The sequence below is a fragment of the Rickettsia endosymbiont of Ixodes scapularis genome (genome assembly GCF_000160735.1).
Taxonomy (GTDB): Bacteria; Pseudomonadota; Alphaproteobacteria; order Rickettsiales; family Rickettsiaceae; genus Rickettsia; species Rickettsia tamurae.
In genome coordinates this window covers 1475679-1591021 of record NZ_CM000770.1, presented here as the reverse complement: position 1 = coordinate 1591021, position 115343 = coordinate 1475679, and the positions used below count along the sequence as shown (strand labels likewise).

The window sequence follows — 115343 nt, the reverse complement described above, 5'->3', positions numbered from 1 at the left end:
TTATTGCTCAAAAAATAGCAGAAATTAATGGTGAAAAAGTTAATAAAGTTTGTTTAGAAGATATTATTGCTCAGTTAGTAAATGCTAGGCCAAAAGGTTCAATCAAAAGCCTAGTTTTTAGTAATGCAAAAACAATACATGAAAATTTTGAAGTTATTCAAAATAATGTACAAAAATATAATCTAAACATACATAAGGTTATAAAATTAAATATAGCACTACTTGCCGATTACCTTAATGCTGAAGATTATTATAATGCAGAAAAACAAATTAGCTGGTTCACAGAAGAAGATAAGAGAAACCAATTTAAATTATGGTTGATGAACAATGAAGAAAAAGCTACGTATGCTATGTATTTATCAAATATTGGTATTTTTAATAAATGTGGTTTATGTAATTACCATAAAGCTATTGAATATTTTACAAGAGCACAGGAAATTCTGCATAATATTAAAGGATATGATAATAAAAAATTAAGTGTACTATGTTGTATAACCGTTACTCAAATAACTTTAGGTCAACTTCAGAAAGCAAAAGAGACTATTGAAATTATAAAAAAGATGTTTGATGATGGGTTAGTAGATAAAAATGATATAGGACGATTAAATGCTCTAATAGCAAGATTATTATATAACGATGGTAGGTATAATGAAGCATTAATAGCAGAAAATACAGCCATAGAAACCTATATTAAATCTGGTCTTAATTCTAATGATCTTGTGTTTACAGACCCTTATTTATTAAAAGCTGAAATATTAAATTCTCTTAATCAATATCAAGATGCTTATGTTCAAACTGAACAAATATATAACATGCACAAACGTGTTAAGAAAGAAGATCATTCAGTGTTTGGTCGTATATTTACTCAAATGTCAAGAGCGCAGCTAGGGCTCGGTAATGCTAAAGAAGCCTTAGATTATGCTCGCAAAGCTAGAACTATCTTTATTAACGATCCAAGTAGACCAAATAATAGTCGAGATATTGCAGTATCGCCTGATATCTACTTAGCTAAAGCCTGCGTTGCTGAGGCAGATGCCTTAGCAGCTCTTGGTCAAAATGAAAAAGCTGCTAAATCTTACCTCGATGCAGAAAATTTTTATTGGAATAACTACCGAGAAAATATGGGTAATGTTGATGAAGTCAGCAGCATGTACCTAAGTGCAGCCAAAGCTAGCTGTCATTTGCATGAGAAAGCTTGGTATATTAAATTTCATGATCAACATATAAAACAATTCGGAGTAGATCACCCTAGAAGTATCGAGATATTAAATATGGATGATACTTGCTATCCTGAAGCTCAACATTGAGAATATTTCTGTTTCAATAGCCATTTAATAAATTTGTCATCAGCTACAGGTAATTTAGATTCAACAGAATAGTTAAATACCTCATTAATTATTGAGGTAACATCAATACAGGGAAGTTTTAACTGCTGGGTTTTAATTTCAACTATTACTTGCTGTGCTACTGTTGTTAACAAATCTAAATCTTCTGATGTTAGAGATGGATAGCTACTGGTTGGTGTAGTAAACAGGTCTTTTACTGTTAAACCAAATACATCAGCTACAGCTTGTAATAATTCTGCTGAAGGTTTTTTTGATATTCCCTTAATAATATTATAAATATTATTTTTTCTAAGCCCTGCCTTTCTTTCTAAATCAGCTATTTGATAATTGTGATCTTTAATTAACTTTTCAAGATTTTTTTGTAATGCAGTATAAGACATGTAATTACAACCAATTCAGTTTATATATGTAACTATTTATACATATAATTTAACATTTTTCAGTTTAAATATCAAAAAAATATATTGATTATAATTTTTTATTATAATATAGTTATATGTATATAATAAAATAGCAGTAATTAAATAAGAAAAACGATCAAAAATTAATTATATATAATAAAAATAAATAAGCTATCAATATTGTAATTACTAAGAGTAGTACCGATATTTAAGACAATGAGAAACCAGTAAGTACTATAGTAAAGTTTGGCTACTAGATAGTACTTACTTGGTTAGAATGAATCAGCTAAATATTAAAAAAGTATTTAGCGATAACACTGAACCCATAAGGTTATAGCTATGACTATATACAAATTATATCCACAGAGCAAATATATTTTGCTTTATCTTCTTAATCTCCTCCTAACACAACGGTCAACTGATTTTAAGTCAAGAATATTACTTTCTGATATCTTAACAATTTTTAAGGTTCATCAACCAAGAGTAGGTTATTATGGAAATTGAGAAAGTATTTAACTTAATCATTGTTGCGATAACCGTAATCTATATAGCAGTGATTTTTAATTTTTTGATGAAGATAGAAAAACAGGATGTAACAAAACAGCTGAACATTCAATTAAATAGTGAAGATCTACAGAACAAAAAGGAAGCAAACCTACACAATTCCAGAGTTAAGGTGTAATGCGTACTAAAATGCTTGAGTGTTATGATATTGCGATAATAGGATTATCTTTTGAATTTCCTGGTACTAACAACTTAAACACTTTATGGAATGGTTTATTAGATGGTCGTTGTTTTTATCATAATGCAGGAAAAACTGGCAAACAAGTTGCAGCTTGGGGAAGTGTACAAGATATTCATGGATTTGATTATAGTTTCTTTGATTATTCATATAAAGAAGCTTGCTACATTGATCCACAACAACGGTTATTACTACAACATAGCTGGAGTGCTTTAGAGAACGCGGGATATATGAATATAAACAATATGCCCATAGTAGGTGTATATGCTTCAGCAAGTATAAATCGTTATCGCATGAATAATTTGTCTGGAAAATTTAATCCAGATTTTGAGGATGAAGTACTACTTGGAAACACAGCTGATTTTCTTGCAACACGTATTGCTTATAAATTAGGACTACAAGGGCCAGCTTTAAATATTCAAAGTGGTTGCAGTTCTAGTTTATCTAGTTTACATACTGCTAGAATAGCACTTTTAACAAATCAATGTGATATTGCTTTGGTAGGAGCTGTTTCTTTATCTGCATCACATGATCAAGGTTATGAGTATCTCCCTGGAGGTATAAGATCTGCTAATGGCCAGGTCAGAGCATTTGATATTGATGCTAGCGGAACTGTTTTTACCAATGGTGTGGCAGTTGTCATACTCAAGAAACTGATAAATGCAAAGCAAGATGGTGATCAAATTTTTGGTATTATTTCAAGTAGTGCTGTTAATAATGATGGTAATAATAAAGCAAGTTTTACGGCTCCAACCTCTCTTGCACAAACTCAGGTTATTACAAAAGCTATGAAGATCGCTAAAGTCAAACCAGAAGATTTTGTATTAATTGAGACGCATGGAACTGGGACATTATTAGGAGATATAATAGAGTTTTCTGCACTACAAAAAGTATTTTTTACAGAAAATAATGACTCTAAATATTGTGCTATGCAAACAATTAAAGCAAATATTGGACATTTAGATACAGCCAGTGGTTTAGCTGGATTGATTAAGGCGGCATTAGTATTAAAATATAAAAAATTACCACCACAAATTAATTTTGCTAAAGCGAATTCAAAATTAGATATTGCAAATAGTCCATTCTTTATTAACACAACAATACAAGATATGTCAATTAATGATAGTAGTGTGAAGTATGCTGGTGTAACAGCACTTGGAATTGGCGGTACCAATGCACATGTTATTTTGCGTACACCTACTATAGAGGAAATTAATAATAATATTCCATTAATTAAGGAGTCCAATAGTACAGGACATATTGTGTTATTATCTGCAAAATCACAATACTCTTTTGACAATTTATGTAAACAATATCAAGAATATGTTCAAAATACTGATACAAACATAGCTTCTGTATCCTATACTACCATTGTAGGACGTACTCCTATGAAGCTCCGTAAAGCAATTTGTGCTAACTCTATATTAGATTTAGCACAAAAAGTTAAAGAGGTTAAACCTAATTGTATAAACAATAAAATTCTTCCTATAGCATTTTTATTCCCAGGACAAGGAGCACAATATCATGGTATGGGTAAAGATTTATATAATTCTTCAGAAATATTTCGTTCTTTTTTGGATAAAAACTTGCATATTTTGAGTACATTATCAAATAAAGATTTAACAAAAATATTGTTTATTTCTGAACTAGAAAATAAAGATTTATATCAGACACAAAATACCCAACCTATTTTATTTGCTTTTGAAGTAGCTTTAAGCGAATACCTACAGCATTTAAATATTAGACCATCTGTTCTTTTAGGACATAGTTTAGGAGAATATACATCATTAGTTATAAGTAAAGCCTTAGAATTTACAGATGCTGCAAAGTTAGTGCTAAAACGTGCAGAATTAATGGCTCAAACAAAGCCAGGTAGTATGATTTCTGTTATGTGTAACAAGGAAGTACTAGGTAAAATTTTACCAAATAGTTTAGATATTGCTGCTTGGAATGGACCAAATCTGGCCACTATATCTGGGAATAATGAATTAATTGCAGATTTTCGTATAAAATGTGAGCATGAAGGAATTATAACACAATTATTACCAACAAAACATGCATTTCATTCAAGATCTTTAATACCAATTGTTGATAAGTTTAAAGCAGAGTTAGAAAAAATTGTCTTTAACAAACCTATTATTCCAATTATTTCTAACTTAGATGGCAAGATTTTGTCATATGAACAATTATCCTCTCCTGAGTATTGGATAGCACAAATGCTTAATCCTGTGGAGTTTGTACATTGTATTGAATTTTTACAGCAGGAATATAACCCTATATTTTTAGAAGTTGGTCCTGGGATAACACTGAAAACTTTAACTCAAAATATATTATCAGATAGAAATGCGATAATTTTGAATACACTACCACACCCTAAAGATAGTGTTGATTCTACAAAAACTTTTCAAAAAAGTTTATCAGTGCTTTGGGAATATGGATATGATGTTGCTTGGTTAAAAATATTTGATAATTCAATAACTAAAACAAGACTAGCACTCCCAACATATTCTTTTGATTTAGAAAAATGCTGGGTATCTGGTACGCAATATGAGAAACATAATAATCCTTCAAAAATCGGAATATATCGTCAATTTTGGCGGCAGTCTTCATATAGCCAAACAGATAAAATAAATCTTGATGAATATAGGATATTAGTATTAGAAAGAACGCATGAGCTACAAATATTTATTCAACAATTACAAGCAGAATCTAAACAAGTAATAATTGTGTATGTTATCGATGATAATTATCAACATTCCCTTTTCCTACTAGATTTTGTAAAAGCTTGTGAAAACTTTGATCAGAAAAGAAGAATAGCACAATTATATATTATCACACATAATTCTATAGCATTGCAAAACGATGTTATTCCTCAGCAAGCTACCTTACAAAGCCAGGTTAAAGTTATTAATCAAGAAAAAGCATTATTCCAGTGTAAATTAATAGATGTTGAATCCAACATTAACTGGTGGGAAGCAGTATTAAGAGAAATTTCTTATAACAATCCTGTCCCTGTGATTGCATTACGTAATGGTGAAAGATTTATCGAGAATTTTGAACTTATGGAGTGGCTTGATGAATACAAACATACCAAGAGTTTTAATGATATAACTTGTGATGATGGTAGCATTATTATTTTAGGAGGTACAGGACATATTGCTTTTCAATATGCTAAGTTTATCTTAAATCATACCAAATATAAAGTATTTTTAGTACAAAGATCTCCGGTATCGATTATTGATAATCCTAAAAGATCAGACATGATTAATTATTTAAAAAAGATCGCAGTAGATAGGGTCTTTGTTAGATCAGCAGATATTGGGCATTACACTCAATTATATAAAGTTTGTGAAGAAGCAATAGAAATTGGGGGCAAAATACATACACTTATTCATGCTGCTGGGGTTGATGCATCAATGCATTACAGGTTAATGAAAGACATTGATCAAAAATTTTATGACGAGTGTTTTTACACTAAACATAAGGGATTACAAAATATTAAACAACTCGCGGAATATTTTAATATTTCTCATTGTCATATTGTATCATCCATATCTAGCATATTGGGAGGTATAGGAATGTTTGTGTATGGATCATTACATACTTACATTGATAATTTTGTTCTTCAACAACAAAAACAAAATAAAATTAAGTGGACTGCAATTAATTGGGAAGCTTGGGATCTTGATACAAATACAGAAGAACCAGAAAATTTTCAACAAGGCTCATTTGGTGACCATTTAAATTCATTAGCTATCAAGCCAGAGGTAGGTTATGAAATTATTTCTCAATTATGGCATAATCTTGATGCAATAATCATTGTATCAAGTACTAATTTAACGAATCGCTATAATAATTGGGTTCTGGAGCAGTTTGGAAAAGAACATAATATTGAAAATATTGTAAAGCAAGAGCGACCAGAGATGCAAAGAGAATATATTGCTCCTAGAAATAATGTAGAACGAGAACTTTGTAATATATGGTCAAATATTCTAGCTATAAAAAATATAGGGGTACATGATAATTTCTTTGAGTTAGGAGGACATTCTCTGATGGCTTTGCAAATGGTTAATGTTATTAACAAAAATTTTCATAAAAATATTTCTATAGTTGATCTATTTCAATACGTAACAATTGAACAATTAGCGCAGCAAATTGATTCACAAGAGTTAACTAAAACAACGATACTAAATGATAATAGGAAAAATACCTTAGCAAAAAATAGGGCAGCTCGTCGTATTGCATTTTCCTATGACAAAACTCACGACTCTGGATTATCACAATGAATAAAATAGCAATTATAGGATTTTCTGGTAGTTTCCCCGGAGCTAACGATACAAATGCTTTATGGGAGCTTACTTCACAACAAGAAGTTGGTATTAAACCATCAAACCTTGAAGATATAAATAAGAATTTACCGAAAGATTTAGTAAACCAAACAGGATTTCGAGGAGTTGGAGGCGGACCAAGCGATTTTAAAAGTTTTGATGCATCATTTTTTGGTTATAGCCCTAAAGAAGCGCAATATTTAGATCCACAAATTCGTAAATCTTTAGAATATGCCTGGAAGAGTATTGAGCATGCAGGATATTGTCCTGACTCTTTTAAAATTCCTGTAGGAGTTTACGTTGCTTCTAGTCTTAACAGCTATTTTCTAGAGAATCTACAATATATCTTTCTACTAAGCGCTACTCCAAGCCCTCCTATTTTTTGACCAAATATATAATTAAATCCTTCTCCTACATAATTTTTTACTTCTTCTACTAATTGCATAGGCATTGAGGCTAGCACTATTGGCAAATGGTCATAGGTGCAAGGGGTAAAGTACCAGNCGCTGCGCCTTAACATGGAGCAGACTTGAGAAGCTGACTGTTTGGCTTTTTCTTTTTCATCCCACATGATAACATTGAGATGAATATTTACTACCCGATCACCGCTTTGCAGAGAAGCAACTACCCCATTCATATCGTGAGCTTCAGCAATTAAATCAGAAAAAAACTTACCCATACCAGCTGCAATATTTCTCTCTAAGGCTTCCCGCTTGGTAATTGCTGAAGTCTTAGCGATAGTTTGATTGAGCATGATTTGCAAACCAAAATGAATCAGAAAGTTCGATTTAATATATTCACCGCGCCGCATTTCATTGCCTAAAAATAAATCCATCGCTGATAATTGCCACTCCAGCGGCCTTTTGCTGGCTTCTAAGCTGATAAAAGCTTGATTATCATTAAGCCTTACGTGATCTTGCTCCTCAAATAGCGAAAAGTTTCCAGGCAAAATCTGCTCAGAAAGCAATTCATAAGGATTAATTTCCGCGTGTTCCTCCTCCTGCCAACCAAAAATAATGCGAATAAATTTTAGCAATTGCTTGGCATCCACATTTTCCGTCACTAAACCAATAGATTTAAAAGTATCGCTCAAGCATTCTTTTCTTCTAACTATATCATCAATATTTGTTTGAATGCCGGGAATAGTCATTGAAATTAACAATATCATATCTTTTATGGTGCCTTCTGTTTTCGCTTTTAGTTTCAAAAATTCTACTCTTCTTTCGGCTAATTTACAGAAAATCTCACCTTGTCTGTGATTTTGCCAATTAACCAAAAAATGATCAATATGCTGACTGCCAATCATCAATACCTGCAAGCTACTGCCAGCTGGTAAATTCTCTTCATTCCGCAAAAACTCAGCGATCTCTCCTTGGGCTTGCAAGCTCGTTCCTACTAACGGCCAGCCAAGCAACACAAATCCTACTGATCCTCTGTTGAAGAATAGCTGAGATCTTTCATCATATGACTCATAGACAAAATGTTTTGCTAATCTTTCTCGAGCAAAATCTTGGTGAACCTGAGCTTTCATCGATGTAACCTATTAAACTTATTGCAACATTTGTTTGGCTCCAGCACATCACCATAATTATTATTAGGATCAAATATACCTTGGTCAGTCATTTTATTAATCTCATATAAAGATTTACACTTTTGCCCTTCTGGAATAGGACAATCGAAATCACTTTTGTATGGCATTAATTTACATCCTGAAATATTTACGCTCAAAAATACCAGCAATAAAAAATTAATTAGTAAACTATTATTCATCAAAAATTACCTTGGAGTGAGGAGGGTTGCTTCAACTGTTGCTGCCAATTAACATTATTTAAGTTGTTTTGGATTTGATCTTCCTCCTCTTCATTTCCCTTGATAAAACGTTCTTTTAATTTAGCATTGGCCTGAGAAGACTGCCTACCTTCTTGCCTGCTATTTGAAAATGAACTCACATGAGACGTGTCCTCATCACTATTTTGGTAACTGTGATAATTTGTTCTATTTTGCGAATAATCAGTAGTAGTTGGCGGCAGCAACCTAATAGATTCATCGTCAAGCTTATCCTGATTTAAATCAAAACCTTTTCTAAACACTACATCAATTACTCGACCAGAAGCCACAACAATTACTGGACTCATGCTTTCCGCACGTTTGATAGCAAAATCTGCTAGCTTTTCTAAAGCATTACCACTGCCCGCATATACTCCAGCTTTTAGTGAATCTTTTCCTTTTAAAGCATGCTGCTGACCAGTCAATGGTGATATTGGGAATATGCCATTAGTTGCCTGGTTCTGCAAGAATTGAGCAATACCGCCCAGCACGCCATTAAGTACAGCCATTCTTGCCACCTCAGAGGATCTATCAACTACCAGGCCTTTAACACCAGGCCTGCCGTCTTCCCCTATTAACCAACCTTCAACAGGCTTCTCGATAATCTCCCCATTGCGATTCAACAACGATACAGTCTCCAGCCTGCACTTAGCCCTTTCTGAAGAAATATCTCCGCTACAAGAGCCAATCAGAATAGCCTCCTTGATTTGTTCTGTCTTATATTCTTTCGAGAAAATAGCTGTATCTACTAACCGCAGCATTATAGGCTCTGGGCTAGCGGCATTATTAGTGCCAGTTCCAACCACTACACCAGTAAGCAGCACGGCTCTAGCAAAACTACCAGTTGTAATATAGTCTTTAACATCTTTGTTAATATTACCCCCAGCTCTTTTAACATGACCAAATTGTCTTTTTGCTGGTAAAGTTGGTATTACTTGTTCTTGGTTCTCATTTGGCAAATCTTGCAAACGAAAATGATCAGGATTTATTTCATTTGACAAAATTTGGGGCTGAGGCTGATTCTCCTCCAGCAATTCAAGCTTCTGCTTAAAATCATTAATTTAATTCTTGGTCTCTACAGCTTTACTTTCTATTAAACTTTCTAATTTACTTTGCATAGTTTTAACTTCCTTTAGTACTTCTTCCGTCCATTTAGCCCTTGGATCTACGGCCCTTTCTACCCCTGATATTTGACTGCGAGATGTACGCTTTTCTTTCTGTTCTTCAAACCTCTCTACCTTGGCTTCAGAAAAATAATAAAAGATTAAGAATAGCACTACACTGATACTAACAATAAGAATTACTGGTCTATTCTTTAAAGCATTCAAAAGTTCTAATAACTTATTACTAAAACCTGATGGTAACTGACCAACAGCTACCTTATTGTTATTCTCTGATTGTTGATCTTCCCATATTGGATCTTCTTGGTGCATTAGTTATTTCTCCTAAATCATTATACCTTCATGCCGCTTGCAATCCACTCTAAATAAAAGCCAAGAATAATTCCAATAGCTACTATTGCTCCTGCCAGTCTAATATTACCTCGCACTACCGCCCAGATTGACGATAAAATAGTTGCTCCTGATATACCAATAGTCTTGAGTTTACCGGTAGAAAGCCCACCAATCCGATCCAATTGTCCCTCTAAGGTCGTGGCCCATGCTATATCAGGTAATAATATATAACAACAAAACACCATCAATATTGCTAAGGTAATAGATTGATAACTACTCTGCTCGTTAAGTCGTTTACTATCACTTATTTCTAGATATTTGCTTATTTTCATTTTTCTTCTCTTGCTTTATGTTAGTGGTTTGTGCCAAATCTTGTACCAAATCAAATTTAAGTAACCTTATAGGACTAGGATTTTTACCAATAAAACGTAAAGATAAATCTTGCACTATGCCACTTTCACTAATTATTGTTAAATATACCTTATTATTACCAACCTGCGGCAGGATAAACAAACAACCAGAATTATGCACCACCACTTCTGCTGCGTCTTTAGGATGAATAAATACATCATTAATTTTTTCTCCCTCAATACTAATCCTAGTTGGAGCATCTTTAGCAATCTGCAACTTTAGGATGCTATCGTCATGTAACATATAACCTATAGCATAAGCAGTGTCAAACTTTAAATTGCATAATACTAAAAATATTATAACTAATGAATAATTTCTTAAATTAATAGTTGTTTTATTCAACATTCTTATCCTCCACTTGTTCTTTAATTCCCGTTAGTAATAAGAGATGATTAGCACCACGCTTATAAGTCAACAAATAACTTTTTTCAACTGCTACGTGTTTATTCTCCCCAAACCAATAACGAAACGTTCCCTGAATTAACACTCCTGCATCTACTATTTCCGTTTTCTTAGGAAAAAATACTGCAGACACATTAGAACCTTTAACAAACTGTAAGTGCTCTTTAAAAAATCTCTCCAATTCTGGCGTTGCGCTAGATACCACCTGCATATCAGCTATCTGCCTCTCTACCTCTTCAGGTGAAGTAGTAAATAATTCTTTCATCACAAAAATTGCCCATTCTTTTAGATAAGTCTCATGATAATTTTTTGATGATACTATCATCCGCCGATCAGGTGCTATTGCTGGGATTAGTAACCATTTTTCCTCTTTATTAACTGCTTTTATTGTTGCCAGTAAACTAGTGATCGCTAGTAGCACAGTTATCATCAAAAGGCATTTATTGTATCTAACTAATTCCTGTACTGATGCTTGCTTGAATAGATGATTCATTTTCCTACTTTTTTGCCTAACAACCCAGGATAACTTATTGGCGCAGGGAGTATTTTTTTTGCTACCAAAAAACTTTTTAATAAAAAATATTGTGAAACTTTTTTAAATTTCTTGAAACTATAACAAAAGCCAATTCCACAAAACATGCAAAATAATCCTAATTTAGCATGACCGCTATTGAGCAGCACTATCCCTGGCACCACACCTACTAAAGTCACCCCCCATTCATCCAAAGTTAATCCCATATATTTCAAAGGCTTAGATAGCGACCAATATAATTGTTGATTTTGATGGGAATGCGACATAAGATTCTCACACTATTATTAGAGTTGCGTAGCTACCTGTGATATAACTTAAAGATACTAACAAGTTTTAATCTTCTATACCTTGATTATTACAGTTTTAACTTCAATATTATTGCTAGTATCTAAAAGTTATGCCCTTAATTAAGAGAAGGAAAATGCCAGTAAACTCCTTCTCACAGCTGATACCTTAACTCTCGCAAAATTATTTTGCCAGCGGATTATTTAGATTAATAATAGATACTTTAAAACTTTTGGATATTTGTGCTAATCTGGAGACAAAAGAGTAGAATTTACCTCTGTGTGCAGCTTATTGTTGCAGAATTTAATTAGATTTGCTAATATTCTATCAATTAGTTTATTAGTAGAGATTATGTTAAATAATGATTTAAATTTGAGAATGAAATGTTTGGAATTAGCTATTCAGTCTAGCTGTAGTTGTGAAGTAACAAATATTGCAATGGAATATTATAATTTCCTGACAGCTAAAAATGATCCCATGATGTTTATCTCAACTTTTAGCCCCAATACTAAATTTAATTAGATTAGTGTATATTAATCATTAGTTATAATTCTTGTTCTTTGAAGTGGTTAAATCACTAGTAGATTTTTCCATAAATTCTCTTACTGGATCTAAGCTTAACCGAGCATAAATTGCTGTTGAAGTAGGACTTTTATGATTAAGTGCTTTACCAATAACATATTGACTTGCCCCGTTAATGGCCATCCAGCTACCACATGTTCTTCTAAGATCATGTAATCTTAAATCTTTTAGCCCAGCTCTGGTACAAATTCTCTTCCAAGCTTTTTTGGGTTCTTGTAAATGACCACTACTACTTGCCTCACTTGGGAATACCCATTCACTTTCTGATTCCTTCTTCCTTGCTTCTAGTATTTTAATAGCTTCCTCTATTAATACCACGGTTTGAGGATCACCATTCTTAGTATCTGCTATATACCACGTTTTATTTCCAAAACTTACATTTTCCCATCGCATAGAAAGGACATTACTTTTACGCGCCCCAGTATATAAAGATATTAAAATAAAATCTTTCATTAATTGATTCTGTTCTTCTTTCAGTGCTTGAAAAAATTGTGGTGCTTCTTCTTTAGTAATATACCTATCCCTTGATTGCTCCTTATGCTTTTTAAGACCAGTGACAGGATTTTTTCCTAATAATTCCCACTCAATGGCTTTGTTAAATATAGCACTTAACATCTCAAGAAATTTATTGGCACTATATTTACCAAATTTGGTAAGGTTATGAAATGTCTGTTGAATATCAGCTTTTTGAATAGCAGAAATCTTCATAGGATAGAAATGCTTGGCCTGTCTATTCATTGTAGCAATGCAATCCCGCCATCTTTTAATATTATGTTTAGCGTAATTGTTAATATATTTATCAAAAAGTTCTTTAAAGGTTAGTTCTTCAGATATTGGTAAGTCATTTAGTTCGTTAGATACTTTACTACTCTCTTCTATGGGGTTAATACCTCTAGCAATTTGACTTTTTAATTCAGCTGCTTTTGCTCTAGCATCAACAATAGACAAATCCGGAAAACGTCCTATCTTTATTCTACAATATTCTTTTTGAATCATTTTACCTAAATAAAAGATTTTACTCCCACCATATGATACTATCAAAATTAAACCTGCTTCTTTACTGTCTTTATAAACATCTCTTTTCTCTTTTGGTGGTTCAATTTTATGCAAAGAATCTTTAGTAAAATTTAATAATTTTTCTGTCATATTTTATACATCCAATTAAAGTTAAATTCTTAATGATTTTGTAATGGTGTTATAATGAATCTTTCTAAGATTGTTAGTCTCTTGTTAATATAATGCGTCATTATGGCAGTAATTTTTTATCTATGTTCTCAAATCAACACAATCACTTGAAGTAACAGCATGAGAAGGTTAATATCCTGTCAGGAATAGGATGTAATACTTTCTATTTAAAAAAATACTACTATCCATCTTATTAATTCATTACTGTTAATTTTTACTAACTTTTTTAATCTCAGTATTATTGATTACCCCTTGCAAATTATCTTGTTATTCAAGTTTGCTTAAAATCATTTTCACATACATTTCAATTTCCTCTAGATAAAAGACTGTGTGTAGTATGTGATTTTCTTTCTTACTAGTGATCTCTATTAAATTTTTTAGTTCCTTAAATACAGGAAGAATATCTTCTTGGGCTTTATCAACTGCTGTGATAAAATCTTTACTAGTAAAAATTATCTTTTGTAGGTATTTTAAAGATATAACGATCAATAACCCTTCAATGATAATTAATGACATTACTAATATTTGATAAACCATCGTGTTATTTCCTTAAGAAAATTAAACATCACTACTACATAGCTTACGGTTATCACAATAGTGAATAGGTTAAATGCTTTCTCAATTTGCATAATAACCCACTCTTGGTTGATGAACCTTCAAAATTGCTAAGATATAAGAAAGTAGTATTCTTGACTTCAAATCAGTTGACCGTTGTGTTAGGAGGAGATTAAGAAGATAAAGCAAAATATATTTGCTCTGTGGATATAATTTGTATATAGTCATAGCTATAACCTTATGGGTTCAGTGTTATCGCTAAATACTTTTTTAATATTTAGCTGATTCATTCTAACCAAGTAAGTACTATCTAGTAGCCAAACTTTACTATAGTACTTACTGGTTTCTCATTGTCTTAAATATCTGTACTACTCTTAGTAATTACAATATTGATAGCTTATTTATTTTTATTATATATAATTAATTTTTGATCGTTTTTCTTATTTAATTACTGCTATTTTGTTATATACATATAACTATATTATAATAAAAAATTATAATCAATATATTTTTTTGATATTTTTACTGAAAAATGTTAAATTATATGTATAAATAGTTACATATATAAACTGAATTGGTTGTAATTACATGTCTTATACTGCATTACAAAAAAATCTTGAAAAGTTAATTAAGGATCACAATTATCAAATAGCTGATTTAGAAAGAAAGGCAGGCCTTAGAAAAAATAATATTTATAATATTATTAAGGGAATATCAAAAAAACCTTCAGCAGAATTATTACAAGCTGTAGCTGATGTATTTGATTTAACAGTCAAAGATCTGTTTACAACGCCAACCAGTAGCTATCCATCTCTAACATCAGAAGATTTAGATTTGTTAACAACAGTATCGCAACAAGTAATAGCTGAAATTAAAACCCAGCAGTTAAAACTTTCCTGTATTGATGTTACCTCAATAATTAGTGAGGTATTTAACTATTCTGTTGAATCTAAATTACCTGTAGCTGATGACAAATTTATTAAATGGCTATTGAAACAGAAATATTCTCAACGTTGAGCTTCAGGGTAGCAAGTATCATCCATATTTAGTATTTCAATACTTCTAGGGTGATCTGCACCAAACTGTTTTATATGCTGATCATGAAATTTAACATACCAAGCTTTCTCGTGCAAATGACAGCTAGCTTTGGCTGCTGATAGGTACATGCTGCTGACTTCATCAACATTACCCATATTTTCTCGGTAGTTATTCCAATAAAAATTTTCTGCATCGAGGTAAGACTTAGCAGCCTTTTCATTTTGACCAAGAGCTGCTAAGGCATCTGCTTCAGCAACACAGGCTTTAGCTAAGTAGATATCAGGTGATACGGCAATATCTCGACTATTATTAGGCCTACTTGGATCGTTAATAAAGATAGTTCTAGCTTTGCGAGCATAATCTAAGGCTTCTTTAGCATTACCGAGCCCTAGCTGCGCTCTTGACATTTGAGTAAATATACGACCAAACACTTCATGATCTTCTTTCTTGACTGGCTTGTGCATATCATATAATTGCATAACTTGATTATATGCTTCTTCATATTTTTTAAGATAATTTAATATTTCTGCTTTAAGTATATAATAGTTAGTAAGAAATAAGTCTGTAAGACTTAATCCATTTTTAATACATATTTCTATAGTGTTATGAATTTGTTCCAATGATTTAGAATAGTTACCATATATAAAAAATAATTTAGCTTTACTAAAATATACTTTAGCCATATCTGCTTTATCTACTAAATCATTAGTAAACATCTGCTCCATAATATAAATATTTTTTTCTGCTTCTTGAATTTTCCCTAATTCAATATTAGACATTGCTAAACCAAAAAATACACCACACCTTAAAGTCTCATATCCCTTGATATCATCATATATTTTTTTTGCTCTAGTATAATATTTAATTGCAGTTTCATAATTTAAACACCTTCTATAATATCCACCTATTAATCCTAAATAATCTGCATATACACGCTTTTCATCATTATTCATTAGCCACAATTTAAATTTACTTTGTTGATCATTTGTACTAAACCAATTGACTAATTTTTCAGCATTATAAAGATCTAAGGAATTAACATATTGTACTATCAGTTGTAAATTTAACTCCATAAACTTATAAATATTGATATTATACCTCAGAGCATTTTTTTTAATTATTTCAAGATTTTCACGGACAGTTTTAGCAGCTCTAAAAACATGAGCTTTTATTACACCCTTTGGTACAAAATTTACTAATTTTACAACAATATCTTCTAAATAAGTTTTATTATTTTGATCTCCATTAATTTCTACTATTTTTTGAGCAATAATATCATGCATTTCAAAGATAGGATTAATTTCATTTGGATCAATATTAGCTATTAAAGCAAATTTAGATAATTGATAAATATCATTATCTAGAAGATTTTGATCATTAGTGATAATCCGTAGTAAATCTTTAGAAAAAGCCTGGTTATTGATCAAAGCTACCTTATTTAATAACTCTCTAGCGCTTGGTTTTAATTCCTTAATAGCTAAGGTAATATTTAATTTAATTTTATCAGTAGATTGTTCTATCTTTTTTTTATATTCTGCTTTATCTAAACCTGGTACTTGTTTTAATAGTTGAGCTCCTTGAACTATTAAAATAGGGTAGCCAGTAAATTCTTGAACTAGAAATTCTGCTAGCTTATTGTCACTATTCTCTAAAATATTATTTACAAGAGTTATGGCATCACTTTTTTCAAAAGCAGTCATCTTAACTATATTAGATAATAATTCACCATCCTGAGAGCCAAAGATAATATGGCCATTATTCTCCCAATTAATGATTTCTTGTACTTTGTGATTTTCTTTAACTTTTAAATTATCAAATACTAATAACCATTTATCTTTGGTTGATAAGTAAGATAATACTTCTTTTTGTGCAGATGATACATCTTCTGAAATTAAGTTAGTCTTAGCTTTTTCGTTAATTAATTTAGCTAATTTTAGAAATTCTTCATTAATATCTAAATTACAATCAATAAACCAAATAAGATCATAATTATTTTTATTCTCATAAGCATACATCCTAGCAAGTTGAGTCTTGCCCATGCCACTAATGCCAACTATACTTGCTTTTCTGTACTTAGTTAAATTATTGGTAACCGAAGATAATTGCTTAATATGATTAATAAAATAGCTCACTGGTGTCACAAGATTGGATAGTTGCCCTTGAGCAACTGCAGTATACGACATAATTAATACCATTATTATCAGGAGATACTTTTTCATTTTTCTTTTCACTTACTCAGGCTATACTACAATTATATTACCTTAAGGATAACACTTTGCATCCATATTTAATATCTCGATACTTCTAGGGTGATCTGCTCCAAACTGTTTTATATGCTGATCATATAAATTAAGACTTGTGATTAGTAATACTTTAATTTTATATAATGATATATAGGCTATATAAAGCATTGTTATTATACTGCTATAACTTATATTTAACCTTTCAAATTTTAACTTTAAGTATTAAACATTTTGCAAAAGGATTATTAATATAACTTCATCATAACATTTATTAGTTATACTGCAAAACACAAAACTGTTATTAAGAAAAGAATGTTCTATTAATATATTATATTTCTTGATAATTTTATGCTGCATATATGCTGCTTTTTTTGCAAGGTATAAGCATAATATGAATAAAGATTGACAGGTAATGCAATTTTACCTACAATTTCAAATGTTCATTTCGATAACAGAAAAATACTATGAGTGTTAGGGTTATAGCAGTTAAAAACCAAGGTAATGATGCTATATCTGCTTTTTATATAAAGTCAGGTGATTTTTTTAAAAATGCAACCTCCTGCTTTACACCGAGAGGGTCGGGAGTTCAAGTCTCTCATCGCCCACCATATTCCCCATCAGCCTTTCAGGGTTTCCCTAGCTATCCTCAAAATTCCATATGCTGCGTATATGCTGCTTTTAAATGCAATTATGACTATTTAAATTGCTCTAAAACCCTTTCTGGACCTGATGTTCAGCTGGAGGGATTATGCAGCAAATAGTCAACTTTCCTTCCACTCCCCATATTTCTACTGATAGTAGCAATGATATTATTTTCTATAATTTCGTTGGTAATTTTGTCCCTCCTGAATGGTGTAATCTTACTTCTAATAACAATAAACCACTAAGTAAAACTGCTTGTCAACTCCTTTCGTTAATAACGCGAGTTTCGTATTAATAGAGGAACTGAATAGCTGATAGTAACTGGGTTACGAGGATATTAGTAATATTGTTTTTGTTATAAAATGTACTTAAAACTGCATAAATTTTTAGTAAATTGTCTTTTTTGACTATAACTATTAAATTGTAAAACTTGTCACACCTCTTACAAACCTTGAAAGGATAAGGATTATAGCATATTCATTAACCATAATTTAGGCATCTTAATACGAAACTCGCGTTGATATAATGTTTCTATCATTTCAGCAGAGCTAATTTTTCTATCACCTTTAATTCTCGTTAAATCCTCAACTTGTCTTGCAACCAGGTCGCCAAAAACTTGAGCGACCATTTCTTTAGTCAATTCTGTATCTTCAATTGTATCATGTAAAATAGAGGATACTAAAATATCAGTGCGAAAAAGATAATCAGCTACCATATAAGCTACTTCTAACGGATGAGAATAATATGGCTCACCTGACTGACGTTTTTGATTAGCATGATATTCCTTAGCATAGCAAATTGACTGTTTAATTTCATTAATATCTACTTTAACTTGAGCTGTTTCGTTAAGTAATAAGATTTTATCTAATAACTTGTTGGAATAATCACAAGATTTAAATTTTAACTTCTTACAATAATCCATATTTTCCCATATATATACGAATTGTTTTACTTGAATACATTATTAACAATATCTTAAAAAGGTAGCTTTCATAGCAATAATTCTACAAGTTTTTAGTTAGTCAAAGAAATATTATCAATTTGATATTCTAATGCCACTTCCTTGCTGCAGAAAGCCATAGAAATTTTGATGATTTTCTTAACGTGGACCTGTTCTTTGATTTTAGTATCATATCTCTTATCATTGATCTGTTCTAAGCCTGTTTTTGCTGTAGACTCTAGCTCTTCTATTGTTTTAGAGACCTTATACTCAATGATAATAGCATTTTCCGCTCTCCCTGCTTGCGGAAGTAAAATTATATCAGCTCTACCATCCCCTGTTTCTTTTTCACTGTCTATTATATAATCAGGAGCTAACATATTAATTAAACCAAGCATAAAGCCACTATAAAATAGCTCAGCTCGTACAACCCCGGTCTGATGAAAACTAGTGGAATTTAACAACAATTTTTGTAGTTTCTCCTTAAATTTCTCTAGCTTGCCTGCAGGTAATAAACTAATAAAAGCATAATACCGAGAACTATCAATCTTTAGCTGATCAGTAACCCATAGTAATACCCTTGTTTCATAGATATATTTTACTTCCTGATTAGGTATGGATAACTCATAAATATTTTTTTCCGGACTTCTAGCAGTAGGGTTTAAATAACCACTAAATAGTAATAAACTTAATAATCCCACTGGTTTATTAATGTCAGAAAAACTTATTTGTTTAACGATAGTCGAAATAATATTTTTACCGGTAATTAAGTTCTGTAAATCTTCTTGCATCTCATCAGATAGCAGTGCTTTATCAACAAGTGAGGTCCCTCCACTATCTAGCCAGTAGTGATCAAGCTTTCCCTTATGCGCTAAACATTGCATAATGGACCATGGATTGTAGATTATTTCTCCACCAAATGTGTAGCCATTATACCAATCTTTAATTTCTTTAGGATGAGTGGTTGTTGGGACGATAGTTAATAACTCATCAACTTCTATTTGAGTAAAACCATAAAACTGTGAAAAATCTGCATCTAGTAAAGTATATTTAGTAACATTATTTAAATCTGAAAATAAATTAGCCTTAGCTACCCGCAGAATGCCGGTTATTACTCCTTTTTCTAAGTAAGGGTTGCTCTTTAGGCTGCTACCGAATATCCCACGGAATAGTTCAAGCACGGTTTCAAATTCTTCTAGTTTGTGGCCAAATTTAAGGTATGAACTATTAATTGGCGTATCGTACTCATCAATTAAAATGTATACTTTTTGGTTAAAATGTTTGTATAGTAATTCGCTTACAAAAGCTAAACTATCTTTGAGGTCTTCCTTATCAAGTTTTCCTGTAAAATATCGATATAACTTTTCTTTTTGTACATCATCCAGTAAATTTGTCTCTTCTGTTATGTGAGTTTTTAAATAACGATGATTTACAAATAACTTAATAATTTGATTTCTTATTCCGCTTTCAATCTCTTGATAGTTACTACCCTTAACATCTTTAAAATTTATAGAGATAACAGGAAATTGGCCTTGACGTGCTATGACACTAGGATAATTGGCTATTTTTAATGGTTTCAGCTCTTTGGTTTCGTTAAAACCTAAATCTACTGTACCACCAACAAATAATTTATGATTCACTTTATTTTCTTGCAATAAAGGTACACCTTTATCATCCACTTCTATTTCAAAGAATTTCTTGAGCATATCCATATTCAAACTCTTACCCCAGCGTCTTGGGCGGGTAATGAGAATTACATCTCCACTATCTTCCAGAAATTCTTTGATCATTAGACTTTTATCAACAAATATTTCACTATTTAGCAATAATGTTTTAAAATCATCAGTACCTACCCTCATTTTTGGCAGTCTAATTTCCTCTAAACTTGTACCAGAAATTCTAACAGTCATTACTATTTTATTATTTAAGAATAAATTATTTGCTTAAATGAATTATAGCATAAATAAAGCTAATAGCACTAGTAACTAAAGAACCCTCAGCTATAAGCTGAGGGGTTATAAAGTGGAATCGATTAGAAATCGATCATCATTCACAGGTTCACCTTCCTGTTCATCAATATAGCGCTGTATCATTTCATCAGTTATATTACCTGAACTGACCGCCATATAGCCCCTAGCCCACAAATGATTGCCCCAAAATTGTTTTCTTAAATGAGCAAATTCTTGCAATAAAATTCTTGAGCTACTACCTTTTAAATACTGTACTAACTTGCTAAGAGATATTTGTGATTTATATGAGATAAACATATGCACGTGATCACATGATATTTTCCCTGAAATTATATATACTTCATGTTCCATACAAATCTGCCTTAGTAAATCTCTAGCCCTTTCCGCTACTTTGCCTATCAATACTCTCTTCCTATATTTTGGTATCCATATAAGATGTACTTTTAAATCATACTGACTATGACTATTCTTTCTATAACTTCTCATATTTCTTGATATAAATTCATTGCTAAAGCAATTTCATTATATCTTCCCTTCACCTGAAGGCGAGGGATTTCTTATCCCCGAAGGGGGACATTAAAATAAATAAAACAGTCTTATCACTTTCTTCATTAACATATAGTCAATTAAGATGAATTAGAGACTAGGAGCGAGACGCGAAGCCTAGAACTACTAGGTGAGCAACGAGCGACCACGTCCATAGTTTATATTAATTGACTATACTTTAGATATCAGCAATAATACCATGAATTAACGGCAATTTAACTGGCACTTTACATTCAACAGTAGTAGTTTTTCCTTCTTCACTTGATAATGTAATCTTGCCATGCATTTCGTGGATCAACTGCCTTACAAACATTAACCCTAGACCCACTCCTTTACATTGTAGAGTAGAGTTAAGTTTAACAAATTCCTCACAAATATATTGTTGTTTTTCTCGAGGGATACCAATACCAGTATCGTGAACCATAAGTTGTAATATCCTCTTTCTATCATCTTGTATTTGGGTATTATTGGTAAAATCATTAGCATCTTCAAAACTGCGAGCAGGGAATAAATTAACTGTAATCACAATAGTGCCTTGCTCAGTAAATTGAATACTATTACTAATTAATTGATCTAATATTGCTTGCAAGCGATAACTATCACCTACTACAATATCTGGCATTTCATAATGAATATTAGAGACCAACCTTAATCCTTTATGCTGTGCTGCTGGTGTTGCTTTTTCTATAGATTGCTCTACTAATTTCTTGGGGTTAAATGGTTTTAAAACTGTAGAAGACAGTCCAGCAGCTTGCAGAAAATCTACTACATAATTAGAGTAATCTAGTAACGCTTTAGCACAATCCCTAATAGTAGCTAAGTATTTCTTCATTTCAGGATTTTGCTCTATTTCATTAGAGTACCACTATTCGTGTAAAAATCCCAGTACAAGGAATATTGATACTATGACCAATATTCTTGAGCAAATCTATCTTCACTAGCTCCTATTCTTTTAGTTTATTCTTTACTTGTTGTAATTCCAATTCTATTTTTCTGAATTTAATAATATCAACATAATTTTCTGTATAATCAATTATGTTAGCATCTTGCTCATATGCTGGTATTAATGTGGCAAATATGGGTGGTAATTTAACTATCCAGCCTTTTTCTATGATTTTATTTTGATCTTGTTGTTGATTTTTAACATTAGTTGTCATACCATGCCTCTACTGTTTTGTTGAAAAATGGTGGCACGGAGGTTAAAACGTAACTTCTTGGTTAATTTAACCTCCGTGCTTGATACTACATTAACACAGCATCATCAGCACAGATATCACCATTATATTGCAGAGTACAGAGGATTTCCGAGCATTTCGCTCAGATTTTTTCAGGCACATCTAAAGAGCTACAGAAAAGAGACATGCTATAAATTACCAGCTAACTAATTCTCAAAAACCTAAACAAATAAGCAATATTTATACCTTTAAAAGCAGTAAAAACCTGTAATCTCAGCACTTTTACTGGCATCTATAGGATATTTATAATTTTCCTAAGATATTTTTAAGTAATTGTTATGAATTTACCTACCTCTGATAAACCACAACCATTTTTACAATGGGTTGGCGGCAAAAGAAAAATCGTTAATAAATTAATTGAACATATTCCATCAGGACTAAATAATTATTATGAACCATTTCTTGGTGGTGGGGCATTATTTTTTCAAGTCAAACATATGTTCAACCAATGTTTTCTATCTGATATTAATCTTGATTTAGTGACTAGTTATAATTCTGTTAAAAAAGATCCAGCTACTGTAAGCAGTTTACTGAAAGACCATAAAGAAAATTATTCAAAAGAATATTACTATCAAGTGAGGGATCATAATAATACCAATGATCCTAGCAAAATCACTGCCAGGTTTATTTACCTGACCAGATACGCTTTTAAAGGTATTTATCGCATCAAGATGGATGGTAAGCCGGTAGTATCTTTTTCTAGCAAAAAACATAAGAGCTTTAATATTGATCAAAGATTACAGCAATGTAGTAGTTTTTTAGCAAATACTTCTATTTACGCTATAGATTTTTCTTTTATTGAGCCTAAGGCAAATTATTTTGTTTATTTTGATCCTCCTTATCATCAATCAGGTGAGAGATTTTATACTAAATCAACGCGAGTTTCGTATTCAAAAAGTCGCTGAATAGCTGATAGTAACTGGGTTACGGGGATCTTGATAATACTGTTTTTGTTATAAAGTGAGTATAAAATACAAATTGCTAATTAAAATATGGTATTTATAGTATTAGAAAAAAGTTTATAGGTTATTGAAAAAACTTTAAGAGCAATAACCTATGATAATGGATTTTACAGAAATATTTTGTTACGTCGATGATTTTTTTCAAGAATTAGACAAGCATACAAATTCAATTACTAACCATAACAACAAATCTGGTCCTAAAAGTCGACTGAACAGAAGTGAGGTAATAACAATTATAATAGGCTACTGGCAGTCATCTTATGATTGTTTTAAGAATTATTATCTGAAGCAAATATGAATTCATCATCAAAGAGATTTTCAATTAGTAAGCTATAGTCAATTTATAAAAATAATAGGTCCACATTTACCACTATTAGTACTAATATTCAATTCTATTTTGGATCAGTGTGACGGACTCTCTTTTGTAGATTCAAGTAGTATAGAGGTATGTAAGAGATACCGTATTTCAATGAATAAAGTGTTCGCCGGCATAGCAGCAAGCAGTAAGACAACAAAAGGTTGGTTCTATGGACTTAAACTACATCTAATAATTAATAGAGCCGGTGGTATTAAAGCATCTTTTAGCCCTGGCAATAAGGATGATAGAAAACAGCTGGAACTGATAATCAAAAATCTTTTTGGTAAAGTATTCGGAGATCGTGGTTATATTTCGCAACAATTATTTCTACAACTTTTAGAGCAAGGAATTTTTATGGTAACTAGGGTAAAGAAAAATATGAAAAATAAACTTATGTCTATGTTGGATAAAATATTATTGCTTAAAAAAGCATTAATAGAATCTGTGTTTAGTAAAATTAAACTATTGGGGAAGTTTGAGCATTCAAGGCATAGATCAGTTACAAATGCCTTTGTGCATATGGTTGCAGCACTGATAAATTATCAAATGTCTGATAATAAACCTTCTATTACATCTCTCTTGATATGCTAAATCCTATGCTATATTAATTCGAAACTTGCGTTAGTTAATAAAACTTAATAAAAAGAAAGGTATTTTTTTATTTATTCTCAAATATTTTTTCACTTTAGTGGTTTATAACTTCTTGCAATATATTAAAAATTTAGTAAGCATTGTTAATTGTAAAGGTAGATTATTATTCAATCTATTTTTATATATATCGAAATACAATTTAAATTAATAGGTAAATTATGACTAAAAAACTAGTTGATAACAAAATAGCTCCTAATAAAGCAGAGTACGATAAGAAATTTTCGCATATCTTAGATGTTACCCCATATCATGGGGCAGTAACCTTACTGAAGACAATGGCTTTAGTTTGCGAAGAGTTAAAGTTGTTAAGATAGTTCACAGAAAAATGAGATGGAAGGAGGAAAAAATCCTTTCCTGATGATGTTGACTTTCCTGATGATACTCTAAGTGCACCGGCAATTAAAGAGGGACATCTTCTTAGCGGTGGAAAAGAAGATGAGAGAGATTCTGTTAATTATACTAATGCAGAAATGCGACAATTTTCATCTGACAAAACATTTGATTGGAGAGATGGAAGCAAGTACCATCATGTTCATAAAGTAAAAGCCGGTGACAAGTTTGATATACATTGGGATTATACCATGGCACATAAAACACGTGGTTATACATATGCGATCACTGATCATCCTACTGACTTTTCTCAAAGACTAACTTTTAATGAGCTTAAGACATTTTTTGAAAATATAAGCCAAGAAAAACCATTTTGGAGTCATCAATTACCTGCTTCTACGGATCACTCAATGATTCTTCTGGAAAGAGAAGCAGGATTTCATGTTCTTTTAGAAAGATGGATAATAGCTGATACAGACATGGCATTTCATCAATCATGGGTTCTTGAATATGAAGCAAGTTTAGGTGGTAAAGGGCCTGGGGACATGAACACCATCATCACGATGCTTAATTAAGCTTTAAAGCAACTTAATAGCGTATCGTCATGGGTTAAGCGACGCAAGGTGTTATTGTGTGGATACCCGAGTCGTCATTGTGAGGAAAAATTGAAAATTTTGACGAAGCAATCTCGTGCCAAAATCCTGAGATTGCCAAGCTTCTTTCAGTCGCTTGCAATGACGGTTTAGTATTCACGCAACAATGCCTGCTCGCAATCACGATGAAAAGCATTTCATGCAACAGCACTTAAATTCCGTTACTATCTACTCAAAGCTTTTAGACCTTCCTTTAGACCGTCTTTTATAAATGAAATTTTAGCTTGTTTACCGTCAGTGGTGATTAGTTCTAAATAATTATCATTAGATAAAATCATGTCTAGATCGTCTTTTATAAGAATAGCTAAAACCTGACAGCCGTTTACCGTACAATTTACGTATTTCCCGGCTGATATTCGTTTGTCACCGCTATTAATAACTGTACCTGCTGGAATTTGAACATTTGATGGGACTATTTCGATTATCTTTAATTCTTGTTCTTCTTGCTCCCCATTGAAATAACCTATGTGATAAATGGCTAATATTCCCTTTTCTTTATCTTTCTCTAGATTATTAATTTGTTGTGATAAGAAGCAAAGTTGTTTTTTCTCATTATTGAGAGTACAATTTAAAGTCCAAGCCCCGTACTTTTTTGGTGCCGTTGTGCATTGACGTTTTCTATGCTATACAAAACAAAAGTGCCGGTTATTATAAATAACCCACTAAAAACAAAAGCAATTTTTTTATACAATCTTTCATATAATTTTTAACCTTTTTAAAATATTTTCTTTTCCTAAAATTTCTGCAATTTCAAATACGCTAGGTGAAGCCGTCATACCTGTTATTAAAGCTCTTACTGGTTTCATAATGTCATTCAGCTTTAAGCCGTTTGCTGTTGCTATTTCTTTAAATTTATTCTGTACGGATTCCTTATCAAACTGCTCAAGTTCGCTTAAGTTTTCTATAACTTGTTTGATTAAATCCTTATCGCAATTTTCTATAATTTCTTTTGCATCTTGGTTGTAGATGATAGGCGAATCTACGAGATAAATTTGAGCAAGGCGTGTTAGTTCTAGTAATGTTTCACTTCTAACTAACAAGCTTGGCATTGCTTGGGTTATATAGCTTATTTCCTTCTCGCTAACCTTATAATTTTGTTTCAATATCTCTACAGTCTTTGAAGTTAAGCTATCATTGTCAAGCATTCTTAAGTAATGAGCGTTAAGGCTATTCATCTTAGCAAAATCAAGCTTAGAAGGTGATTTACCGAGTGAATCAAGATTAAACCATTCTATAGCCTGAGTCATTGAGATAATTTCATAATCGCCGTGACTCCATCCAAGACGCAATAAATAATTACACAAACTTTCCGGTAAATATCCCATATCCTTATAAGCTTCAACGCCTAATGCTCCATGCCTTTTGGATAATTTCGTCCCGTCTGCTCCATGAATTAACGGTATATGAGTCATGCTAGGTACTTCATAGCCGAAAGCCTGATAAATAGCGATTTGCCTTGCTGCATTGGTTAAATGATCGTCACCTCTAATAATATGAGTTATACCCATATCATGATCGTCTACTACAACGGCTAGCATGTAAGTAGCAGTGCCGTCTGCTCTTAATAGTACCATATCGTCTATATGAGAGTTTTCAATTACTACCTCGCCTTGTAAGGTATTATGAATTGTTATGCTGCCCTCTCTTGGAGTTTTTAGACGTATTACCGGTTTAATATCAGTAGGGTAGGTAGATGGTTCTTTGTCACGCCACTCGCTGTTAAAAATAAAATGCTGTTTATTTTCTAAAGCTTTTTGTCGCTGTCTTTCTATTTCTTCTTGGCTAGTAAAACAATAATATGCTTTACCGTCTTGCAATAATTTTAGTGCAGCTTCTTTGTAAAGATTATTACGTTTAGACTGGAATATAACCTCACCGTCCCAATCAAGCCCTAGCCATTTTAGACCTGAGAATATAGCTTCTACTGCGATGTTCGTTGATCTTTCTTTATCAGTGTCTTCAATGCGAAGCAAAAACTTACCGTTATGATGCCTTGCGAACAAGTAGTTAAAAAGGGCAGTTCTTGCCGAACCTATATGTAAAAACCCCGTCGGTGACGGAGCAAATCTAGTAATTACGCTATTAGTCATTTATTATCTTTTTTAAATATATACTAAGAACTGTGTCATACCGTGGCTTGACCACAGTATCCAGAAAACAACTAAAAATACTAATATTATTAGTATTTTTAACTGGATCCCGCGATCAAGTCGCGGGATGACATATACTCTTTCTCCCCAAACACATAAAATAATTTACATCTATATCATCGCTTAATTTCCATTCATTTTTAATCGGATCATATACCAAGCCTTTTAGCTCTTTAATTTCAACATCGGTATCCGTAAGTATTTCGTAAATTTCCGATGGTTTTAGGAATTTGCTATAATCATGAGTGTTTTTAGGCACCCAACCTAAAACATATTCAGCAACTATTATTCCAAGTACATAAGCTTTTTTAGTGCGGTTAATCGTAGAAATTATTGCCATACCGTTGGGCTTAATATGCTTCACCAAATTCAGTATGAATTGCTGCACGTTTTCTACATGCTCAATAACCTCAAGACAAATTACCACATCATATAGTTTGTCACTCTGTAATTCTTCTATAGTAGATTGTAAATAATTTATTTTTACGTCGTTTTCCTTAGCATAAGCAGTTGCCGTTTCAATGTTACTTTGCAATGCATCAATGGCTGTAACGTTAAAACCTTGAGCCGCTAAAGGCGTTGCAATTAATCCTCCACCGCAACCGACGTCTAATATTTCTAATTTAGAAATATCGTTAGACATCTTCTCAAACTCTACTTCTAGAGGTAATTTGTGCGTCAATCCGCTGCTCGCATCCTCACGTACTTCTATGTACGCTGCGGTGCTGTGCTGCGTGTTTCCTACAAATTCCTCTCTATAAGCGAGTTTGGAAAGGTGTCTATTGTAATGTGTAGTTATTTTCTCTATTATATATTCAAGGCGAATAGGGTTTATTCGGTGTAAGATACCGAATTCCCCGTCCTTATTCCACCAATTGTGAGAAATTTTCTCAAATTTTTCTAATTCTTTTTTATCGATTGAAGACATAGTCTATGATTCTTTCCAATGTCATCCCGTGGCTTGACCACGGGATGACAAGAGGCCATACAACAAACATATATAATATACTCAGATGACTTTAATAATACTAGCCTTAATTTTAATTAGCTGCATATTTGCTCCCCTTGGCTGTATTGCCCTATGGAAGAGATATATTTATTTCGGCGATGGGCTTGCTCATAGTAGTTTTTTAGCGGCTAGCATAAGTATTATAGCACATTTTCCATTAATATATTCAGGCATAATAGTTGCAATTCTTTTTTCGTTTTTTGTGTTTATTTTTAAAAATAATTCTGAAAAAAACGCGGTTATTAATTTGATTTCTAGCTTTATGCTAGCTGTTGCTTTAGTTATTAATTATTTTACTTCTTTGCAGAATAATATAGTGAATTTGTTGTTTGGGGATATTTTATCCGTGTCTTTTAATGATTTGATTATACTAGGGGTAGTCCTAATAACTATTATAGGCTTTATAGTATATTTTTATAATCAAATTCTTCTTATCATTATCAATAGAGATATTGCAGTCATAAAAGGCTTAAAGGTTAATATTATTGAGCTAATATTTTTACTTCTTCTCTCATTATCGGTATTTTCTGCTATAAAGATTGTCGGAGTACTTATGGTAACTGCTATTTTACTTATTCCTGCAATGATTGCACGGTTTGTAGCATATAGCCCCTCCCAGATGATTATAATATCAATTCTTATATCTTTATTTATTAATTTTTGTGCCGCATTTAGTTCTTTCTACTTTGATTTACCTTTAACTCCATTGTTTATTATATTAGGTACGTTTATTTATGGTTTGTTGTATTTAAAGCGATTATTATGAACAAAAATGAATTTACTGAATATGTCAAAGAATTGTTAGAACCATATGGTTCAGTAGCCGTTCGTGCAATGTTTGGTGGATATGGTATATATAAGGGTGGTGTTATGATAGGAATTATTAAGAGCAATGAATTATATTTTAAGTCAGACCTAAGCACTTATGAATATTTTCAATCTTTCGGTTCTGAGCCATTTGTATATCAAAGTAAAGGTAAACTTGTAACTCTATCATATTGGAAGGTGTTACCTGAAATTATGGAGGATCAAGAGTTATTAGGCAAGTGGTTTAAATTAGCTTTGAATGCTGCTATTAATAGTCAAAAGAAAAAATAAATGTCACCCCCGTGGTCAAGCCGGTGTTGTTATGTGAATCGGTTTCACCACCGTCACCTAGTTCGCTTGTCCATGGGGTCTAGTTAAAAATACTAATAATATTAATATTTTTAGTTATTTTTCTGGATACCGTGGTCAAGCCACGGGATGACAATGAACAGGTTTTTCGAGCCATGCAACAATGCCGGTCAAGCCATGTGATGACGTTGTTGGTTTTTCATAATCTCAAGATAGTCAATTTTGCCGTTTGCAAGCAGAGGTATTTCTGAATCGGTAGTAATTACTTTCGGTAAATGTAATAAAGAAATTTGAGCTTTAGATACGGCATCTGCAAAATTCTCTCTATTTATATTGGAACCGGTAGTAAGTAAAATAATCTTTTCTCCGTGCGTTTTGTCGGGGATAGAAATAGCAGCGTGTAAGGAATCAGGATCAATTTCGCTTGCAAATTCTTCAATTTTTGTAAGAGATATCATTTCTCCCGCTATTTTAGCAAAGCGTTTTAAACGTCCTAAAATTGTTATGTATCCTTCAGAATCTATTTTGACTATATCGCCGGTGTCATACCATTCTTTATAAGTATAGTTGCTTTCTAAGTCTAAGTAACCAAGCATGATGTTAGGACCCTTAATGAATAAACGTCCCCCTTCATTTATTCCCTCTACTTTCTCAAGCTTATAATCAATTTTCGGTAATAATCTTCCTACCGTGCCTGCTTTATTATACATAGGGGTATTGCAAGCTATAATAGGTGCGGCTTCTGTAATCCCATACCCTTCAAAAATACGTATGCCGTACTTATTAAGCCAAAATTGTCTTGTAGATTCTTTTAATTTCTCGCTACCGGCAAATATATAGCGTAATGAGTAAAAATCATATGGGTGAGCGTAATTAGCATAACCGTTTAAAAAAGTATCGGTAGAAATTAATATAGTTGCTCCAATATCGTATATAACTTCAGGAATGCTGCGATAATTTAGTGGAGAAGGATATAGAAACAGCTTAATACCGTTTAAAGTTGTAATAATTGCACCACCAAGACCAAAACAATGAAATAAAGGTAATGAGTTAAATACTATATCTTCAGGGCTAAAAGGTACTTTAGCAGTTATTTGATATCTATTAGTTTGTAAATTTCTGTGAGATAATAATACGGCTTTAGGTTCACCTTCAGTACCCGAAGTAAAAATTATCACTGCCGGTTTTTCGTCATCACGATTACGACAAAAATAATTGTAATAAGTTTGGGCAAAATAACTTCCTATTTTTGCTTTTAGTTTTAGAGCTGTACCAATCTGATTTTTAAAATCTTCTAAATATATTATTTTAATACCGAAATCTAATAAGTTAGTTATTAATTCATGTAAATTTGCTTTCTCGATAAATTGTTTTGAAGTGTAAACTACTTTAATTTGTGCAAGTTTACAGGAGTTAATAATAGTACTTATGCCGCTGCTCCAGTTAATTATAGCAGGAACATAACCGCTAGATTGCATAGCGTAAAAAGTAATTAACGTATTCGTGTTATTAGGCAACATTAAGCCTAAATTTCTGCCAAAGATATTATTCTTTTTGATTAAATCACCTAGGATAAAAGATTTTAATATTAAATCTCGATAAGTAACCGCATTATTTTCAAAATCATCAACTATTTTTTTCTTAAATCCATGAATTTTAGCAGCTTCTATAAGAGATGAGAATAAAGTATTTTTATAGTCTGAACTCTCAAACATCATGTCAGCCATGATATCATAAAGAGTCCTAGATATATAACTGCGTCGTTCTTGATTGCTTGCAGCATCCATATTAGCGAATTTTACCGGCGGTAAAACGGTTATAGTAATTTTAGGAAATATTTTTCTTTTTAATATGTTTTTTAATTTTGATAAATGAGTAAATTGAGTACCGTCTATTCTAACCGGTAAAACGGTAGCACCGGCTTTATCGGCAATCATTCCCGGTCCTTCGTATATTTTCATTAAAGAGCCGGTAACGCTTATTCTACCTTCAGGGAAAATTGCTACTTTCTGATCCTTTTGTACTTCTTTTACTAAAGTCTTTATTGCCATTGGGTTACTTGGATCAACAGGCAAAGTTCTTGCCATACGTAAAAACGGTTTAATCCACCATATTTTTTGTATATCGGGACTAATTGCAAAAGTCATTTCTTCTCGTAAGTAAGTAGCAATTAGCGGCGGATCGAGATATGAAATATGGTTAGCGACAACTACTACTTTTTTACCTGCTTTTTGAAAATTTTCAAATCCTTTAACTTCAACCTTATACATAAGATCAAAACAGATTTGGAATATTCTTCGCAATAGCTTAAACGGAATAATTTTAACTTCAGGTATTAAACGGTAAATATGTATAGTAACGATTATATTAGCTAGGCTAATAAATAATATAATCCAAGGTATAGTGAAATTTAGATAAAATAATAAAGTTGATCCCACCATGAAAATGGAATTGATAAGATTGTTAACGGCAATAATTCGACTACGATGAGTAGGGTTTGCGTAATGCTGTAATATCGCAAAAAGAGGAACGATATATAAACCGCCTATTGCTGCTAAGAAAAATAAATCTATAACTATTCGCCAATTATGTCTTTTCGATAAAAATACTAAAATACTTTTTAGCTGAGTAGGTTCGTAGTTAACTGAGCTAATTCTACTTGCAAAGAATAAATCAATACCGAAAATACTAATGCCTAGGGCTGAAATAAATAGATATTTAACGGTAATCTCATCTTCAAATATTTTGCTACATAAAAACGAACCGACCCCAACACCAAGCGAGAAAACCGCTAAAAATAAATTAGCAACATTCTCATCGGCTTTAAAAGTTATCTTAGTAAGTAAAGGTATTTGAGAAATTATAGCAGCTCCAATAAACCAAAACCATGAAATACCAAGTATAGCTAAATATATCTGTTTCTTTGCTTTGGTATATTTAATCATATTTATGCTTTCATCTATAATATTAAAATTTATTTTAATATCACGATTTGCGTTTTTAGATTTTGGGGAAAAAAGGCTTGTAATAAAGCCAAGAAAAGCGATGGTAATTAAGGAATAAATTATAAAATTATTGCTGATTGTATAATAGCTGCCGATTATAGTACCGATAAAAATACCGATAAAAGTTCCGGCTTCAACAAAGCCGTTAGCTCCAAGTAGTTCGTCTTTATTTAGGTGATCAGGTAATACGCTATATTTGATTGGACCGAAAAAAGTAGAGTGTATACCCATTAAGCAAATAGAACAAAACAGAATTAGCAGATTATTATGATGAAATCCATAAATTGCAAAGGCAATTATACCGATTTCACAAATCTTAATAATTTTAATAAGATTTGCACGCTCGTATTTATCGGCAATTTGTCCTGCTATGCTTGCGAATATTATGAAAGGTAGTACAAAAGTAGCATTAGCAATTAAAACAAGTAGATTATTATATTTACTTAAAGAACCGGTAATACTGTAAGTTATAAGGATTACTAGAGCATTTTTTAATATATTATCATTAAGACAACCGCATAACTGCACTATAAAATTTGGTAAAAATCGTCTATCTTTGAAAAGATATAATTTGTTTGTGTCCATATTATATAATACTCTATTTTAATACTTATAATTAACGAATCAATTTAATATCAGCATTATTTAATTTTAATTCTGCCCATATTTTATCTGTGGTATATATAGGAACTTGTAGTTTGATACCTAAAGTAATACACGCTCGATCACCGAGTGATAAGCCTTTGGGTTGGGTGTATGGTTGTAATTGGGCTGTATGAGCGGCTTGCTCTAGATCAAATGGAATAATAGACGGTATTATTTCTGTAACTAAGGTGTAAGCTGTATCCATAGTAATTTTCATACGTTGCAATGAAGTTAATACTTACTGGAATATTTACTGTAGACATACAAGAAAATTGTATCAAAGGCTTAACGATTGTGCTACCTGGTTCATTTTGTAGTAAGGCTAAAAGTGCTGAAGTATCAAGTACTACTCTATTACTCATGACTTGCTTCTAAACGTCTTGATTTTATTAATTCATCTACAAGAGAGATTCTTTCTCCTGTAGAATCAGTGTAATTTTTTACCATTGCTTGTAGTTCAGCTAGAGCTTGATTTGGGGTTGTAATATAGATTATATTTTTTTTCATATGTAATACTATATCATCACCTGGTAGTAGGTGAAGATTCTGACGGAATGATGCAGGAATAACAATTCTGCCACCTTCTCCAAGTTTAGTACGCATAGTTTGCATAAATTACCATTTTGTCATATTACTTTAATTATGTCATAGTTCCTAACTATTACCCTAACCTAAGGTTTTTGTCAAATAATATTAGCAATTTATATTAATATGTCAAATTGCATATAGATAAATACTTTTTAATGAGGATTATTTAAATCTTCATAATAATCGCGCATTGCTTCTCTATTAGCAGGAATATTATTATTAGATTCCTCTATATCTTGTTTGGGAATAAAAAGAGAAAAAATTTTCCTAATTTAACGCAAGTTTCGTATTCAAAAAGTTGCTGAATAGCTGATAGTAACTGGGTTACGGGGATCTTAATAATACTGTTTTTGTTATAAAGTGAGTACAAAATACAAATTGCTAATTAAAATATGGTATTTATAGTATTAGAAAAAAGTTTATAGGTTATTGAAAAAACTTTAAGAGCAATAACCTATGATAATGGATTTTACAGAAATATTTTGTTACGTCGATGATTTTTTTCAAGAATTAGACAAGCATACAAATTCAATTACTAACCATAACAACAAATCTGGTCCTAAAAGTCGACTGAACAGAAGTGAGGTAATAACAATTATAATAGGCTACTGGCAGTCATCTTATGATTGTTTTAAGAATTATTATCTGAAGCAAATATGAATTCATCATCAAAGAGATTTTCAATTAGTAAGCTATAGTCAATTTATAAAAATAATAGGTCCACATTTACCACTATTAGTACTAATATTCAATTCTATTTTGGATCAGTGTGACGGACTCTCTTTTGTAGATTCAAGTAGTATAGAGGTATGTAAGAGATACCGTATTTCAATGAATAAAGTGTTCGCCGGCATAGCAGCAAGCAGTAAGACAACAAAAGGTTGGTTCTATGGACTTAAACTACATCTAATAATTAATAGAGCCGGTGGTATAGTTAAAGCATCTTTTAGCCCTGGCAATAAGGATGATAGAAAACAGCTGGAACTGATAATCAAAAATCTTTTTGGTAAAGTATTCGGAGATCGTGGTTATATTTCGCAACAATTATTTCTACAACTTTTAGAGCAAGGAATTTTTATGGTAACTAGGGTAAAGAAAAATATGAAAAATAAACTTATGTCTATGTTGGATAAAATATTATTGCTTAAAAAAGCATTAATAGAATCTGTGTTTAGTAAAATTAAACTATTGGGGAAGTTTGAGCATTCAAGGCATAGATCAGTTATAAATGCCTTTGTGCATATGGTTGCAGCACTGATAAATTATCAAATGTCTGATAATAAACCTTCTATTACATCTCTCTTGATATGCTAAATCCTATGCTATATTAATGTCCCCCTTCGGGGATAAGAAATCCCTCGCCTTCAGGCGAAGGGAAGATATAATGAAATTGCTTTAGCAATGAATTTATATCAAGAAACATGAGAAGTTATAGAAAGAATAGTCATAGTCAGTATGATTTAAAAGTACATCTTATATGGATACCAAAATATAGGAAGAGAGTATTGATAGGCAAAGTAGCGGAAAGGGCTAGAGATTTACTAAGGCAGATTTGTATGGAACATGAAGTATATATAATTTCAGGGAAAATATCATGTGATCACGTGCATATGTTTATCTCATATAAATCACAAATATCTCTTAGCAAGTTAGTACAGTATTTAAAAGGTAGTAGCTCAAGAATTTTATTGCAAGAATTTGCTCATTTAAGAAAACAATTTTGGGGCAATCATTTGTGGGCTAGGGGCTATATGGCGGTCAGTTCAGGTAATATAACTGATGAAATGATACAGCGCTATATTGATGAACAGGAAGGTGAACCTGTGAATGATGATCGATTTCTAATCGATTCCACTTTATAACCCCTCAGCTTATAGCTGAGGGTTCTTTAGTTCGAAACTCGCGTTAATTTTAATTATTACTTCATGTAAATTCATATTTTATTCTCCTCAAAATAACAAATCAATTAGAAATGTTCACAGAGCCTAGTATCAATTTTTTCTTTATTATTCTTTTCTTTTTGTACTTTCTTTCTTCTTTGTAAATTCTTTTTTAAAGCAGTTGATAAGTTATTAAATTTAGCTGCCGGTTTGGCTGTTGAAGGTTTTTCTTTGGTATCTTCGGTAGATGACATAAATAATTATCTTTTCACATTAGCATTATTATATTATATTATGGATATTTTGGAAAATAAAACTATAAATAATCTATGAATCAAAGTAATATAATCTCTCCTGAGTTACTGGATGAGAGAAAAAATATTGCAAGGCAAGGGGGCGGTGAAGCTAGGATCAACGCACAACATCAAAAAGGTAAGTTAACTGCACGAGAACGCATAGAAGTATTATTAGATCCGAATAGCTTTACCGAAACAGGTATGTTTGTATCCCATAGATGCGATAATTTGGGGATGCAGGATAAAAAGTTTTTAGGTGACGGTGTTGTAACGGGACATGGTACGATAAACGGTAGATTGGTATTTATTTATAGCCAAGATTTTACCGTACTCGGCGGCTCTCTAGGCGAATATCATGCTAAGAAAATCTGCGATATTATAGATCAAGCTATAGCAACCGGTGCTCCCGTAATCGGTATTAACGATTCAGGGGGAGCAAGAATTCAAGAAGGGGTTGATGCTCTTGCCGGATACGGTGAATTATTTCAGCGTAATGTTTTAGCTTCGGGTGTTATCCCGCAAATTACCCTAATTATGGGACCTTGTGCCGGTGGTGCGGTATATTCTCCTGCCTTAACCGATTTTATATTTATGGTTAAGAATAGCTCTTATATGTTTGTAACCGGTCCCGATGTAGTAAAAACCGTTACAGGTGAAGAAGTAAGCCAAGAAAAGCTCGGCGGTGCTAGGATGCATACCACTAAAAGCGGCGTTGCCGATCTTGCATTCAACAATGATATAGAAGCATTGCTCGAAATTCGTAAGTTCTTTAATTTCCTTCCGTCATCCAATCGTAGTCCTCTCCCTGTTCGTTCGACTGTTGATCCTGCCGATAGAGTCGATATGTCTCTTAGCACGTTAATACCTAACACTCCTAATAAGCCTTATGATATGAAAGAGCTTGTTGAGCGTATCGTTGATGAGGGAGAATTTTTTGAACTACAACCTGATTTTGCTAAGAATATCATTATTGGTTTTGGTTATATGGAAGGTTATCCGGTAGGATTTGTGGCTAATCAGCCTTTGTATTTAGCAGGATGTTTAGATATAAATGCCTCGAGAAAAGCAGCAAGATTTATTAGATTTTGCGATGCTTTCAATATTCCTATAGTAAGCCTTGTTGATGTACCTGGATTTCTGCCTGGTACATCTCAAGAGCATGATGGTATTATTAAGCACGGGGCTAAGCTGTTATACGCTTATGCGGAAGCTACAGTGCCGAAGATTACCGTAATTACCCGTAAGGCTTACGGAGGTGCTTATATAGTTATGAACTCCAAGCATCTTAGAGGCGATATAAACTATGCTTGGTTTAATTCAGAAATCGCCGTTATGGGGGCAGAGGGAGCAGCCGAGATAATATTTAAGGAAAAATGTAAAAACCCTGAAGCTAAAAAACAAAAAATCGATGAATATAGGAAAGTAGTAACATCGCCTTTTGTTGCGGCATCTAGGGGATATTTAGATGATATTATAAGACCGCAAAATACTAGATGGCGAATATGTAAGGCATTAAATTTCCTGCGTACTAAAAAAGTAGAGCTGCCTTGGAAGAAACATGATAACTTGCCGTTATAACCGTTATTCCTGTGTGGATACCAAATCGTCATTGCGAGCAGCCGTAGGCTGCGTGGCAATCTTATGAAACAATAACAAACTCCTGAGATTGCTTCGTCAAATTACTTTGTAATTTTTCTCGCAATGACAAAAACTAAAATTGTAACAAAAAACTATGAATAAACCATTATTTGATAAAATTTTAATTGCTAATCGTAGTGAGATCGCCGTTAGGATAATACGTACTTTAAAAAAGATTGGGATAAAGTCGGTTGCAGTATATTCTGAAGCAGATACAAACTCAATGTATGTGCAGCATGCAGATGAGGCTTATTATATAGGTGATTCCCCTGCAACGGAAAGTTATTTATCTATTAAAAATATTATTTCGGCGATTCGTGAAAGTGGAGCAAGTGCAGTACATCCAGGTTACGGTTTTTTATCGGAAAATCCAAATTTTGCTAATATTCTTAAAAGAGAAGGTGTTGTTTTAATAGGACCGAGTGCCGGAACTATTAAAAAAATGGGCGATAAAATTGAAGCAAAAAAGATAGCGATAGAAGCCGGAGTTAGCACCGTTCCGGGTTATATGGGAACTATAAACGATGTTAAGCAAGCGGTGGATATTGCTAAAGAGATTGGTTTTCCGGTAATAGTAAAAGCGGCTGCCGGCGGCGGTGGACGTGGTATGAGAGTAGTGAATAATCCCACTGAAATGGCAAATGCTTTTGAGTCGGCAAAGCTTGAAGCAGCCAATAGTTTTAGTGACGATAGATTATTTATTGAGAAGTTAATTCAAACTCCCCGTCATATTGAAATTCAGCTAATTGCCGATCAATACGGCAATAGTGTATGTCTCGGAGAGCGGGAATGTTCAATACAGCGTCACCATCAAAAAGTAATTGAAGAAGCACCAAGTTCTTTTATTACTGAAGATATAAGGCAAGAAATGTATCGGCAGGTAATATCCTTATCTCAAAAAGTGGGATATTATTCGGCTGGTACCGTTGAGTTTATAGTAGATAGCAATAAAAATTTCTATTTTTTAGAGATGAATACTAGGTTGCAAGTCGAGCATCCTGTTACTGAGCTAATTACCGGTATAGATATCGTTGAAGAGATGATAAAAATCGCAGCCGGCGAGAAATTATCATTTATGCAAGATGATGTAAAATTAAAAGGTTGGGCATTTGAATCACGAATTTGTGCCGAAAACCCAAGCCGAGGTTTCTTACCTTCTAGCGGTAGAATTATAGCTTATTCCGAACCTGCAAAGAGTCCTAATATCCGTATAGATACAGGGATTGGGCTTGGCGGTGAAGTAAGTATGTTTTATGACTCAATGATTGCGAAATTATGTACTTACGGTGAAACAAGAGAGCAGGCAATTGAAGTAATGCGTTCTGCTTTGAGTTCTTATATAATTAACGGTATTGCTCATAATATCAGTTTCTTAGAAGCGGTAATGCTACATCCACGCTTTGTTAGCGGCGATATTTCTACTGCCTTTATTCAAGAAGAATATCCTGACGGTTTTTCCGGGGCTAGTCTAACTTCAGAAGTAACTACCGTATTTTTAGCAACGGCTATTTTTATTTATATATCGGAGCAAAGACGTGCTTCTTTAATTTCCGGCAATATTAACAATCAGGCTAACAAAATAGGTACAAGGTGGGTAGTAACTATCGATGATAAACTATTCCCCGTATTAATTACACCTGTTGAAAACGGCTATAATATACGTCACGAAAGCGATAGAATATATATTCGTAGTAACTGGAATTTAGGTAATGAACTTTTTACGGCTATCATTAACGGTAAAAAGACAAATGTTAAAATTGAAAATATCAGAACCGGTTATTTATTATCGCATGCCGGTATTAGCGTAAAAGCCTTTGTACGCTCTCCTCGTATATCAGAACTTGAAGCGTTGATGGTCTCAAAAGTAGTGGTGGAAGAAAGCTCCGAACTACAAGCTCCTCTAAGCGGTCAGATTGCTGCAATAAAGGTAAAAGAAGGGCAGGAAGTGACGGCAGGACAAGAAATTATGATTTTAACTGCTATGAAAATGGAAAATCTTATTTTAGCCGAAAGAGACGGAAAAATAGCTAAAATTTTTGTTAATGAAAAGGATAATGTTGTAAGAGGGCAGGTATTATTGGAGTTTGCATAAAGTAGTTGATATCACTCCAGCATGGATAGCAAATCGTCATTGCAAGCAGCCGTAGGCTGCGTGGCAATCTCATGAAATAATAACAAACTCCTGAGATTGCTTCGTCAAAACTTATAGTTTTTCCTTGCAATGACGAATTGGGTATCTACTCAACAATACTTTCCTGTCTCCGTAGGAATAACATTATTCAAGCTCAGAATTAAATATATCTTTTATATTTTTTATATCACCGCCTAAAGGAGTTTGACTTTCACCAAGTGTATTAATTTCATCAAGTGAAAAGAATTTTGATTTAGCAGTTTCTCCTAATCTAGAACCTGTTTTAGTTTCAATATTAGCCTCAGAAACATTTACATTATTTATGCTTTTAACTTTTCTTGCTATATATTTTCTTATGCTTATCATTATTATGCTTAAATCTCGAAGTATCAGCTTCATGCTTAATTAATAATTTGCAAATATCTTTATATATAGGATTTTCCGGCTTATCTATAAGTGCATTTAATGCTACAAGGACTACTATACCTCTTTCTAAAATTAGAGCATTAGGTTACCATCATGCTCTAATAAAAATTTAAGCATTTCTACATACTTAAGCAGATCTTGTTCTTTAGGTGGGGCTTTATTATAATTGGGTTCATAGGCTTCGATCGCACCGCATACTACTAAAGCAACAGGATCTTCTGAATAATCACCACGAGCTGTTGCACCATATTCAAACAACTTTTCTAAAATTTTGACATTAACTTTTATTATTGCGGATATAACACCTTGAGATGGGATAGCACCTTTTGTTAGGAGGTAATCCATTACATCAGTATGCTCCTCCATAGTAGCAATACTTAAATATAGCACTTCCGTATACAGGATCATCAATTGTAGTATTAACATCAAACCCTTTTTCTTCAATAAAATATTTAACGCGAGTTTCGAATTAATATACGCGAGTTTCGTATTAAGATGCCTAAATTATGGTTAATGAATATGCTATAATGCTTATCCTTTCAAGGTTTRTAAGAGGTGTGACAAGTTTTACAATTTAATAGTTATAGTCAAAAAAGACAATTTACTAAAAATCTATGCAGTTTTAAGTACATTTTATAACAAAAACAATATTACTAATATCCTCGTAACCCAGTTACTATCAGCTATTCAGTTCCTCTATTAATACGAAACTCGCGTTATTTAACTAAATCTAAACGACCTTGAAGGAACCGCTTCATAAAGACTATCATTTTTGTTTTTCAGTTTTCAAAGAATCTCTTAGAGCTTTAAAAGAGAAGCTTTTATGCATAATTTACCTTAAATTAATTTATAGCGTGTGTACTATAGATTAATCTAAGTAAATTATCAATATCTTAATTGATAGTAAAATAATTTACGATCTCTTAACTTTAAGTTGTATTTGATGGTTCTCTAATTCTACTTTACTTACATAATCAGGCGTGAAATTTTTAGCAAACTCGCCTAAAGTTTGTTCTTTAATAAAGTCTCCATAATTATCAATTATCTTAGATAAATCAAACTCGCTTATTATCTCAATTAAAATCCTGTCAGTTATAGAAAAATCGGCATCTTTTCGAGCCTGTTGTATGAAGCGTACAATGTCTCTTGCGTATCCTTCTTCTATTAACTCAGGTGTTAGCTCTAAATCAAGTATTAACAAGCTACTATTATTCTCAAAACTTGCTGCTCCTTTAATATGTGAATATGGCTCTAAAACTAGCTTATATTCGTCACTGTTTAAGGTTTCACCGCATATAGCTAAACCGTCTGCGATAGCTTCCCACTCACCTTTTTTAGAAGCGGCTATAATCTCTTTCATTTTATGCGGCAAACGTTTACCAAGCATTGGGAAATTAATCGATAGTTTTTTGTTTGCGTAATTCTCTAGATCGTCACGATAAATTACCGCCTTAACATTAATTTCATCTTTAATTAAATCTTCAAAATCTTTAAGGTTATCATTATGTTTACTAATGATAGTTATACTAGCTAGTGGTTGCCTTACTCTGATATTTTCAGTGCTTCGGATAAACAGGCTATTACTGCAAATATCAAGCACATTATCCATAGTAGCAACTAGCTCGTGATTTATTTCAAAGTCTGAGAGAGTAGGGTAGTTGCAGAGATGTACACTAATCTCGTCATTGCGAGGCMCTRRTGGGKTGTCATCCCGTGGCTTGACCACGGGATCCAAAAAACAACTTGTAGTGTTGTTGTTTATTGATTTACTGGATCCCGTGGTCAAGCCACGGGATGACAAGCCACTAGGGCCACGGGATGACAGAGTGTCCTCGCAATGACGTAATCCCTTATATATCGCCTCCGAAATTATAGGCACTAGTGCTGACATCGCAATAGCCATAGTTTCAAGGCATGAATACAGAGCATTATAAGCATTTTGCTTATCTGTATCTTTTTCACTTTTCCAAAATCTAGCTCTACTTCGTCTTATATACCAGTTATTCAATACTTCAAAAAATTCTGAAACTGCATGATAAGCCGTTTGCGTATCGAAATTATCTAAGCTCTCTTCAATTTTTTGTACGGCTATTTTAAGCTTGGATAATATATAAACATCAAGCACGTTTTCGGAAGCAAAATTAAGCTCGCCTTTAAGTGAATCGGCATTAGCATACATCGTAAAGAAATGGTAAGCATTCCATATAGGTTTGATAAATAGACGAAGCGTATCAAACACCATCTTACCATCTTTATCAATTAATAACTCCTGACCTTTAACAACGTTTGAAGATAACATCGTAACTCTTAAGGCATCTGAGCCGTATTTATCAAATAGCTCCAGCGGATCGGCGTAGTTATTAAGACGCTTTGAAAGTTTTTGACCTGTAGCATCCAAAATTACGCCGTGGCATATACAATTTAAAAATGGTGGACGATCAAATAAAGCGGTAGATAGCACAATTAAAGTATAGAACCATCCGCGTGTTTGAGCTGAATACTCAACTATAAAATCAGCCGGAAAATGATCCTCAAACCATTCTTTATTTTCAAAAGGGTAATGGGCTTGCCCATATGGCATTGAGCCGCTTTCAAACCAGCAATCAAACACGTCTTCGATTCTACGCATTGTTGATTTACCGGTTGGATCATCAGGATTGGCCCTAGTAAGTTCGTCGATAAACGGACGATGTAAATCAGTAACTTTAACTCCGAAATCTTTCTCTAATTCCTCTATAGAGCCGTAAACATCTATGCGTGGATATTTTGGATCGTCTGATTTCCATACAGGCAGCGGCGTTCCCCAGAATCTATTACGGCTTATTGACCAATCACGGGCATTTTTAAGCCACTTACCGAATAAATTATCCTTAACGTGATATGGAATCCAATTTATTTGCTGATTTAATTCTACCATTCTATCTTTAAACTGTGTAACCTTTACATACCATGACGGAACAGCCTTATATATAAGAGGTGTATCTGTTCGCCAGCAATGAGGATAATTATGAATATACTGCTCGGTTTTTAGCCAATTTCCTTGCTCTTTCAGTTTGATAATTATTTTGTCATTTGCGTCAAATACTTGCAAACCCTCTAAATCAGGAATTTCTTTGGTAAACTTACCGCTATTATCAACAGGGCAAACAAGTGAGATCCCTTTTGATTCACAAAGTATTTGGTCATCTTTACCAAAGCCTGGAGCCATATGAACAACGCCCGTGCCGTCACCCTCAACCACGAAATCACCTGCAAATATCTTGAAGCTGTTTGGATGATTCTCGAAATAGTCGAATAAAGGCTTATAACTTAATCCCTGAAGCTCTGAGCCTTTAATTATCTCAAAATTTTTCTCACCGCTAAGTCCTAATTCTTTAGCATATTTAGAGACGGAAGAAGCAGCTATAATATAACAAACACCATTTTTGGGGACTAATGCATAATCTATATCACTACCGACTGTGATGGCTAGGTTCGACGGCAATGTCCAAGGCGTAGTCGTCCAAGCGAGTATACGGTATTCTTTAAAAGATCCCGTGGTCGTAGCCACGGGATGACATAGTACAAAACTCACCGTTATTGCTTTATCTGCTCTCTCACGATAAGAATTATCAAGCCTTGTTTCAAAATTAGAAAGCGGTGTTTCGCATGCCCAAGAATAAGGCATTACCCGCATTGACTCGTATAATAGCCCTTTATTATATAGTTCTTTAAACGCCCAAAGGACGGATTCCATAAAATTCTTATCCATCGTTTTATAAGAATTTTTAAAATCCACCCATCTTGCTTGACGAGTTACATATTCTTCCCAATCGCTAGCATATTTCATTACCGAAGCTCTGCAATGTGCATTAAACTTCTCTATACCGAAATTAGTTATTGCAAGACGTCCTGAAATACCAAGTTCTTTCTCTGATTGCATTTCAGCAGGTAGACCGTGGCAGTCCCAGCCAAAGCGACGCTCGACTTTCTTACCTTTTACGGTTTGGTATCTAGCATACACGTCTTTAACAAAGCCGGTAAGCAAGTGACCGTAATGCGGCAAACCGTTTGTAAAAGGTGGACCGTCATAAAAAATAAATTCCGCCTCTCTATTCCTATCGTCAATAGATTTTTGGAATATATTATTGTCTTGCCAAAATTTTAGTATCTCTCGCTCTAAGCCTGCAAAATCAGCATTCGAACTAACTTCAGGATAATATTTAGTATTTGTCATTATTTTAGAAATTATTATAATAGTTTGGTCTATTATAATAGATAATGACTAAGAGATAAATACATAATTTGTACTAAACTATTTAATTTTAATGAACAAATGAAAATCAGAGAACCTTTTAATATTAATATTATTAATAAGAAAATTAATAATAACCAAGCTATGTTATCTCCTATTCCGGATGTGGGAGGAATATTTTCAAAATATAAGAAAAATAATGAGCTTTCTTTTGAAAAAATAAGAGATAAAGCTTGGATAGAAAATCTTAAAGATAATTATTGGGGGAAAACAGCGGCAAATATTGAACAACAACCACAGTGGTTATCAGCAAAAGAATCAGAAAAGTTTTTTAAATGAAGCATTTAAGCTCTATAAAAATATTTTTTTGATAAAAATTAGCGAATCAAAACAATATTGCAACTTAATTGCAAGCTAGCCCAAGCTTTATCTGCTGTATATACGGGATAATTTTTTTTGATAGAGCAAGACAAGCTCTATAATCAAGTGATAATCCTAGTTGTTTAGTTTTAGTTATTAGCTCTCCGCTTAAAAAAGCTTGCTCCTCATCAAACGGTAAAATTGTTGGAATAAGATTTGGTATTAGCTTATGTGTTTGCTCTCTTATTAAACCTTTTCGGTCTATCAAGAATTTTACTACTTCTGCAATATTTACAGTATTCATTACAGCGTAAGGTAGTACTTCTATAATTTTTTCCTGTCCTTTTTCTTCAGCAAGTAAAGCTATCAAGGAAGAGCTATCTAGAATCACAGGTTTATCGTTATGAGAAGACATTATCGAACCACAAATTAAAACTTAGAATTTTCTTTATTTGCTTCTTGATATTTCTGCTTTAAAAATTCATCAACAAATGATTCTGATTTAGAGCCATGTTGTTTAAACAATGCTTGAGCTTCTTTTACAGCCTTATGAAGAGTTACTAAATGTAGTTCATTATTAACTTTATTTATAATGAAAGAATCGCCGGCTTTAAGTTTCATAGCGTTTCTAATTTGATGAGGAATTAATAACCTACCGTTTTTATCAATGCTACTATGTAAAGCTTTCATAATTATATCACTATAATAAATTCTAAAATAGAATATTATAATATACATATAGTGTCAATTATTAATCATGTATTTATTTAAAGCCTACCAAATAATTAATATTACACAAAATATATTTTACCCCATTTAAGTATATCTACGTAAACATTCTAACTATGGGGATATTTGAAGGATCAAGTAATTTTTTCATCTGTGAGAAAGTTTTTACTATATTTTCTACGGCAGTCTCAATAAATTTATCAGTTTCAATATAATTTTCTGATTCGTCTTGGATATAAAAAAGAATAGATGAGACATAAACCGAGAGTAATAAGCCTCTTTTGGTATAATAGTTAAAATCAAGAGATTTATCGCCGGCATAACGCCAAATAGCATCACAACTACGGAATGCAACTTGAGTGCCTTGCATTGGGTTTAATGCAAAATAAGCGGCATTCTTACTATGAATAATAGGAAGCACGGTTTTGATTCTGATCTTTACGGCTAAAAATATTTTCTCTCTTATTTTTTTTGGTTCTTCTATTGTGTTTAAGCTTTCTAACATAATATTATCTAAGTAGCTTTCAAAGAATTCTACTATTTCAGATAAACCTTCTGGAAAAACTATTAAAGTATAACCTTTTGCAAAGCCGCATTTTTCTTCTGCTTCTTCGAGCAGCTTATTATTCCATTCATTAAACGGTAATAATTCTAATAAAGATTGCACGAAGCTTATTTTTTTGATATGGTGTTCTTCTTGAATGCTCATATTTTTAACCTTGACATATAACTTAATTATAGGGTATAGTTCAATAAACCACAATATCTTTTAAGGAGAGTAATTTTAGTGATACTAGTAAATGTTCACGCCGGTAATTGTGATAATACGCTTAAGAATTTTAAGAAAAAGCTACAAAGAGAGCTTTATTTTCGTAAGATGAAAGAACAGCGTTATTATGAAACACCTTCAGCGAAGCGTATTCGTAAAGCACAAGAAGCAGCGAGAAGACAGAGAAAATTTGCTCGTAAAAAAATGTTTGATGAATAAAATTTCAAACTATTTAAATACTAAATATAAAGCTAGAAATATTAATATTTCTAGCTTTTTTGTTATGTATAGTCAATTGATTTGAACGAGGTAGCACGTTGTTCACCCTTTCGCCTATTATTATAGGCTCTACTCTCACGCCTGTCACCAAATGGGGCTGAATTGACTATAGATTGCTTTGTAATTTTCCGTCATTGTGAGGAAATTGCATAGCAATTGACGAAGCAATCTCAGAAGCCTACGGCTGCTCGCAAAGCATTGTTGCGTGGATCAATTTTACCTCTGTCATCCCGTGGCTTGACCACGGGGTGACACAGTGGGTTTTACCGGTCCACGCAACAATGCCTGCTCGCAATGACGATTAAGTACCCACGCAGCAACACCTCCGCAGAAATACAATAAGGTACTTAAAACTTGAAATATTCCCAATTGGCTTTTTTTTATGTTATAAAGAACGGTTATAGTCATATAAACAGTATCTATGCTTAGTTATCTTAAACAAAATTTACATTCTTATTTTTCTAGTAGAATGCTGATTTTTACTTTAATAGCGGCTGCCGTTATTTTTGCCTGTGCTACTTCTTATGTGATATCTTTAGAATCGAAGAATTTTAGTACGATTATTGGATTTTTATTAGTTGATTTAGCAATTTTTTTAATTTTAGGTGTTTTACTAACTCAAAAATTTTTTACTAAAAATAATAATAATGATAGTTCTAAATTACAAAATCGTATTGTAATTGCCTTTAGTTTAGTTGCAGCTATTCCAACTATAATTGTTTCGGTATTTTCTGTTTATTTTTTTAATCTTAGTGTTCAAGCTTGGTTTGATAAGAAGATTTCTACAGTTCTTGACCAATCCGTGATAGTTGCAGAATCTTATATTGCCGAGCATAAATTACAGCTAAAAGAAACGGCTTTAGCCGTTGCTGAAGATTTAAGCGATATGTATTACGATTTAATTCACAATCCCGCTTTATTTACTAAAACACTTAATACTGAAGCAGAAATGCGTTCGCTTGATGAAGCTATAGTTTTAAACAAATCTACTAATACTATAGTAGCTAATAGTTATTTAAGTTTTTCATTATCATTTGCAACTATCCCTGCACATTTAATTAAAAAAGCGGATTTAGGTGAACCGGTGGAAGTAAAATCCGATCCAACCAAAATAAGGATGCTGATTAAATTAAAAGAATATAATGATGTGTATTTATTAGTCGGTAGATTAGTAGATAATAAAATTATCGACCATGTAGATGCAACTAACGGAGCAGCTGCCGAGTATAATAGCCTTAAAAATGAAATAGATAATATACAGATTAAGTTCTCTATAATGTTTATCTTTATTGCCTTATTACTTCTTTTTGTAGCTATAAGTTTCGGGGTTATATTTACTGCTAAAATAATAAAACCTATTAAAAAATTAGTTACTGCAACCGACAAAGTTAAAGACGGTGATTTAACGGTGCAAGTACCTGAAAATGAAGTAGATAAAGACGAAATAGGAACGCTTTATGTGGCATTTAATAGAATGATTAAGCAGCTTTCCCGCCAGCAGCGCGATTTAGTTATAGCACAGAGGGCTATGGCTTGGTCGGATGTTGCAAAAAAAGTAGCCCATGAAATCAAGAACCCGTTAACTCCTATTTTACTTGCTTCTGAAAGGCTGCTTAAGAAATTTAGTCCTGAAATTAAGGAAAGGGCAGAATTTGAAAGTTATTTAAAAATGATTATTCGCCATACTAACGATATTAAAAATATAGTATCCGAATTTGTTCTTTTTGCACGTCTTCCTGCTCCTAAATTTACGAAGAGTGAATTAGTTTATTTAGTTAAGCATATTGTTGAAGCACATAAATTACTTAATGATAATATTTTGTATAAATTTGAGTCTAACGTAGATCAATTTGATTTTATGTGTGATGCTACCCAAATAAATCAAGTTATGATAAATTTGTTGAAAAATGCAGAAGAGTCAATAGAAGGGCGAGAATCTGGGAAAATAGAAGTTACTATAGATGCTAAAGACGATTTTATTAGTGTTATTGTAATAGATAACGGTAAAGGATTCCCGCCTGAGCTAATAGGCAAAGCTACCGAAAGCTATGTTACGACCAGCAGTAAAGGTATGGGAGTAGGGCTTGCTATAGTCAAAAGAATAGTCGAAGAACATTGCGGCATTCTAGATATAGCGAACAGAGAAGAAGAGGGAGCAATAATCGATATAAAATTCGATTTAAAAGAGCTAGATTTGAAAGTCGGACGTTCGGGAGGTTAGAATTATAGTATCGGACAATTTTTGAAAAACCCTATATGTCATTCCCGCTTCCGCGGGAATGACATAGAAGCTCATCTTGTTTGAACCTTTCTGAATTATGCTGTGCCAGATAATTTTATAAAATTTATTGCATAAAGTAATTTTTTATGTTTATAGTGACAAAATAACCATAAATTATTTTAAGGTATTTATTATGCTATCAAAAATTATCTCTATATAATAATAAATCCCGCTATTAAAGCAGATATGGATGTTAAGGATGATATTATACCAAGAAAGGCGTTATTTGCCTTATCTAAATATAAAGAATTAAATTTTAGTCCGGACGGTAAATATATAAGTTATATAGCAGAGAAAGATAATAAATCGTATATATATATATAGTAGATAGTGATGATCCTGACAATATTATAACGACCATAGATATAAAGTGCGGTAATTGTAATTATGCTTGGGGCTATAATAATCATATACTTTACTTAGAAAGAGAAGCAAGTACTAATAATAATCAGCTTTATAGTTATGATATAAAAACCAAACAAACAAAATTATTAATTCCTGATAAAAATCTTACGGCTAAGTTAATTGCCGCAAGTCTTAAAAATCCTAATGAAGTATTGATTGGCTTAAAACAAACTGATCAAACATATTTTGATATTTATTCATTTAATCTTACTGATTACAGTAAAAAATTAGTATTGAAGAATGATAAATTTTGGAATTTTCTTTTTGATAATAATTTAACGCGAGTTTCGTATTAAGATGCCTAAATTATGGTTAATGAATATGCTATAATGCTTATCCTTTCAAGGTTTGTAAGAGGTGTGACAAGTTTTACAATTTAATAGTTATAGTCAAAAAAGACAATTTACTAAAAATTTATGCAGTTTTAAGTACATTTTATAACAAAAACAATATTACTAATATCCTCGTAACCCAGTTACTATCAGCTATTCAGTTCCTCTATTAATACGAAACTCGCGTTAAATTAGTCAATTTAGCAAACGGTAAATCAGAATTAATTGCTGAAGATGAAAAGACAGATTCTTACAGCTTTACCTCTGATCCGATTACCAATAAAGTCTAAGCGGTTATAACTAATTACGATAAACCTAAATATCGTATAATTGATAATGCTATTAGAGATGATATTAAATTCCTTGAGGTCTTAAATTTAGGGGAATTAGAAATTATGCATCGTACAGTAGATGACAAAACTTGGTTTGTAATGTTTTATAGTGATACCCGCCCTACTAAATGTTATAAATATGATAGGAAAAACAAAGAAGTAAAACATTTATTTGCACGTTATAAAGCATTAGAGCAATATTCTCTATCTCCTATGAATCCGGTAATTATTAAATCTAGGGACGGTTTAGATTTAGTTAGTTATATTACTTTCCCTAAAAATACTGAGTTAAATAAGCAAATTTATCCAAAGAATCCATTACCGTTAGTACTTTTAGTGCATGATGGACCTGATCAAAGAGATAAATGGGGTATGAACACCAATCATAAATGGCTTGCAAATCGTGGTTATGCGGTTCTAAGCGTTAATTTTAGAGGCTCGGAAGGATTCGGAAAGAGGTTTTTAAGTAGTGGTTACGGAGAATGGGGGCAGAAAATGCAAGATGATTTAATTGATGCCGTTAACTGGGCTATTAAAAATAAAATAGCCGAACCTAAAAAAATTGCTATTATGGGAGTCGGTTACGGTGGATATGCGGCACTTGCCGGATTAACTTTTACGCCTGAGCTTTTTGCTTGCAGTGTGGATATTGCCGGTCCACCTAATTTAGCAACAATTTCAAATTACTTTATTCAAGATGCTCGTTTAGATAGGCTAGATAAAGTAAAATTGAGTCTTTTAGAAACGGCTGAGAAATTATACCGGTACTCTCCATTAACGCACGTTACTAATATCACAAAGCCTTTACTTGTAATGCAAGAAGCAAAAGATACAAGAGTGCCGCAAGCTGAACCGGACCAAATGGTAGAAGCAATAAACAAGCATAATATTCCGGTAATTTATACTTTATATCTTACTACATGACAATTTTTAGAGATGTAAGGACTAAAGGATTGAATTTTGCTGATAATTCATGATGATAACGGGGAAAGAACTTGGTTTACATATGAAAGATCATTCCGCCCCTCTAGTCGAATTATTACAAAAACATATTTCGCTTAATTTATCAAGAGCAAAATGTTTAGGATTATTTATCATTTCAATGCTTAACAGCAGGACAGTAAACATGTCATTATTATGCAATAGAATGCCGTCTGGGATTAAAGCAGCTTCATGGTATAGAAGGATGCAAAGATTTATCTCTGAAATCTCAATATCATGGAGAGTATTACCTGTTATGTTAGTCATGATGACTGGGTTTGAGCAGGAGCAAAAATGGGTATTGTGTTTAGATAGAACGAATTGGAAATTTGGTAAACGACATATAAATATTTTATATTTAGCTGTCAGTTTTCATGGTATAGCGATCCCCCTTTTTGGAATTTTCTAAGTGATAAAAAGTGTGGTAACTCTGATTATATTGAGCGTATTGATCTGATGGAGTGTTTTTTAGAAGTTTTTGACAAAAACCGCATTGAAGCATTAACCGCTGATAGAGAATTTATAGGTAAGGAATGGCTCTCTTGGCTTAGAACAAATCAAATAAGATACGTTTTTCGAGTTAGAGAAAATAGACAATATATCAGTAATGCAAGGGGAAAAATGGTTAAAATACAAGAGTTATTTCGCCCTCTAGCCATAGGATCGCATGTGAGTTTGTCACAACGTAGAATTGGTACAAAAGGTGAAATATTTAATGTAGTAGGGATCAGAAATAAGAAGAGTGAACTTGCAGTCTTAATACATAGTGATGAGATCAAAAATCCTGCTGAGATTATATGCTCAAAGATGGCAAATTGAAACAATGTTCAAAGCTTTTAAATCAGCAGGATTCAACTGTGAAGCAACTCATATTACTAATGATTTACGATTAGATACATTGATGCAAATATTGTCTATTGCATTTTGCCTAGCTTATCAAACTGGAGAGATTATAGTTTTAGATAAACCAATAGTTATTAAAAAACATGGTTATAGGCAAAATAGTATATTTCGTGTTGGATTAGATACATTGGTTAATATCTTGTATAATATTTCTACTCAATTAGTACGTTGGATACAGCTGTTGTCCTTGATATTCCAATATCCAAAGATGATAAAATGAAAAATTGTCATGTAGTAAGCAAATTTCCAATTCGTTCTATCTAAACACAATACCCATTTTTGCTCCTGCTCAAACCCAGTCATCATGACTAACATAACAGGTAATACTCTCCATGATATTGAGATTTCAGAGATAAATCTTTGCATCCTTCTATACCATGAAGCTGCTTTAATCCCAGACGGCATTCTATTGCATAACAATGACATGTTTACTGTCCTGCTGTTAAGCATTGAAATGATAAATAATCCTAAACATTTTGCTCTTGATAAATTAAGCGAAATATGTTTTTGTAATAATTCGACTAGAGGGGCGGAATGATCTTTCATATGTAAACCAAGTTCTTTCCCCGTTATCATCATGAATTATCAGCAAAATTCAATCCTTTAGTCCTTACATCTCTAAAAATTGTCATGTAGTAAGACTTTATATAAAAATGAAACACATTTCTTTATTAAATGAATCAAATAAACTTTCCTTTTCTGCTATTGCAGAACAGTTTTTAGCAAAACATCTCGGAGGGAGGTTTGAACCCTTTGATAATGAGGTTTTAAATAATCCTAATTTAACGCGAGTTTCGTATTAAGATGCCTAAATTATGGTTAATGAATATGCTATAATGCTTATCCTTTCAAGGTTTGTAAGAGGTGTGACAAGTTTTACAATTTAATAGTTATAGTCAAAAAAGACAATTTACTAAAAATTTATGCAGTTTTAAGTACATTTTATAACAAAAACAGTATTATCAAGATCCCCATAACCCAGTTACTATCAGCTATTCAGTTCCTCTATTAATACGAAACTCGCGTTAATTTAGTATTAAACGGTAGCACTCCATCCGAAAAATTGTTAGAGGATTTGCTAAATAAATAAGCTTAAGAGCCTGTTCACGATCTTAATTTTAAAGCTAATTCACGCGAGTTTCGTATTCAAAAAGTCGCTGAATAGCTGATAGTAACTGGGTTACGGGGATCTTGATAATACTGTTTTTGTTATAAAGTGAGTACAAAATACAAATTGCTAATTAAAATATGGTATTTATAGTATTAGAAAAAAGTTTATAGGTTATTGAAAAAACTTTAAGAGCAATAACCTATGATAATGGATTTTACAGAAATATTTTGTTACGTCGATGATTTTTTTCAAGAATTAGACAAGCATACAAATTCAATTACTAACCATAACAACAAATCTGGTCCTAAAAGTCGACTGAACAGAAGTGAGGTAATAACAATTATAATAGGCTACTGGCAGTCATCTTATGATTGTTTTAAGAATTATTATCTGAAGCAAATATGAATTCATCATCAAAGAGATTTTCAATTAGTAAGCTATAGTCAATTTATAAAAATAATAGGTCCACATTTACCACTATTAGTACTAATATTCAATTCTATTTTGGATCAGTGTGACGGACTCTCTTTTGTAGATTCAAGTAGTATAGAGGTATGTAAGAGATACCGTATTTCAATGAATAAAGTGTTCGCCGGCATAGCAGCAAGCAGTAAGACAACAAAAGGTTGGTTCTATGGACTTAAACTACATCTAATAATTAATAGAGCCGGTGGTATAGTTAAAGCATCTTTTAGCCCTGGCAATAAGGATGATAGAAAACAGCTGGAACTGATAATCAAAAATCTTTTTGGTAAAGTATTCGGAGATCGTGGTTATATTTCGCAACAATTATTTCTACAACTTTTAGAGCAAGGAATTTTTATGGTAACTAGGGTAAAGAAAAATATGAAAAATAAACTTATGTCTATGTTGGATAAAATATTATTGCTTAAAAAAGCATTAATAGAATCTGTGTTTAGTAAAATTAAACTATTGGGGAAGTTTGAGCATTCAAGGCATAGATCAGTTACAAATGCCTTTGTGCATATGGTTGCAGCACTGATAAATTATCAAATGTCTGATAATAAACCTTCTATTACATCTCTCTTGATATGCTAAATCCTATGCTATATTAATTCAAAACTCGCGTTAAATTAAAATCTTTTTAGCTGCAAATTATAAGATTTTTTTGAAATAGGAGTACTATTCCTACAAAAATCTTATTAATTTTTGCTTAAAAATCTGTTTAGTTATCAATTAAAATAAGATTGTGAACAGGCTCTTAATAAAAAAATAAAATAATTTCAAAATTGTAGTTGACAGGTCTGATTATATTGCATATAACTACACCTAATCTAAAGCGATAAATGAAAAAAAGTCGCAGCTGTTTTTAAAAGTAAATAATTAGATATAGATAGTGACAGTAAACATGTACATATCACAAAAGTGATAATTAAACCTGTCAATTTTTTAAAGTAAAACTGACAGAATCAAACTTGAGAGTTTGATCCTGGCTCAGAACGAACGCTATCGGTATGCTTAACACATGCAAGTCGAACGGACTAATTGGGGCTTGCTCCAATTAGTTAGTGGCAGACGGGTGAGTAACACGTGGGAATCTACCCATCAGTACGGAATAACTTTTAGAAATAAAAGCTAATACCGTATATTCTCTACGGAAGAAAGATTTATCGCTGATGGATGAGCCCGCGTCAGATTAGGTCGTTGGTGAGGTAACGGCTCACCAAGCCGACGATCTGTAGCTGGTCTGAGAGGATGATCAGCCACACTGGGACTGAGACACGGCCCAGACTCCTACGGGAGGCAGCAGTGGGGAATATTGGACAATGGGCGAAAGCCTGATCCAGCAATACCGAGTGAGTGATGAAGGCCTTAGGGTTGTAAAGCTCTTTTAGCAAGGAAGATAATGACGTTACTTGCAGAAAAAGCCCCGGCTAACTCCGTGCCAGCAGCCGCGGTAAGACGGAGGGGGCTAGCGTTGTTCGGAATTACTGGGCGTAAAGAGTGCGTAGGCGGTTTAGTAAGTTGGAAGTGAAAGCCCGGGGCTTAACCTCGGAATTGCTTTCAAAACTACTAATCTAGAGTGTAGTAGGGGATGATGGAATTCCTAGTGTAGAGGTGAAATTCTTAGATATTAGGAGGAACACCGGTGGCGAAGGCGGTCATCTGGGCTACAACTGACGCTAATGCACGAAAGCGTGGGGAGCAAACAGGATTAGATACCCTGGTAGTCCACGCCGTAAACGATGAGTGCTAGATATCGGAAGATTCTCTTTCGGTTTCGCAGCTAACGCATTAAGCACTCCGCCTGGAGAGTACGGTCGCAAGATTAAAACTCAAAGGAATTGACGGGGGCTCGCACAAGCGGTGGAGCATGCGGTTTAATTCGATGTTACGCGAAAAACCTTACCAACCCTTGACATGGTGGTCGCGGATTGCAGAGATACTTTTCTTCAGCTCGGCTGGACCACACACAGGTGTTGCACGGCTGTCGTCAGCTCGTGTCGTGAGATGTTGGGTTAAGTCCCGCAACGAGCGCAACCCTCATTCTTATTTGCCAGCGGGTAATGCCGGGAACTATAAGAAAACTGCTGGTGATAAGCCAGAGGAAGGTGGGGACGACGTCAAGTCATCATGGCCCTTACGGGTTGGGCTACACGCGTGCTACAATGGTGTTTACAGAGGGAAGCAAGACGGCGACGTGGAGCAAATCCCTAAAAGACATCTCAGTTCGGATTGTTCTCTGCAACTCGAGAGCATGAAGTTGGAATCGCTAGTAATCGCGGATCAGCATGCCGCGGTGAATACGTTCTCGGGCCTTGTACACACTGCCCGTCACGCCATGGGAGTTGGTTTTACCTGAAGGTGGTGAGCTAACGCAAGAGGCAGCCAACCACGGTAAAATTAGCGACTGGGGTGAAGTCGTAACAAGGTAGCCGTAGGGGAACCTGTGGCTGGATTACCTCCTTAAAGACTAAATTAGTATATTGCTTATATTTATATAAGTAATTACTCAGTCCAAATATTTACTGTCACTATCTTTAACTAATTGTTTGCTTTTAAGACTATAATTTTCTTTTTTCAATTTCCTATATCTCTTCTCAAAAATAATACTATCTTTTTTAAAGAAAAAACTAAAGAACCCTCAGCTATAAGCTGAGGGGTTATAAAGTGGAATCGATTAGAAATCGATCATCATTCACAGGTTCACCTTCCTGTTCATCAATATAGTGCTGTATCATTTCATCAGTTATATTACCTGAACTGACCGCCATATAGCCCCTAGCCCACAAATGATTGCCCCAAAATTGTTTTCTTAAATGAGCAAATTCTTGCAATAAAATTCTTGAGCTACTACCTTTTAAATACTGTACTAACTTGCTAAGAGATATTTGTGATTTATATGAGATAAACATATGCACGTGATCACATGATATTTTCCCTGAAATTATATATACTTCATGTTCCATACAAATCTGCCTTAGTAAATCTCTAGCCCTTTCCGCTACTTTGCCTATCAACACTCTCTTCCTATATTTTGGTATCCATATAAGATGTACTTTTAAATCATACTGACTATGACTATTCTTTCTATAACTTCTCATGTTTCTTGATATAAATTCATTGCTAAAGCAATTTCATTATATCTTCCCTTCGCCTGAAGGCGAGGGATTTCTTATCCCCGAAGGGGGACATTAAGAAATGAGTTTATAGAAAAGATAACCACCATAGACAAAGATAAACTAGTGTTTTTGGATGAATCAGGAATAGAAGATAATACGTGTCGAGAACATGGCTGGAGCCCAAAAGGAGAAAGATGTTATGGTGAAAAAGTTTATCAGCACAAACACAGAATTAGTATGATTGCTGGCCTATGTAATAGCAATATTGTAGCACCTCTAATATTTGAAGGCAATTGTAATAAAGCTATTTTTGAGACGTATGTCAAGGATATACTCATTAAAGAATTAAGGGCAGGACAAGTCGTAGTAATGGATAATATTAATTTTCATAAAAACTCTAAGGTAAAAGAATTAATTGAATCGGTAGGGGCAAGTATTTTATTCCTTCCTACTTACAGTCCTGACCTTAATCCTATAGAACATTATTGGTTTAAAATTAAACATCAAATTAGAAAAGATACTAGTAACTTTACATATTTTTTTGATGCTGTTTATCACGTATTACAAAAAGTAACTACCTTACCTGCTTAAGCTATACGTGAGTACCGCAGTACTTGTAGGATGACGTAGCCAATTTTTGAAGTTGATCGAGTATATTCATTAGACTTCTTGCATATCCTCCTTCTAAAGGTAGTTTGTCCACAGAATCTAGTAATTCTTGACATATTTTTATATTAATAATATCTTTCCATTAAAATTTTGGAGATATTTAGATTAACTTATGAAAATTTCTAAATCACAGGCAAAGATACTTTTTTCAGCATTAAATGAATGGAATAACACCGGTTTACTTAACGATATAGAAATATTAAATTTTGATTGGAAGAAATTAGCTAGATATTCTTTTTGGGTTTCTTTAATATGTATAGTTATTGCTATTAATGCTATTTTGTCTGATCGTTATCTACGCGAATTATTAGAATATATTTTTAATGCCCCGTATCTGCTGAAATTTATTACCTTATCAACTTTATCGGGAATAATTTATTTTGTTGGTTTTAAAAGACAACAACAAAAACCAGAGAAAATTTTTAGCAATGGGGCAGTATTATTTTTAGGGGTCTTAACCACTGCTTGTGCTATTTATCAACTAGGAAAAGCATTTGATTCAGGGAGTGGACATTTTTCCATTTTATTGCTTTTATCTTTTATTGTTTATGCCATATTAGGATATTTCTCTAAATCAAATTTAATTTGGTGCTTTGCTTTAATTTCACTAGGTAGTTTGATGGGAGCAGAAACCGGGTATATGTCAGGATGGGGAGCTATTACTTAGGTATGAATTATCCATTACGTTTTATATTATTTACCTCAATTCTGGATTAGATAATTTTTAGATATAGCTGGTTTGTTAGATTTCATACAGTAAGCAACAAGAGTAGATAAGATATGGACGAAGGCATTCCAAATTGATCTATGTCTTGTATGTTCAAGTTCAAAAACCCCTTTAGTACACTAAAAACTGTTTCAATAATTGAGCGTTTGCGTAGTAAAATTTTTTCAATTAATGGTATAAGTTTATTCTTCATRTTCTTCTTTATCCCAGTTACCAACTTGATCTCTCTGACGTATAGTTCATCAAAAAGTTCTTGTTTTATATAGCATTTATCCCCAAACAACAATCCAGTAATACGTTTGGTTATTTCTGGCACTGGCACTCTATCATCTATGTTGCCAGGCGTTAGTTTTAAACCTTGAATCTCTCCAAGTTCATTAATCAATAAATGTAATTTAAAACCAAAGAACCAACCTTTTGTTGTTTTGCCTAATGCAGCAATACCAGCAAACACCTTATTGCGAGATACTCTTTTTGGATGACAAATTGCTAAAGATGTTGCATCAATATAAGAGACTCCGGTAGGTTGAGATTGATACATATACCATTCAAGCAATAAAACTAAATACGTTAGAATTCTGGGTTTTAAAGCTATAAAACGAGTATATGATGGAAGAGTTACAAATTCAGATTTATATAATTGTAGATAGGACATATAAAAATATTTAAAGTTTTTACAAGGTGATTGATGATATAAAAGTACTATTGTTAATAGCTCAGTTTTATTAATTAACGCGAGTTTCGTATTAATAGAGGAACTGAATAGCTGATAGTAACTGGGTTACGGGGATCTTGATAATACTGTTTTTGTTATAAAATGTACTTAAAACTGCATAAATTTTTAGTAAATTGTCTTTTTTGACTATAACTATTAAATTGTAAAACTTGTCATACCTCTTACAAACCTTGAAAGGATAAGCATTATAGCATATTCATTAACCATAATTTAGGCATCTTAATACGAAACTCGCGTGAATTTATATACAAGATTTTTTGAATATTTTTGGAATACAACTCATAAAGCAGTATTTTTTACAATTCTAGGAATAAGCTTTTGGTGGCTTGGAAGCAAAGCAGAGAAAATTTGGAATCTTACTGCAAAAAAATAATTAATATATAAAGTTCTGCTTTTTTAAGGGACGTATATATTCAGATAGAACTTAAAAAATTGGCAGCAATGTCTTTTTAAGTTCTCGAATGCTGAACATTTAATAACCGCTGTCGTTCCTCGTCTTATTGATTCCTTGCTCTTTTTAGCTGCAAATTATAAGATTTTTTTAAAATAGGATATATCCTCTCAAAAATCTTATTAATTATCAATTAAAGCTATTTTGTTAACAGTCCCATAAAGTAGTTTTTAAGCAATAATATATAAATTAATTATTTTTAATTCATAAAATATCTTAATAAAACATAATAAATATCCTACAATAATATTAAGGGTAAAATATATGAATTACTTAGGATACGGTGGTATTTCTCTTGGAACAATACCTTGCAATGGTAATATCATTTAATGTTAACAAATCAATATTATGGGCTATCATTCATAGATTTTTTGGATGGTTTTATATTGTATATTATTTGTTATTTAGAAAATAGACTTCTTGCATAACCTCCTTCTAAAGGTAATTTATACGTCAATCCGGTACTCGCATCCTCACGTTACTTGCGCGTGTACGCTGCAGTGGTAAGTGCTTCCGTGTTTCTTTCAAATTTCTATTCATAAGATAGGTTATGCAAGAAGTCTAATAATAGGAATCATCTACGAGAATAAAAGCTTTAAGTTGCTTTAAAGAGTGAAGTTTGTTAATCTTTACAAAAACATATTTGAGATTATATGATAACTACATATTTAAAGGAAAATAGTTCTATAGTAAAAAATGAAGAATATATTATTAATGAATCCACATTATGGATTGATTTATTCAATATAACCGATGAAGAAAAAGTAATAGTAAAAAATACATTAAATATAGAAATACCGACTTTAAAGGACATATCGCAAATTGAGATTTCCGAGAGGTTATATGTTGAAAATGAGGTGTTATATCTAACTATTACGGAACTCGTTAATAAAGAGCAAGAATTTCCTGAAACACATTCTATAGTATTTATTTTGCATAAAGGTTGTCTTATAACAGTTCGTTACGTAGAATTAATACCCTTTAATGACTGTATAAATAAATTTGCTAAGCAGCTTAATAACAAACATAATGCAGAAAATATTTTATTTATGTTACTTCGTAATATGGTAACAAGATTATCGAATATTGTACAGTTGATTAGTATGGATATTGATGATTATGGATGTTTAATACTTGATAATAACATTAATGATTTGCGTATAGATCATACTAATGTATTAAAGAAAATAAGTCGAAAAGGTGATTTACTTTCTAAAAGCCGTGAGTGTTTATTTTCTTTAACTATGGCTATTCAATATATTTTAAAATCTCCACAAATAACTCAAAATAAAGCATCTAAGGATCTATTAGATACATTGCTTCGAGACGTAGACTCAATAATTAATTTTTCACAATTTATATCTAGCGAGATTGCAAGAACCCTAGACGCAGCACTTGGTATGATTGCAATTGAACAAAATAATATTATTAAAATTTTCTCGTTGGTTACTATATTTTTTCTCCCACCCACTTTAATAGCCAGTATTTACGGTATGAATTTTACCGTAATGCCTGAACTTAAATCGCCGTATGGTTATCCTATAGCCTTATTCTTAATGTTATTATCTACAATTATTACCTATAAATATTTTAAGAAACGAAAGTGGTTGTAAGTTTTTATTGAGAATAGTTCGATAGAATTTTACATAAAAATTAATCATCGTATTTTATAGTCAATTGATTTGGACTTGCCTATTACGTTGCTCGTCGCTCTCCTATTAGTTATAGGCTTCGTTCTTTGCTCCTTGTATGCAAATCCAATTGAATTGACTATATGACATTGACACTATCTTAATTATTATATTACCAAAAGTTAAAATTTCTTAAATTTCAATTTAATAATAATTAGGATTTAAATATGAGCGAATTAGATTTTGAAGTAGAAAAGACGAGTTTTGTATTAAGTGTTATTGATGCTATTGAAGAGTATATAAAAGCAGAATTTTTATTTGACTATGGAAAGCAAAAAGAAAATTTCCAATATATTTACAATAATTTAAAGTATCTTGAATTATCAATGCCTATTGAAAATGCTGAAATTATGAAAAAGTTTTTCAGATTAAAATCAGAATTTAGAAAATATATTAAAGATAAAGATAAGAATGTAGATAAGGAATTTTTGAAGGTAATATATATAGAGTCTTCTAAATTTATAAAAGAAAAAATTGTAGAAATAGAGAACAAAATAAAGCGTATTAAAAACGGTCAACCTGAAAATGAAGAAGAAAAAGAGGCTTATAACTGGAGTAAGAGTAACGAATTAAAGCAAAAAGAAATAGAAAATGCTTATAACAAAAACAATATTACTAATATCCTCGTAACCCAGTTACTATAAGCTATTCAGTTCCTCTATTAATACGAAACTCGCGTACTATAGATACAACACTTACTGTAGTAGAAGAAGTATCGGCATTAGGAGAGGGGATAGAGGGAGCATAAGCAATAAAATTCAATATTATTCCCGTGGAAGGCTTGTTTGCATGGATATCCAAGTCGTCATTGCGAACGACTTGCAAGGAGCGTGGCAATATATAAAAAATAATAAAAAATCTGTAAATCAGAATTTTTTACTAAATTGCTTCGTTAAGACTTACAGTTTTTCCTCGCAATGACGGAAAAACCGAACCACGTGGGCAATGTTAAGCCATTCAATAAAATCTAAATATTGCTTAGAATTATTTTACTTAATTCATAATTCAAGTGTGAGAAGTTTATCTCTTCAAATCCTTTTCTTGGAATAATAATCATTGCGAATTTTATAGCCTTGAAGCTAGAATCACTAACAATAATTCTAATTAGATGTCGGATACGCCTTTTAATTTTATTGCGAACCACAGCTTTTTTATTTAGCTTCTTGCTAACTTTGATCCCTAAAAAGACGTTATATTTTGGTTCAAGGAAAATTTTAGAAAGTTTTTTTGCTATTACCAAAATAAAATATCTTTTATGGAACTTCTTTCCAAACTTATTTATAAGTTCAAATTCTTTTTGATTTTTTAAAGAGGTAATAGACACTTTGATAAGTCAGATTATTTTAAGCAGATAATTTATGTCTACCTTTAGCACGGCGTCTTCTTAAGATTGTTCTTCCGGATGGAGTAGCCATTCTAGTTCTAAAACCATGTCTTCTTTTTCTAACTATATTGCTAGGTTGAAATGTACGTTTCATAATATTTATACCGAACGAAAATAAAAATTAATTATTATAAACATGTCATCCCGCGACTTGATTGCGGGATCTCAGGACACAAGCTGTGATACAAGATCCCGTGAAGGGGCCACGGGATGACAATTAAACTAAATATGTGCTTTTGCTTGCTCTACGATACTTGCGAATCCATCACTGTTATTGACGGCAAGTTCTGCAAGTACTTTACGATCTATATCGATTTCTGCTTTTTTAAGAGCTCCAATAAACTGAGAGTAAACAAGCCCATGTTCTCTTACTGCTGCATTTATTCTTTGAATCCATAAGCCTCTAAAATCACGCTTACGATTTCTACGATCTCTATAAGCATATTGGAGGGCTTTTTCTACCTTTTCAATAGCTATTCTAAAACAGCTATTAGCTCTACCTCTATAGCTTTTGGCTAATTTAAGGATTTTTTTATGTCGATTTTTGGAAATTTTTCCTGATTTTGCACGTGTCATTGCTTTAGCTCCTAATTAATTAATTTATACCGTACGGTAAAAAATATTTTTTAATATTATATCCGTCTTGAGGACAAAGTATTGTAGTTCCTCTAAGGTTACGAATTTGAGTTTTAGTACGACGACGCATAAAATGTTTTTTACCTGCTTGAGATGCAATAACCTTGCCGCTAGCAGTAAGTTTAAAACGTTTTTTTACGGCAGATTTTGTTTTTAATTTAGGCATATTTATTCCTTATAATTGGTATTTACTAGATTTAAACTGTAATTAGGCATACCAAAGCCACGTACAGATAGAAACCTAGATAATAGTTTTTTTATTAGTTATTGCAAGATTTTTTTATAAAAATGTACTATAATGTTTTTAATGAATCGATAATAATTTAAAAATGTTCGGACAAAATCCTAAAAGAAGCATATTAAATGGTGACGGTACTAAGTTAGAGGTGCAGTCTATTTTTAAGACTATACAAGGTGAGGGTATTTTTGTAGGTTGCCCTGCGATCTTTATTAGGCTTGGGGGGTGTAATCTTGCTTGTAATTTTTGTGATACGGAGTTTGAAGATTTTGATTTAGTAGATATAGATAAGATTTTAAATAAAGTAGAAATTTTGGCATTAAATTCTAAAAATGAAAAATCAATTAATTTAGTAGTAATAACCGGCGGTGAGCCGATGCGTCAACCTATAGAGTTATTATGTCATAAGTTACTAGACCTAGATTTTAAAGTCCAGATAGAGACTAACGGTACGTTATATCGCTCTTTGCCAAAAGGGGTGTCTATAATTTGTTCACCGAAAGCCGGTAAAACCGGTTATAGTAAAATAAGAGAAAATTTATTGCCTAAAATTAGTGCAGTGAAATTTATCGTTGCTAAAAATATTTTAGAATATAGTATCATACCGGAAGTAGGGCAAACATCTTATAATATACCGGTTTTTATTCAACCTATGGATCAAAACAACCAAAGACTTAATGACGAAAATAATGAGTTAGCAGTAAAATTAGCACTAGAAAGCGGTGCTAGGTTGTCTCTACAAACTCATAAATTTTTAAATATACCATAGATCTAGGTCGCCGTATGATACCTTTTCATCACCTAATAATATTACTATTCCAACGTTACCATTGTCAGAATTAGAAGGGTAAAACTCTTTAAAAATTTTAATTATATTTTCACCGGGTCCATCACTTTCAGAACGATATAATTTCCCTAACTGCCTTTGTTGTTCTACAGAAGGGAAAGGTAAGATAATTTTGTCAGCATCTATGTTACCTTTTGATGTTGATGTTATTATAGATTCAATTGAGCTTTCGGTACAGAATTGTTGGAGTTGTGCTAATGTAATTACCTGCTTTTCATTGTCTAAATTAGAAACCTCCGCATTTTCTTCTTGTTCTTTAACATTTGCTTGGTAGCACATACGTAATATACCAACTAAATCTAAGTGAATTTTACATTCCGGTTCTTTAATTTTTAACAAGAGTATTGATGCATAAGAATCATCATCTTCACTCTCCTCCCAATATAGTCAGTGTCAGAAGAGTGCATCATAGATTCAAGGAGAAAACCCTTGTTATATTCCTGTTTTGGGGCAGTAGACTTAATTTCTTCTCCACAGTTTGAGGGATTTGCAATACGCTTAGGTTGTATCTGTTTCATAATTTCCTTACAAAATAATTTCGGTTAGAACTAAATTTCTTTTTTATCCAATAAATTAAAGAATTTTAACTAAGGGATATATTACTCCTATATTCTAGTCAAGAATTAATTTACTTGAATTTTTAATTGTACTTAAGTATGATAGTGAAGATTTATTATAAGTTAATATGGAGTAATAATGAGTGAAATATTAGAACTTGAAGCGAAATCCCGCGTGGAATTCGGTACGGGAGCAGCAAGAGCATTAAGAAGAGAAGGGCGTGTTCCGGCTATTATTTACGGAGCGGGTAAAACATCTGTTAGTATTTCTTTAGAAGAAAAGGAAATAACTAAATATTATAGAAAGCCGGCTTTTATCTCTCAGTTAATTAATTTAACAATTGATAAGAAAAAATATAAAGTATTACCGAAAGCCGTGGAGTTACATCCTGTTACGGATATAGTACGCCATGTGGATTTTATCTTTTTAGAAGAAAAAACCCAAAAAATGGAAGTACCTGTAGTATATGAAGGGAAAGAAAGAGCTTTAGGCGTTAAAAGAGGCGGATACTTTAATATAGTAAAAAGAAGAGTTACTTTATTATGTGATGTTAATAATATCCCAAGAAACGTAACTATAGACGTTACTAATATGCCTATTGCTACTTCGCTAAAATCTTTAAAAATAGAATTACCGAAAGGATGTAGTTTTGTTACAAAAAAAGAATTTGTTCTTGCAACTATTATAGGACGTAGAGGAGCAAAAACTGAAGCTGAAGGGGAACAACAAGCCGCTGAAGCAGGAAAGTAAGATAATTCTTACGATAAGGACTTGCTTAGATACTTAAATCGTTATTGCAAGGAGTCGTAGGCGTTGTTGTTTGGCTCGTTTTATGTCATTCCTAGCTAGAAGCGGGAATCCAGTAATCTTTCGTGGCTTGACCACGGTATGACAGCAGAAGTACTAGATTCCTGCTTTCGCAGGAATGACATTATTCTCTACTTCTTCTATTATTTATTAGGTAAATTATTATGATTCTTGTTATTGGTCTTGGTAATCCAGGAAAAGAGTATCAATATACGAGGCATAATATCGGTTTTATTGCTATAGAGAAAATAGCAGAGCAATATAATTTATCATTTAGTACAAAGAAAAAATTTAATTGCGAGATTGCTGAAACTATTAGTGATGGACAAAAGATAATTTTTATCAAGCCTACTACTTACATGAATTTATCCGGTAAATCAGTGATATCAGTGAAAACATATTATAATATCCACTCCGCAAAAATCTTTGTTATTCATGATGATATTGATTTAGAAACAGGTAGAATAAAATTTAAAACCGGTGGCGGTAACGGTGGGCATAATGGTTTAAAATCAATTGACGGTGTTATAGGTAATAATTATAACCGCATTAGAATTGGAGTCGGTAGACCGCAAAGTAATCAAGATGTAGCAGATTACGTACTTAATAATTTCTCTAAACCGGAGTATGAAACAGCGTTGCAAGCTATAGATATAATAGCTAATAATTTTGATTTAATATTGAGAATAAGTTAGAAGAATTTAAGAATAAAATAGCTTGATATATTAAGACTCTGATGTCATTCCCGCGAAAGTGGGAATGACATAAAAAGCATTTATCCATGTAGTAATTCAAGCTTTCTGCAGGACGACATAGAATTTATGAAGCAAGATTTTGAAATTGTTTATGCTGATGAAATGGATAGAACTCATAGAACTATAATTATTGAGGCTTTGAACAAAGATGCTAGAGAAAAAGGGGTTAGTAGGAGATACTGAATCTTTTTCATTTTCCTGTTTAGATCAGGATAAAAATTTTGTTGCAGGAATTAGCGGTATAAGTTCTTGGGGAGGGTTTTATATTGATTCACTTTTTGTTAATGAAAATATAAGAAACCAAAATTACGGTACTTTACTAATGCAAAAGGCTTAGGGTTTAGCACGTGAACGAGGCTGTAATTTTATTCATCTTGTTACTATGGACTTCCAAGTAAAACCTTTTTATGAGAAACTTGGTCACAAGCTTGAATTTACTAGAGACGGCTATGAAAAAGATTCAGTTATGTACTATTTAAGGAAAAATTTATGACACTAAAACTTGGAATTGTTGGGTTGCCGAATGTCGGTAAGTCGACGTTATTTAATGCCTTAACGGTAAGTCAGGCTGCGGATGCCGCTAATTATCCGTTTTGTACTATTGAGCCTAATAGCAGCAAAGTTTTAGTGCCGGATGAGCGTTTGCATAAACTAGCAAGCTTAGCCGGAAGCGGAAAAATTATTCCGTCTTATATTGAGTTTGTCGATATTGCAGGGCTTGTTAAAGGAGCAAGCAAAGGGGAGGGGCTAGGTAATAAGTTCTTATCTCACATCAGGGAAGTCGATGCAATACTGCATGTACTGCGTTGCTTTGAAGATGAAGATATAACGCACGTACATAACAAAGTCGACCCAATTCATGACCTTGAGGTTATTGAAACGGAGTTGATACTTGCTGATATAGAATCGGTTGAAAAGCGTTTAGCAACAAGTGAAAAACGCTTAAAGTCAGGCGATAAAACAATGGCGGAGCAGATAGAATTGTTAAAAGAGGTTTATAAGGTACTAGGTGAGGATAAACCTGCAAGAGTGTTAAATGAAACTTTAGGAGCTGATAATTTAAAACAATTGCAGTTAATTACTTCTAAGCCCGTTTTATATATATGTAATGTACTTGAAAAAGATGCTGCAGTTGGTAATGAATTTACAAAATTAGTAGCGGAAAGAGCAAAAAAAGAAAATGCTAAAAGCGTCGTAATTTCTTCAAAAATAGAAGCTGAGATTGCTTTACTTGAAAGCATGAAAGAAAAAGAAGAGTTTTTAAAATTTATAGGTTTAGATGAAACAGGGCTTAGTAAAGTCATTAAGGAAGGATATAATCTATTAAATCTTAAAAGTTTTTTTACTATAGGTCCTAAAGAAGCTCATAGTTGGACTTTTAAAGACGGCACGTTTGCACCGGCCGCTGCCGGTATTATTCATACCGACTTTGAAAAAGGTTTTATTAGAGCGGAAGTTATCGGCTATGAAGATTATATAGATCTTAGTAGTGAAGCAAAAGCCAAGGAAGTAGGCAAAATGCGTTTAGAGGGTAAAGAATATAAAATGCAGGACGGGGATATAGTACATTTTAGATTTAACGTGTAAATACTCGTCGACTTTAAAGAATTAGACTTTATTTTATCATGGATTCGCGTACTCATATACTTAAGTGTACACTCCGTTCGCTCACCATTCAAAATAAAGTCTAATTCTTTAAAGACTTAAAGTATCAATATTATAGGTGATATTGTGAAAGAAGTTTTAAGCAAGGAAAATATTAAACTTCATCGAATGTTTTGTTTAATAGATGATGATCAGTGTATTTGGAGCGATAAGGAAATTGAAGATATCGTATAAGGCTTAGAAAATAATATTATGTTTGTTGTATTTCAGTTTTTGATCATTGGCTTTCTGATAAAGAATGTGATGAACTAATGATATGGTATCAAAGAAAATTTAATTCTAAGGAAAATAAAGAAAAATATTATCAATATGAACAGTTGTTTGTAAAATTTTATTTATATTTATTCAATAACACAAAAGTTTATGCACGTTTTGATAGATTGTTTATATCATTTGATTCACAAGAAGAGTATTTATCGCACGTTTTATTAAGCATAAGAGAGCGATTATTCTTAAAAATTATTTTACCTGAATATTATGCTATTATAGATGGTGGTCATGATTTGACTGATCTATTAAAAGTAAAAAAAGACTATCCTCAAGGGTTAGAAGCAATAAGTAAAATAGTAAGAGAAAATGGTTTATATATTTTAAACTAAAGAACCCTCAGCTATAAGCTGAGGGGTTATAAAGTGGAATCGATTAGAAATCGATCATCATTCACAGGTTCACCTTCCTGTTCATCAATATAGTGCTGTATCATTTCATCAGTTATATTACCTGAACTGACCGCCATATAGCCCCTAGCCCACAAATGATTGCCCCAAAATTGTTTTCTTAAATGAGCAAATTCTTGCAATAAAATTCTTGAGCTACTACCTTTTAAATACTGTACTAACTTGCTAAGAGATATTTGTGATTTATATGAGATAAACATATGCACGTGATCACATGATATTTTCCCTGAAATTATATATACTTCATGTTCCATACAAATCTGCCTTAGTAAATCTCTAGCCCTTTCCGCTACTTTGCCTATCAATACTCTCTTCCTATATTTTGGTATCCATATAAGATGTACTTTTAAATCATACTGACTATGACTATTCTTTCTATAACTTCTCATGTTTCTTGATATAAATTCATTGCTAAAGCAATTTCATTATATCTTCCCTTCGCCTGAAGGCGAGGGATTTCTTATCCCCGAAGGGGGACATTAAATAAAGTAACCTTAGAAGAGGTGAAAGAAAAATATAAAATATAGGCAAGGCAGCTAATTATTGGAATGGCACTAACTATTATATAGATACTAAAAGTATTGATTTTAAAAATGTTTCAGAAGCTTTAATAATATGTAACAATAATAATATAGTGCAAGCTGTAATTTTAGTAATGAGCAAAAATAATTTTAATGAATTATTTGGTATGTTATCAGAAAAATATACATTAAAAGAAAAAATATACCTTTTGTCGGTGATAAAAAGGCGATTTTTGTTGATGATGATGCACTATTACTTTAGATTCTCCACATCTTAATTTTGATATGGAGTTAATGTATATAACTAATGAGTTTTACAATAAATATTTAGATAAACTACAGCAAAAAGAGCAGCTTGAGAAAGAAAAAAAGAAAAATCTATTGTAAATAATATTGAAAACTTTTCATAAGTATTTATTTTTTCTTAAATTAATATAGCGTATTAGAGTATTATAAAACTTATGAAAATTATTGCGAAGATTCCGGCATGGATGCTTCTATGCTTATTTATTTTATCACCGACTACGGAGGGTTTGTCAGATTTTTTGTGTAAGTACGATTTCTCCATTTGCCCAATTTTGTAAATTAGTATCACAAAGTATAGCAAATTGATTTAAAGCCATGGCCCAATTCTTAATAGGCATTGTCCATTTTTTAGAAGCATTTGTCAATGCTAAAAAGATTATTTTCTGAATCGATTTATCATCTGGAAATACCCCCTTATTTTTTATAATTTTACGAATTTGACGGTTAGTTGATTCAATAGCATTAGTAGTGTAAATCGCCTTTCTAATGTCTTCCGGAAAGCTAAAGAACGGAGCTATTCCAGACCAATTTCTCTGCCATATATCAAAAATAACTGGATATTTTTCATCCCATTTTTTAGCAAAATTTTGTAATTCTCTTAATCCCTCTGCTTCATTTATTGCAGAATAAACTGCCTTTAAATCAGCTGTTACCGATTTTAAATCTTTATATGATACGTATTTTACAGAGTTTCTTACCATATGAACAATACACAGTTGTACTGTGGTTTTTGGGAAAATGCTATTTATTGCTTCTGGAAAACCTTTAAGACCATAAATTAAAGAAAAGCGCAATAGCTGTAGAAAAGAAAAATTAGCTGAAGAATTAGTTTATTTAAAAGAGTTACCAATCAGGAAATGGAATGCACCTACAATATTATCAGTACGTGTTAACCCAAGCAGTACAGTTAGTATTTTATCTGTAGCTTATTTGTGCCTAGTCGCTTAATAGGTTATACTTTAAAAGCTTATATTTATTCTGAAGAAATAGAGCTTTACTATGGTAACAAATGTTTACAAAAAATGTCTAGAATCAGCAATGGCTATGTTATTGATTATAGACATATTATTGATAGTTTAGTACGTAAACCTAGAGCATTTGTCCAATATCAATATTATGAAGCTTTATTCCCACGTGCTATATTTCGTCAGGTATATGACCAGCTTATATCTATATATCCATATAAAGGGCATAAAATATATCTTAAAATATTACAATTAGCAAAAATGTATGGAGAATTGAATGTAGTTGCTGCATTAGAAGTGCTATTAGAAGAGAAGATTGAGCCAATAATTGATCATATTACAGATTTACTAAATAGTCAGACTAAAACTGTTTGTTCAGTAAAAATTAATCAACCAATACTGTCTGAATATGATCAATTACATTGCTTTAAAACAATGGAGGTCGCATGAGTAAACAGATAATAACTCTGCAACCGCTAAATAATTTACTCAAGAACCTTTGCTTACCTACTTTTGCATCATGCTACAAATCAGTTGCAGAAAGCTTTGAGCAAGAAAAGAAAACATATATAGATTACTACAGGAGTTAGCCATACGTGAGTTAGAACATAGACATCAGCAACGTATTGCCAGATTGCTGAAGCAAGCAAAACTCTCTCGAGATAAGTTATTAAGCAACTTTGATATTAAGAGTATCCCAGGATTATCGTCAACTAAGATCCAATATCTTGCACAAGGAGAATTTATGGATCGCTATGAAAATATACTTATTTTTGGTAATCCTGGCACTGGCAAAAGTCATCTTAGTATAGGTTTAGCACGTGAGTGGTGTCTTGCTGGTAGGCGTGTATTATATACAACAGCAGCTAATTTGGTTCAACAATTACTAGAAGCAAAACTTAGTTTAAAACTTAAGCAAATTATTAAAAAATTCGATTATTTTGAAATATTGATAATTGATGATATATCATATGTACCATATAATCGTGAAGAAACTGATGTTTTATTTACCTTATTACCTGAACGTTATGAAATGAGTAGTGTATTAATTACTAGCAATTTAGTTTTTGCAAAATGGAATACTATTTTTAAAGATGAAATGACTACGTCAGCAGCTATTGGCAGATTGGTTCACCATTCTTCAATTCTTAAACTAAATACTGAAAGTCATAGAATCGCTACAGCGAAAGGCAAAAAATTAACTATAAAATCGGAGGATAATAATGTAATACTTTAGACAATATTTTTTACTCAAAAATGGGGAATTTTAATATTCGTCATGGGGAATTCTAATGTTCGTTCATCAGTATTGACGGCGGTATCACTCAAATTACGTCTACATTATATTTTCTAGGGTTTGCTCTTGGTATATTATCGCTTGGCAGATTATCGGATATTTACGGCAGAAGACCTATAGCTTTATTAGGGCTTTTTATTTATGTTGTATCTTCAATTATTAGCATTTTTGCAGTTAATATAGAAATGCTGATGATAGCTCGTTTTGTACAAGCTTTTGGTGTAAGTGTAGGTTCTGTTATTGGGCCAGGCTATGGCTAGAGACTCCTATCAAGGTTCGGAATTATCATATGTCTATGCTAGCTTATCTCCGTGGCTGTTATTTATCCCTTCTCTAGGTTCATCTATAGGGGGCTATATTATAGAATATTTAAGCTGGCATTATGTTTTTGTATTTTTTAGCCTTACCGGTACTATATTATTAGCTTTATATTATAAAGTTTTACCTGAAACAAATTCTTATATAGATTTTTCTCCAAAGCAGTAAATATTTTGAGGTTTTGCAGGTAATTATTAAAACGCGAGTTTCGTATTAAGATGCCTAAATTATGGTTAATGAATATGCTATAATGCTTATCCTTTCAAGGTTTGTAAGAGGTGTGACAAGTTTTACAATTTAATAGTTATAGTCAAAAAAGACAATTTACTAAAAATTTATGCAGTTTTAAGTACATTTTATAACAAAAACAATATTACTAATGTCCTCGTAACCCAGTTACTATCAGCTATTCAGTTCCTCTATTAATAAGAAACTCGCGTTACGGTATCTCTTACATACCTCTATACTACTTGAATCTACAAAAGAGAGTCCGTCACACTGATCCAAAATAGAATTGAATATTAGCACTAATAGTGGTAAATGTGGACCTATTATTTTTATAAATTGACTATAGCTTACTAATTGAAAATCTCTTTGATGATGAATTCATATTTGCTTCAGACAATAATTCTTAAAACAATCATAAGATGACTGCCAGTAGCCTATTATAATTGTTATTACCTCACTTCTGTTCAGTCGACTTTTAGGACCAGATTTGTTGTTATGGTTAGTAATTGAATTTGTATGCTTGTCTAATTCTTGAAAAAAATCATCGACGTAACAAAATATTTCTGTAAAATCCATTATCATAGGTTATTGCTCTTAAAGTTTTTTCAATAACCTATAAACTTTTTTCTAATACTATAAATACCATATTTTAATTAGCAATTTGTATTTTGTACTCACTTTATAACAAAAACAGTATTATCAAGATCCCCGTAACCCAGTTACTATAAGCTATTCAGCGACTTTTTGAATACGAAACTCGCGTTTTTTACGCTAAATTAGCGTTTTTGTTATCTTTTGCCGCTATCTTTGGAGGGTTTTAATAAAAAACGCCATGTACACGATAAAAAAGTTATGGGTTTAGGATTTATTTTTAGTCTGTGCGGTTGTATATTATTTGCGGTAAATGCTTTTATATTAGAAGTTGTTTCAGCGAGTCATAGTCTTGCAATCGCTATGATATTTGCACCGATGATGATTCATATGGTTGGGCATAATCTACTTATCCCTATGACGCTTCGTTATGCACTGGAGGATTATGCTAAAGTAACAGGTACAGCAGGATCTATATTCGGTGCAATATACTACGTAGTTATCGCTGCTGTAACTTATTTGGTTTCTAAAATACACGGCGAAATGATAAGCAATTTTGCTTTATTATGCTTCATTTTAAGTATTAGCTCTGCTATTTCGTTTTACTGTATTTGGATTTTATATAAGAAAAAGCCAAGTATTCCTAACTAAAGACAGGTGTCGTCATTGCGAGCAGCTGTGGGTGTTGTTGCATGGATAGGTTTTTTCATCATTGCGAGGAAAAATTGAAAATTTTGACGAAGCAATCTCGTGCCAAAATCCTGAGGTTGCCACGCTCCTTTCAGTCGCTCGCAATGACGATTTGGTATCCATGCAACAAAGCCGTTTTTAGCTAGGAATGAGACATTAAGAATTTTTAATTCCTTTTATTAGGGAGGCAAAAGAATATTATGCTACAATCTCATTATAACCCGGTACATTATCTGTATGCTCTTCACCCTCAAGAGTAATAATATCCTCTTTTAAGGCTTCCATACTGCAGCTACTAAATACATCAAGGTTATTCGGCTCGCTTTGCCATTTTGAACTAGCTTGTTCAAAACTGATAATACACTCTTTAATTTCTTCTAATGTATAATTTTCTGCTTTCTGTAAAAAGTTATCTATATCGGTTTTTAACGTTGGATTCTGCTTACTAAATGCATTTAAAAATTTCTTAATATCATTTAATAATTCATCTTTTTCATACTCTGGATCTTCTTCAAAACCTTCATCATCAGAGTCTAGAGCTTGAGCTATCGTTTTATTAATTGCCTCGTTATTGTTTTCTATATTTTCGTCTTCTTCAAAATTTTCATCTATCAACTCTACGGTTTGATTAGCTGCTTGTTCTTTATTTAAATTATCTATTAAAGTATCACATAATCTTTGTATTTGTTCACTATTCTCTGCTACATATTTACGTCCTATTTCTTCTAATTTTGCTATATTCTCAGGACTTGCATTATCTAAGCTTTCAGTCTCTTTAGTAATAGGCAATCCTATTTCAAAAAATTCATCTTTTCCCGGCAGATCATTTTTAGCTTCTGCAGTGGAAGATGCTTCTTTATTTGTCATAAGCCTGTTTATCAACTTTCCTTTCACAAGCCAACCTATTACTCCGTCAAAGCCGATTTTAGGTATGGAATTCGTAGGTTCGAGGTCATTACTGAAATTAATGGCACATACCATAGTATGATCTAATATCTCTTTCTGCTCTTCACGTGTGAGGGTTTTCTCTTTGCGTATATGATTTTGCTCTTTATGGAGATAACCTTTTTTAAGCAATTTTAAAACTTCATTTTCCGGTCTGTTAGTATCGAGACCTCCATCTGCATATGCGTATGTAGGACCTATAACAGGCTTAAAATAAGTAGGAGCAGCAGTTGTGGCAAGTAATACGTCTTTTAATTTTACATGAGGACCATAGCCGTGAAAGCTGTCAAAAATTTTTAATCCCGTACCATTAGTAGTCAAATCATTTACCGAAATAATAAGACGGGAAGTAGGGCTATCCATCCTATTATCACTTATATATTTTTCTAATAATTCTTTTAAAGGTTTCTGACTATGTTTATGAGTAAATATTTGTTTAACCGAACCTAAGAAAGTATCGGGAAATATACCACTTGCACTTGATTTAAATATCTCAAATGCTTCTTTAGCACTATATTTTGCTTCTTTTGAACCCGGTTCTTTTGGAATTGTTAATAAGGCAGCTGCAAGAGCACCGGCACTAGCTCCTGCCATAATAGGGAATAGCTCGGAAATAGATTTCCCTGTTCGTTCCTCGAGTTCTATAAGAAAAGGAAACATTGCAGCGATTTTAATCCCACCGCCGGAAAGCGTGAGTGTTCTGTGGATTTTTATATTATCAATTTTTTCTGTCATCACAATACCGTAAATATTTAGTATTGTGCGGCAATATATAATAAAAGTTAATAATTGTCAATAAATATTTGTATAAACTTAACAAATTTATTAATTATAACTATAAAATAAAATTGTAACTATTAGTAAAGAAGACTTGATTAATGATTAATATTTAGTATATAGCTAATATTATAACTATAATGGTATGAGATATGCTTAAATCTAGTGATTATGACATCGACCCTAAGTTATTAGCTAAAGAAGTAAATATAATGATGAGTAAGGTTGGAGAGAAACTTAATAATATTGCTAATGATGAAGGCAAAATTATTTATGCAAAGAAAAAGTTACTTAAATATACTGTTCGTAAATGAAGGGTTGCAAAGATAGGAGAGATATTGTAGAGTTTAGGACATGATGAGTAAGAATGTATTGACAGAAGAACAAAGAGAAAAGTTGAAGGAACGTCATAAGACAGAACGAGACGGACGCATACGTGATCGTATTAAGGCAGTTTTGATGTATGGATGGGTATAGTAATGTAGAGATTGCTAAGGTACTACTCTTGAGCCATGAAGCGATAAGAAAACACATTGTTGATTATCAAAAAGCCAATAAGCTTTACCAATAATGGAGGTAGCACAAGCAAATTAAGTGATGGTGAGAGGGCAGAATTAGTGAGTCACCTAGAAGTAAATAATTATGTTTATGCTAAAGATATCATGCATCACATTGAGAACAAATATGGTGTGACATATACGATAACGGGAGTAACAAAATTACTATACAAACTGGGATTTGTGTACAAGAAGCCGAAAGTAGTAGCGGCTAAACTGGATTTTGACAAGCAAGAATTATTTAAGTTAAACTACAGTTTACTAAAAGGGAATCTTAGAGATAAGGAAGCCATATATTTTATGGATGGTGTTCATCCTCAGTATCAAGCAAGGGCAAGGTGTGGTTGGATAAGAAAGAACCAAAATAAGACCTTACCGACATTCAGTGGCTGGAGAAGAAAGCACATGATTGGTGCTATTAACCTAGCTGATTTACAGTTAGTAAGGACAGAGAACCCCAAAATAAATGGGGAGCAGATAGTTAATTTTCTACAAAGGTTGGAAGAGGAGAATAGTGACAAGGAAAGAATATATTTAATCTGTGACAATGCTAGTTACCACAAATCCAAGAAAGTTAAGGAATACCTAGTAAATAGTAACATAGAGCTAGTATTTTTGCCACCATATAGTCCAAATCTTAACCCAATTGAGAGATTATGGAAGTTTATGCACAGTATACAGTATTACAACTAATAATAAATTTTATCATAATTTTGAACAATTTTCGGAAGCAATAAACAAATTTTTCAGCAACATCGCCGATTATAAAGATAGGTTACGTACCTTAATAAACGATAATTTCCAAACTATTACCGTTAACCATTTCTGCAACTCTTCAGGTTAATTGAGTATATCTTGAGACTAATAATTTTACTAAAGTCTTAGCATTTAAAAATTGTTATGAAGGCAATACCGGTGAAACTTTGAATGTTATAAATATTACAAATGATTTATTATATAGAGATGAGTTTAGTTCGCTTACTGATACTGAAGATATAGCATAGGCAATTAAGATAGTGATATTAATAAAAGGATATGGTAAAGTAATCAACGCGAGTTTCGTATTCAAAAAGTTGCTGAATAGCTGATAGTAACTGGGTTACGGGGATCTTAATAATACTGTTTTTGTTATAAAGTGAGTACAAAATACAAATTGCTAATTAAAATATGGTATTTATAGTATTAGAAAAAAGTTTATAGGTTATTGAAAAAACTTTAAGAGCAATAACCTATGATAATGGATTTTACAGAAATATTTTGTTACGTCGATGATTTTTTTCAAGAATTAGACAAGCATACAAATTCAATTACTAACCATAACAACAAATCTGGTCCTAAAAGTCGACTGAACAGAAGTGAGGTAATAACAATTATAATAGGCTACTGGCAGTCATCTTATGATTGTTTTAAGAATTATTATCTGAAGCAAATATGAATTCATCATCAAAGAGATTTTCAATTAGTAAGCTATAGTCAATTTATAAAAATAATAGGTCCACATTTACCACTATTAGTACTAATATTCAATTCTATTTTGGATCAGTGTGACGGACTCTCTTTTGTAGATTCAAGTAGTATAGAGGTATGTAAGAGATACCGTATTTCAATGAATAAAGTGTTCGCCGGCATAGCAGCAAGCAGTAAGACAACAAAAGGTTGGTTCTATGGACTTAAACTACATCTAATAATTAATAGAGCCGGTGGTATAGTTAAAGCATCTTTTAGCCCTGGCAATAAGGATGATAGAAAACAGCTGGAACTGATAATCAAAAATCTTTTTGGTAAAGTATTCGGAGATCGTGGTTATATTTCGCAACAATTATTTCTACAACTTTTAGAGCAAGGAATTTTTATGGTAACTAGGGTAAAGAAAAATATGAAAAATAAACTTATGTCTATGTTGGATAAAATATTATTGCTTAAAAAAGCATTAATAGAATCTGTGTTTAGTAAAACTAAAGAACCCTCAGCTATAAGCTGAGGGGTTATAAAGTGGAATCGATTAGAAATCGATCATCATTCACAGGTTCACCTTCCTGTTCATCAATATAGTGCTGTATCATTTCATCAGTTATATTACCTGAACTGACCGCCATATAGCCCCTAGCCCACAAATGATTGCCCCAAAATTGTTTTCTTAAATGAGCAAATTCTTGCAATAAAATTCTTGAGCTACTACCTTTTAAATACTGTACTAACTTGCTAAGAGATATTTGTGATTTATATGAGATAAACATATGCACGTGATCACATGATATTTTCCCTGAAATTATATATACTTCATGTTCCATACAAATCTGCCTTAGTAAATCTCTAGCCCTTTCCGCTACTTTGCCTATCAATACTCTCTTCCTATATTTTGGTATCCATATAAGATGTACTTTTAAATCATACTGACTATGACTATTCTTTCTATAACTTCTCATGTTTCTTGATATAAATTCATTGCTAAAGCAATTTCATTATATCTTCCCTTCGCCTGAAGGCGAGGGATTTCTTATCCCCGAAGGGGGACATTAAACTATTGGGGAAGTTTGAGCATTCAAGGCATAGATCAATTACAAATGCCTTTGTGCATATGGTTGCAGCACTGATAAATTATCAAATGTCTGATAATAAACCTTCTATTACATCTCTCTTGATATGCTAAATCCTATGCTATATTACGCGAGTTTCGTATTAAGATCTTACTACATGACAATTTTTCATTTTATCATCTTTGGATATTGGAATATCAAGGACAACAGCTGTATCCAACGTACTAATTGAGTAGAAATATTATACAAGATATTAACCAATGTATCTAATCCAACACGAAATATACTATTTTGCCTATAACCATGTTTTTTAATAACTATTGGTTTATCTAAAACTATAATCTCTCCAGTTTGATAAGCTAGGCAAAATGCAATAGACAATATTTGCATCAATGTATCTAATCGTAAATCATTAGTAATATGAGTTGCTTCACAGTTGAATCCTGCTGATTTAAAAGCTTTGAACATTGTTTCAATTTGCCATCTTTGAGCATATATCTCAGCAGGATTTTTGATCTCATCACTATGTATTAAGACTGCAAGTTCACTCTTCTTATTTCTGATCCCTACTACATTAAATATTTCACCTTTTGTACCAATTCTACGTTGTGACAAACTCACATGCGATCYTATGGCTAGAGGGCGAAATAACTCTTGTATTTTAACCATTTTTCCCCTTGCATTACTGATATATGGTCTATTTTCTTTAACTCGAAAAACGTATCTTATTTGATTTGTTTTAAGCCAAGAGAGCCATTCCTTACCTATAAATTCTCTATCAGCGGTTAATGCTTCAATGCGGTTTTTGTCAAAAACTTCTAAAAAACACTCCATCAGATCAATACGCTCAATATAATCAGAGTTACCACACTTTTTATCACTTAGAAAATTCCAAAAAGGGGGATCGCTATACCATGAAAACTGACAGCTAAATATAAAATATTTATATGTCGTTTACCAAATTTCCAATTCGTTCTATCTAAACACAATACCCATTTTTGCTCCTGCTCAAACCCAGTCATCATGACTAACATAACAGGTAATACTCTCCATGATATTGAGATTTCAGAGATAAATCTTTGCATCCTTCTATACCATGAAGCTGCTTTAATCCCAGACGGCATTCTATTGCATAACAATGACATGTTTACTGTCCTGCTGTTAAGCATTGAAATGATAAATAATCCTAAACATTTTGCTCTTGATAAATTAAGCGAAATATGTTTTTGTAATAATTCGACTAGAGGGGCGGAATGATCTTTCATATGTAAACCAAGTTCTTTCCCCGTTATCATCATGAATTATCAGCAAAATTCAATCCTTTAGTCCTTATATCTCTAAAAATTGTCATGTAGTAAGCAATTTAATAGTTATAGTCAAAAAAGACAATTTACTAAAAATTTATGCAGTTTTAAGTACATTTTATAACAAAAACAATATTACTAATATCCTCGTAACCCAGTTACTATCAGCTATTCAATTCCTCTATTAATACGAAACTCGCGTTACTTACAGTCCTGACCTTAATCCTATAGAACATTATTGGTTTAAAATTAAACATCAAATTAGAAAAGATGCTAGTAACTTTACATATTTTTTTGATGCTGTTTATCACGTATTACAAAAAGTAACTACCTTACCTGCTTAAGCTATAATTGACGAAGCAATCTCAGGATACTTGACGAGATTGCCACGCAGTCTACGACTGCTCGCAATGACGATCGGGTATCCACGTACAAAGTCCGCTCGTAATGACGTCCTAAATTAGTACACTACGACACTGTTAATAAACTATATAATTTTTTATGGATGTTAGTTAGCTTACCTATATCATTCCCACCGGCTTGAGCAAGGCTTGCTTGTCCACCTCCGCCGCTGCCGCCTAAGAATAAAGAAAGTTCTTTTGCAATTATACCTGCATTGTATTTGTCTGTTATAGCTTTACTCACCGCAACCGTAATAGATAATTTACCAATCCCCTCAGCAATATATACCACTATTAAATCTTCTAATTTTTTTGTTAAATTTTCGGCAGCCTGGCGTAATATTTTATTGTCTATATTTCCTACTTTTTTGTGTAATAGTTTTATTCCTGTTATTTGTTCAGCTTGTTTTTCAATTTGTTCTATACTTAAATCTAAACTAGCTAAATGAGTTTTTTCTAACTCTTTCTCAAGTTTTCTGTTACGCTCTAAAATATTATTAACTTTGGTAATAAGCTCATTTTTATTAGTCTTTAAACTGCTTTCTACCGATTTAAGTAAATTATCTTTTTCTCTCATTAATTTAATTACGAATTCACCGCAAACTGCTTCAATTCTGCGAACCCCTGCCGCTATAGCACTTTCGCTTGTGATTTTAAAGCAACCGATGTCACCGGTACATCTGACATGCGTACCGCCGCATAATTCTAAAGAAGTCTCGCCCATCTTAACTACTCTTACTTCAGAGTCGTATTTCTCGCCAAACAGTGCCATAGCTCCTTGTTTGACTGCATCTTCAGTTGCCATTAATGTAGTATTTACTTCATGATTATCTCTAATAATCTCATTTACTTTATCTTCGATTAAATTGATTTCTTCATTAGTCACAGCTTTAGAATGGCTAATATCAAAGCGTAAATAAGTCGGAGCGACTAACGAACCTTTTTGTGTGACATGTTTACCAAGTACCTCGTGCAGTACTGCATGTAATATATGCGTTGCTGAGTGATGAATTCTTAAATTCTGCCTATATCTTATGTCTATACTAAAATTAGCATTCTCGCCTACGTTAATCTGCCCCTTTTTCAAAATACATTTGTGGACTATAATAGAGCCTAAATATTTTAAAGTATCTATTACTTCTACTTCAGAATCTTTTGCAAATATTGTCCCAATGTCACCCATCTGACCGCCGGACTCACCGTAAAAAGGTGTTTGGTTGCTGATTAGCAGAAATTGCGTATCTATCTCTTTTATATCATTAACTAAATTATTATCTTTAATTAATGCAATTATTTTACATTCTGCTTCATTAAGCGTATATCCTAAAAACTCCGTACTACCATGCTGCTCTTTGATATCAAACCATAGTTGATCGGTTTTGGACTCACCGGAGCCAAGCCAAGATTTTCTAGCACGTTCTTTTTGCATAAGCATTTGCTCTTCAAACCCTTTGTGATCAACGGAAATATCACGGTTTTTTAGAATATCTTCGATTAAATCAAGCGGAAATCCGTAAGTATCGTATAGTTTAAACGCTACTTCTCCTGATAATTCATTACCTTTTGTTAGCGTTTCTGTTTCTTCGGTAAGAAGCTTTAGACCACGTTCTAATGTGGCTTTAAATCTAATTTCTTCTTGTTCTAAGATACTGCTTATAAAGCTTTCTGCTCTTTTAAGTTCAGGATAAACATTCCCCATTAAATCAACAAGTTTTGGCAGTAATTTATACATTAACGGCTCTTTGCTACCTAGCATATGAGCATGCCTCATGGATCTTCGCATAATGCGGCGAAGTACGTAACTACGCCCCTCATTTGAAGGGATAACGCCGTCAGCTATTAAAAAGCTACTTGCTCGTAAGTGGTCGGCAATAACTCGGTAAAAAAATTTAGCTTCTCCCTCTACTTTCACTTTTACTATATTTTCGGTAAAATTAATTATTTCCTGAAATAAATCTATGTCATAATTATTGTTAACATGCTGTAATACTGCCGTCATACGCTCAAGACCCATACCGGTATCGATAGATTTTTGCGGTAACTCTATTCTAGTATCTTTATCGATTTGTTCATATTGCATAAATACCATATTCCAAATCTCGATAAATCTGTCACCGTCTTCGTCCTTAGTGCCAGGTAGCCCGCCGTATATTTGTTCTCCGTGGTCATAAAAAATTTCAGAGCAAGGACCGCAAGGACCAGTATCGCCCATAGACCAAAAATTATCGTTTGTTTTAATCCTTATTATGCGATCATCCCCAAATCCTGCTATTTTTTTCCAGTAAGAAGCTGCTTCGTCATCGGTATGATAAATTGTTGCATAAAGCTTGTCTTTTGGGAGTTCAAATTCTTTAGTCAATAAATTCCAAGCGTAATATATGGCTTGTTCTTTAAAATAGTCACCGAATGAAAAATTACCTAGCATTTCAAAAAATGTGTGATGTCTTGCAGTATAACCGACATTCTCAAGGTCGTTATGTTTACCGCCGGCTCTAAGAGATTTCTGACTAGTTGCCGCTTTGTTATAAGGTCTTTTTTCTTGTCCGGTAAAAACATTTTTAAATTGTACCATTCCGGAATTAACAAACATTAAGCTAGGGTCATTGTGTGGAATTAACGAGCTAGCCGGTACATGTGTATGATTATTTGCTTTAAAGTAAGTTATAAATTTACTTCTAACTTCTTCGGTGGTAAATTTAGTCATGGTAAAATATATTATTTAATGTTATGTCATTCCGAGGTGGATCATTTTTCGTCATTGCGAGGAAAATTACGCAGTAATTAACGAAGTAATCTCGTGCCAAAGTCCTGAGATTGCCACGCTCCTTATCAGTCGCTCGCAATGACGGTTCGGTATCCATGTAGAAATGACGTCCAGTATAGTAAAATACACTGAATTATGATTAAAATAAATTTATTTATGAAAAATATTTTTGATTCGATCAAATTACATTTTGTTCAATTTGCTACAAAATTAAAAATATTTTCTTTCAAAAGAAAAAAGATTGTGGTGTTACTAGGTAATAAAGGTGTATTTCTTAGTACTTTTCTCGATAATAAATTATTAGATAAATTATTTATCCCTACTCAGGAACAGATAGACTTAAATCCTTATAAAAACTTTTTTAGTAAATTTCCAAAAAGCGATATTTATTTTTTACTTGACGGCAGCGAATGTAAAACACGGCACGATCAAATACCTATATTACAGTCAATAGTTAAACTTGATCCTATTGAACAATTTATTGAAGGTTATTTTAATAAAGAAGACATTATAGCACATTGTGTTTACGAAATTACTACTATCCCAAGTGAAATTTGGTCGACTTTAATTATGTCGTGTCCATTTGAAACACCTTTAAGTGATATAATTTCATGCATTATAGATAAAAGATCGCTTGATTTAAAAGGAATTTACTTTTTAACGTTAGAGCTAAAAGTTATTATAAATAAAATAGTGCAGAATATAGAAAATGATAAATATAACGATTATTTTCAAATTTGTGTATATGCATCACAAGCTAGCGGTATAAAATTTATTATCAAACATAAAAATAATATAATAACAATTAGAAATCTTGAGTATCCATTTGATAAAACAACCGGCTATGTTCAAGGTATTATAGAACAAGAAATTAATGATTGTTTGATATTATTTAAAAAATATATAAGTAATCTTGACCAAAGAGCCTGTATAATTCTTATAGTAGATGAAGAGTTAAAATCTTTATTAGAATCAACAAATTTTGAAGATCGCCCTGTAATCTTTATACCGGTTGATAATATACTAAATAAGCAAACTCTAGAAAAAGAAAGATTTATAGATACGAATATTAGTAGGCTGTTTCTAGAATATAAGAGTTTTCCCGCTTATAATAATAATTTAAAATCAATAAAAAAACTAGTTACTATAAAGGATCTGACATTTAAATTATATAGTGCATTACTTATAATATTAATATTAGTGGTCGGTATTATCAAATATAATACAAAACAGAATTACAAAGACATAAACTCTATTAATGAAAAATATTATGCAACAAATCAAGAATATGATAGTATAAAATATAAATATCCTTATATTAAAAATACTACTAGCCTAGCTGATTTATATGTAATAGAAAAATTACTAGAAGCACCGGTGCCACTGCCGTTTGATTTACTTAAAAGGCTAATAATTACTTTAAATCCGGCTTTTAAATTAGAAGAAATTAAATGGGAATTAACAAATATAGATGATATTTTGTTAGTTTCTAAGAGGCAATTAATAATCAAATTAATACTTAAATATCATACTAATAATCTATCGGTAGATGAATCTCTAAAGATGCTAGATGATCATATGCAAAACGTAAAAAATAAATTATCTAATTTGCAGATAGATTATGTTATATATAAGGATAAAATACTTGATATATTCGGTAAGGTAGTAATTCCTTTATCGGTTAATATAGTTGATGATAAGACATAACAACTGTGTCATTCCTGCAAGGATACCAAGTCGTCATTGCGAGGAAATTACGTAAGTAATTGACGAAGCAATCTCAGGATATTTGATGAGATTGCCACGCTCCTTTCAGTCGCTCGCAATGACGAAAAAACTGCTCTACACTAATAAAGTAAGGTAAGCACAAAATGTTTGAAAAATATATTATGTATTTAAAGAATCTTATATTCTTTCAATTTATTATATATTTCTTCTTTATTTCCTTAACTATCTGGATAATAAAAAATTTCCAGCAAGAATACAGTAAATCTATTCTTGATAAACAAGTTTCACAAGAAAATCTAACAGAGGAAGTTTTAAAGCTTTATTCTGTCATTAACTCTAAAGAAGAAATATTAGAATCTTACAAAAAATATGTAGATTTAAGCGTGCCAAGTAGTGTGAGTTGCTTAAATTATCAAGAACTAATTCCTAAAATAAAAAGCTTAAGCAATAAAATATGATTTAGTAGAACCTATAGATGTATCTATAAATTCAGTATTTTTTAAAAATAATGTTCAAGCGATTGAAAGAGAAGGTGAATCGATTCATGTAAATAATTATAGCATAAATATAAAATATGCATGTGCAGATTTTTTGACTTTTCTAAAAATATTCTCTGAAATTTATTCTTATATGCCTCCTAATACTCTTATATCTTTTGTACGAGTACGTAATGAAGAAGTGTTAACGCCTAAGAATATCTATAAACTTTCAGTAAATCACGCTCCTAATCTTATTTATGCTAAATTGATATTATATATCAGAGAATTAGCCTCAAAATAAATTACTAAAATGAATAATGCAATAGTACTTAATAACGTAAATACTAATTTATTTAAAAAAGATATTGTTAATAATTTTGTCAATAATCTTACAAAATCTACTTGCTCTACTATTGCAAATATGCTTGCTATAGATTATACGCTAAGGCTTAATTCTAAACCGGAAGCTGAAAAATATATTAATAAATGTATTTCTAGACTCAAAAATTATTTAGGTATGTGGGTTATTAACGATGATAATTTTTCCGTAGCATTAGAGTTATTTGCAATAATGATTACTTCTGAAGACGAAAATGAGCAAAATAAGAATAATATTTTAGAGCAATCACAAGATATAATAGCAGAAAATCTTGTAGAAGTTTATTTTGGAGATGAAAAAATAAATAGTACCGAAAAAGAAAAAATTAAAAATATATTTAAAACTCTTTTAAAAGAGAAGAATTTTGACAAAATAATAAATTATGCGGAATCTCACAAAAAATTATTTAAGGCTTCTATAATGTATGCAATGAAGAAATATAATAATATTGATGAAGCAACCATATATATAAAGAAAGAATTTAATAAAATATTAGAGATGTCTTTAGCATTTACACAAAAAAGTAATATATTTAAACAAGCAACCGGAAAAATCGCCGGTGCTGTTTGTGCTTTATTAGTCGGAGCAATTAGTGTTGCGACTGCGGGAGCGGCTTTTTCTATCATAGTTGTACCGGCATCAATTTTTGCCGTCAGATATGCACCTGAACTTGGTGAAAAAATTGGAGGATTAATTTTAAATAATGATAATGCAATAAAATTAGAACAAAGCAATATAGATAAGTTTATGAAAACATTACAAAATGATAAAGAAAGTCTTCTATTTCAAGAAAAAACAAAAAACATCAAAAAAAATATTAAAGTTTCTCCTTCTCAAATAAATGCTAAATTAACTAAGAAAGTGGTTAATGAAAAACATAGATAGGGTTTTGTTGTATAAATCGATTTTTCCACTGTCACCCCGTGACTTAATCACGGGGTCCAGCTTAAAATACTAATAATTATTAGTATTTTAAATTGCTTTTCTGGATACCGTGGACAAGCCACGGTATGACAGCGAGTGCATTTTCTGAGCCATGCAACAAAGCCATAAAGCTATTTTTTACTTGAGAATATAAAATATTACTCTTATTATTTATTATCTTTATTAACGCGAGTTTCGAATTAATATAGCATAGGATTTAGCATATCAAGAGAGATGTAATAGAAGGTTTATTATCAGACATTTGATAATTTATCAGTGCTGCAACCATATGCACAAAGGCATTTGTAACTGATCTATGCCTTGAATGCTCAAACTTCCCCAATAGTTTAATGTCCCCCTTCGGGGATAAGAAATCCCTCGCCTTCAGGCGAAGGGAAGATATAATGAAATTGCTTTAGCAATGAATTTATATCAAGAAACATGAGAAGTTATAGAAAGAATAGTCATAGTCAGTATGATTTAAAAGTACATCTTATATGGATACCAAAATATAGGAAGAGAGTATTGATAGGCAAAGTAGCGGAAAGGGCTAGAGATTTACTAAGGCAGATTTGTATGGAACATGAAGTATATATAATTTCAGGGAAAATATCATGTGATCACGTGCATATGTTTATCTCATATAAATCACAAATATCTCTTAGCAAGTTAGTACAGTATTTAAAAGGTAGTAGCTCAAGAATTTTATTGCAAGAATTTGCTCATTTAAGAAAACAATTTTGGGGCAATCATTTGTGGGCTAGGGGCTATATGGCGGTCAGTTCAGGTAATATAACTGATGAAATGATACAGCACTATATTGATGAACAGGAAGGTGAACCTGTGAATGATGATCGATTTCTAATCGATTCCACTTTATAACCCCTCAGCTTATAGCTGAGGGTTCTTTAGTTTTACTAAACACAGATTCTATTAATGCTTTTTTAAGCAATAATATTTTATCCAACATAGACATAAGTTTATTTTTCATATTTTTCTTTACCCTAGTTACCATAAAAATTCCTTGCTCTAAAAGTTGTAGAAATAATTGTTGCGAAATATAACCACGATCTCCGAATACTTTACCAAAAAGATTTTTGATTATCAGTTCCAGCTGTTTTCTATCATCCTTATTGCCAGGGCTAAAAGATGCTTTAACTATACCACCGGCTCTATTAATTATTAGATGTAGTTTAAGTCCATAGAACCAACCTTTTGTTGTCTTACTGCTTGCTGCTATGCCGGCGAACACTTTATTCATTGAAATACGGTATCTCTTACATACCTCTATACTACTTGAATCTACAAAAGAGAGTCCGTCACACTGATCCAAAATAGAATTGAATATTAGTACTAATAGTGGTAAATGTGGACCTATTATTTTTATAAATTGACTATAGCTTACTAATTGAAAATCTCTTTGATGATGAATTCATATTTGCTTCAGATAATAATTCTTAAAACAATCATAAGATGACTGCCAGTAGCCTATTATAATTGTTATTACCTCACTTCTGTTCAGTCGACTTTTAGGACCAGATTTGTTGTTATGGTTAGTAATTGAATTTGTATGCTTGTCTAATTCTTGAAAAAAATCATCGACGTAACAAAATATTTCTGTAAAATCCATTATCATAGGTTATTGCTCTTAAAGTTTTTTCAATAACCTATAAACTTTTTTCTAATACTATAAATACCATATTTTAATTAGCAATTTGTATTTTGTACTCACTTTATAACAAAAACAGTATTATCAAGATCCCCGTAACCCAGTTACTATAAGCTATTCAGCAACTTTTTGAATACGAAACTCGCGTTATTTTAAAATCAATAAAATAACTTAATGAGAAAAGTAATAATATCCGGCATGATCGGCAACGCTTTAGAATGGTATGATTATGCATTATATGCTCAATTTGCTTATATTATAGGGCAGCATTTTTTCCGGATTCAGAAATGCGAGAGACTTTAACTTTTGTGGTATTTGCTGCAGGCTTTGTAGTACGACCGCTCGGCGGTATTATTTTCGGTAATATCGGTGATAGATTCGATAGACGTACTGCTTTTGTGATGGGTATTATAACTATGGCAATACCGACTGCCGGAATAGGTCTCTTACCAAGTTATAAAACTATTGGAATTGCCGCTTCTATTATTTTAACTATTATCAGACTCATACAAGGTTTTTCTTTAGGAGGGGAATTTAGCGGTTGTATTTCGTATATTGTAGAACATGCTTCGTTCGAGCAGCGAGGGCTTGTGGAGAGTAGCTCATTCGTTAGTATGTGCGGCGGTATGCTGCTTGGACTTGGTACAGCAGCCGGTTTTTCTTATTTTATGCCTGCCGATATGCTATTTGAATGGGGTTGGAGGATACCTTTTATTGCCGGTTTATTTATTAGTTCCGTAGGTTTATATATTAGAAAAAACCTAGCAGAAAGTCCTATTTATAAAAAAGCTAACGAAACAGGACGTTTAGCACGTTTTCCTTTACGAGAAACATTAACAAAATACCCAAAAGAACTAATTATCACACTTGGTCTTTATATTACCGTAACTGCTCCTTTTTATACTTCTACGGTTTTTATCGGTAATTTTATGCAAACACTCGGTTATACTAATCAGCAAAGCACAATTGTTAGTAGTATAATATTAATCGTAATGATGATAGTATTTCCTATATCTGCGTAGGTTTCGGATAAGGTAGGGTGGCGTCCTGTACTAATATGGGGGATTATCTTGTTAATTTTATCAGTCTATCCTATTTTTGTAGCCTTAGGATCGATGAATTTTACTTTAGCTATAATATCTCAAGTAATATTTGCCGGAGTTATTAGCATTTATATGGGACCTATCCCAACGGTTTTAGTAGAGATATTTCCGACTAGCATAAGATTTACCGGTGTTGCACTTTCATACAACCTTGCGGCTGCTATATTTGGCGGTACTGCTCCAATGTTAGCAATGATATTAACGAAAGTTACCGGAGACAATTATGCTATTGCATATTATTTAATTGCACTTGCCTTGTTATCTTCTATAATCCTAAAATTCTATAAAGAAACTTGTAAAAAGAATTTGGTAAACTAGGTTCTGTGTATAAAATTTAAAATATTTTTGTGCGAAAATTAATAAGATTTTTGCAGGAATAGCAGTTCCTATTTCAAAAAAATCTTATAATTTGCAGTTAAAAAGAGCTAAAATAGATTAATTTAAATTTAATATACAGAACCTTATATGAGCGAAGTTTTTGAAGTACCAAACGGTGAAAGCAAGGTTTTACTCCATTGTTGTTGTGCTCCTTGTGTTGGCCCTTTAATGGAAAAAATGATCGATACCGGCATTAAGTTTACACTTTTTTTCTACAATCCTAATATTCACCCTAAAAAAGAATATGAGCTTCGTAAAAACGAAAATATTAAGTTTGCCGAGAAACATAATATAGAATTTATCGATGTGGATTACGATCCACAAAATTGGTTTAGAAGAGCTAAAGGGATGGAGTTTGAGCCTGAACGAGGTAAACGCTGCACAATGTGTTTTGATATGCGTTTCGAGCGTACGGCTTTATATGCTTATGAAAACGGCTTTAAGGTTATAACTAGCTCGCTTGGTATTTCTAGATGGAAAGATATGAACCAAATTAATGAATCAGGAACTAGGGCTGCGTCTCATTATGAAGGGGTGACCTATTGGACTTATAATTGGCGTAAAGACGGCGGTGCTAGCAGAATGTACGAAATTGCCAAAGAAGAGAACTTTTATAAACAAGAATTTTGCGGCTGTGTTTATTCGTGATACTAACGATTGGCGAGTAGCAAACAATCGCCCTAAGATCGAGATCGGCAAGGAGTATTATTAAGATTTCTGTGTTATGTGTCATACCGCGACTTGATCGTGGTATCCATTTAAATATACAAATAATTTATATTGATTTTATTAGATACTGCGATCAAGTCGCGGTATGACAATGCATTTTTTATGAAAAAACTATCATTTCAGCAAATTATACTAGCTTTGCAAAATTACTGGCAGGATTACGGTTGTGCAATATTGCAGCCTTACGATGCCCATGTCGGAGCCGGTACGTTTCACCCTGCAACTGTGCTTCACTGCCTTGGTACCAAACCTTGGTCTGTTACATATGTTCAGCCATCAAGAAGACCAGGGGATAGCAGGTATGGCATGCATCCTAATAGAATGCAACATTATTATCAATTTCAGGTTATCTTAAAACCCTCGCCGGATAATATTCAAGAGCTATATCTTAAAAGTGTAGAATGTTTAGGCATAGATTTAAAAATTCATGATATCAGATTTGTTGAAGATGATTGGGAGTCGCCAACCTTAGGTGCTGCCGGGCTTGGCTGGGAAGTATGGTGTAACGGTATGGAAGTATCGCAATTTACTTATATGCAGCAAATCGGCGGTATTGAATGCCGTCCCGTTGCCGGTGAAATCACTTATGGACTCGAGAGGCTTGCTTTATATATTCAAGGTGTTGATGAAGTAAAAGAGCTTGATTGGAACGGGCAAGCAGGCGAAAAAGCTTTAAAATACGGTGAAGTGGATTTCGAAGCTGAACGGCAATTTTCAAAATATAATTTAGAGCTTGCCGATAGTGAAATGTTACTGCGACATTTCAAGGATAGCGAAGAACAGTGTGAGAGATTAATTAAAGCTAATTTACCTATGCCGGCTTATGATGAATGCCTTAAGGCAAGTCATGCATTTAATCAACTAAATGCATTAGGTGTGATTAGTGTAACTGAGCGTGCTTCTTATGTTTTAAGAGTACGTCATTTAGCTAGAATTTGTTGTATAAAATGGTTGGAGTTAAGCGGTGAGTGAATTATTATTAGAGTTATTTAGTGAAGAAATACCTGCATTAATGCAAAAAAATGCTGAAGAGGGTTATTTAAACATATTCACGAAAATTTTTGAAGAAAACGAAATATTTGCAAAAGTACAAGTATTTGCAGGGCCTCGTAGAATAATGTTGCATGCTACTCACTTGCCGAAAGTAACGTTATCAAAAGAACTCGAGATTAAAGGACCTAGCACGGAAGCACCGGAAGCTGCTATTAACGGCTTTTGTAAAGCTCATAATGTTAGTAAATTAGAGCTTTCTACTAAATTAATTAATAATCAGCTATATTATTTCTTTGTCAAAAAAACAGAAGAAAGAGAAATAAAAGAGATTTTGCCGGAGATTATTATAGAGGCTATTAATAAATATAGCTGGGCAAAATCGATGTTTTGGGGCAATTACAAAATAAAATGGATTAGACCGTTACGAAATATTTTATGTATATTTGACGGTGAAGTACTACCACTGCAATTTGGGCATTTAACCGCTAATAATATTACGTACGGGCATCGTCTTACTGATAATAAAAAATTAGAAGTAACAGATTTTGAAGATTATAGAAATAAGCTTTTAGAAAATCATGTTATTTTAGAGAGAACAAAGAGAGAAGAAGTAATTAAAAGCGGTTTACTGGAACTGGCAAATTCTCATAATCTAAACATAAAAGAAGATAATCGTTTAATCGAAGAAGTAGCAGGGCTTAGTGAATTTCCCGTTGTGTTACTTGGAAAAATCCCACAAAAATTTTTAGAGTTACCTAAAGAAGTACTTATTTCTTCGATGCGTACGCNTCAGAAATATTTTTGTTTATTTGATAAAACAGGAAATTTTGCACCGTATTTTCTCTTTGTCAGTAATGGTAGATTTGCAAATACTGACCTCGTTATTAAAGGTAACGAAAAAGTACTATCTGCACGTCTTTCGGATGCTTTATATTTTTATAAGCAGGATATAGCTAAAACTTTAGAATCAAGATTAGGTAAATTAGAAGCTGTAACATTTCATGCAGAACTTGGTAAATTAAGAGAAAAAGTGGAGCGTATAACTAAAATTTGTAAGCATATAGCTCCAAATAATAAAGATTTAATTACGGTAGCGAAACTTTGCAAAAGTGACCTTGTTTCCGAGATGGTCAGAGAATTTCCTGAGTTGCAAGGTATTATGGGTTATTATTATGCAAAGCATGAAGGGTTAAATGAAGAAGTAGCCACAGCAATTAAAGACCATTATAAACCTCGAGGACTTAATGATAATGTACCGAGCAGAAATGCTGCTTTGCTTGCTTTAGCCGATAAGCTAGATAGTTTAGTAGGTTTGATGATAGCAGGCGAAGCTCCAACAGGCTCAGGTGATCCATATGCCTTAAGACGTCAAGCTCTTGGTATAATAAGAATAATACTTGAGAATAAATTAGAATTACATTTAAATAGCTTAATTAATTTTTCTATAAACTTATATAAAGATTCATCTGATAAAAATAAGGATTTAATAATATCTTTCTTTGAAGAAAGAGTAAAATTTTACTTTAAAAATGACTATGATATTGCGTTAATTAATGCAGTTCTTGATTTAAATTTAGTGGATACAAAATTTAAGCTTGATGCGTTAAAAGAATTTTTAATAGAAGACGCAGGAAGGCAATTATTAAATGCTTACAGACGAGCTAGCAATATAATTGATGGTCAGAAAATTATCGGCTTAGTTGATGCAAGTCTCTTTATTACACAACCTGAAAAAGAATTATTTGAAGTAATCCAAAAAATTTCTCCGCAAATTATAGATAGTATAGCTGATAAAGATTATAAGAGAGCCTTAAATTTATTATCATCTCTATTAACTCCGATTACTAGCTTTTTTGATAATGTACTCGTTAATGACTCTGATTCAAAGATCGCTCAAAATCGTTTATCGTTATTACAAAATACTTGTGAATTATTCCATAAAATAGCTAAGTTTAACCGCTTATGATCAAACTTTCCTATGTCATTCCCGCAAAAGCGGGAATGACATAAATAAGCCATGCAACAACGCCGCTTTTAGCTAGGAATGACATCGAGAAGCAGATATATAACAAAACCAAAATAACTAAATTAATGATCAGTAAAGCCGTTGAATATATAAAATCAGGTAAAGTGGTTGTTTTGCCAACTGAAACAGTCTATGGGATTGGAGCGGATGCTACAAATAATGAGGCATGTTTAAAGATTTTTCAGTTCAAAAATCGTCCTGCTATCAACCCGCTTATAGTGCATGTCGCATCCATAGAGCAAGCAAAAGAAATAGGGGAGTTTAACGATTTAGCTACAAAAATAGCAGAAAAATTTTGGCCTGGACCGTTATCTATAGTTGTCCCTTTAAAAGTGAATGCAAATATTGCTCCTAGCGTAACGGTAGGGCTTAATACAATAGCGATTCGAATGCCGTCTTATCCACTAGCATTAGAGCTTATCAGACAATCAGGCGTACCTATAGCTGCCCCAAGTGCTAACCCCTCAAACTATATTAGTCCGACTAACGTCGAGCATGTTACAAAACATTTTTCAGAAAACGCAGAAATCTTTATTTTAGCACCTGAAATTTATCAATCTGAATATGGGCTAGAGTCAACGATAATCGATACAACAACTGTTACTCCTACTATTCTTAGAGAAGGGTTTATAACTGCTGAAATTTTAGAAGAAGTACTAGGGGTAAAAGTTTTAAAAGCATCAGAGACAAGTACTATAAAAGCTCCGGGAATGCTTGCTACACACTATTCACCAAAAGTACCGGTTAGGCTAAATGCTATAAATTTAGAGGATAAAGAAATCGGATTAAATTTTGGCAATAGTAATCTTACGGGAAAATTTTCGTTAAATTTAAGTGCCAAAGGTAATCTTATAGAAGCTGCTGCAAATCTTTATGCTTATTTAAGAATTCTTGACGATTATGCTGCAGCTCATGATGTAAGCAGTATAGCAGTTGTTCCTATACCTCAAGTGAATATAGGGGCTGCAATTAATGATCGCCTAAAACGTGCTGCAAAATCATAAATTTCGGCGTTCTATTCGCCTTAATAGCTTTTTTATGATATTTGGTCATTACATAGTTATCGTGCGGTTTTAAATAATCATTTTTATTTATAATTTCAAAATTACCGTTCTGCTGTATTAACTCTATTGCTTCATAAAAATAATTTTCGATATTGGAAGCAAATACTAAAAAAATGCGAATTTCGTATTAAGATGCCTAAATTATGGTTAATGAATATGCTATAATGCTTATCCTTTCAAGGTTTGTAAGAGGTGTGACAAGTTTTACAATTTAATAGTTATAGTCAAAAAAGACAATTTACTAAAAATTTATGCAGTTTTAAGTACATTTTATAACAAAAACAATATTACTAATATCCTCGTAACCCAGTTACTATCAGCTATTCAGTTCCTCTATTAATACGAAACTCGCGTTAATTTGATGTTTAATTTTAAACCAATAATGTTCTATAGGATTAAGGTCAGGACTGTAAGTAGGAAGGAATAAAATACTTGCCCCTACCGATTCAATTAATTCTTTTACCTTAGAGTTTTTATGAAAATTAATATTATCCATTACTACGACTTGTCCTGCCCTTAATTCTTTAATGAGTATATCCTTGACATACGTCTCAAAAATAGCTTTATTACAATTGCCTTCAAATATTAGAGGTGCTACAATATTGCTATTAAATAGGCCAGCAATCATACTAATTCTGTGTTTGTGCTGATAAACTTTTTCACCATAACATCTTTCTCCTTTTGGGCTCCAGCCATGTTCTCGACACGCATTATCTTCTATTCCTGATTCATCCAAAAACACTAGTTTATCTTTGTCTATGGTGGTTATCTTTTCTATAAACTCATTTCTTAATTTATGATTTCTTTTGGGATGAAGAAAAGTTTTTTTATAGCTGTAACCAACTTTTCTAATCATGTTTATTATAGTTCTTGCTGACACTTTACTAGGATACAAGATGGCTAGCTCTCGACTGCTTTTATCTTTATTAGATTCCAAAAATTTTTTAAATCCTTCCATATCTGTTATTTTATGACTATGCCCTTTTTGATAGCCAGTTTTTAATTGAACATCTCCTGTTTCTTTCTTTAATTTCTTCCAATCATATATTACTTTACGGCTGATATTAAATACTTGACTTGCTTCTATTATTCTTTTCCCTGACTCAATATATTGAATCACTCCCTTTCTTAAATCATATGAATATGGACTTGGCATAACTATTTTCTAATTACTTTACCATATCCTTTTATTAATATCACTATCTTAATTGCCTATGCTATATGTCATCGAATGGATTTTTACTATCCGCATCTTGGACAACTTTTAATTGAGGCGCCACTCTTAGTAAGGCATCAATGATCTCTTGGCTAGACAATTTAGCTGCTGAATGCAAGACTGTTGAATCATTATAGGTTACAGTAGTTAAGTGTTTAGCAAGTTTTAATATCGTTTCAACTAATTCTGCATCATCGCTCTCAACCGCATCATAAAGATATACTGATTATTTTTATCAAATAGAAATGCTTTAGTTCATCTTGATTATTCTTAGTTATTAATACTTTCAATTCCTTTAAAGAAGTTTCTTTTCTAGAAATATCCCCTTCTATATCATCATCTGAACGTGGTAATGTTAGTGAATCCTGAGTATGAAAATCATTACCATATTTTTCATAATTTTCTGTAAAAAATTCTAAAATATCTGCTTCTTGAATCAATGCTTCTTGTTTTTTTACTTCTTCTACTTTTTTTAAATTTAAAGGGCTAGGTTTTTTGGTCATTAATTTTCCTAAATTTATAAATTATTTTAGGAGGGATTGTTAATTAGCTATGTTTCTTAGGTGTTGAGTAGGGACCGTTTTTTCTGTCATTGCGAGGAAAAACTGTAAGTTTTGACGAAGCAATCCAGTTAAAAATTCTGATTTACAGAATTTTTATTATTTTTATGGATTGCCATGCAGCCTACGGCTGCTCGCAATGACGGCTTAGGTATGTATCCACGCAACAATGCTTTCTCGCTTTTGCAGGAATAACATAAAGAATATTTACCAATCCACACAAAAATGACCTAGTTGGCGAACTACTCTGAGCTATAAGAATTGTTAATTTATCACAATGGATTAGTTACTGAAGTTTTATATTTTCCATATCCCAGTCATGAGAAATAGTATTATACTTTAATATATAAGGCTTAGTATCTATAGAATCCAAAGTTACATCCGCAATCATATTATCATGTGACGAGATGAGTTCGTTATAACCGAAATTAGCATAGTAAGGTTGATAATTTTTAAATCTAACCGTTATAAATTTCTCTTTAGTAATAGCAGGTAAGAATTTCACCAAATCGTCAAGATTACTCAAAGCCAAATCTTTCATCTCAAAAATTTGCAATCTATAAACATTTTTATAATCTTTGGTAAAAAACGTCGGTATAGAGCTAAAGCTACTACCGGATTGAACGGAAGCTATACTTAGAGCTTTAAGCGGAATACCTGATTTATTACTAAAATAATCATCGGCTTCAAAAAATACTGCACCGCCGAAATTTATCATTTTAGCGATTTTATTATTGTTCACATCATATAAATCTACTGCTTGTTCTAGCTTTTTTCTGTCACGAAATATAGTAAGTTTAGTAGCTATTCCTTTGAAATTATCCATTTCTCTATCAAATAATGCTAGATTACCGCCGAGTTCCTTATCATTAACTGCCCAAATAATATCACCGGCTTTTAAAGATTTTTCAGCAGGCGAACCGGCTAGAACTGCCTTAACGCTTATCACTCTATTTCTACTATCAGGAAATTTATTTATATATTTGTCCATTTCTTCTTTAGGGAAATTATGATGTCTAACTGCTTTATTTAAAGAATATAACTCGCTTATTATTCCTATATGTTTTCTGCTCGGTTGTTTATTATTCTTTAAACTCTCTAAAGTGCGAGCTACATAATCACCGTGCAGTGCTAGAGAATGAGTTTTACCTCCACCATATAATACTCCTATAGCCTCAATCTTATCGTTTAACACCGGTGAACCGCTAGCACCGCCGGTACTATTTAAATTAATAACATAAGTACATTGTGGCATTAAACCTTCAATATTATAAAGATCGGACAAATAACCGGTATGGAAAGAAAAACCTTTTGCTTCCGTGTTACCGACTACGAAAACCTTTTGATTTAATTTTGGAAGCTCGTTTGAGAAAGCTATTTGTGTTGCCGATGCCGGTATATCTTTGCTCTCTACTTTTAGAACGGCATAATCCTGCCAAATATCGTAATAGATAAGCTTTGCTTCTGCCTGCTCTCCATTATAAAAAGTAACAAAATAAGTTCCGATAGACGCACCGCCGACAACATGAGTATTAGTAATTATATAACCGTTGTTCTTATCGTTAATAAATCCCGTTCCTGTCCAACTACTTGTATCATCATATGCCGATACGGCAATTCTAGTATCAATTGTTACGATTGCTTTCTTCGCTTTTTCAAATATAGCACTGCTTGTTTCAGAAGATGCAAAAACTATATTATTCTGGAAAACTAAATTAATAATAAATAAAAGTTTTAGTAAAATCGGTAGTTTTTTCATGTTCACCTCTTGTAAAATCATTTAAGCAGCACTATATCAAATAAAAAGTCATAGCACAATAATTAAAGGATTTGTAGTCTGTATGTCATTCCCGCTTACGCGGGAATGACATACAGACTACAACACTAAATTAATAAACAAAAATAAAAAAAGAAAACGAGGAATCTTATGGAAAAAGTAATAGGTATCGACCTTGGAACTACCAACTCTTGTGTTGCAGTCATGGAAGGTAAAGAACCGAAAGTAATAGAAAATGCAGAAGGTGAGAGAACTACGCCGTCAATAATAGCTTTTGCAAACGGCGAAAAATTAGTCGGGCAATCAGCTAAGAGGCAAGCAGTAACTAACCATCGCAATACCGTATATGCAGTAAAACGACTAATCGGTAGAAAGTTTGTTGACCCCATGGTTAAAAAAGACCAAGGTATTGTACCGTATAAAATAGTCAAGGCCGATAATAATGATGCATGGGTTGAAGCTGATAACAATAAATATTCACCAAGCCAAATTAGTGCATTCATTTTACAAAAAATGAAAGAAACTGCCGAGAGTTATTTAGGGGAAAAAGTAACACAAGCAGTAATTACCGTACCTGCTTATTTTGATGATGCACAGCGTCAAGCAACGAAAGATGCCGGTAAAATAGCAGGTCTTGAGGTCCTTAGAATAATCAACGAGCCGACTGCTGCAGCTCTTGCTTACGGTTTCGAGAAATCGGCAAGTAAAACTATTGCAGTATACGATCTTGGCGGCGGAACATTCGATGTTTCAATTCTTGAGATCGCTGATGGTGTTTTTGAAGTGAAATCAACAAACGGCGATACATTCCTTGGTGGTGAAGATTTCGATACAAGAATATTAAACCATTTAATAGATGTATTCAAAAAAGAAAACAGTATAGATTTAAGTAAAGATCCTTTAGCACTTCAGCGTTTAAAAGAAGCAGCAGAAAAAGCTAAGAAAGAGCTATCTTCTGCAGTAATTACCGATATTAATTTACCTTATATTACGGCTGATAGCACAGGACCGAAACATTTAAATATTAAATTTACTAGAGCAGAACTTGAAAAATTAGTAGATGATTTAATTGAGAAAACTATTGAGCCTTGCCGTAAAGCGCTACAGGATGCAGGTTTTAAAGCTTCTGATATTCAAGAAGTAGTATTAGTCGGCGGTATGACTAGAATGCCGAAAGTACAAGAAGCCGTAAAAAAATTCTTCGGACGTGAGCCGCATAAAGGCGTAAATCCCGATGAGGTTGTAGCTCTCGGTGCTGCTATTCAAGGCGGAGTACTTAATAAAGAAGTAACGGATATATTATTATTAGACGTTACGCCTCTATCCCTTGGCATTGAAACTCTTGGTGGCGTATTTACAAGATTAATAGATCGTAATACTACTATACCTACTAAGAAAAGTCAGGTATTCTCAACTGCTGACGATAATCAGCATGCCGTAACTATTAGAGTATTCCAAGGTGAACGTGAAATGGCAAAAGATAATAAATTACTTGGTCAGTTTAATCTCGAAGGTATACCTCCTGCACCAAGAGGTTTGCCGCAAATAGAAGTAACGTTTGACATTGATGCTAACGGAATAGTGCATGTTTCAGCTAAAGATAAAGCAAGCGGTAAAGAGCAGAAAGTAACTATTCAAGCTTCCGGCGGTCTTAGCGATGCGGAAATTGAACAAATGGTTAAAGATGCCGAGCAGAATGCCGATGAAGACAAAAAGCGTAAGGAACTTATTGAAGCAAAAAATGCTGCCGATAGTTTAGTTTATTCTACTGAAAAAACTCTTACAAAGTATGGCGATAAATTATCATCAGACGATAAAGGAGCTGTTGAAGAAGCACTAGCTACTTTAAAAGCCGTTCTTGAGTCGGAAGATGCTGCTTTGATTAAAGAAAAGACCGAAAGCTTAACTGCAGCTAGCATGAAAATCGGTGAAGCGATGTATAAAGCACAAAGCGAGAGCCAACCTGCTGAAGAAAGTGCCGCTAATGATGAAAAAATAGTAGATGCCGACTTTCAAGATGTAGAGAAGAAGTAATAATTGTCACCCCGTGGCTTGACCACGGGGTCCAGAAAACAACTTAAAGTGTACATTTTATGTTTTCACTGGATGCCGTGGTCAAGTCACGGCATGACATCGTCATATAAAACAAACATATAACATAATTTCATGTCACAAGATTATTACCAAATACTAGGCGTTAGTAAAACAGCTAGCCAAGCTGACATTAAAAAAGCCTACCTCAAACTAGCCAAGCGATATCACCCTGATACTACTGACGCTAAAGATGCTGAAAAGAAATTTAAAGAAATAAATACTGCTTATGATGTCTTAAAAGACGAACAGAAAAGAGGCGCTTATGACCGCTTTGGGCATGATAATTTTCAAAACCAACAATCACGAGGAGGAGGAAATCATGGCGGTTTTCATCCTGATATTAACGATATATTCGGTGACTTCTTTAGCGACTTTATGGGAGGTAGCAGAAGATCATCACGCCCAACTTTAGCTAAAGTTAGAGGCTCGGATTTAAAATATGATCTGACAATTAACCTAGAGGAAGCATTTCACGGTATAGAAAAAAATATTAGCTTTTCTAGCGAAGTAAAATGCGATACTTGTCACGGTAGCGGTTCTGAAAAAGGTGAAACCATAACTACTTGCGATGCTTGCGGCGGTGTTGGAGCGACTAGAATTCAGCAAGGATTCTTTACGATCGAACAAGCTTGTCATAAATGCCAAGGTAATGGACAAATTATAAAAAATCCTTGCAAGAAATGTCATGGCATGGGACGTTATCATAAACAACGAAATTTATCGGTAAATATTCCTGCCGGTGTTGAAAACGGTACTAGAATAAGACATACCGGAGAAGGGGAAGCAGGTATTAGAGGCGGTAATAGCGGTGATTTATACGTTGATATAGCAATAAAACCACATGATATTTATAAAGTAGACGGAGCAAATCTACATTGTAAACTACCTATTAGTTTTGTGAATGCCGCTCTTGGAGGAGAGATAGAAGTACCGGTAATTGAAGGCGGAAAAGTAAACTTAACAATTCCTGCAGGCACACAAAACGGTGATCAATTAAGGCTACGTAGCAAAGGTATGTCTAAAATGAGATCAACTATTAGGGGTGATATGCTTACGCATATTCATGTCGAAGTACCTAAAAATTTATCTAAACGACAACGTGAATTACTAGAAGAATTCAAAAAAGAATCTATAAATGAAAAAGAAAACGACGGCAGCTTTTTTAACAAAATGAAAAGCTTATGGTCGTGAATACCGAGTCGTCATTGCGAGCAGCCATAGGCTGCGTGGCAATCTCATGAAATAATAACAAACTCCTAAGATTGCCTCGTCAAAACTTATAGTTATTCCTCGCAATGGCGTTAAATAATCAATAATCATCTTCCAAGCCATGCCAAGGATATTTATCGTGAAGCTTTTAATCATGCATTTGAGCAATATAAGGATGCTGATAAAAGACGTAAAAACGACTCTAGAGAGACAGTTGCACATAAAGTAGCATGGTCAGCCGTTGAAAAAAAATACCACAAAAATGATAAAGGACACTGGGTAGAGAAATAAGTCCAAGAATTTATAAGTTTGTGAGATTTTAAATTGAATCCTTGAAATTCTGTAAGCCTATATGTATATTTAGTTATTAACTGAATTTAAGTTCTTATGAAATTAACAAAATTATTGAGTACCCTTTTAGTTATAGGGTTAGTTTTCAGCGGATGTAAAAGCAAAAAAAACAGTGATGACATAGTAGTTCCTATTCCTACTCTTTATAACGAAGGTGTTACTTTGTTAGAAAAGAAAAAATATAAGAAAGCTGCGGAAGAATTCGGAAGAGTATTTTACCAACATCCAGGTAATGAAATGACGCCGCAAGCCGAATTGATGCAGGCTTATTCTTTATTCCTCGCCGCTCAATATGAAGAAGCGGTTGATGTGCTTGATATGTTCATTAATTTGCATCCTGCAAATGTTGACATTACTTATGCATATTACCTTAAAGCATTATCATATTATATGTTAATTTCAGACGTAAATCATGATCAATCTAGAACTTTCCTAGCTAAAGATAGTTTTGAAGATGTAATAGCAAAATTCCCAAATACTAAATATGCTATTGATTCATCTTTAAAAATCGACCTAGTAAACGATCATTTAGCAGGTAAAGAGATGATGGTAGGTCGGTTTTACTTAAAGAAAAAGAATCCAATGGCAGCTATTAATAGATTTGAAGAGGTAATTGATAATTATCAAACTACTTCTCACTCGGTAGAAGCTCTTTACCGTTTAGTCGAAAGCTATATGATGCTCGGACTTCCGGATGAGGCAAAAAAATATGCCTCGGTGCTAGGTTACAACTATCCTGATAGTCAATGGTATAGTTATGCATATAGACTAGTTAAGGGATACTAAATCAGGAAATCTATGTTCCATAGTCTTTCAGTTAAAAACTTCATTCTGATAGACGAGCTGGAAATTGAGTTTAATAAAGGTTTATGCGTTATTACCGGTGAGACAGGAGCCGGCAAATCTATTTTACTTGATGCTATTTTATTTTGCCTAGGTTATAAAACTTCAAATAATATAATAAAGCGTGGAAAAGATTACGCTGTTGTTAATATAATATTCTCTTTAAATGAAGAAATAAAAAATTTTCTGATCCAAAATTTTATTGAGCCTGAAGAGTTATTGCTTATAAAGTGTTTACAAAAAGTCGAAGGACGGAAAAATTTTTTCATTAATAATCAAGTAGTTAATAAGGCTATAATGCAGCAATTAGCTACTTACTTATTTGAACTTCATGGGCAAAATAATAATATTTCTCTTCTAGAAGCAAATACGCAGCGTGATATTTTAGATAGTTACGGAAATCTTTTGGACTTCCGAGCCGAACTTTCTAAATGTTATCAGACTTGGCAAAATACTCGAAAAGAAATTGCTGAAATAACACTTAAGCAAAATTCTATAGACCAAGAAATTGATTATTTGAGCTTTGCAACGGAAGAATTAACTAAGCTGAACATTCAAATAGGCGAAGAAGAAAAATTAGCAAATATACGAAAAGATTTGCAAAATAAAGATAAGGATTTACAGTTAATAAAAGATATTCTAGAACAGATTAATAATCCCGAAATAAATACATCGATTAATAGAGCAGAGAAATTATTAGCAAGGCAAGGCGATAATGAGCGTTTTGAAGCTATCGCTACAAGCTTAGAAGAAGCCTATAATAATCTAGAAGAAGCACGTCAAGAATTATCAAATCTGTTAGATAGTTTTAATTACGAGGAATATAATCTCGAAGAAACAGAAGAAAGATTATTTTTAATAAAAGCTATTAGCCGTAAATATAATGTTCCCGCTGATGAATTAGGTGTATTTTTAGATAAATCTTTAGAGCAGCTCGGTATATTAAAAAATAAAATAGCAAATAGCAATGAGTTAAAAGCTCAAGAAGTGCTATTGCAGAAAAAATATTATGAACTGGCGAGTGATTTATCTGCAAAGCGTCTTATTGCTGCAAAACACTTAGAAGAATCGTTGCATCAGGAGCTAAAACAGCTTAAAATGGCGAAAGCAATTTTTGAGATTGAGATAGAAACTAGAAAAGAGCCGACAGCCGGCAGTAATGATGATATTGTGTTTAAGGCTTCTACCAATCCTGGAACGCTAGCTACAGCAATCAATAAAATCGCTTCCGGCGGTGAATTATCAAGGTTCATGCTTGCTTTAAAAACTTCTTTGTTTGATAAAATGGTAAAACCATCTATTATATTTGATGAAATAGATGTCGGGATTGGCGGAGAGGTCGCAGATAAAGTAGGTGAGCGATTAAAAAAACTTAGTAGCGTTACTCAAGTAATAGTTATTACGCACCAGCCTCAAGTGGCAGGTAAGGCAGATTTGCATATAAAAGTCGAGAAAACACAGCTAGATAAAGAAACAAAAGTAACTGTAAAAGCTTTAAATTTAGCTGAAAGGCAAGAGGAACTCGCCCGCATGATTTCAGGTAAAACAATCACCGAAGGCAAGTTTAAAAGCAGCAAAGGAGTTGTTGCATTTGTAATGAACGTCATTGCGAGCGACTGAAAGGAGCGTGGCAATCTCAGGAATTTACCCGAGATTGCTTCGTCGACGCTTATGGCGTCTCCTCGCAATGACAAAAAACAAGGAACATATGAACAACTATACAAAATTAGAAAATGAGCTTCAGACCATCTCACATTTTAATAATATCTTAAGCATATTATACTGGGATGTTGCCGTAAATATGCCTATAGGTTCAGGAGAAAGTCACGGCAACGAAATAGTAACTTTAACGTCACTAGTTCATTCTATGCTCAAATCTCCCATGCTAAAAGAGTTACTTAGCAAGGCAAAAGAAGAATCAAAGAACCTTGATGAATGGCAGAATGGTAATATTAGAGAGATTGAGAGAAAAATAACAGATGCAAATTGTATTGACGAGCAGCTACAAAAGAAATTGGTAGCCGCTACTACTAAAACTGAACTTGTTTGGCGAGAAGCAAGAAAAAATAACGACTATAATTTATTCAAACCACACTTACAAAAAGTTTTAGATTATACGAAAGAAGTTGCTAAAGTACGAGCAGATGTTTTTAATTGCGGATTATAACGACTCATTAATAGATATGTTTGATCCAAGTAGGAAAAGTAGCGAGATCAAACAAGTTTTTTCAGTACTTAAAAAAGAACTCCCGCAGCTCATAAATAAAGTTTTAGAAAAACAGAAAAGCGAGAAAGAACTTAGTAAAGAACAGCGAACTAGCTCCTGAAATGCAAAAGCGTATCGGAAAACGCATTATGGAAATTATGCAGTTTGATCTAACAAAAGGACGATTAGACGAATCGACTCATCCTTTTTGCGGCGGAACGCCAAACGATATATACCTCTAGTAAATGAAACATTGCTTATAGTGAGATAATATGCTAATAAGTAATCATGGAATATAAAAAATTATCAATAATAGAAAAGCAAGAATTAAAGAGTCGTCATAAGCAGGAGAGAGACGGTAGGATCAGAGGATCAAAGCTGTTCTTATGTATGATGATGGCTATAGTATTGGTGAGATATCAAAAGTGTTAATACTGAGTGATGAAGGGATAAGGAACCATTTAATAGATTATCATAATGATCAGAAGCTGAAGCCGGAAAATGGTGGTAGTTGTAGTAAACTTACTAGAAATCAAGAAGAAGAATTAATAGAGCACCTTGAAACTAATAATTATGTGTATGCTAGAGATATAGGTTTGTATATAGAAAATCAATATGGAGTAATCTATACATTAGCTGGTGTAATAAAGTTATTACACAGATTAGGTTTTAGTTATAAAAAACCTAAGTTAATTCCTGGAAAAATAGATTTAGATAAACAAGAGGAATTTAAGCTTCAATATAGTTTGTTAAGAAATAATTTAGCAAGTGATGAGTGTATTTATTTTATGGATAGTGTTCATCCACAATATCAAACTAGGGCTCGATTTGGTTGGATTAGAAAGAATGCAGTAAAAACATTACCAAGCTTTAGTGGATGGAAACGTAAGCATATTATAGGTGCAATTAATCTAAAAAGTCTAAATGTAGTAACAACTGATAATCCTAAGGTTAATGGCGATTATATCATTGAATTTTTAAAGAAATTGGAAGAAAATAATCAAGATAAAAGTAAGATTTATCTGATATGTGATAATGCGGGATATCGTAGGTCAAAAAAGGTTAGAGAATATCTACAAAATAGTAAAATAGAGCTAGTCTTTTTGCCACCGTATAGTCCCAATCTGAATCCCATTGAACGACTGTGGAAATTTATGCATTCTATTATAAGTAACAATAAATTTTATGCAAATTTTGAAACATTTACTGATTCTATAAGGTTATTTTTTGAGAATATTGAAAAATATAGAAATAAAATTTCTTCATTGGTAAATGACAATTTCCAAACTATTGTTCCTAATCACTTTAACAACTCTTCATGTTAAAGAAGTATACGTTTAACTACTAGATATGATAAAGATAATTTCATAAGCGGTTTAATGGGAATTATTCACGAAATAGGACATGCTTTATATGAGCAGAATCTACCGGAAATGTATAAAGGGCAGTCGGTTGAGCTTGCTAAAGGCCTTCGAAAGCCAATCTTTATTTATGGAAATGCAAGTAGGTAGATCAAGAGAATTTACGGAATTTTTAGCTAAACTACTTCGAGACGAATTTGCTTTTAAAAGCGAAGAATATTCAGCGGAAAGTTTATATAGAAAAATTACAAGAGTTACGCCTGATTTTATAAGAGTAGATGCAGATGAAGTAACTTATCCGATGCATGTAATATTACGTTTTGAGATAGAGAAAATGCTTATCAATGGTGACTTGAATCTTGATGAGTTACCAAGCTTTTGTGATAGTAAGATGCAAGAATATTTAGGCGTTAAACCGGTAAGTTTTAGTAACAGCTGTCTTCAAGATATTCACTGGTCACACGGAAATTTCGGTTACTTTCCTGCCTATACAAACGGTGCAATTATCGCATCAATGATGATTATATATTAAAGGGTGATTTTAGTAATCTAAATAATTATCTAAATAAGAATTTTAGAAATCTCGGTTCGTTAAAAAATTCAGCCGATTTATTAAAAAGTGCTAGCGGTGAGGAAAAAATTAACCCTGAGGTGTATATAAGATATTTAGTAAGGGAAGTATTTATAGTAATAAAATCGTCATTGCGAGCAGGCAATTGGCGTTGTTGCATGGATCGGCAAAACCTACTCGATGTCATCCCAGCGTAGGCGGGAATCCAGTAAAAATACTAATAATTATTAGTATTTTAAATTGTTTTTCTGGATACCGTGGTCAAGCTACGGTATGACACCGGAACAAAAAAATCAAACAATAATATGGAAGAAGACTTAAAAAAAACAGGTTATTTATTTGGCGGGAATGCTGTTTTTGTTGAAGAGCTATATAGGCAATATCTAGCCAACCCTGCCTCAGTTGATCAAACTTGGCAAGAATTTTTTGTCGGCATTAAGGATAATAATACTTTACTCAATAAAAGTACGGCAAAAATAATTATCCCTGATGAAATAAAAAAAGAATCGTTAAATAATAATTTATCTTCTGAAGACTTAAATAGTTTAAAAGCTAAGGAAATGATCAATACTTATCGCAAGCATGCTCACTATTTAGCGAATCTTGATCCGCTTGGTCTTGAGCTACGTAAAACAAAAAATGATTTAAAGCTTAATATAGAAACTTTTGGTCTTGATAGCGGTCAGCTAGAAGAAAATATCAATATTACGGATGAATTTGTCGGTACTTGGAACTGTAAATTATCTGAATTAGTTACCAAGCTCGATAAAGTTTATACAGGCTCCATCGGTGTTGAATTTGAACAAATAGAAAATATAGAAGAAAAAAACTGGTTATATAATAAGCTAGAAAGCAAAATTATATTTTCTTCTGAAGACAAAAAAACTATCCTAAATGATTTAGTAGAAGTAGAAGGGTTTGAGCAGTATCTACATACTAAATTCCCTGGTGCTAAGCGTTTTTCCGTTGAGGGCGGAGACGCTTCTATAGTTGCCATGAGTAAAGCTATAGATTTATCTATGCATCAAGGCGTTGAAGAAGTTGTCATCGGTATGGCCCACCGAGGGAGGCTAAATACTCTGACTAAAGTAGTCGGCAAACCCTTATAAAACCGTTATTGCCGGTTTCATAAGCGGTAGCGTATTTCCTGATGAATTAAATGTTTCAGGTGATGTAAAATACCATTTAGGCTATTCGTCTGATAGAACTATAGAGGATAAGAAAATACACTTGTCGCTAGCCGATAACCCTTCACATTTAGAAGCGGTAAATCCTATAGTTGCAGGAAAAGTAAGAGCAAAGCAAGATATTCTTGGAGATATTAAACGCAGCAAAGTCAAAGCTATTTTAGTGCATGGCGATGCTGCTTTTTGCGGTCAGGGCGTAGTTGCCGAGAGTCTATCAATGTCAGCACTCACTGCTTATGATATCGGTGGAATATTGCATTTCGTCATTAACAATCAGTTAGGTTTTACAGCTAATGCTGCAGATACTAGAGCTAGTAGATATTCTACGGAATTTGCTAAAATCATAGCTGCCCCGATTTTACATGTTAACGGTGATGATATAGAAGCAGTATTAAAAGCCACTAATATTGCGGTAGAATACAGGCAGAAATTCGGCAAGGATGTTGTAGTAGAAATTATTTGTTACCGTAAATACGGGCATAATGAGGGCGATGAGCCGATGTATACTCAAGGCAAGATGTATAACATTATTAAAAGCAAACCGACCCCTGGAAATATTTACGCAAATGAGTTAGTAAAAAGCGGTATAATTGATAATAATTATTTTGCTAAGTTAAAAGAAGAATTTAAAGCAAAACTAGATAAGGAATATGAGCAGGCAAAAAGTTATAAGCAAGAAGCACATTTCTTAGGCGGGTTATGGCAAGGTATTTCTCGTACTCGTACACAAGCTGCAATAACGGGCGTCGGTAAAAAACATTACAAGATTTAGGAACTAAACTATGTGAAATACCGAAAGATTTTGCTGCTAATCCAAAACTTGTAAAACTATTTGAAGCTCGAAAAGCCACTCTAACAGCTGATCGACCTATTGATTGGGCGACGGCAGAGCAGCTAGCTTTTGCAAGCTTGCTTGCTTCAGGCACAAATATAAGGCTAACCGGACAAGATTCGGGACGCGGTACTTTCTCGCATCGTCATTCAGTATTGCACAACCAAATTGATGATACTACCTATATACCTCTAAATAATTTATCTAAAGAACAAGCAAAATACGAGGTAGCCGATAGTAATTTATCTGAATATGCGGTGCTTGGTTTTGAGTATGGTTATTCACTCGCAAACCCAAAAAATTTAGTTTTATGGGAAGCACAATTCGGTGATTTTGCTAATGGAGCTCAGATTATTTTTGACCAGTTTATTTCAAGCAGCGAAACTAAATGGCTTCGTATGAGCGCGCTTGTGGTTTTGTTACCTCATGCATTTGAGGGACAAGGACCAGAGCATAGTTCGGCAAGACTTGAGAGGTTCTTACAGCTGGCGGCTGAGGATAATATGTATATTACATACCCTACTACCCCTGCTTCGATTTTCCATCTGCTACGTCGCCAAATACTTGATGATACCCGTAAACCGTTAATCGTAATGTCACCGAAATCATTATTACGTCATAAATATGCCATATCTAAACTTGACGAGCTAGGTGAAAATACTACTTTCTTACCGGTTTTAGATGAAGTAACTAAAGTAGATACAAACAATATTACTAAAATAGTTTTATGTAGCGGTAAGGTGTATTACGATCTATTTGAAATGCGTGGCAATAACAGTAATATAGCGATTATTAGGCTTGAGCAATTATACCCTTTTGAAAAAAAACTTGTAGCATCGCTATTAAAAAAATATAATAGGACGCAGGAATTTATTTGGTGTCAGGAAGAACCGAAGAATATGGGAGCTTGGCGTTATATATTTTCTCACTTAAACGATGCTTTAAAAGAAGCAGGAATTAATAACGAATTTAAATATGTAGGTAGAGAGGAATCAGCCTCTCCGGCAGTAGGTTCGCTGCAAGCACATAATAAACAGCAAAAGAAGCTATTAAGGGAAGCACTAAAGGTGTGAATATTGTGGTTCTTAATGTCATTCCCGCATAGGCGGGAATCCAGTAACATTTAGTGTCATACCGCGACTTGATCGCGGTATCTTAGGACACAGTCTGTGATACAAGATCCCGTGGTCGTAGCCACGGGATGACAAAGCAAATTCTAGATTCCCGCCTACGCGGGAATGACATAGGAATCGTATTTTTAGGAGTAAAATAAATTATGAGCGTTAAAATTATAGTACCGTCGCTTGGGGAGTCCGTAACGGAAGCAACTATTGCCAAATGGTATAAGAAAAAAGGCGATTCGGTTAAAACCGATGAATTACTGTTAGAAATCGAAACCGAAAAAGTGACTTTAGAAGTTAATGCTCCTTGCAACGGTACTATAGGTAAAATATCGAAAACTGACGGTGCAAATGTAGCAGTTGGCGAAGAAATAGGCGAAATAAATGAAGGGGCAGCTGCAAATACTGCCGGTACTAATAATGAATCTGCTAAAGCTCAAGCAGTTACGCAACCTACTTCAGAAAAGCCTGTAGAAAAACCTGCCGTGGCTAATAATACTCTTGCTCCTTCTGTACAAAAATTAGTTACCGAAAATAAGCTTGACCCCAATAATATAAAAGGAACAGGTAGAGACGGTAGAATTACCAAAGGTGACGTGCTTGAAACAATAAACACTCCGCCTACGGCTACTTCTGCTCCTGCAATAAGTAAATCTAATGAAGAAAGAGTACAGCGTGTTCGTATGTCACGCTTGCGTAAAACTATTGCACAGCGTTTAAAAGATTCACAAAATACGGCAGCTATTTTGACTACTTTTAATGAAATCGATATGTCAAAAGTAATTGCCTTGCGTAATCAATATAAAGAAGAGTTTGAGAAAAAGCACTCTGTGAAACTTGGCTTTATGTCGTTTTTTGTTAAAGCAACTATAGAAGCTTTAAAGCTTATTCCGTTGGTAAATGCTGAAATAGACGGCGATGATTTAGTATATAAAAATTACTATGATATAGGTGTAGCTGTCGGAACAGAGCAAGGACTTGTCGTACCGGTTGTTAGGGATGCCGATAAAATGGGATTTGCCGAAGTAGAGAAAACTATAGGAATTTTGGCTAAAAAAGCTCGTGAGGGTAAGCTTTCTATGGCTGATTTGTCAGGCGGCACATTCTCGATTTCTAACGGTGGTGTATATGGCTCATTATTATCTACACCGATTATTAATCCTCCTCAATCAGGTATTCTAGGCTTACATAAAACCGAGGAAAGAGCCGTAGTTATAGACGGTAAAATTGAAATACGTCCGATGATGTACATAGCTTTATCTTACGATCATCGCATAATTGACGGGAAAGAAGGAGTATCGTTCTTGGTAAAAATTAAGCAACTCATTGAAAATCCTGAGAAGTTATTGTTAAATTTGTAAAAAATTGTCATGCCGTGGTCAAGCCACGGCATGACAATCGGGAAAGGAAGTATATAATAATGATAAAATGTACTCGTCGTATTGAGTTCGATGCAGGACATAGAATTATAGGACATCAAAATAAATGTCAATTCCTGCACGGTCATCGCTATGTTCTTGAGATAACTATAGCCACAAACGAAACCGATAAACTTGGTATGATAATCGATTTTGGTTTAATTAAGGATTTAGCTAAAAAATAGATTGATGAAAATTTTGATCATAGCTTAATCCTAAATCAAGACGATAAGGAAATGGGACAGCAAATAGAAAATTGTACCGGTCAAAAAATATATTATATGCAAAATAACCCAACTGCAGAAAATATAGCGACGCATTTAAAGAATGAAATTTTTCCTAAACTTTTCGTCGGTCAAAACTTCTTCATAGCGAGCCTCAAACTATATGAAACGCTGAATTGTTTTGTTGAGGTTTAGGCATGCAAGATTGCTGTTTAATTTTAACTACTACTAATGATTTGCAAATTGCCGAAAAAATAGCATCTGTTTTGTTAGAATTAAATCTTGCTGCCTGCATTCAAATTGACGATGTTAAAAGTTACTTTAGATGGGATGGTAGAGTAACTTTAGAAAGCGAATATAGACTTGTAATTAAAGCAAAATCTTCTAATTATAACGAAATTGAAAATAAACTCCTTGAAATTCATAATTATGAATTACCGCAAATAATAAAAATAAATATTGACTATTGCTTTCAAAAGTACTTAGAATGGATTGAGCAAAATAATAAATAAACTTATAATTGAACAAATTTAAAAATTAAGTAAGTAAATTATGAAATTATGGCAAAAAGTTACCTTAGGGTTAATCTTAGGTATTATATTTGGTATATACTTACCACAATATGTTAATTATATTAAACCTATCGGTGACATTTTCTTACGTTTGATAAAAATGATCATTACCCCTTTAATTTTCTTCAGTTTGGTTTCCGGTATCACTAGTATGAATGATACTTCTGCCCTTGGTAGAGTAGGAATGAAAGCGGTAGCCGCTTTTTTAGGTACTACTTTTTTTGCCACGGTTTTTGGACTTACTGTTGCCTTAGTATTAAAGCCGGGAGTAGGCATACATATAGATTTTACCTCTTCAGAAACGACAAGTAGAACTTCATTTAATATAATTGATTTTTTTGTAAATATCGTCCCTGATAATGCTGTTGGGGCTTTTGCAAACGGTGATGTCTTGCAAGTTGTATTTTTTGCTATTTTTGTTGGGATTACCTTAAACAAAATGAAATCTATCGGTGAACCTGTTACTGATTTAATTCATGTAATGTCAAAATTAATATTAAAAATAATATCGTTTGTTATTCAATTATCCCCTTACGGTGCTTTTGCTTTAACAGGCAGGATTGTAGGCATGCAGGGAGTTGAGGTAATGATTAGTTTATCGAAACTTATTGTAGCGGTAGTTGTGGCAATGACATTCCAATATTTAGTTTTTGGCTTACTTATATATGTATTCTGCCGTGTTTCCCCTATACCTTTTTATAAGAAAAGTTTTGAGTATCAGATACTTGCTTTTTCTACTTCAAGTAGTAAGGCGACTCTTGCAACTACTATGCAAGTTTGTCGTGAAAAGCTTGGCATTTCAGAGTCTAGTACTTCGTTCGTACTTCCGATAGGTGCGTCAATTAATATGGACGGCTTTGCTATAAATTTATCTCTTACTACCATATTTTTTGCTCAGATGATGGGAGTAACGCTTGCTCCTCACGACTATTTAGTAATTATTCTCACCTCAACACTTGGATCTATCGGCGGTGCCGGTATTCCCGGTGCCTCTTTGATAATGCTTCCTATGGTTCTTTCTTCGGTTCACTTACCTATAGAGGGAGTAGCAATTATTGCCGGTATTGACCGAATACTTGATATGCTACGTACTACTATCAATATTACCGGCGATGCAACAATTACTATGATTATAGATAACAGCGAAGATACTTTAGATAAGGAAGTATATTTATCTTAATGCTCATCGACATTTCTAGCTAATTATGTCATTCCTGCGAAAGCATATGGGGGCCAACTTATAGAATAGTATTTTATCATACACCTTGAATAAAATCAAAGAAAATGCTAGGTTTTGTGGACATTTCTAATTGATTTGCTATTTTGAGGTCTTTTTTAGCAAAAATTAATAAGATTTTTGTAGGAATAGTATTCATATTAACGCGAGTTTCGTATTAATAGAGGAACTGAATAGCTGATAGTAACTGGGTTACGAGGATATTAGTAATATTGTTTTTGTTATAAAATGTACTTAAAACTGCATAAATTTTTAGTAAATTGTCTTTTTTGACTATAAYTATTAAATTGTAAAACTTGTCACACCTCTTACAAACCTTGAAAGGATAAGCATTATAGCATATTCATTAACCATAATTTAGGCATCTTAATACGAAACTCGCGTATATTAAAAAAATCTTATAATTTGCAGCAAAAAATAACCAAAATTAAATCTTTTTAGAAATGTCCACAAAACCTAAGCTAGCACTAGCAAAAATACAAAATATGAGAGTTATGGCTAATGATTTAAGTATTTATATTCATTGGCCGTTTTGTTTGTCAAWATGTCCATATTGTGATTTTAATTCTCATGTGGCGGGCAATATAGATCATAATCAGTGGCTTAAATCCTATGAAACAGAAATTGAGTATTTTAAGGCTATTATTCAAAATAAATATATAAAATCTATTTTTTTTGGTGGTGGTACTCCCTCTTTAATGAATCCTGTAATAGTTGAAGGGATAATAAATAAAATCAGTAATCTAGCAATTATTGATAATCAAACCGAGATAACTATAGAAACTAATCCCACATCCTTTGAAACTGAAAAATTTAAAGCATTCAAATCCGCTGGAATTAATCGTGTTTCAATTGGAGTGCAATCCTTAAAAGAAGACGATTTAAAAAAATTAGGTAGAACTCATGATGCTTTGCAAGCAATCAAAACAGTTGAGGCGGCAAATACGATTTTTCCACGAGTATCATTTGATTTAATATATGCACGTAGCGGTCAGAAATTAAAAGACTGGCAAGAAGAATTAAAACAAGCTATGCAGTTCGCAAACGGTCATATTTCTCTTTATCAATTGACTATCGAAAAAGGTACGCCTTTTTATAAATTATTTAAGGAGGGTAATCTGATTTTGCCGCATTCGGATGAAGCGGCTGAGATGTATGAGTGGACAAACCATTATCTAGAATCTAAAAAATATTTTAGATATGAGATATCTAATTATGCTCAAGTAGAGCATGAATGTTTGCATAACTTAGCTTACTGGAATTATAATAATTATTTAGGTATAGGTCCCGGAGCTCATAGTAGAATAATTGATGCTTCAAGTTCGGTATTGGCAATTATGATGTGGCATAAACCTGAAAAATGGTTAGATTCGGTTAACACAAAAAATGTCGGTATTCAAACTAATACTAAGTTAACACATCAAGAGATTATTGAAGAAATGCTAATGATGGGGTTACGTCTTAGCAAGGGTATAAATATTTCTACATTAGAGCAGAAATTGAACACGAAATTAGAGAATATTTTGGACATGAATAATCTTAAGCATTATCAAAGTCAAGACTTAATTAAGTTAGATAAAAATATCTATCTTACCGATAAAGGTTTGATGCTGCATAGTTACATAGTACCTAGATTGATTATATGAAAATTATTCAAGTAATTTTAAAGTTTATAATTATTTTTATTATTCCTTCTATTCATGCGATGGAATGTAAACTTGAGTTTAAGACTGAAAAAGTATATGTGGATGGTGTTGAATATGATCAAAAAGTCGGAAATCCAATTACACTTACACCTATAGCGGATGCTATTAAGACAGATAATATTGATGAAGTAAAAAAATATTAGACGAGGGATATGGAGTAAATCAACCATGCTTGGGCTGGACTCCTCTAGATTATGCTATATCGAATAATAATATAAAAATTGCCGATTTTTTAACCAAACAACCCTCAGCTATAAGCTGAGGGGTTATAAAGTGGAATCGATTAGAAATCGATCATCATTCACAGGTTCACCTTCCTGTTCATCAATATAGTGCTGTATCATTTCATCAGTTATATTACCTGAACTGACCGCCATATAGCCCCTAGCCCACAAATGATTGCCCCAAAATTGTTTTCTTAAATGAGCAAATTCTTGCAATAAAAATTCTTGAGCTACTACCTTTTAAATACTGTACTAACTTGCTAAGAGATATTTGTGATTTATATGAGATAAACATATGCACGTGATCACATGATATTT

General features: G+C 32.7%; 99 protein-coding genes, 1 rRNA gene and 22 pseudogenes (1 of these 122 only partly in view). 69 read left to right on the top strand and 53 right to left on the bottom strand.

The genetic code is table 11. From position 1 onward, the window contains the following. On the top strand, positions 1 to 1307 hold the 3' portion of the coding sequence (locus tag REIS_RS15125; RefSeq protein WP_008580895.1) for a hypothetical protein. Its footprint begins 946 nt before the window's first position; the window shows 1307 of its 2253 coding nt (coding positions 947–2253); its start codon lies off the left edge, out of view; the stop codon is at positions 1305 to 1307. Here the strand turns inward: REIS_RS15125 and REIS_RS07970 are convergent. Further along, the gene (locus REIS_RS07970; protein ID WP_008580893.1) at positions 1298 to 1726 is read right to left on the bottom strand and encodes a helix-turn-helix domain-containing protein; all 429 of its coding nucleotides are present in this window, start codon (positions 1724 to 1726) and stop codon (positions 1298 to 1300) included. The genes REIS_RS15125 and REIS_RS07970 overlap by 10 nt on opposite strands. Positions 1727 to 2428: 702 nt before the next feature. Here REIS_RS07970 and REIS_RS07960 point away from each other — a divergent pair. Next, entirely contained in the window at positions 2429 to 6775 is a 4347-nt protein-coding gene (locus REIS_RS07960; protein ID WP_050755384.1) for a type I polyketide synthase, read from the top strand. Further along, positions 6772 to 7203 carry a beta-ketoacyl synthase N-terminal-like domain-containing protein gene (locus REIS_RS07955; protein ID WP_040614743.1) on the top strand — a complete coding sequence of 144 codons (432 nt, stop codon included), beginning with the start codon at positions 6772 to 6774 and terminating at the stop codon, positions 7201 to 7203. The genes REIS_RS07960 and REIS_RS07955 overlap by 4 nt, the downstream gene beginning before the upstream one ends. Here the strand turns inward: REIS_RS07955 and REIS_RS07950 are convergent. From REIS_RS07950 to REIS_RS07905, 9 genes and pseudogenes are all read right to left on the bottom strand, one after another. Further along, positions 7170 to 8348, bottom strand: a pseudogene (locus REIS_RS07950) (TraC family protein); the annotation flags it as partial. The gene REIS_RS07955 and the pseudogene REIS_RS07950 sit on opposite strands and share 34 nt — an antisense overlap. Beyond that, entirely contained in the window at positions 8345 to 8587 is a 243-nt protein-coding gene (locus REIS_RS07945) for a conjugal transfer protein TraV (RefSeq protein WP_008580491.1), read from the bottom strand. The gene REIS_RS07945 and the pseudogene REIS_RS07950, both read right to left, overlap by 4 nt. Beyond that, positions 8587 to 10077, bottom strand: a pseudogene (locus REIS_RS07940) (TraB/VirB10 family protein). Before REIS_RS07940 ends, REIS_RS07945 begins: the two are co-directional and overlap by 1 nt. 20 nt (positions 10078 to 10097) lie before the next feature. Then, complete coding sequence (locus REIS_RS07935; RefSeq protein WP_037213838.1) at positions 10098 to 10430, bottom strand: hypothetical protein; 333 nt, start codon at positions 10428 to 10430, stop codon at positions 10098 to 10100. Then, complete coding sequence (locus REIS_RS07930) at positions 10399 to 10854, bottom strand: hypothetical protein (RefSeq protein WP_040614727.1); 456 nt, start codon at positions 10852 to 10854, stop codon at positions 10399 to 10401. Before REIS_RS07930 ends, REIS_RS07935 begins: the two co-directional genes overlap by 32 nt. Further along, positions 10844 to 11404, bottom strand: a complete 561-nt coding sequence (locus REIS_RS07925; protein WP_037213836.1) for a TraE/TraK family type IV conjugative transfer system protein — start codon at positions 11402 to 11404, stop codon at positions 10844 to 10846. Before REIS_RS07925 ends, REIS_RS07930 begins: the two co-directional genes overlap by 11 nt. Next, entirely contained in the window at positions 11401 to 11709 is a 309-nt protein-coding gene (locus tag REIS_RS07920; RefSeq protein WP_037213835.1) for a hypothetical protein, read from the bottom strand. Before REIS_RS07920 ends, REIS_RS07925 begins: the two co-directional genes overlap by 4 nt. A gap of 559 nt (positions 11710 to 12268) precedes the next feature. Next, positions 12269 to 13456 carry a tyrosine-type recombinase/integrase gene (locus tag REIS_RS07910; RefSeq protein WP_008580882.1) on the bottom strand — a complete coding sequence of 396 codons (1188 nt, stop codon included), beginning with the start codon at positions 13454 to 13456 and terminating at the stop codon, positions 12269 to 12271. A 306-nt stretch (positions 13457 to 13762) separates the two neighbouring features. Beyond that, positions 13763 to 14032, bottom strand: coding sequence for a hypothetical protein (locus REIS_RS07905; protein WP_008580881.1), 270 nt, complete (start codon positions 14030 to 14032; stop codon positions 13763 to 13765). Between the two features lie 606 nt (positions 14033 to 14638). Between REIS_RS07905 and REIS_RS07900 the strand changes: the two genes are divergently transcribed. Then, positions 14639 to 15067, top strand: coding sequence for a helix-turn-helix domain-containing protein (locus REIS_RS07900; protein WP_008580879.1), 429 nt, complete (start codon positions 14639 to 14641; stop codon positions 15065 to 15067). On the opposite strand, the gene REIS_RS07895 is transcribed toward REIS_RS07900, so the two are convergent. From REIS_RS07895 to REIS_RS15940, 6 genes are all read right to left on the bottom strand, one after another. After that, on the bottom strand, positions 15058 to 17220 hold the full coding sequence (locus REIS_RS07895) for a tetratricopeptide repeat protein (protein WP_241760898.1): 2163 nt from the start codon (positions 17218 to 17220) through the stop codon (positions 15058 to 15060). The two genes, REIS_RS07900 and REIS_RS07895, sit on opposite strands and share 10 nt — an antisense overlap. A 1219-nt stretch (positions 17221 to 18439) precedes the next feature. After that, a complete protein-coding gene (locus REIS_RS07885; protein WP_008580866.1) occupies positions 18440 to 18895 on the bottom strand; it encodes an HD domain-containing protein in 456 nt (151 codons plus the stop codon). Between the two features lie 92 nt (positions 18896 to 18987). Next, on the bottom strand, positions 18988 to 20823 hold the full coding sequence (locus REIS_RS07880; RefSeq protein WP_008580864.1) for an AAA family ATPase: 1836 nt from the start codon (positions 20821 to 20823) through the stop codon (positions 18988 to 18990). Between the two features lie 105 nt (positions 20824 to 20928). Beyond that, a complete protein-coding gene (tnpA, locus tag REIS_RS07875) occupies positions 20929 to 21369 on the bottom strand; it encodes an IS200/IS605 family transposase (RefSeq protein WP_008579324.1) in 441 nt (146 codons plus the stop codon). Positions 21370 to 21607: 238 nt separating this feature from the next. Then, complete coding sequence (locus tag REIS_RS07870; protein ID WP_233466330.1) at positions 21608 to 22261, bottom strand: sensor histidine kinase; 654 nt, start codon at positions 22259 to 22261, stop codon at positions 21608 to 21610. Between the two features lie 112 nt (positions 22262 to 22373). Further along, a complete protein-coding gene (locus REIS_RS15940) occupies positions 22374 to 22586 on the bottom strand; it encodes a hypothetical protein (RefSeq protein ID WP_233466329.1) in 213 nt (70 codons plus the stop codon). Between the two features lie 356 nt (positions 22587 to 22942). Here REIS_RS15940 and REIS_RS07865 point away from each other — a divergent pair, with 356 nt between their 5' ends. The 3 genes from REIS_RS07865 (at position 22943) to REIS_RS07855 (ending at position 25540) form a co-directional block, all read left to right on the top strand. Continuing rightward, positions 22943 to 23569 (top strand): DNA adenine methylase, encoded by a 627-nt coding sequence (locus REIS_RS07865; protein WP_008580862.1) that lies wholly within the window; start codon positions 22943 to 22945, stop codon positions 23567 to 23569. Between the two features lie 355 nt (positions 23570 to 23924). After that, positions 23925 to 24575, top strand: coding sequence for an IS982 family transposase (locus REIS_RS11365; RefSeq protein ID WP_083787780.1), 651 nt, complete (start codon positions 23925 to 23927; stop codon positions 24573 to 24575). A gap of 458 nt (positions 24576 to 25033) precedes the next feature. After that, positions 25034 to 25540, top strand: coding sequence for a lytic polysaccharide monooxygenase (locus REIS_RS07855; RefSeq protein WP_081819132.1), 507 nt, complete (start codon positions 25034 to 25036; stop codon positions 25538 to 25540). A 242-nt stretch (positions 25541 to 25782) separates the two neighbouring features. On the opposite strand, the pseudogene REIS_RS07850 reads toward REIS_RS07855, so the two are convergent. The 3 genes and pseudogenes from REIS_RS07850 to ubiG all read right to left on the bottom strand — a co-directional run bounded on the left by REIS_RS07850 (position 25783) and on the right by ubiG (position 28696). Next, a pseudogene (locus tag REIS_RS07850) lies at positions 25783 to 26317 on the bottom strand (invasion associated locus B family protein). Next, on the bottom strand, positions 26314 to 27708 hold the full coding sequence (gltX, locus tag REIS_RS07845; RefSeq protein WP_008580854.1) for a glutamate--tRNA ligase: 1395 nt from the start codon (positions 27706 to 27708) through the stop codon (positions 26314 to 26316). Before gltX ends, REIS_RS07850 begins: the two are co-directional and overlap by 4 nt. Before the next feature lie 115 nt (positions 27709 to 27823). After that, positions 27824 to 28696: a bifunctional 2-polyprenyl-6-hydroxyphenol methylase/3-demethylubiquinol 3-O-methyltransferase UbiG gene (ubiG, locus tag REIS_RS07840; RefSeq protein WP_008580851.1), complete on the bottom strand. Its 873-nt coding sequence runs from the start codon at positions 28694 to 28696 to the stop codon at positions 27824 to 27826. Between the two features lie 85 nt (positions 28697 to 28781). Between ubiG and REIS_RS07835 the strand changes: the two genes are divergently transcribed. Beyond that, a complete protein-coding gene (locus REIS_RS07835; RefSeq protein WP_008580849.1) occupies positions 28782 to 29543 on the top strand; it encodes a metal ABC transporter permease in 762 nt (253 codons plus the stop codon). Next, entirely contained in the window at positions 29540 to 29875 is a 336-nt protein-coding gene (locus tag REIS_RS07830) for a TfoX/Sxy family protein (RefSeq protein ID WP_008580847.1), read from the top strand. Before REIS_RS07835 ends, REIS_RS07830 begins: the two co-directional genes overlap by 4 nt. Before the next feature lie 188 nt (positions 29876 to 30063). Here REIS_RS07830 and REIS_RS07825 read toward each other — a convergent pair whose 3' ends face one another. The 3 genes from REIS_RS07825 to REIS_RS07815 form a co-directional block, all read right to left on the bottom strand. Beyond that, positions 30064 to 33483: an acyl-[ACP]--phospholipid O-acyltransferase gene (locus tag REIS_RS07825; protein ID WP_008580845.1), complete on the bottom strand. Its 3420-nt coding sequence runs from the start codon at positions 33481 to 33483 to the stop codon at positions 30064 to 30066. A gap of 31 nt (positions 33484 to 33514) precedes the next feature. Next, positions 33515 to 33748: a hypothetical protein gene (locus tag REIS_RS11360; protein ID WP_160142981.1), complete on the bottom strand. Its 234-nt coding sequence runs from the start codon at positions 33746 to 33748 to the stop codon at positions 33515 to 33517. Positions 33749 to 33897: 149 nt separating this feature from the next. Continuing rightward, positions 33898 to 34146 (bottom strand): AbrB/MazE/SpoVT family DNA-binding domain-containing protein, encoded by a 249-nt coding sequence (locus REIS_RS07815; RefSeq protein WP_152540740.1) that lies wholly within the window; start codon positions 34144 to 34146, stop codon positions 33898 to 33900. A gap of 645 nt (positions 34147 to 34791) precedes the next feature. Between REIS_RS07815 and REIS_RS11355 the strand changes: the two genes are divergently transcribed. Together REIS_RS11355 and tnpA (REIS_RS07805) are read left to right on the top strand one after the other, a co-directional pair. Continuing rightward, positions 34792 to 35445: an IS982 family transposase gene (locus REIS_RS11355; RefSeq protein ID WP_083787758.1), complete on the top strand. Its 654-nt coding sequence runs from the start codon at positions 34792 to 34794 to the stop codon at positions 35443 to 35445. Between the two features lie 107 nt (positions 35446 to 35552). Beyond that, positions 35553 to 35993, top strand: a complete 441-nt coding sequence (tnpA, locus tag REIS_RS07805; protein ID WP_008579324.1) for an IS200/IS605 family transposase — start codon at positions 35553 to 35555, stop codon at positions 35991 to 35993. 104 nt (positions 35994 to 36097) lie between these two features. Here tnpA (REIS_RS07805) and REIS_RS14975 read toward each other — a convergent pair whose 3' ends face one another. Then, entirely contained in the window at positions 36098 to 36265 is a 168-nt protein-coding gene (locus REIS_RS14975; RefSeq protein WP_008580841.1) for a hypothetical protein, read from the bottom strand. 75 nt (positions 36266 to 36340) lie between these two features. On the opposite strand from REIS_RS14975, the gene REIS_RS07800 reads away from it, so the two are divergent. Both REIS_RS07800 and REIS_RS07795 read left to right on the top strand, forming a co-directional pair. Next, complete coding sequence (locus REIS_RS07800) at positions 36341 to 37885, top strand: acyl-CoA carboxylase subunit beta (protein ID WP_008580840.1); 1545 nt, start codon at positions 36341 to 36343, stop codon at positions 37883 to 37885. Positions 37886 to 38039: 154 nt separating this feature from the next. Continuing rightward, complete coding sequence (locus REIS_RS07795) at positions 38040 to 40037, top strand: acetyl/propionyl/methylcrotonyl-CoA carboxylase subunit alpha (protein ID WP_008580838.1); 1998 nt, start codon at positions 38040 to 38042, stop codon at positions 40035 to 40037. A 183-nt stretch (positions 40038 to 40220) separates the two neighbouring features. On the opposite strand, the gene REIS_RS11350 is transcribed toward REIS_RS07795, so the two are convergent. The 3 genes from REIS_RS11350 to ileS all read right to left on the bottom strand — a co-directional run bounded on the left by REIS_RS11350 (position 40221) and on the right by ileS (position 44718). Next, positions 40221 to 40475: a hypothetical protein gene (locus REIS_RS11350; RefSeq protein ID WP_050755381.1), complete on the bottom strand. Its 255-nt coding sequence runs from the start codon at positions 40473 to 40475 to the stop codon at positions 40221 to 40223. 99 nt (positions 40476 to 40574) lie between these two features. Further along, complete coding sequence (locus REIS_RS11345; RefSeq protein WP_160142980.1) at positions 40575 to 40868, bottom strand: hypothetical protein; 294 nt, start codon at positions 40866 to 40868, stop codon at positions 40575 to 40577. A gap of 547 nt (positions 40869 to 41415) precedes the next feature. After that, on the bottom strand, positions 41416 to 44718 hold the full coding sequence (gene ileS / locus REIS_RS07785) for an isoleucine--tRNA ligase (RefSeq protein ID WP_008580832.1): 3303 nt from the start codon (positions 44716 to 44718) through the stop codon (positions 41416 to 41418). Positions 44719 to 44817: 99 nt separating this feature from the next. Between ileS and REIS_RS15935 the strand changes: the two genes are divergently transcribed. After that, positions 44818 to 45075 carry a hypothetical protein gene (locus REIS_RS15935; protein WP_008580830.1) on the top strand — a complete coding sequence of 86 codons (258 nt, stop codon included), beginning with the start codon at positions 44818 to 44820 and terminating at the stop codon, positions 45073 to 45075. Positions 45076 to 45139: 64 nt separating this feature from the next. Here REIS_RS15935 and REIS_RS07775 read toward each other — a convergent pair whose 3' ends face one another. From REIS_RS07775 to REIS_RS07765, 3 genes are all read right to left on the bottom strand, one after another. Then, positions 45140 to 45511, bottom strand: a complete 372-nt coding sequence (locus REIS_RS07775; RefSeq protein ID WP_008580829.1) for a type II toxin-antitoxin system VapC family toxin — start codon at positions 45509 to 45511, stop codon at positions 45140 to 45142. Between the two features lie 14 nt (positions 45512 to 45525). Beyond that, a complete protein-coding gene (locus REIS_RS16550; RefSeq protein WP_008580827.1) occupies positions 45526 to 45786 on the bottom strand; it encodes an AbrB/MazE/SpoVT family DNA-binding domain-containing protein in 261 nt (86 codons plus the stop codon). Positions 45787 to 45922: 136 nt separating this feature from the next. Then, positions 45923 to 46534 carry a COQ9 family protein gene (locus REIS_RS07765; RefSeq protein ID WP_008580825.1) on the bottom strand — a complete coding sequence of 204 codons (612 nt, stop codon included), beginning with the start codon at positions 46532 to 46534 and terminating at the stop codon, positions 45923 to 45925. 78 nt (positions 46535 to 46612) lie between these two features. Here REIS_RS07765 and rpsU point away from each other — a divergent pair, with 78 nt between their 5' ends. From rpsU to REIS_RS16540, 6 genes are all read left to right on the top strand, one after another. Further along, positions 46613 to 46813, top strand: a complete 201-nt coding sequence (gene rpsU / locus REIS_RS07760; RefSeq protein ID WP_008580823.1) for a 30S ribosomal protein S21 — start codon at positions 46613 to 46615, stop codon at positions 46811 to 46813. Between the two features lie 481 nt (positions 46814 to 47294). Next, entirely contained in the window at positions 47295 to 49094 is a 1800-nt protein-coding gene (locus tag REIS_RS07750; protein ID WP_008580819.1) for a sensor histidine kinase NtrY-like, read from the top strand. Positions 49095 to 50286: 1192 nt separating this feature from the next. Next, positions 50287 to 51147 carry an alpha/beta hydrolase family protein gene (locus REIS_RS07745; protein WP_008580815.1) on the top strand — a complete coding sequence of 287 codons (861 nt, stop codon included), beginning with the start codon at positions 50287 to 50289 and terminating at the stop codon, positions 51145 to 51147. A gap of 49 nt (positions 51148 to 51196) precedes the next feature. After that, complete coding sequence (locus tag REIS_RS07740; protein WP_008579269.1) at positions 51197 to 51613, top strand: hypothetical protein; 417 nt, start codon at positions 51197 to 51199, stop codon at positions 51611 to 51613. A 47-nt stretch (positions 51614 to 51660) separates the two neighbouring features. Continuing rightward, positions 51661 to 52023 (top strand): transposase, encoded by a 363-nt coding sequence (locus REIS_RS16545; protein ID WP_008579487.1) that lies wholly within the window; start codon positions 51661 to 51663, stop codon positions 52021 to 52023. Positions 52024 to 52027: 4 nt separating this feature from the next. Continuing rightward, positions 52028 to 52327 carry a hypothetical protein gene (locus tag REIS_RS16540; RefSeq protein WP_008579488.1) on the top strand — a complete coding sequence of 100 codons (300 nt, stop codon included), beginning with the start codon at positions 52028 to 52030 and terminating at the stop codon, positions 52325 to 52327. On the opposite strand, the gene REIS_RS13205 is transcribed toward REIS_RS16540, so the two are convergent. Next, on the bottom strand, positions 52264 to 52686 hold the full coding sequence (locus tag REIS_RS13205) for a hypothetical protein (RefSeq protein ID WP_008579489.1): 423 nt from the start codon (positions 52684 to 52686) through the stop codon (positions 52264 to 52266). The two genes, REIS_RS16540 and REIS_RS13205, sit on opposite strands and share 64 nt — an antisense overlap. Before the next feature lie 74 nt (positions 52687 to 52760). Between REIS_RS13205 and REIS_RS14455 the strand changes: the two genes are divergently transcribed. From REIS_RS14455 to REIS_RS07715, 3 genes are all read left to right on the top strand, one after another. Then, on the top strand, positions 52761 to 52910 hold the full coding sequence (locus REIS_RS14455; RefSeq protein ID WP_008580813.1) for a hypothetical protein: 150 nt from the start codon (positions 52761 to 52763) through the stop codon (positions 52908 to 52910). A 713-nt stretch (positions 52911 to 53623) separates the two neighbouring features. After that, on the top strand, positions 53624 to 54277 hold the full coding sequence (locus tag REIS_RS11335; protein WP_083787731.1) for an IS982 family transposase: 654 nt from the start codon (positions 53624 to 53626) through the stop codon (positions 54275 to 54277). 373 nt (positions 54278 to 54650) lie between these two features. Next, a 16S ribosomal RNA gene (locus REIS_RS07715) occupies positions 54651 to 56149 on the top strand. A gap of 194 nt (positions 56150 to 56343) precedes the next feature. Here REIS_RS07715 and tnpA (REIS_RS07710) read toward each other — a convergent pair. Then, the gene (gene tnpA, locus REIS_RS07710; protein WP_008579210.1) at positions 56344 to 56784 is read right to left on the bottom strand and encodes an IS200/IS605 family transposase; all 441 of its coding nucleotides are present in this window, start codon (positions 56782 to 56784) and stop codon (positions 56344 to 56346) included. Positions 56785 to 56865: 81 nt separating this feature from the next. Here tnpA (REIS_RS07710) and REIS_RS13200 point away from each other — a divergent pair. Together REIS_RS13200 and REIS_RS15925 are read left to right on the top strand one after the other, a co-directional pair. Next, positions 56866 to 57393, top strand: a pseudogene (locus tag REIS_RS13200) (IS630 family transposase); the annotation flags it as partial. 190 nt (positions 57394 to 57583) lie between these two features. Then, on the top strand, positions 57584 to 58138 hold the full coding sequence (locus REIS_RS15925; RefSeq protein ID WP_008580811.1) for a hypothetical protein: 555 nt from the start codon (positions 57584 to 57586) through the stop codon (positions 58136 to 58138). A 35-nt stretch (positions 58139 to 58173) separates the two neighbouring features. Here the strand turns inward: REIS_RS15925 and REIS_RS13195 are convergent. Further along, positions 58174 to 58943, bottom strand: a pseudogene (locus tag REIS_RS13195) (IS982 family transposase); the annotation flags it as partial. 1095 nt (positions 58944 to 60038) lie between these two features. Here REIS_RS13195 and REIS_RS07690 point away from each other — a divergent pair. Further along, positions 60039 to 60998 carry a magnesium transporter CorA family protein gene (locus REIS_RS07690; protein WP_008580808.1) on the top strand — a complete coding sequence of 320 codons (960 nt, stop codon included), beginning with the start codon at positions 60039 to 60041 and terminating at the stop codon, positions 60996 to 60998. A 53-nt stretch (positions 60999 to 61051) separates the two neighbouring features. Here REIS_RS07690 and REIS_RS13180 read toward each other — a convergent pair. Then, a pseudogene (locus REIS_RS13180) lies at positions 61052 to 61159 on the bottom strand (palindromic element RPE2 domain-containing protein); the annotation flags it as partial. Positions 61160 to 61243: 84 nt separating this feature from the next. Between REIS_RS13180 and REIS_RS07685 the strand changes: the two are divergent. Then, positions 61244 to 61720: a hypothetical protein gene (locus REIS_RS07685; RefSeq protein WP_008580807.1), complete on the top strand. Its 477-nt coding sequence runs from the start codon at positions 61244 to 61246 to the stop codon at positions 61718 to 61720. 323 nt (positions 61721 to 62043) lie between these two features. On the opposite strand, the gene rnpA is transcribed toward REIS_RS07685, so the two are convergent. The 4 genes from rnpA to rpmI all read right to left on the bottom strand — a co-directional run bounded on the left by rnpA (position 62044) and on the right by rpmI (position 63262). Further along, positions 62044 to 62400, bottom strand: coding sequence for a ribonuclease P protein component (gene rnpA, locus REIS_RS07680; protein ID WP_008580806.1), 357 nt, complete (start codon positions 62398 to 62400; stop codon positions 62044 to 62046). A 19-nt stretch (positions 62401 to 62419) separates the two neighbouring features. Then, positions 62420 to 62554 carry a 50S ribosomal protein L34 gene (gene rpmH / locus REIS_RS07675; protein WP_008580805.1) on the bottom strand — a complete coding sequence of 45 codons (135 nt, stop codon included), beginning with the start codon at positions 62552 to 62554 and terminating at the stop codon, positions 62420 to 62422. Between the two features lie 128 nt (positions 62555 to 62682). Beyond that, entirely contained in the window at positions 62683 to 63036 is a 354-nt protein-coding gene (gene rplT / locus REIS_RS07670; protein ID WP_008580804.1) for a 50S ribosomal protein L20, read from the bottom strand. A gap of 19 nt (positions 63037 to 63055) precedes the next feature. Then, positions 63056 to 63262: a 50S ribosomal protein L35 gene (gene rpmI / locus REIS_RS07665; RefSeq protein ID WP_008580803.1), complete on the bottom strand. Its 207-nt coding sequence runs from the start codon at positions 63260 to 63262 to the stop codon at positions 63056 to 63058. Positions 63263 to 63425: 163 nt separating this feature from the next. Between rpmI and REIS_RS07660 the strand changes: the two genes are divergently transcribed. Further along, on the top strand, positions 63426 to 64103 hold the full coding sequence (locus REIS_RS07660; protein WP_008580802.1) for a 7-carboxy-7-deazaguanine synthase QueE: 678 nt from the start codon (positions 63426 to 63428) through the stop codon (positions 64101 to 64103). Here REIS_RS07660 and REIS_RS15915 read toward each other — a convergent pair. Beyond that, on the bottom strand, positions 64089 to 64520 hold the full coding sequence (locus REIS_RS15915) for a hypothetical protein (RefSeq protein WP_008580801.1): 432 nt from the start codon (positions 64518 to 64520) through the stop codon (positions 64089 to 64091). The genes REIS_RS07660 and REIS_RS15915 overlap by 15 nt on opposite strands. 357 nt (positions 64521 to 64877) lie before the next feature. Here REIS_RS15915 and REIS_RS07645 point away from each other — a divergent pair, with 357 nt between their 5' ends. The 6 genes and pseudogenes from REIS_RS07645 to REIS_RS07620 all read left to right on the top strand — a co-directional run bounded on the left by REIS_RS07645 (position 64878) and on the right by REIS_RS07620 (position 68565). After that, positions 64878 to 65489 carry a 50S ribosomal protein L25/general stress protein Ctc gene (locus REIS_RS07645; RefSeq protein ID WP_008580798.1) on the top strand — a complete coding sequence of 204 codons (612 nt, stop codon included), beginning with the start codon at positions 64878 to 64880 and terminating at the stop codon, positions 65487 to 65489. A gap of 221 nt (positions 65490 to 65710) precedes the next feature. After that, a pseudogene (gene pth, locus REIS_RS07640) lies at positions 65711 to 66267 on the top strand (aminoacyl-tRNA hydrolase). Positions 66268 to 66449: 182 nt separating this feature from the next. Further along, on the top strand, positions 66450 to 66638 hold the full coding sequence (locus REIS_RS15910) for a GNAT family N-acetyltransferase (protein ID WP_008580793.1): 189 nt from the start codon (positions 66450 to 66452) through the stop codon (positions 66636 to 66638). 3 nt (positions 66639 to 66641) lie between these two features. Continuing rightward, positions 66642 to 66794: pseudogene (locus REIS_RS17480) on the top strand (GNAT family N-acetyltransferase); the annotation flags it as partial. Further along, entirely contained in the window at positions 66791 to 67888 is a 1098-nt protein-coding gene (ychF, locus tag REIS_RS07625; protein ID WP_008580791.1) for a redox-regulated ATPase YchF, read from the top strand. The pseudogene REIS_RS17480 and the gene ychF, both read left to right, overlap by 4 nt. A 329-nt stretch (positions 67889 to 68217) precedes the next feature. Then, on the top strand, positions 68218 to 68565 hold the full coding sequence (locus REIS_RS07620) for a hypothetical protein (protein WP_008580790.1): 348 nt from the start codon (positions 68218 to 68220) through the stop codon (positions 68563 to 68565). A 26-nt stretch (positions 68566 to 68591) separates the two neighbouring features. Here REIS_RS07620 and tnpA (REIS_RS07615) read toward each other — a convergent pair whose 3' ends face one another. After that, entirely contained in the window at positions 68592 to 69032 is a 441-nt protein-coding gene (gene tnpA / locus REIS_RS07615; protein ID WP_008579210.1) for an IS200/IS605 family transposase, read from the bottom strand. Between the two features lie 593 nt (positions 69033 to 69625). On the opposite strand from tnpA (REIS_RS07615), the pseudogene REIS_RS17475 reads away from it, so the two are divergent. After that, positions 69626 to 69694: pseudogene (locus REIS_RS17475) on the top strand (bicyclomycin resistance protein); the annotation flags it as partial. A 6-nt stretch (positions 69695 to 69700) separates the two neighbouring features. Here REIS_RS17475 and REIS_RS07610 read toward each other — a convergent pair. After that, positions 69701 to 70264, bottom strand: coding sequence for an IS256 family transposase (locus tag REIS_RS07610; RefSeq protein ID WP_008580788.1), 564 nt, complete (start codon positions 70262 to 70264; stop codon positions 69701 to 69703). A gap of 138 nt (positions 70265 to 70402) precedes the next feature. Between REIS_RS07610 and REIS_RS07605 the strand changes: the two genes are divergently transcribed. The 4 genes and pseudogenes from REIS_RS07605 to REIS_RS13170 form a co-directional block, all read left to right on the top strand. Then, on the top strand, positions 70403 to 70885 hold the full coding sequence (locus tag REIS_RS07605) for a hypothetical protein (protein ID WP_008579188.1): 483 nt from the start codon (positions 70403 to 70405) through the stop codon (positions 70883 to 70885). A gap of 115 nt (positions 70886 to 71000) precedes the next feature. Beyond that, positions 71001 to 71672, top strand: coding sequence for an IS21-like element helper ATPase IstB (gene istB / locus REIS_RS07600; RefSeq protein WP_198408227.1), 672 nt, complete (start codon positions 71001 to 71003; stop codon positions 71670 to 71672). Between the two features lie 62 nt (positions 71673 to 71734). Then, positions 71735 to 72258 (top strand): annotated as a pseudogene (locus REIS_RS07595) (Bcr/CflA family efflux MFS transporter); the annotation flags it as partial. 784 nt (positions 72259 to 73042) lie between these two features. Further along, positions 73043 to 73520 (top strand): annotated as a pseudogene (locus REIS_RS13170) (Bcr/CflA family multidrug efflux MFS transporter); the annotation flags it as partial. A 237-nt stretch (positions 73521 to 73757) separates the two neighbouring features. On the opposite strand, the gene REIS_RS07585 reads toward REIS_RS13170, so the two are convergent. Further along, positions 73758 to 75239: a patatin-like phospholipase family protein gene (locus REIS_RS07585; RefSeq protein ID WP_008580785.1), complete on the bottom strand. Its 1482-nt coding sequence runs from the start codon at positions 75237 to 75239 to the stop codon at positions 73758 to 73760. 194 nt (positions 75240 to 75433) lie between these two features. On the opposite strand from REIS_RS07585, the gene REIS_RS14445 reads away from it, so the two are divergent. From REIS_RS14445 to REIS_RS11325, 3 genes are all read left to right on the top strand, one after another. Then, the gene (locus REIS_RS14445; protein ID WP_008580784.1) at positions 75434 to 75595 is read left to right on the top strand and encodes a hypothetical protein; all 162 of its coding nucleotides are present in this window, start codon (positions 75434 to 75436) and stop codon (positions 75593 to 75595) included. Between the two features lie 219 nt (positions 75596 to 75814). After that, entirely contained in the window at positions 75815 to 76531 is a 717-nt protein-coding gene (locus REIS_RS07580) for an IS630 family transposase (protein WP_008579825.1), read from the top strand. Between the two features lie 742 nt (positions 76532 to 77273). Next, complete coding sequence (locus REIS_RS11325) at positions 77274 to 77819, top strand: IS982 family transposase (RefSeq protein ID WP_083787777.1); 546 nt, start codon at positions 77274 to 77276, stop codon at positions 77817 to 77819. A 4-nt stretch (positions 77820 to 77823) separates the two neighbouring features. On the opposite strand, the gene tnpA (REIS_RS07570) is transcribed toward REIS_RS11325, so the two are convergent. Beyond that, positions 77824 to 78264, bottom strand: a complete 441-nt coding sequence (gene tnpA / locus REIS_RS07570; protein WP_008579210.1) for an IS200/IS605 family transposase — start codon at positions 78262 to 78264, stop codon at positions 77824 to 77826. A 98-nt stretch (positions 78265 to 78362) separates the two neighbouring features. Here tnpA (REIS_RS07570) and REIS_RS16535 point away from each other — a divergent pair, with 98 nt between their 5' ends. Continuing rightward, positions 78363 to 78488, top strand: a complete 126-nt coding sequence (locus tag REIS_RS16535) for a hypothetical protein (RefSeq protein ID WP_256377110.1) — start codon at positions 78363 to 78365, stop codon at positions 78486 to 78488. Positions 78489 to 78543: 55 nt separating this feature from the next. On the opposite strand, the gene REIS_RS11320 is transcribed toward REIS_RS16535, so the two are convergent. Both REIS_RS11320 and REIS_RS07565 read right to left on the bottom strand, forming a co-directional pair. Next, entirely contained in the window at positions 78544 to 79209 is a 666-nt protein-coding gene (locus tag REIS_RS11320; RefSeq protein ID WP_008580780.1) for a transposase, read from the bottom strand. 47 nt (positions 79210 to 79256) lie between these two features. Further along, entirely contained in the window at positions 79257 to 79673 is a 417-nt protein-coding gene (locus REIS_RS07565) for a hypothetical protein (RefSeq protein WP_008579269.1), read from the bottom strand. Between the two features lie 209 nt (positions 79674 to 79882). Between REIS_RS07565 and REIS_RS17470 the strand changes: the two are divergent. After that, positions 79883 to 80023 (top strand): annotated as a pseudogene (locus tag REIS_RS17470) (IS630 family transposase); the annotation flags it as partial. 124 nt (positions 80024 to 80147) lie between these two features. On the opposite strand, the gene alaS reads toward REIS_RS17470, so the two are convergent. Beyond that, complete coding sequence (gene alaS, locus REIS_RS07560) at positions 80148 to 82784, bottom strand: alanine--tRNA ligase (RefSeq protein ID WP_008580776.1); 2637 nt, start codon at positions 82782 to 82784, stop codon at positions 80148 to 80150. Positions 82785 to 82979: 195 nt separating this feature from the next. Here alaS and REIS_RS07555 point away from each other — a divergent pair, with 195 nt between their 5' ends. From REIS_RS07555 to REIS_RS07545, 3 genes and pseudogenes are all read left to right on the top strand, one after another. Then, positions 82980 to 84551, top strand: a complete 1572-nt coding sequence (locus REIS_RS07555) for a hypothetical protein (protein WP_008580774.1) — start codon at positions 82980 to 82982, stop codon at positions 84549 to 84551. Positions 84552 to 84715: 164 nt separating this feature from the next. Further along, positions 84716 to 85352, top strand: a pseudogene (locus REIS_RS07550) (hypothetical protein). Between the two features lie 9 nt (positions 85353 to 85361). After that, the gene (locus REIS_RS07545) at positions 85362 to 86315 is read left to right on the top strand and encodes an RP853 family protein (RefSeq protein WP_008580767.1); all 954 of its coding nucleotides are present in this window, start codon (positions 85362 to 85364) and stop codon (positions 86313 to 86315) included. A 256-nt stretch (positions 86316 to 86571) separates the two neighbouring features. Here REIS_RS07545 and REIS_RS16530 read toward each other — a convergent pair whose 3' ends face one another. After that, positions 86572 to 86697 carry a hypothetical protein gene (locus tag REIS_RS16530; RefSeq protein WP_008580765.1) on the bottom strand — a complete coding sequence of 42 codons (126 nt, stop codon included), beginning with the start codon at positions 86695 to 86697 and terminating at the stop codon, positions 86572 to 86574. A gap of 98 nt (positions 86698 to 86795) precedes the next feature. On the opposite strand from REIS_RS16530, the gene tnpA (REIS_RS07540) reads away from it, so the two are divergent. Further along, positions 86796 to 87236: an IS200/IS605 family transposase gene (gene tnpA, locus REIS_RS07540; RefSeq protein ID WP_008579210.1), complete on the top strand. Its 441-nt coding sequence runs from the start codon at positions 86796 to 86798 to the stop codon at positions 87234 to 87236. A 4-nt stretch (positions 87237 to 87240) separates the two neighbouring features. Here tnpA (REIS_RS07540) and REIS_RS11315 read toward each other — a convergent pair whose 3' ends face one another. Next, entirely contained in the window at positions 87241 to 87786 is a 546-nt protein-coding gene (locus REIS_RS11315) for an IS982 family transposase (protein ID WP_083787777.1), read from the bottom strand. A 411-nt stretch (positions 87787 to 88197) separates the two neighbouring features. Here REIS_RS11315 and REIS_RS11310 point away from each other — a divergent pair. From REIS_RS11310 to REIS_RS07505, 5 genes and pseudogenes are all read left to right on the top strand, one after another. Then, a pseudogene (locus REIS_RS11310) lies at positions 88198 to 89444 on the top strand (MFS transporter). Positions 89445 to 89591: 147 nt separating this feature from the next. Then, positions 89592 to 90216: pseudogene (locus REIS_RS07520) on the top strand (epoxyqueuosine reductase QueH). A gap of 119 nt (positions 90217 to 90335) precedes the next feature. Continuing rightward, on the top strand, positions 90336 to 91205 hold the full coding sequence (locus REIS_RS07515) for a glycine--tRNA ligase subunit alpha (protein ID WP_008580759.1): 870 nt from the start codon (positions 90336 to 90338) through the stop codon (positions 91203 to 91205). Next, positions 91198 to 93192 (top strand): glycine--tRNA ligase subunit beta, encoded by a 1995-nt coding sequence (gene glyS, locus REIS_RS07510; RefSeq protein ID WP_008580758.1) that lies wholly within the window; start codon positions 91198 to 91200, stop codon positions 93190 to 93192. Before REIS_RS07515 ends, glyS begins: the two co-directional genes overlap by 8 nt. Positions 93193 to 93305: 113 nt before the next feature. Further along, positions 93306 to 94256 (top strand): L-threonylcarbamoyladenylate synthase, encoded by a 951-nt coding sequence (locus tag REIS_RS07505; protein ID WP_256377144.1) that lies wholly within the window; start codon positions 93306 to 93308, stop codon positions 94254 to 94256. On the opposite strand, the pseudogene REIS_RS13155 reads toward REIS_RS07505, so the two are convergent. The 4 genes and pseudogenes from REIS_RS13155 to REIS_RS07490 form a co-directional block, all read right to left on the bottom strand. Continuing rightward, positions 94222 to 94425: pseudogene (locus REIS_RS13155) on the bottom strand (protein-(glutamine-N5) methyltransferase, release factor-specific); the annotation flags it as partial. The gene REIS_RS07505 and the pseudogene REIS_RS13155 overlap by 35 nt on opposite strands. Positions 94426 to 94632: 207 nt before the next feature. Beyond that, entirely contained in the window at positions 94633 to 95472 is an 840-nt protein-coding gene (locus REIS_RS13150) for an IS630 family transposase (RefSeq protein ID WP_008579368.1), read from the bottom strand. Between the two features lie 269 nt (positions 95473 to 95741). Further along, on the bottom strand, positions 95742 to 96035 hold the full coding sequence (locus REIS_RS07495) for a hypothetical protein (protein ID WP_008580754.1): 294 nt from the start codon (positions 96033 to 96035) through the stop codon (positions 95742 to 95744). A gap of 343 nt (positions 96036 to 96378) precedes the next feature. Continuing rightward, complete coding sequence (locus REIS_RS07490; protein ID WP_008580752.1) at positions 96379 to 97872, bottom strand: S1C family serine protease; 1494 nt, start codon at positions 97870 to 97872, stop codon at positions 96379 to 96381. Positions 97873 to 98019: 147 nt separating this feature from the next. Between REIS_RS07490 and dnaK the strand changes: the two genes are divergently transcribed. The 16 genes and pseudogenes from dnaK to REIS_RS17455 form a co-directional block, all read left to right on the top strand. Further along, entirely contained in the window at positions 98020 to 99903 is a 1884-nt protein-coding gene (gene dnaK / locus REIS_RS07485) for a molecular chaperone DnaK (RefSeq protein WP_008580750.1), read from the top strand. 132 nt (positions 99904 to 100035) lie between these two features. After that, a complete protein-coding gene (dnaJ, locus tag REIS_RS07480) occupies positions 100036 to 101154 on the top strand; it encodes a molecular chaperone DnaJ (protein ID WP_008580749.1) in 1119 nt (372 codons plus the stop codon). A gap of 114 nt (positions 101155 to 101268) precedes the next feature. Further along, on the top strand, positions 101269 to 101463 hold the full coding sequence (locus tag REIS_RS13140) for a ChaB family protein (RefSeq protein ID WP_173400497.1): 195 nt from the start codon (positions 101269 to 101271) through the stop codon (positions 101461 to 101463). A 96-nt stretch (positions 101464 to 101559) separates the two neighbouring features. After that, positions 101560 to 102309: an outer membrane protein assembly factor BamD gene (locus tag REIS_RS07475; protein ID WP_008580747.1), complete on the top strand. Its 750-nt coding sequence runs from the start codon at positions 101560 to 101562 to the stop codon at positions 102307 to 102309. Positions 102310 to 102321: 12 nt separating this feature from the next. Beyond that, positions 102322 to 103963, top strand: a pseudogene (gene recN, locus REIS_RS07470) (DNA repair protein RecN). A 111-nt stretch (positions 103964 to 104074) separates the two neighbouring features. After that, positions 104075 to 104811: pseudogene (locus REIS_RS07465) on the top strand (carboxypeptidase M32); the annotation flags it as partial. A gap of 132 nt (positions 104812 to 104943) precedes the next feature. Then, positions 104944 to 105897 carry an IS630 family transposase gene (locus REIS_RS07460; RefSeq protein WP_256377136.1) on the top strand — a complete coding sequence of 318 codons (954 nt, stop codon included), beginning with the start codon at positions 104944 to 104946 and terminating at the stop codon, positions 105895 to 105897. Positions 105898 to 105903: 6 nt separating this feature from the next. Then, positions 105904 to 106621 (top strand): annotated as a pseudogene (locus tag REIS_RS07455) (carboxypeptidase M32); the annotation flags it as partial. Positions 106622 to 106809: 188 nt separating this feature from the next. Further along, positions 106810 to 109596 (top strand): annotated as a pseudogene (locus REIS_RS07450) (2-oxoglutarate dehydrogenase E1 component). Positions 109597 to 109799: 203 nt separating this feature from the next. Further along, positions 109800 to 111005: a 2-oxoglutarate dehydrogenase complex dihydrolipoyllysine-residue succinyltransferase gene (odhB, locus tag REIS_RS07445; protein WP_008580739.1), complete on the top strand. Its 1206-nt coding sequence runs from the start codon at positions 109800 to 109802 to the stop codon at positions 111003 to 111005. A gap of 59 nt (positions 111006 to 111064) precedes the next feature. After that, positions 111065 to 111481: pseudogene (locus REIS_RS07440) on the top strand (6-pyruvoyl trahydropterin synthase family protein). 2 nt (positions 111482 to 111483) lie between these two features. Then, entirely contained in the window at positions 111484 to 111798 is a 315-nt protein-coding gene (gene cutA, locus REIS_RS07435; RefSeq protein ID WP_008580736.1) for a divalent-cation tolerance protein CutA, read from the top strand. Positions 111799 to 111838: 40 nt separating this feature from the next. Continuing rightward, complete coding sequence (locus tag REIS_RS07430; RefSeq protein ID WP_008580734.1) at positions 111839 to 113038, top strand: dicarboxylate/amino acid:cation symporter; 1200 nt, start codon at positions 111839 to 111841, stop codon at positions 113036 to 113038. 500 nt (positions 113039 to 113538) lie between these two features. Continuing rightward, on the top strand, positions 113539 to 114741 hold the full coding sequence (hemW, locus tag REIS_RS07425; protein WP_008580732.1) for a radical SAM family heme chaperone HemW: 1203 nt from the start codon (positions 113539 to 113541) through the stop codon (positions 114739 to 114741). Then, positions 114738 to 114944, top strand: coding sequence for a hypothetical protein (locus tag REIS_RS07420; protein ID WP_008580730.1), 207 nt, complete (start codon positions 114738 to 114740; stop codon positions 114942 to 114944). Before hemW ends, REIS_RS07420 begins: the two co-directional genes overlap by 4 nt. A 29-nt stretch (positions 114945 to 114973) precedes the next feature. Then, positions 114974 to 115042: pseudogene (locus tag REIS_RS17455) on the top strand (hypothetical protein); the annotation flags it as partial. A 25-nt stretch (positions 115043 to 115067) separates the two neighbouring features. Here the strand turns inward: REIS_RS17455 and REIS_RS13135 are convergent. Next, positions 115068 to 115241 (bottom strand): transposase, encoded by a 174-nt coding sequence (locus tag REIS_RS13135; protein ID WP_008580728.1) that lies wholly within the window; start codon positions 115239 to 115241, stop codon positions 115068 to 115070. After that, entirely contained in the window at positions 115186 to 115320 is a 135-nt protein-coding gene (locus tag REIS_RS16525; protein WP_256377143.1) for a transposase, read from the bottom strand. The genes REIS_RS13135 and REIS_RS16525 overlap by 56 nt, the downstream gene beginning before the upstream one ends. Positions 115321 to 115343: the final 23 nt, after the last annotated feature.

Bases quoted from the DNA above. Each gene is read 5' to 3' on its own strand.
- REIS_RS07970 (WP_008580893.1), bottom strand. From the start codon at position 1,726: ATGTCTTATACTGCATTACAAAAAAATCTTGAAAAGTTAATTAAAGAT.
- REIS_RS07960 (WP_050755384.1), top strand. From the start codon at position 2,429: ATGCGTACTAAAATGCTTGAGTGTTATGATATTGCGATAATAGGATTA.
- REIS_RS07955 (WP_040614743.1), top strand. From the start codon at position 6,772: ATGAATAAAATAGCAATTATAGGATTTTCTGGTAGTTTCCCCGGAGCT.
- REIS_RS07945 (WP_008580491.1), bottom strand. From the start codon at position 8,587: ATGAATAATAGTTTACTAATTAATTTTTTATTGCTGGTATTTTTGAGC.
- REIS_RS07935 (WP_037213838.1), bottom strand. From the start codon at position 10,430: ATGAAAATAAGCAAATATCTAGAAATAAGTGATAGTAAACGACTTAAC.
- REIS_RS07930 (WP_040614727.1), bottom strand. From the start codon at position 10,854: ATGTTGAATAAAACAACTATTAATTTAAGAAATTATTCATTAGTTATA.
- REIS_RS07925 (WP_037213836.1), bottom strand. From the start codon at position 11,404: ATGAATCATCTATTCAAGCAAGCATCAGTACAGGAATTAGTTAGATAC.
- REIS_RS07920 (WP_037213835.1), bottom strand. From the start codon at position 11,709: ATGTCGCATTCCCATCAAAATCAACAATTATATTGGTCGCTATCTAAG.
- REIS_RS07910 (WP_008580882.1), bottom strand. From the start codon at position 13,456: ATGACAGAAAAATTATTAAATTTTACTAAAGATTCTTTGCATAAAATT.
- REIS_RS07905 (WP_008580881.1), bottom strand. From the start codon at position 14,032: ATGGTTTATCAAATATTAGTAATGTCATTAATTATCATTGAAGGGTTA.
- REIS_RS07900 (WP_008580879.1), top strand. From the start codon at position 14,639: ATGTCTTATACTGCATTACAAAAAAATCTTGAAAAGTTAATTAAGGAT.
- REIS_RS07885 (WP_008580866.1), bottom strand. From the start codon at position 18,895: ATGGATTATTGTAAGAAGTTAAAATTTAAATCTTGTGATTATTCCAAC.
- REIS_RS07880 (WP_008580864.1), bottom strand. From the start codon at position 20,823: ATGACTGTTAGAATTTCTGGTACAAGTTTAGAGGAAATTAGACTGCCA.
- tnpA (WP_008579324.1), bottom strand. From the start codon at position 21,369: ATGAGAAGTTATAGAAAGAATAGTCATAGTCAGTATGATTTAAAAGTA.
- REIS_RS07870 (WP_233466330.1), bottom strand. From the start codon at position 22,261: ATGAAGAAATACTTAGCTACTATTAGGGATTGTGCTAAAGCGTTACTA.
- REIS_RS15940 (WP_233466329.1), bottom strand. From the start codon at position 22,586: ATGACAACTAATGTTAAAAATCAACAACAAGATCAAAATAAAATCATA.
- REIS_RS07865 (WP_008580862.1), top strand. From the start codon at position 22,943: ATGAATTTACCTACCTCTGATAAACCACAACCATTTTTACAATGGGTT.
- gltX (WP_008580854.1), bottom strand. From the start codon at position 27,708: ATGACTAATAGCGTAATTACTAGATTTGCTCCGTCACCGACGGGGTTT.
- ubiG (WP_008580851.1), bottom strand. From the start codon at position 28,696: ATGTCTTCAATCGATAAAAAAGAATTAGAAAAATTTGAGAAAATTTCT.
- REIS_RS07835 (WP_008580849.1), top strand. From the start codon at position 28,782: ATGACTTTAATAATACTAGCCTTAATTTTAATTAGCTGCATATTTGCT.
- REIS_RS07830 (WP_008580847.1), top strand. From the start codon at position 29,540: ATGAACAAAAATGAATTTACTGAATATGTCAAAGAATTGTTAGAACCA.
- REIS_RS07825 (WP_008580845.1), bottom strand. From the start codon at position 33,483: ATGGACACAAACAAATTATATCTTTTCAAAGATAGACGATTTTTACCA.
- REIS_RS11360 (WP_160142981.1), bottom strand. From the start codon at position 33,748: ATGGATACAGCTTACACCTTAGTTACAGAAATAATACCGTCTATTATT.
- REIS_RS07815 (WP_152540740.1), bottom strand. From the start codon at position 34,146: ATGCGTACTAAACTTGGAGAAGGTGGCAGAATTGTTATTCCTGCATCA.
- tnpA (WP_008579324.1), top strand. From the start codon at position 35,553: ATGAGAAGTTATAGAAAGAATAGTCATAGTCAGTATGATTTAAAAGTA.
- REIS_RS14975 (WP_008580841.1), bottom strand. From the start codon at position 36,265: ATGTCATCTACCGAAGATACCAAAGAAAAACCTTCAACAGCCAAACCG.
- REIS_RS07800 (WP_008580840.1), top strand. From the start codon at position 36,341: ATGAATCAAAGTAATATAATCTCTCCTGAGTTACTGGATGAGAGAAAA.
- REIS_RS07795 (WP_008580838.1), top strand. From the start codon at position 38,040: ATGAATAAACCATTATTTGATAAAATTTTAATTGCTAATCGTAGTGAG.
- REIS_RS11350 (WP_050755381.1), bottom strand. From the start codon at position 40,475: ATGAAGCTGATACTTCGAGATTTAAGCATAATAATGATAAGCATAAGA.
- REIS_RS11345 (WP_160142980.1), bottom strand. From the start codon at position 40,868: ATGGAGGAGCATACTGATGTAATGGATTACCTCCTAACAAAAGGTGCT.
- REIS_RS15935 (WP_008580830.1), top strand. From the start codon at position 44,818: ATGAAAATCAGAGAACCTTTTAATATTAATATTATTAATAAGAAAATT.
- REIS_RS07775 (WP_008580829.1), bottom strand. From the start codon at position 45,511: ATGTCTTCTCATAACGATAAACCTGTGATTCTAGATAGCTCTTCCTTG.
- REIS_RS16550 (WP_008580827.1), bottom strand. From the start codon at position 45,786: ATGAAAGCTTTACATAGTAGCATTGATAAAAACGGTAGGTTATTAATT.
- REIS_RS07765 (WP_008580825.1), bottom strand. From the start codon at position 46,534: ATGAGCATTCAAGAAGAACACCATATCAAAAAAATAAGCTTCGTGCAA.
- REIS_RS07750 (WP_008580819.1), top strand. From the start codon at position 47,295: ATGCTTAGTTATCTTAAACAAAATTTACATTCTTATTTTTCTAGTAGA.
- REIS_RS07745 (WP_008580815.1), top strand. From the start codon at position 50,287: ATGCATCGTACAGTAGATGACAAAACTTGGTTTGTAATGTTTTATAGT.
- REIS_RS07740 (WP_008579269.1), top strand. From the start codon at position 51,197: ATGATGATAACGGGGAAAGAACTTGGTTTACATATGAAAGATCATTCC.
- REIS_RS16545 (WP_008579487.1), top strand. From the start codon at position 51,661: ATGGAGTGTTTTTTAGAAGTTTTTGACAAAAACCGCATTGAAGCATTA.
- REIS_RS16540 (WP_008579488.1), top strand. From the start codon at position 52,028: ATGTTCAAAGCTTTTAAATCAGCAGGATTCAACTGTGAAGCAACTCAT.
- REIS_RS13205 (WP_008579489.1), bottom strand. From the start codon at position 52,686: ATGATGATAACGGGGAAAGAACTTGGTTTACATATGAAAGATCATTCC.
- REIS_RS14455 (WP_008580813.1), top strand. From the start codon at position 52,761: ATGAAACACATTTCTTTATTAAATGAATCAAATAAACTTTCCTTTTCT.
- tnpA (WP_008579210.1), bottom strand. From the start codon at position 56,784: ATGAGAAGTTATAGAAAGAATAGTCATAGTCAGTATGATTTAAAAGTA.
- REIS_RS15925 (WP_008580811.1), top strand. From the start codon at position 57,584: ATGAAAATTTCTAAATCACAGGCAAAGATACTTTTTTCAGCATTAAAT.
- REIS_RS07690 (WP_008580808.1), top strand. From the start codon at position 60,039: ATGATAACTACATATTTAAAGGAAAATAGTTCTATAGTAAAAAATGAA.
- REIS_RS07685 (WP_008580807.1), top strand. From the start codon at position 61,244: ATGAGCGAATTAGATTTTGAAGTAGAAAAGACGAGTTTTGTATTAAGT.
- rpmH (WP_008580805.1), bottom strand. From the start codon at position 62,554: ATGAAACGTACATTTCAACCTAGCAATATAGTTAGAAAAAGAAGACAT.
- rplT (WP_008580804.1), bottom strand. From the start codon at position 63,036: ATGACACGTGCAAAATCAGGAAAAATTTCCAAAAATCGACATAAAAAA.
- rpmI (WP_008580803.1), bottom strand. From the start codon at position 63,262: ATGCCTAAATTAAAAACAAAATCTGCCGTAAAAAAACGTTTTAAACTT.
- REIS_RS07660 (WP_008580802.1), top strand. From the start codon at position 63,426: ATGTTCGGACAAAATCCTAAAAGAAGCATATTAAATGGTGACGGTACT.
- REIS_RS07645 (WP_008580798.1), top strand. From the start codon at position 64,878: ATGAGTGAAATATTAGAACTTGAAGCGAAATCCCGCGTGGAATTCGGT.
- REIS_RS15910 (WP_008580793.1), top strand. From the start codon at position 66,450: ATGCTAGAGAAAAAGGGGTTAGTAGGAGATACTGAATCTTTTTCATTT.
- ychF (WP_008580791.1), top strand. From the start codon at position 66,791: ATGACACTAAAACTTGGAATTGTTGGGTTGCCGAATGTCGGTAAGTCG.
- REIS_RS07620 (WP_008580790.1), top strand. From the start codon at position 68,218: ATGATATGGTATCAAAGAAAATTTAATTCTAAGGAAAATAAAGAAAAA.
- tnpA (WP_008579210.1), bottom strand. From the start codon at position 69,032: ATGAGAAGTTATAGAAAGAATAGTCATAGTCAGTATGATTTAAAAGTA.
- REIS_RS07585 (WP_008580785.1), bottom strand. From the start codon at position 75,239: ATGACAGAAAAAATTGATAATATAAAAATCCACAGAACACTCACGCTT.
- REIS_RS14445 (WP_008580784.1), top strand. From the start codon at position 75,434: ATGCTTAAATCTAGTGATTATGACATCGACCCTAAGTTATTAGCTAAA.
- tnpA (WP_008579210.1), bottom strand. From the start codon at position 78,264: ATGAGAAGTTATAGAAAGAATAGTCATAGTCAGTATGATTTAAAAGTA.
- REIS_RS07565 (WP_008579269.1), bottom strand. From the start codon at position 79,673: ATGATGATAACGGGGAAAGAACTTGGTTTACATATGAAAGATCATTCC.
- alaS (WP_008580776.1), bottom strand. From the start codon at position 82,784: ATGACTAAATTTACCACCGAAGAAGTTAGAAGTAAATTTATAACTTAC.
- REIS_RS07555 (WP_008580774.1), top strand. From the start codon at position 82,980: ATGATTAAAATAAATTTATTTATGAAAAATATTTTTGATTCGATCAAA.
- REIS_RS07545 (WP_008580767.1), top strand. From the start codon at position 85,362: ATGAATAATGCAATAGTACTTAATAACGTAAATACTAATTTATTTAAA.
- tnpA (WP_008579210.1), top strand. From the start codon at position 86,796: ATGAGAAGTTATAGAAAGAATAGTCATAGTCAGTATGATTTAAAAGTA.
- REIS_RS07515 (WP_008580759.1), top strand. From the start codon at position 90,336: ATGAAAAAACTATCATTTCAGCAAATTATACTAGCTTTGCAAAATTAC.
- REIS_RS13150 (WP_008579368.1), bottom strand. From the start codon at position 95,472: ATGCCAAGTCCATATTCATATGATTTAAGAAAGGGAGTGATTCAATAT.
- REIS_RS07495 (WP_008580754.1), bottom strand. From the start codon at position 96,035: ATGACCAAAAAACCTAGCCCTTTAAATTTAAAAAAAGTAGAAGAAGTA.
- REIS_RS07490 (WP_008580752.1), bottom strand. From the start codon at position 97,872: ATGATTTTACAAGAGGTGAACATGAAAAAACTACCGATTTTACTAAAA.
- dnaK (WP_008580750.1), top strand. From the start codon at position 98,020: ATGGAAAAAGTAATAGGTATCGACCTTGGAACTACCAACTCTTGTGTT.
- dnaJ (WP_008580749.1), top strand. From the start codon at position 100,036: ATGTCACAAGATTATTACCAAATACTAGGCGTTAGTAAAACAGCTAGC.
- REIS_RS07475 (WP_008580747.1), top strand. From the start codon at position 101,560: ATGAAATTAACAAAATTATTGAGTACCCTTTTAGTTATAGGGTTAGTT.
- odhB (WP_008580739.1), top strand. From the start codon at position 109,800: ATGAGCGTTAAAATTATAGTACCGTCGCTTGGGGAGTCCGTAACGGAA.
- cutA (WP_008580736.1), top strand. From the start codon at position 111,484: ATGCAAGATTGCTGTTTAATTTTAACTACTACTAATGATTTGCAAATT.
- REIS_RS07430 (WP_008580734.1), top strand. From the start codon at position 111,839: ATGAAATTATGGCAAAAAGTTACCTTAGGGTTAATCTTAGGTATTATA.
- REIS_RS07420 (WP_008580730.1), top strand. From the start codon at position 114,738: ATGAAAATTATTCAAGTAATTTTAAAGTTTATAATTATTTTTATTATT.
- REIS_RS16525 (WP_256377143.1), bottom strand. From the start codon at position 115,320: ATGTTTATCTCATATAAATCACAAATATCTCTTAGCAAGTTAGTACAG.